This is a genomic window from Exiguobacterium sp. s157, assembly GCF_018618205.1.
GTDB classification, from domain to species: domain Bacteria; phylum Bacillota; class Bacilli; order Exiguobacteriales; family Exiguobacteriaceae; genus Exiguobacterium; species Exiguobacterium chiriqhucha.
The window spans coordinates 1-115343 of sequence record NZ_JACSLQ010000006.1 but is presented as its reverse complement, the minus strand read 5'-3'; the positions used below and the strand labels follow the sequence as shown (position 1 = coordinate 115343).

117 protein-coding genes, 2 tRNA genes, 1 pseudogene and 1 other annotated feature (1 of these 121 running past the window's edge) are annotated in these 115343 nt (G+C 52.0%); of the genes and pseudogenes, 74 read left to right on the top strand and 46 right to left on the bottom strand.

All coding sequences use genetic code 11. The features are described 5' to 3' along the window. Window positions 1–272 carry the 5' end (the start) of a hypothetical protein gene (locus KNP67_RS12130; protein ID WP_131472439.1) on the bottom strand. Its footprint begins 598 nt before the window's first position, so 272 of the gene's 870 nt are visible here — the first part of the coding sequence; its start codon is at window positions 270–272; its stop codon lies beyond the left edge, outside the window. A 329-nt stretch (window positions 273–601) separates the two neighbouring features. On the opposite strand from KNP67_RS12130, the gene KNP67_RS12125 reads away from it, so the two are divergent. Further along, window positions 602–829 (top strand): hypothetical protein, encoded by a 228-nt coding sequence (locus KNP67_RS12125; RefSeq protein ID WP_021065275.1) that lies wholly within the window; start codon window positions 602–604, stop codon window positions 827–829. A 191-nt stretch (window positions 830–1020) separates the two neighbouring features. Here KNP67_RS12125 and KNP67_RS12120 read toward each other — a convergent pair whose 3' ends face one another. After that, window positions 1021–1935, bottom strand: coding sequence for a hypothetical protein (locus KNP67_RS12120; protein WP_021065276.1), 915 nt, complete (start codon window positions 1933–1935; stop codon window positions 1021–1023). 202 nt (window positions 1936–2137) lie between these two features. On the opposite strand from KNP67_RS12120, the gene KNP67_RS12115 reads away from it, so the two are divergent. From KNP67_RS12115 to KNP67_RS12105, 3 genes are all read left to right on the top strand, one after another. After that, window positions 2138–3379: an LCP family protein gene (locus tag KNP67_RS12115; RefSeq protein ID WP_214756691.1), complete on the top strand. Its 1242-nt coding sequence runs from the start codon at window positions 2138–2140 to the stop codon at window positions 3377–3379. 79 nt (window positions 3380–3458) lie between these two features. Beyond that, on the top strand, window positions 3459–4163 hold the full coding sequence (locus KNP67_RS12110) for an NAD(P)H-binding protein (RefSeq protein ID WP_021065278.1): 705 nt from the start codon (window positions 3459–3461) through the stop codon (window positions 4161–4163). Window positions 4164–4190: 27 nt separating this feature from the next. Then, window positions 4191–4409 carry a PspC domain-containing protein gene (locus tag KNP67_RS12105; RefSeq protein WP_021065279.1) on the top strand — a complete coding sequence of 73 codons (219 nt, stop codon included), beginning with the start codon at window positions 4191–4193 and terminating at the stop codon, window positions 4407–4409. 34 nt (window positions 4410–4443) lie between these two features. On the opposite strand, the gene KNP67_RS12100 is transcribed toward KNP67_RS12105, so the two are convergent. Beyond that, window positions 4444–5295: an aldose 1-epimerase family protein gene (locus KNP67_RS12100; protein WP_021065280.1), complete on the bottom strand. Its 852-nt coding sequence runs from the start codon at window positions 5293–5295 to the stop codon at window positions 4444–4446. A 74-nt stretch (window positions 5296–5369) separates the two neighbouring features. Here KNP67_RS12100 and KNP67_RS12095 point away from each other — a divergent pair, with 74 nt between their 5' ends. Further along, entirely contained in the window at window positions 5370–5924 is a 555-nt protein-coding gene (locus tag KNP67_RS12095; protein ID WP_131472443.1) for a peroxiredoxin family protein, read from the top strand. 41 nt (window positions 5925–5965) lie between these two features. On the opposite strand, the gene KNP67_RS12090 is transcribed toward KNP67_RS12095, so the two are convergent. From KNP67_RS12090 to KNP67_RS12075, 4 genes are all read right to left on the bottom strand, one after another. Continuing rightward, window positions 5966–6172: a DUF3006 domain-containing protein gene (locus KNP67_RS12090; RefSeq protein ID WP_016508383.1), complete on the bottom strand. Its 207-nt coding sequence runs from the start codon at window positions 6170–6172 to the stop codon at window positions 5966–5968. A gap of 397 nt (window positions 6173–6569) precedes the next feature. Then, complete coding sequence (locus KNP67_RS12085; RefSeq protein WP_021065283.1) at window positions 6570–7370, bottom strand: MBL fold metallo-hydrolase; 801 nt, start codon at window positions 7368–7370, stop codon at window positions 6570–6572. Between the two features lie 180 nt (window positions 7371–7550). After that, window positions 7551–7624 (bottom strand) — tRNA-Gly (locus tag KNP67_RS12080). A gap of 16 nt (window positions 7625–7640) precedes the next feature. After that, window positions 7641–7714: transfer RNA gene (locus KNP67_RS12075), tRNA-Gly, on the bottom strand. Window positions 7715–7842: 128 nt separating this feature from the next. Between KNP67_RS12075 and KNP67_RS12070 the strand changes: the two genes are divergently transcribed. From KNP67_RS12070 to KNP67_RS12060, 3 genes are read left to right on the top strand one after another with little or no spacing between them, the layout of a single operon-like run. After that, on the top strand, window positions 7843–8202 hold the full coding sequence (locus KNP67_RS12070) for a hypothetical protein (protein ID WP_021067840.1): 360 nt from the start codon (window positions 7843–7845) through the stop codon (window positions 8200–8202). A 2-nt stretch (window positions 8203–8204) separates the two neighbouring features. Next, on the top strand, window positions 8205–8759 hold the full coding sequence (locus KNP67_RS12065; RefSeq protein ID WP_021067839.1) for a hypothetical protein: 555 nt from the start codon (window positions 8205–8207) through the stop codon (window positions 8757–8759). Then, window positions 8756–9169 (top strand): hypothetical protein, encoded by a 414-nt coding sequence (locus KNP67_RS12060; RefSeq protein WP_021067838.1) that lies wholly within the window; start codon window positions 8756–8758, stop codon window positions 9167–9169. The genes KNP67_RS12065 and KNP67_RS12060 overlap by 4 nt, the downstream gene beginning before the upstream one ends. Before the next feature lie 42 nt (window positions 9170–9211). On the opposite strand, the gene KNP67_RS12055 is transcribed toward KNP67_RS12060, so the two are convergent. From KNP67_RS12055 to KNP67_RS12045, 3 genes are all read right to left on the bottom strand, one after another. Further along, entirely contained in the window at window positions 9212–12187 is a 2976-nt protein-coding gene (locus KNP67_RS12055; protein WP_214756690.1) for an SH3 domain-containing protein, read from the bottom strand. 161 nt (window positions 12188–12348) lie between these two features. Beyond that, the gene (locus KNP67_RS12050; protein WP_214756689.1) at window positions 12349–13278 is read right to left on the bottom strand and encodes an alpha/beta fold hydrolase; all 930 of its coding nucleotides are present in this window, start codon (window positions 13276–13278) and stop codon (window positions 12349–12351) included. A 22-nt stretch (window positions 13279–13300) separates the two neighbouring features. Beyond that, the gene (locus KNP67_RS12045) at window positions 13301–14986 is read right to left on the bottom strand and encodes a formate--tetrahydrofolate ligase (protein WP_214756688.1); all 1686 of its coding nucleotides are present in this window, start codon (window positions 14984–14986) and stop codon (window positions 13301–13303) included. 242 nt (window positions 14987–15228) lie between these two features. Here KNP67_RS12045 and KNP67_RS12040 point away from each other — a divergent pair, with 242 nt between their 5' ends. The 25 genes and pseudogenes from KNP67_RS12040 to KNP67_RS11915 all read left to right on the top strand — a co-directional run bounded on the left by KNP67_RS12040 (window position 15229) and on the right by KNP67_RS11915 (window position 40450). Then, window positions 15229–16134 carry a carbohydrate ABC transporter permease gene (locus KNP67_RS12040; protein WP_058765715.1) on the top strand — a complete coding sequence of 302 codons (906 nt, stop codon included), beginning with the start codon at window positions 15229–15231 and terminating at the stop codon, window positions 16132–16134. Next, on the top strand, window positions 16131–17036 hold the full coding sequence (locus KNP67_RS12035) for a carbohydrate ABC transporter permease (RefSeq protein ID WP_021067833.1): 906 nt from the start codon (window positions 16131–16133) through the stop codon (window positions 17034–17036). Before KNP67_RS12040 ends, KNP67_RS12035 begins: the two co-directional genes overlap by 4 nt. Before the next feature lie 106 nt (window positions 17037–17142). Beyond that, window positions 17143–17384: a binding site (T-box leader), on the top strand. A 66-nt stretch (window positions 17385–17450) separates the two neighbouring features. Then, the gene (gene asnA / locus KNP67_RS12030; RefSeq protein ID WP_021067832.1) at window positions 17451–18434 is read left to right on the top strand and encodes an aspartate--ammonia ligase; all 984 of its coding nucleotides are present in this window, start codon (window positions 17451–17453) and stop codon (window positions 18432–18434) included. 179 nt (window positions 18435–18613) lie between these two features. Beyond that, a complete protein-coding gene (locus KNP67_RS12025; RefSeq protein ID WP_214756686.1) occupies window positions 18614–19909 on the top strand; it encodes an ABC transporter substrate-binding protein in 1296 nt (431 codons plus the stop codon). A 147-nt stretch (window positions 19910–20056) separates the two neighbouring features. Then, window positions 20057–21244 carry a NosD domain-containing protein gene (locus KNP67_RS12020; RefSeq protein ID WP_214756685.1) on the top strand — a complete coding sequence of 396 codons (1188 nt, stop codon included), beginning with the start codon at window positions 20057–20059 and terminating at the stop codon, window positions 21242–21244. After that, window positions 21231–21776: a nitrous oxide reductase accessory protein NosL gene (locus KNP67_RS12015; protein ID WP_214756684.1), complete on the top strand. Its 546-nt coding sequence runs from the start codon at window positions 21231–21233 to the stop codon at window positions 21774–21776. Before KNP67_RS12020 ends, KNP67_RS12015 begins: the two co-directional genes overlap by 14 nt. Window positions 21777–21779: 3 nt before the next feature. Beyond that, window positions 21780–22580, top strand: a complete 801-nt coding sequence (locus KNP67_RS12010) for an ABC transporter permease (RefSeq protein WP_058765764.1) — start codon at window positions 21780–21782, stop codon at window positions 22578–22580. Then, window positions 22567–23286: an ABC transporter ATP-binding protein gene (locus KNP67_RS12005; RefSeq protein WP_058765719.1), complete on the top strand. Its 720-nt coding sequence runs from the start codon at window positions 22567–22569 to the stop codon at window positions 23284–23286. The genes KNP67_RS12010 and KNP67_RS12005 overlap by 14 nt, the downstream gene beginning before the upstream one ends. A 63-nt stretch (window positions 23287–23349) precedes the next feature. Further along, window positions 23350–24810, top strand: a complete 1461-nt coding sequence (locus tag KNP67_RS12000; protein WP_214756683.1) for an MDR family MFS transporter — start codon at window positions 23350–23352, stop codon at window positions 24808–24810. A gap of 35 nt (window positions 24811–24845) precedes the next feature. Continuing rightward, window positions 24846–25952, top strand: coding sequence for a PQQ-dependent sugar dehydrogenase (locus KNP67_RS11995; protein ID WP_251130864.1), 1107 nt, complete (start codon window positions 24846–24848; stop codon window positions 25950–25952). 70 nt (window positions 25953–26022) lie between these two features. Next, window positions 26023–27216 (top strand): annotated as a pseudogene (locus KNP67_RS11985) (M48 family metallopeptidase). A gap of 106 nt (window positions 27217–27322) precedes the next feature. Then, on the top strand, window positions 27323–29071 hold the full coding sequence (locus KNP67_RS11980; protein WP_021067823.1) for a sensor histidine kinase: 1749 nt from the start codon (window positions 27323–27325) through the stop codon (window positions 29069–29071). After that, a complete protein-coding gene (locus tag KNP67_RS11975) occupies window positions 29068–29775 on the top strand; it encodes a response regulator transcription factor (RefSeq protein ID WP_131472455.1) in 708 nt (235 codons plus the stop codon). Before KNP67_RS11980 ends, KNP67_RS11975 begins: the two co-directional genes overlap by 4 nt. 15 nt (window positions 29776–29790) lie before the next feature. Continuing rightward, window positions 29791–30504, top strand: a complete 714-nt coding sequence (gene deoD / locus KNP67_RS11970; RefSeq protein ID WP_029596056.1) for a purine-nucleoside phosphorylase — start codon at window positions 29791–29793, stop codon at window positions 30502–30504. A 141-nt stretch (window positions 30505–30645) separates the two neighbouring features. Next, on the top strand, window positions 30646–31803 hold the full coding sequence (locus KNP67_RS11965; protein WP_131472457.1) for an MFS transporter: 1158 nt from the start codon (window positions 30646–30648) through the stop codon (window positions 31801–31803). Window positions 31804–31893: 90 nt separating this feature from the next. Further along, window positions 31894–33279, top strand: coding sequence for an aldehyde dehydrogenase (locus tag KNP67_RS11960; RefSeq protein ID WP_058765722.1), 1386 nt, complete (start codon window positions 31894–31896; stop codon window positions 33277–33279). A gap of 173 nt (window positions 33280–33452) precedes the next feature. After that, window positions 33453–34163, top strand: a complete 711-nt coding sequence (locus KNP67_RS11955; RefSeq protein ID WP_214756680.1) for a Crp/Fnr family transcriptional regulator — start codon at window positions 33453–33455, stop codon at window positions 34161–34163. A gap of 242 nt (window positions 34164–34405) precedes the next feature. Further along, a complete protein-coding gene (locus tag KNP67_RS11950; RefSeq protein ID WP_021067817.1) occupies window positions 34406–34525 on the top strand; it encodes a hypothetical protein in 120 nt (39 codons plus the stop codon). Window positions 34526–34546: 21 nt separating this feature from the next. After that, window positions 34547–35017 (top strand): cytochrome c oxidase subunit II, encoded by a 471-nt coding sequence (locus KNP67_RS11945; RefSeq protein WP_021067816.1) that lies wholly within the window; start codon window positions 34547–34549, stop codon window positions 35015–35017. Then, window positions 35018–36703 (top strand): b(o/a)3-type cytochrome-c oxidase subunit 1, encoded by a 1686-nt coding sequence (locus KNP67_RS11940; RefSeq protein WP_021067815.1) that lies wholly within the window; start codon window positions 35018–35020, stop codon window positions 36701–36703. A 54-nt stretch (window positions 36704–36757) separates the two neighbouring features. Beyond that, a complete protein-coding gene (locus tag KNP67_RS11935) occupies window positions 36758–37363 on the top strand; it encodes a kinase (RefSeq protein ID WP_214756678.1) in 606 nt (201 codons plus the stop codon). Between the two features lie 123 nt (window positions 37364–37486). Continuing rightward, window positions 37487–37879: a GntR family transcriptional regulator gene (locus tag KNP67_RS11930; protein ID WP_029596052.1), complete on the top strand. Its 393-nt coding sequence runs from the start codon at window positions 37487–37489 to the stop codon at window positions 37877–37879. After that, the gene (locus tag KNP67_RS11925; RefSeq protein ID WP_021067812.1) at window positions 37857–38537 is read left to right on the top strand and encodes an ABC transporter ATP-binding protein; all 681 of its coding nucleotides are present in this window, start codon (window positions 37857–37859) and stop codon (window positions 38535–38537) included. The genes KNP67_RS11930 and KNP67_RS11925 overlap by 23 nt, the downstream gene beginning before the upstream one ends. Further along, on the top strand, window positions 38534–39340 hold the full coding sequence (locus tag KNP67_RS11920; RefSeq protein ID WP_029596051.1) for a hypothetical protein: 807 nt from the start codon (window positions 38534–38536) through the stop codon (window positions 39338–39340). The genes KNP67_RS11925 and KNP67_RS11920 overlap by 4 nt, the downstream gene beginning before the upstream one ends. 9 nt (window positions 39341–39349) lie before the next feature. Then, window positions 39350–40450 (top strand): hypothetical protein, encoded by a 1101-nt coding sequence (locus tag KNP67_RS11915; protein WP_214756677.1) that lies wholly within the window; start codon window positions 39350–39352, stop codon window positions 40448–40450. 29 nt (window positions 40451–40479) lie between these two features. Here the strand turns inward: KNP67_RS11915 and KNP67_RS11910 are convergent, their stop codons facing one another. From KNP67_RS11910 to KNP67_RS11900, 3 genes are read right to left on the bottom strand one after another with little or no spacing between them, the layout of a single operon-like run. After that, window positions 40480–41121, bottom strand: a complete 642-nt coding sequence (locus KNP67_RS11910; protein ID WP_021067809.1) for a hypothetical protein — start codon at window positions 41119–41121, stop codon at window positions 40480–40482. Beyond that, entirely contained in the window at window positions 41118–42284 is a 1167-nt protein-coding gene (locus KNP67_RS11905) for a DEAD/DEAH box helicase (RefSeq protein ID WP_131472465.1), read from the bottom strand. Before KNP67_RS11905 ends, KNP67_RS11910 begins: the two co-directional genes overlap by 4 nt. 54 nt (window positions 42285–42338) lie before the next feature. Beyond that, on the bottom strand, window positions 42339–42761 hold the full coding sequence (locus tag KNP67_RS11900) for a hypothetical protein (RefSeq protein WP_021067807.1): 423 nt from the start codon (window positions 42759–42761) through the stop codon (window positions 42339–42341). A 360-nt stretch (window positions 42762–43121) separates the two neighbouring features. Here KNP67_RS11900 and pflB point away from each other — a divergent pair, with 360 nt between their 5' ends. Continuing rightward, window positions 43122–45368, top strand: a complete 2247-nt coding sequence (gene pflB / locus KNP67_RS11895) for a formate C-acetyltransferase (protein ID WP_214756676.1) — start codon at window positions 43122–43124, stop codon at window positions 45366–45368. Window positions 45369–45424: 56 nt separating this feature from the next. Then, window positions 45425–46141: a pyruvate formate-lyase-activating protein gene (pflA, locus tag KNP67_RS11890; protein WP_021067805.1), complete on the top strand. Its 717-nt coding sequence runs from the start codon at window positions 45425–45427 to the stop codon at window positions 46139–46141. A gap of 39 nt (window positions 46142–46180) precedes the next feature. Here the strand turns inward: pflA and KNP67_RS11885 are convergent, their stop codons facing one another. Then, entirely contained in the window at window positions 46181–47407 is a 1227-nt protein-coding gene (locus tag KNP67_RS11885; protein WP_021067804.1) for an NAD(P)-dependent malic enzyme, read from the bottom strand. Between the two features lie 208 nt (window positions 47408–47615). Continuing rightward, window positions 47616–48590, bottom strand: coding sequence for a ribosome small subunit-dependent GTPase A (gene rsgA, locus KNP67_RS11880; RefSeq protein ID WP_131472467.1), 975 nt, complete (start codon window positions 48588–48590; stop codon window positions 47616–47618). Between the two features lie 244 nt (window positions 48591–48834). Here rsgA and KNP67_RS11875 point away from each other — a divergent pair, with 244 nt between their 5' ends. The 6 genes from KNP67_RS11875 (at window position 48835) to KNP67_RS11850 (ending at window position 52885) form a co-directional block, all read left to right on the top strand. Further along, the gene (locus KNP67_RS11875; RefSeq protein WP_021067802.1) at window positions 48835–49218 is read left to right on the top strand and encodes a lmo0954 family membrane protein; all 384 of its coding nucleotides are present in this window, start codon (window positions 48835–48837) and stop codon (window positions 49216–49218) included. Between the two features lie 22 nt (window positions 49219–49240). Then, a complete protein-coding gene (locus KNP67_RS11870) occupies window positions 49241–49897 on the top strand; it encodes a PspA/IM30 family protein (protein WP_021067801.1) in 657 nt (218 codons plus the stop codon). A gap of 87 nt (window positions 49898–49984) precedes the next feature. Further along, window positions 49985–50677 carry a cell wall-active antibiotics response protein LiaF gene (gene liaF, locus KNP67_RS11865; RefSeq protein WP_214756675.1) on the top strand — a complete coding sequence of 231 codons (693 nt, stop codon included), beginning with the start codon at window positions 49985–49987 and terminating at the stop codon, window positions 50675–50677. Next, window positions 50674–51702, top strand: a complete 1029-nt coding sequence (locus KNP67_RS11860) for a sensor histidine kinase (protein WP_131472471.1) — start codon at window positions 50674–50676, stop codon at window positions 51700–51702. Before liaF ends, KNP67_RS11860 begins: the two co-directional genes overlap by 4 nt. Continuing rightward, window positions 51699–52334, top strand: coding sequence for a response regulator (locus tag KNP67_RS11855; protein ID WP_021067798.1), 636 nt, complete (start codon window positions 51699–51701; stop codon window positions 52332–52334). Before KNP67_RS11860 ends, KNP67_RS11855 begins: the two co-directional genes overlap by 4 nt. Window positions 52335–52339: 5 nt before the next feature. Next, window positions 52340–52885, top strand: coding sequence for a GNAT family N-acetyltransferase (locus KNP67_RS11850; protein WP_131472473.1), 546 nt, complete (start codon window positions 52340–52342; stop codon window positions 52883–52885). Between the two features lie 9 nt (window positions 52886–52894). Here KNP67_RS11850 and KNP67_RS11845 read toward each other — a convergent pair whose 3' ends face one another. The 5 genes from KNP67_RS11845 to KNP67_RS11825 form a co-directional block, all read right to left on the bottom strand. Continuing rightward, a complete protein-coding gene (locus KNP67_RS11845; RefSeq protein WP_214756674.1) occupies window positions 52895–54787 on the bottom strand; it encodes an ABC-F family ATP-binding cassette domain-containing protein in 1893 nt (630 codons plus the stop codon). Then, window positions 54784–55485: a lysophospholipid acyltransferase family protein gene (locus tag KNP67_RS11840; protein WP_021067795.1), complete on the bottom strand. Its 702-nt coding sequence runs from the start codon at window positions 55483–55485 to the stop codon at window positions 54784–54786. The genes KNP67_RS11845 and KNP67_RS11840 overlap by 4 nt, the downstream gene beginning before the upstream one ends. Before the next feature lie 94 nt (window positions 55486–55579). Continuing rightward, window positions 55580–55840 carry a hypothetical protein gene (locus KNP67_RS11835; RefSeq protein WP_029596043.1) on the bottom strand — a complete coding sequence of 87 codons (261 nt, stop codon included), beginning with the start codon at window positions 55838–55840 and terminating at the stop codon, window positions 55580–55582. Window positions 55841–55923: 83 nt separating this feature from the next. Beyond that, on the bottom strand, window positions 55924–56166 hold the full coding sequence (locus tag KNP67_RS11830) for a hypothetical protein (RefSeq protein ID WP_021067793.1): 243 nt from the start codon (window positions 56164–56166) through the stop codon (window positions 55924–55926). Between the two features lie 128 nt (window positions 56167–56294). After that, window positions 56295–56444 (bottom strand): hypothetical protein, encoded by a 150-nt coding sequence (locus KNP67_RS11825; RefSeq protein ID WP_021067792.1) that lies wholly within the window; start codon window positions 56442–56444, stop codon window positions 56295–56297. Window positions 56445–56732: 288 nt separating this feature from the next. Here KNP67_RS11825 and KNP67_RS11820 point away from each other — a divergent pair, with 288 nt between their 5' ends. The 5 genes from KNP67_RS11820 to map all read left to right on the top strand — a co-directional run bounded on the left by KNP67_RS11820 (window position 56733) and on the right by map (window position 61600). Further along, window positions 56733–57584 carry a CvfB family protein gene (locus KNP67_RS11820; RefSeq protein ID WP_029596042.1) on the top strand — a complete coding sequence of 284 codons (852 nt, stop codon included), beginning with the start codon at window positions 56733–56735 and terminating at the stop codon, window positions 57582–57584. Window positions 57585–57747: 163 nt separating this feature from the next. Then, window positions 57748–59256 carry a degradosome RNA helicase CshA gene (gene cshA, locus KNP67_RS11815; RefSeq protein ID WP_087576473.1) on the top strand — a complete coding sequence of 503 codons (1509 nt, stop codon included), beginning with the start codon at window positions 57748–57750 and terminating at the stop codon, window positions 59254–59256. Between the two features lie 101 nt (window positions 59257–59357). Further along, window positions 59358–59609: a hypothetical protein gene (locus KNP67_RS11810; protein ID WP_021067789.1), complete on the top strand. Its 252-nt coding sequence runs from the start codon at window positions 59358–59360 to the stop codon at window positions 59607–59609. A gap of 45 nt (window positions 59610–59654) precedes the next feature. Continuing rightward, on the top strand, window positions 59655–60839 hold the full coding sequence (locus tag KNP67_RS11805; RefSeq protein ID WP_029596040.1) for an EAL-associated domain-containing protein: 1185 nt from the start codon (window positions 59655–59657) through the stop codon (window positions 60837–60839). Between the two features lie 11 nt (window positions 60840–60850). Then, a complete protein-coding gene (map, locus tag KNP67_RS11800) occupies window positions 60851–61600 on the top strand; it encodes a type I methionyl aminopeptidase (RefSeq protein WP_029596039.1) in 750 nt (249 codons plus the stop codon). A 49-nt stretch (window positions 61601–61649) separates the two neighbouring features. Here map and menC read toward each other — a convergent pair whose 3' ends face one another. The 6 genes from menC to KNP67_RS11770 are packed head-to-tail and all read right to left on the bottom strand — an operon-like array spanning window position 61650 to window position 68750. Further along, complete coding sequence (gene menC, locus KNP67_RS11795) at window positions 61650–62717, bottom strand: o-succinylbenzoate synthase (protein ID WP_131472475.1); 1068 nt, start codon at window positions 62715–62717, stop codon at window positions 61650–61652. Continuing rightward, the gene (gene menE, locus KNP67_RS11790) at window positions 62701–64071 is read right to left on the bottom strand and encodes an o-succinylbenzoate--CoA ligase (protein ID WP_131472477.1); all 1371 of its coding nucleotides are present in this window, start codon (window positions 64069–64071) and stop codon (window positions 62701–62703) included. Before menE ends, menC begins: the two co-directional genes overlap by 17 nt. Before the next feature lie 49 nt (window positions 64072–64120). Further along, window positions 64121–64945, bottom strand: coding sequence for a 1,4-dihydroxy-2-naphthoyl-CoA synthase (menB, locus tag KNP67_RS11785; protein WP_021067784.1), 825 nt, complete (start codon window positions 64943–64945; stop codon window positions 64121–64123). Continuing rightward, entirely contained in the window at window positions 64946–65719 is a 774-nt protein-coding gene (locus tag KNP67_RS11780) for an alpha/beta fold hydrolase (RefSeq protein WP_131472503.1), read from the bottom strand. Beyond that, entirely contained in the window at window positions 65719–67368 is a 1650-nt protein-coding gene (menD, locus tag KNP67_RS11775; RefSeq protein ID WP_131472479.1) for a 2-succinyl-5-enolpyruvyl-6-hydroxy-3-cyclohexene-1-carboxylic-acid synthase, read from the bottom strand. Before menD ends, KNP67_RS11780 begins: the two co-directional genes overlap by 1 nt. Then, window positions 67365–68750: an isochorismate synthase gene (locus KNP67_RS11770; protein WP_214756673.1), complete on the bottom strand. Its 1386-nt coding sequence runs from the start codon at window positions 68748–68750 to the stop codon at window positions 67365–67367. The genes menD and KNP67_RS11770 overlap by 4 nt, the downstream gene beginning before the upstream one ends. A 166-nt stretch (window positions 68751–68916) precedes the next feature. Here KNP67_RS11770 and KNP67_RS11765 point away from each other — a divergent pair, with 166 nt between their 5' ends. Further along, window positions 68917–69816 (top strand): 1,4-dihydroxy-2-naphthoate polyprenyltransferase, encoded by a 900-nt coding sequence (locus tag KNP67_RS11765; RefSeq protein WP_214756671.1) that lies wholly within the window; start codon window positions 68917–68919, stop codon window positions 69814–69816. Window positions 69817–69834: 18 nt separating this feature from the next. Beyond that, window positions 69835–70386, top strand: coding sequence for a beta-class carbonic anhydrase (locus KNP67_RS11760; RefSeq protein WP_021067779.1), 552 nt, complete (start codon window positions 69835–69837; stop codon window positions 70384–70386). A gap of 41 nt (window positions 70387–70427) precedes the next feature. On the opposite strand, the gene KNP67_RS11755 is transcribed toward KNP67_RS11760, so the two are convergent. The 4 genes from KNP67_RS11755 to KNP67_RS11740 form a co-directional block, all read right to left on the bottom strand. Further along, window positions 70428–71375: a YihY/virulence factor BrkB family protein gene (locus KNP67_RS11755; RefSeq protein ID WP_021067778.1), complete on the bottom strand. Its 948-nt coding sequence runs from the start codon at window positions 71373–71375 to the stop codon at window positions 70428–70430. Between the two features lie 68 nt (window positions 71376–71443). Continuing rightward, window positions 71444–71881, bottom strand: coding sequence for an NUDIX domain-containing protein (locus tag KNP67_RS11750; protein WP_251130863.1), 438 nt, complete (start codon window positions 71879–71881; stop codon window positions 71444–71446). Window positions 71882–71947: 66 nt separating this feature from the next. Beyond that, window positions 71948–72874, bottom strand: a complete 927-nt coding sequence (locus KNP67_RS11745) for a carbohydrate kinase family protein (RefSeq protein WP_021067776.1) — start codon at window positions 72872–72874, stop codon at window positions 71948–71950. Between the two features lie 110 nt (window positions 72875–72984). Further along, complete coding sequence (locus KNP67_RS11740) at window positions 72985–74892, bottom strand: heavy metal translocating P-type ATPase (protein WP_021067775.1); 1908 nt, start codon at window positions 74890–74892, stop codon at window positions 72985–72987. A 199-nt stretch (window positions 74893–75091) separates the two neighbouring features. Here KNP67_RS11740 and KNP67_RS11735 point away from each other — a divergent pair, with 199 nt between their 5' ends. Both KNP67_RS11735 and KNP67_RS11730 read left to right on the top strand, forming a co-directional pair. After that, window positions 75092–76027 carry a DMT family transporter gene (locus KNP67_RS11735; protein WP_131472485.1) on the top strand — a complete coding sequence of 312 codons (936 nt, stop codon included), beginning with the start codon at window positions 75092–75094 and terminating at the stop codon, window positions 76025–76027. A gap of 137 nt (window positions 76028–76164) precedes the next feature. Continuing rightward, entirely contained in the window at window positions 76165–76467 is a 303-nt protein-coding gene (locus tag KNP67_RS11730; RefSeq protein WP_058765743.1) for a hypothetical protein, read from the top strand. Window positions 76468–76504: 37 nt separating this feature from the next. Here KNP67_RS11730 and KNP67_RS11725 read toward each other — a convergent pair whose 3' ends face one another. Genes KNP67_RS11725 through yfkAB form a run of 3 tightly spaced genes read right to left on the bottom strand, consistent with a single transcriptional unit; the run spans window position 76505 to window position 79047 of the window. Further along, entirely contained in the window at window positions 76505–77647 is a 1143-nt protein-coding gene (locus tag KNP67_RS11725) for an MFS transporter (protein WP_021067772.1), read from the bottom strand. 45 nt (window positions 77648–77692) lie between these two features. Further along, window positions 77693–77887, bottom strand: coding sequence for a hypothetical protein (locus tag KNP67_RS11720; RefSeq protein WP_021067771.1), 195 nt, complete (start codon window positions 77885–77887; stop codon window positions 77693–77695). 53 nt (window positions 77888–77940) lie between these two features. Then, window positions 77941–79047 carry a radical SAM/CxCxxxxC motif protein YfkAB gene (gene yfkAB / locus KNP67_RS11715; RefSeq protein WP_021067770.1) on the bottom strand — a complete coding sequence of 369 codons (1107 nt, stop codon included), beginning with the start codon at window positions 79045–79047 and terminating at the stop codon, window positions 77941–77943. Between the two features lie 85 nt (window positions 79048–79132). On the opposite strand from yfkAB, the gene KNP67_RS11710 reads away from it, so the two are divergent. The 3 genes from KNP67_RS11710 (at window position 79133) to KNP67_RS11700 (ending at window position 81219) form a co-directional block, all read left to right on the top strand. Then, window positions 79133–79342: a hypothetical protein gene (locus tag KNP67_RS11710; RefSeq protein ID WP_016510454.1), complete on the top strand. Its 210-nt coding sequence runs from the start codon at window positions 79133–79135 to the stop codon at window positions 79340–79342. Then, window positions 79339–80715, top strand: a complete 1377-nt coding sequence (rlmD, locus tag KNP67_RS11705) for a 23S rRNA (uracil(1939)-C(5))-methyltransferase RlmD (protein ID WP_131472984.1) — start codon at window positions 79339–79341, stop codon at window positions 80713–80715. The genes KNP67_RS11710 and rlmD overlap by 4 nt, the downstream gene beginning before the upstream one ends. A 96-nt stretch (window positions 80716–80811) precedes the next feature. Beyond that, window positions 80812–81219, top strand: a complete 408-nt coding sequence (locus KNP67_RS11700) for a cytidine deaminase (protein ID WP_021067768.1) — start codon at window positions 80812–80814, stop codon at window positions 81217–81219. Window positions 81220–81250: 31 nt separating this feature from the next. On the opposite strand, the gene KNP67_RS11695 is transcribed toward KNP67_RS11700, so the two are convergent. Beyond that, a complete protein-coding gene (locus tag KNP67_RS11695; RefSeq protein WP_031200364.1) occupies window positions 81251–81466 on the bottom strand; it encodes a hypothetical protein in 216 nt (71 codons plus the stop codon). Window positions 81467–81587: 121 nt separating this feature from the next. On the opposite strand from KNP67_RS11695, the gene KNP67_RS11690 reads away from it, so the two are divergent. Beyond that, entirely contained in the window at window positions 81588–81875 is a 288-nt protein-coding gene (locus tag KNP67_RS11690; RefSeq protein WP_021067766.1) for a hypothetical protein, read from the top strand. Window positions 81876–81905: 30 nt separating this feature from the next. On the opposite strand, the gene KNP67_RS11685 is transcribed toward KNP67_RS11690, so the two are convergent. From KNP67_RS11685 to KNP67_RS11665, 5 genes are all read right to left on the bottom strand, one after another. Next, window positions 81906–83291 carry a sensor histidine kinase gene (locus tag KNP67_RS11685; RefSeq protein WP_131472983.1) on the bottom strand — a complete coding sequence of 462 codons (1386 nt, stop codon included), beginning with the start codon at window positions 83289–83291 and terminating at the stop codon, window positions 81906–81908. Next, window positions 83288–83977 (bottom strand): response regulator transcription factor, encoded by a 690-nt coding sequence (locus KNP67_RS11680; protein WP_131472982.1) that lies wholly within the window; start codon window positions 83975–83977, stop codon window positions 83288–83290. The genes KNP67_RS11685 and KNP67_RS11680 overlap by 4 nt, the downstream gene beginning before the upstream one ends. A 169-nt stretch (window positions 83978–84146) precedes the next feature. After that, window positions 84147–84713: a GNAT family N-acetyltransferase gene (locus KNP67_RS11675; RefSeq protein ID WP_021067763.1), complete on the bottom strand. Its 567-nt coding sequence runs from the start codon at window positions 84711–84713 to the stop codon at window positions 84147–84149. A gap of 200 nt (window positions 84714–84913) precedes the next feature. Then, window positions 84914–86065: an amidohydrolase gene (locus KNP67_RS11670; protein WP_021067762.1), complete on the bottom strand. Its 1152-nt coding sequence runs from the start codon at window positions 86063–86065 to the stop codon at window positions 84914–84916. A 13-nt stretch (window positions 86066–86078) separates the two neighbouring features. Further along, on the bottom strand, window positions 86079–86987 hold the full coding sequence (locus KNP67_RS11665; RefSeq protein WP_021067761.1) for a TIGR01777 family oxidoreductase: 909 nt from the start codon (window positions 86985–86987) through the stop codon (window positions 86079–86081). A 152-nt stretch (window positions 86988–87139) separates the two neighbouring features. On the opposite strand from KNP67_RS11665, the gene recX reads away from it, so the two are divergent. The 12 genes from recX (at window position 87140) to KNP67_RS11605 (ending at window position 100080) form a co-directional block, all read left to right on the top strand. Further along, window positions 87140–87952: a recombination regulator RecX gene (gene recX / locus KNP67_RS11660; protein WP_021067760.1), complete on the top strand. Its 813-nt coding sequence runs from the start codon at window positions 87140–87142 to the stop codon at window positions 87950–87952. A 49-nt stretch (window positions 87953–88001) separates the two neighbouring features. Next, window positions 88002–89639 (top strand): L-lactate permease, encoded by a 1638-nt coding sequence (locus KNP67_RS11655; protein WP_214756669.1) that lies wholly within the window; start codon window positions 88002–88004, stop codon window positions 89637–89639. A gap of 314 nt (window positions 89640–89953) precedes the next feature. Continuing rightward, a complete protein-coding gene (locus KNP67_RS11650; protein ID WP_214756668.1) occupies window positions 89954–91678 on the top strand; it encodes an ABC transporter ATP-binding protein in 1725 nt (574 codons plus the stop codon). Between the two features lie 22 nt (window positions 91679–91700). Further along, a complete protein-coding gene (locus KNP67_RS11645) occupies window positions 91701–93746 on the top strand; it encodes an ABC transporter ATP-binding protein (protein ID WP_029596019.1) in 2046 nt (681 codons plus the stop codon). Between the two features lie 6 nt (window positions 93747–93752). Then, window positions 93753–94934, top strand: coding sequence for an RtcB family protein (locus KNP67_RS11640; RefSeq protein ID WP_029596018.1), 1182 nt, complete (start codon window positions 93753–93755; stop codon window positions 94932–94934). A 68-nt stretch (window positions 94935–95002) separates the two neighbouring features. Then, complete coding sequence (locus KNP67_RS11635) at window positions 95003–95317, top strand: YfhH family protein (RefSeq protein WP_214756667.1); 315 nt, start codon at window positions 95003–95005, stop codon at window positions 95315–95317. Beyond that, window positions 95314–95583, top strand: coding sequence for a YfhJ family protein (locus KNP67_RS11630; protein ID WP_021067754.1), 270 nt, complete (start codon window positions 95314–95316; stop codon window positions 95581–95583). The genes KNP67_RS11635 and KNP67_RS11630 overlap by 4 nt, the downstream gene beginning before the upstream one ends. A gap of 165 nt (window positions 95584–95748) precedes the next feature. Next, window positions 95749–96288: a helix-turn-helix domain-containing protein gene (locus KNP67_RS11625; protein WP_029596017.1), complete on the top strand. Its 540-nt coding sequence runs from the start codon at window positions 95749–95751 to the stop codon at window positions 96286–96288. 13 nt (window positions 96289–96301) lie between these two features. Next, on the top strand, window positions 96302–97408 hold the full coding sequence (locus tag KNP67_RS11620) for an ABC transporter ATP-binding protein (RefSeq protein ID WP_029596016.1): 1107 nt from the start codon (window positions 96302–96304) through the stop codon (window positions 97406–97408). After that, on the top strand, window positions 97395–98216 hold the full coding sequence (locus KNP67_RS11615; RefSeq protein WP_021067751.1) for an ABC transporter permease: 822 nt from the start codon (window positions 97395–97397) through the stop codon (window positions 98214–98216). The genes KNP67_RS11620 and KNP67_RS11615 overlap by 14 nt, the downstream gene beginning before the upstream one ends. After that, complete coding sequence (locus tag KNP67_RS11610) at window positions 98213–99013, top strand: ABC transporter permease (protein WP_029596015.1); 801 nt, start codon at window positions 98213–98215, stop codon at window positions 99011–99013. Before KNP67_RS11615 ends, KNP67_RS11610 begins: the two co-directional genes overlap by 4 nt. Next, entirely contained in the window at window positions 99010–100080 is a 1071-nt protein-coding gene (locus KNP67_RS11605) for an ABC transporter substrate-binding protein (protein WP_214756666.1), read from the top strand. Before KNP67_RS11610 ends, KNP67_RS11605 begins: the two co-directional genes overlap by 4 nt. A gap of 50 nt (window positions 100081–100130) precedes the next feature. Here the strand turns inward: KNP67_RS11605 and KNP67_RS11600 are convergent, their stop codons facing one another. The 3 genes from KNP67_RS11600 to exaC form a co-directional block, all read right to left on the bottom strand. Further along, window positions 100131–100850 (bottom strand): nuclease-related domain-containing protein, encoded by a 720-nt coding sequence (locus KNP67_RS11600; protein WP_029596013.1) that lies wholly within the window; start codon window positions 100848–100850, stop codon window positions 100131–100133. A 149-nt stretch (window positions 100851–100999) separates the two neighbouring features. Further along, entirely contained in the window at window positions 101000–101359 is a 360-nt protein-coding gene (locus KNP67_RS11595) for a DUF779 domain-containing protein (RefSeq protein ID WP_021067747.1), read from the bottom strand. Between the two features lies 1 nt (window position 101360). Next, the gene (exaC, locus tag KNP67_RS11590; RefSeq protein ID WP_214756665.1) at window positions 101361–102881 is read right to left on the bottom strand and encodes an acetaldehyde dehydrogenase ExaC; all 1521 of its coding nucleotides are present in this window, start codon (window positions 102879–102881) and stop codon (window positions 101361–101363) included. A 221-nt stretch (window positions 102882–103102) separates the two neighbouring features. Between exaC and KNP67_RS11585 the strand changes: the two genes are divergently transcribed. Beyond that, on the top strand, window positions 103103–103636 hold the full coding sequence (locus tag KNP67_RS11585; RefSeq protein WP_214756664.1) for a YceI family protein: 534 nt from the start codon (window positions 103103–103105) through the stop codon (window positions 103634–103636). Between the two features lie 26 nt (window positions 103637–103662). Here the strand turns inward: KNP67_RS11585 and KNP67_RS11580 are convergent, their stop codons facing one another. Then, window positions 103663–104646, bottom strand: a complete 984-nt coding sequence (locus KNP67_RS11580; RefSeq protein WP_029596011.1) for a metal-dependent hydrolase — start codon at window positions 104644–104646, stop codon at window positions 103663–103665. 87 nt (window positions 104647–104733) lie between these two features. Here KNP67_RS11580 and mutY point away from each other — a divergent pair, with 87 nt between their 5' ends. The 5 genes from mutY (at window position 104734) to KNP67_RS11555 (ending at window position 109840) form a co-directional block, all read left to right on the top strand. Then, window positions 104734–105768 (top strand): A/G-specific adenine glycosylase, encoded by a 1035-nt coding sequence (gene mutY / locus KNP67_RS11575; RefSeq protein ID WP_029596010.1) that lies wholly within the window; start codon window positions 104734–104736, stop codon window positions 105766–105768. Beyond that, the gene (locus KNP67_RS11570; RefSeq protein WP_029596009.1) at window positions 105755–106180 is read left to right on the top strand and encodes an SRPBCC family protein; all 426 of its coding nucleotides are present in this window, start codon (window positions 105755–105757) and stop codon (window positions 106178–106180) included. The genes mutY and KNP67_RS11570 overlap by 14 nt, the downstream gene beginning before the upstream one ends. Before the next feature lie 89 nt (window positions 106181–106269). After that, window positions 106270–106812 carry a nucleoside tri-diphosphate phosphatase gene (gene ntdP / locus KNP67_RS11565; RefSeq protein WP_021067741.1) on the top strand — a complete coding sequence of 181 codons (543 nt, stop codon included), beginning with the start codon at window positions 106270–106272 and terminating at the stop codon, window positions 106810–106812. Window positions 106813–106849: 37 nt separating this feature from the next. Next, on the top strand, window positions 106850–108598 hold the full coding sequence (locus KNP67_RS11560; RefSeq protein ID WP_131472977.1) for an ABC transporter ATP-binding protein: 1749 nt from the start codon (window positions 106850–106852) through the stop codon (window positions 108596–108598). 93 nt (window positions 108599–108691) lie between these two features. Then, on the top strand, window positions 108692–109840 hold the full coding sequence (locus KNP67_RS11555; RefSeq protein ID WP_021067739.1) for a DUF3238 domain-containing protein: 1149 nt from the start codon (window positions 108692–108694) through the stop codon (window positions 109838–109840). A 13-nt stretch (window positions 109841–109853) separates the two neighbouring features. On the opposite strand, the gene KNP67_RS11550 is transcribed toward KNP67_RS11555, so the two are convergent. Beyond that, a complete protein-coding gene (locus KNP67_RS11550; RefSeq protein ID WP_214756663.1) occupies window positions 109854–110270 on the bottom strand; it encodes a thiol-disulfide oxidoreductase DCC family protein in 417 nt (138 codons plus the stop codon). 53 nt (window positions 110271–110323) lie between these two features. Next, window positions 110324–111556: an MFS transporter gene (locus KNP67_RS11545; protein ID WP_214756662.1), complete on the bottom strand. Its 1233-nt coding sequence runs from the start codon at window positions 111554–111556 to the stop codon at window positions 110324–110326. 92 nt (window positions 111557–111648) lie between these two features. On the opposite strand from KNP67_RS11545, the gene KNP67_RS11540 reads away from it, so the two are divergent. Further along, on the top strand, window positions 111649–113286 hold the full coding sequence (locus tag KNP67_RS11540) for an ABC transporter substrate-binding protein (RefSeq protein ID WP_165569469.1): 1638 nt from the start codon (window positions 111649–111651) through the stop codon (window positions 113284–113286). Window positions 113287–113319: 33 nt separating this feature from the next. On the opposite strand, the gene KNP67_RS11535 is transcribed toward KNP67_RS11540, so the two are convergent. Then, a complete protein-coding gene (locus KNP67_RS11535; protein WP_131472975.1) occupies window positions 113320–114618 on the bottom strand; it encodes a glutamate-1-semialdehyde 2,1-aminomutase in 1299 nt (432 codons plus the stop codon). Window positions 114619–114809: 191 nt separating this feature from the next. On the opposite strand from KNP67_RS11535, the gene perR reads away from it, so the two are divergent. Further along, window positions 114810–115241 (top strand): peroxide-responsive transcriptional repressor PerR, encoded by a 432-nt coding sequence (gene perR / locus KNP67_RS11530; RefSeq protein WP_029596002.1) that lies wholly within the window; start codon window positions 114810–114812, stop codon window positions 115239–115241. The last annotated feature ends 102 nt before the right edge of the window (window positions 115242–115343 follow it).

Sequence of the window (115343 nt, the reverse complement as noted above, 5' to 3'; positions counted from 1 at the left end):
TGGAACAGGACCTGATCGATTAAACCGCTTAACATCATGCGATTTTTGCAAGTGGTGTCGCTCAAGCGAATCAAATGCGAGGTTTTGAAATCCTTGCAGTCAACTGTGACAGCGGCGACTGGCTTGTTACGAAACCATCCAGTATAGTGGTAGCAGTCGGCAGGCAGACAGAAAAGATGTGGAAGTTGACCTGCTGGATAGAGAGAGTGGAGCATGGACCGTTCATGGGGCTTGAGTTGTCGGCTTTCTTTGACGATAAAGGTGTGCTTCATGAAAGCAACCTACTTTCTACATTTATTGGAACACCCTTAAATTGTAAGCGTTACCACTTTAAAATGCTCGTATTAAAATGATGAACATTATTTGGTTAAAATAGGGATGAATTTAAGGCATTTTCCTGAGAGTCCCGTTTAAAAAGAACAGGAGAATGGCTTCAGAAATAGGTTTGTATCAAACTGAATCGAAAAAAACAAAACCAGATCTTTTTAAACGGAAATGGGTGTGAGAATTATTTAACTGGGGGGGAACGAAGAAAACCGTGTCATGACTTTGAAATCGACATGCTATAATTGATGTAAAGAAACGAACCGAGGAGACGACTATGCGATATTTGACAGGCTTGTGGTTGATAGTAGTGCTGTTGGCGGGGACGCCGCTCGTGGCTCAAGCGGATACAGAAGAACCGATTGTGGTCCACGAGAATGTCATCGTCGACGAGGCGGTAGAACTATATGAGGGGTTTCGCTCCCCGAATGAGATGGTCTTTATTTTTGTGCTGATCGTGTTACTGTCCGTCATCGGTCTTGGAATCATTAATGCCATCGAATAACGTGAAAACGTTCACAAAAATGCAATATCTAAAACGGAAGCGGTTTCAAATCTGATTTATACTAAACGTGTAGGAAGGAAGTTCTGCACCAACTTCCCCTCCTTTTCAGATGAACACCCCTCGTTCATATCATGTATTGGAGTCAACCGACGATGTCGATTGACTCCCTTTTTTTCGTATGCAGCATGAGGTTACAACTGGATGCGCTTTTCTTTGGCGAGACGACGCAATCGTTTCGTTTCATTCGTATGTCCATGACTTTCAAGCATATTGACATACACTTTGAACGGTTCAGAACGATGCGAGAAGAACGGGATATATTCGGCGAACAATTTTTGTTCGGCCTCAGATAACAAGCCGCGTTCGACGAGCAATTCTAGCTCGAGCATTTTTAAAGCTTGATAATCGGCGAGCGCATTATCGTCTGTCTGGGCTTTCGCTAACGTACGGTCGCACAACGTGGTGAGGCGTTCGTGGAGCAAGTTCCATTCAGCTATACTATACGATTGCTCGAGGAGGGTCGAGAGCAAATCGACCCGGGTGGAATCGACATCTTTTGGGACGTGGAGCGCGGTATACAAAGACCGATCGATCCAAACGGCAGGGGCGGGGGCGTCGAGTTGATAATATTGAATCAGTTGGGATAACATCGTGGTTTGAGACAATTTTAATAGTCGAAACGGGTCACTTGTCGTGAATAGAGGTTCTTCTCCCGCTGAAGACGACAGCAACAAAAACATTTCTTCATACATCGTCCGAGCCTCGGGCTCATCGTCAGCGTAATGGACGAGGTCGCGAATAATCTTTTTAGCGTGAATGTACCAGTTTTTTTGATCCCGTTCGCTCATCACTTGATTGGGTACTAAATATAAATGGTCATATGCCAATTCGACAAAGCGCTCAGCGAGGATGATGGTCTGTGAGAGCGAATGACGTTCGTCTGACGACTTTTGTTCTTTATAGCGCGTGAACTGGCTGACCATAAAGTCGATGTCTTTCTCTTCAATCACGGTTTTTGGGATGTTGCGATACATCTCGACAATTACATCGCGAAGCGTGGCTTCACCGTATTGTTCCAGCAACATCCGTAACTTCCCGATACGCATTAGCTCTCCCTCCTTTCGAGAGGACGTCGAACAATCTATCCATCCACAGATGGGCAGACACCAATTATTATTCCTTTCCCGGTTTCGATTCAAAACAACCCTTCCGTCTCATGCTTAAGACGGATTTTTGCGCTAAACGTTGTCAGAATAGCGTTTGTCGATGATAATGTAGAAAAATCTAACCATACTAGAGGTACAGCATATGAATGACGATCAACACTTATCACGTGTCGAACGACGGAAACGGGAGCTTGAACGCGAACGATTAACCGAACAAGCCCGGCTAGACGAACAAGCTCGACTAGATGAAGAGACTCGACACGAGACGCCCCAGCACCAAGGGCAAGTAGAAGACAAGTTTAACAATGATTCGAATCGACCGACAGATACAGGGCAGGGCGAGCATCCGTTTTTAAATCGTTCGGAGGAAACGCCGTCGGAACGCAAGAAGAAATCGCTCAACGTCAAAAAACCGAAACTAAGTCTTCCCTTCGGTAAGAAGCGTAAGTCGAAGCCGCGCCGAGATGAACGACGTGAGCCTAGACAGAAAACACGAGAGCCGGAACGGACGCACGCCAAACGGGAGACGGCCGCTCCGAAGGAAAAACCACGCCGTCGCAAATGGAAAGGGAAATTGCTTCTCGTCCTGTTGCTCTTGATGATTGGGGCCGGCTATATGGCGACACGTCCGGTCACGTTTTTAGTCATGGGCAGCGATGCCCGGGTCGGAGAATCGTTATCAGGATCACGGACCGACTCGTTACAGCTGATGGAATTCGTGCCACGTTCCCGCACTGTCCAAAACGTCTCGATTCCACGTGACACGTATACGGCGATTCCTTGTGAACCAGAGCGAGAAGGCGATAAAATCACCCATGCGTTCGCCTATGGCGGTGCTGACTGTACCGTTGGAGCGGTAGAGGGATTGACCGAAGCGTCTGTCGACGGTCAAGTCATCATCACGTTCGAAACGTTCATGGAACTGATTGATTTGGTTGGCGGCGTCAACGTGACGGCGACCCACTCGTTCAGTGAGAAAGGCTTCAATCAGACGTATGAATACACGGAAGGTGTCTCGTACGCCATGGACGGAGATATGGCGCTCGCCTATGCTCGTCATCGGAAAACAGATACGGATGGGGCGCGATCGAATCGACAGACCGAGGTCATGTCAGCCGTCGCCGATAAATTGGCCAGTCCAACAGGCTGGACAAAAATCCCGGCAACGTATCGCTTTATGAAAGACGAGATGGGGCTTGAGATGAACCCGTTGCAAATGGCTTCAATCGGAATGACGATGGTGCTACAACCACAGGTGGACAAACTTCAAATCGAAGGGGAAGACGCCTACATCGATAACGTCTATTACTATCAACCGACCGAAGCGAGTGTTCAAGCCGTTCGCGATGCCCTCGACTTAACGATGTGGGGAACTGTTAGATAATTTTGCGAAAAGGGTTTGATTCCATCCCGAAAGAGGAAATTTAATCAAATGAACTACTCTTTTGAGGAGGGAAATTTGAATGAAAGTTTTAGTCATTGGAGCAACAGGAAAGATCGGTAGACGTGTATTGAAAAGTTTAGCGAAAACGCATCAAGTGACCGCTTTAATTCGTTATCCTGAACTACAGGCAGAGTATGAAAAAATGGGTGCGCGTGTGCTCACCGTCGACGTCGAGAAAGAATTGGATAAAGGGATACACGAGGCGACTTCCGGACAGGATGCCGTCATCATCGCAGCAACGGCTGGGGCAGAAGGTTCGAGCAAAGAAATCGAACTGCTGGACCGCAACGTCGCCATGAAAGCTATCGATGCTGCGAAAAAAGAACGGGTCCGCCACGTCGTTTTGCTCAGCGCTTACGGCGCCGATCAACCAGACGCTGCACCAAAAGAACATTTCAACTTCTTGTCTGCTAACAATGCGGCTGACGAGTATATCGAACATAGCGGTTTGAACTACACGATCATTTGCCCAGTGACAATCGTAGATGGTCCAGGGAAAGGCTCGATTGAGGCATCAGAAGATTTGAGTGATGCGAGTGACGCAACGATTTCTGAAACGGACGTCGCGACTATCATCGCCGCCTCGCTCGATAATCGAGGCTTGTACGGACGTCGGATTGAAGTCAAATCAGGCAGTACACCAATCAACGATGCGCTCGATTTCGACAGTCGTGGAGAAGTGGCGACAGGTGGCAGAACGACGCTCCGTCGACCACAGCGTTAACGAAAAACTGGAGGAGAAGGTGTCTTGATGGAACGAAAACTGTATAAAGATCCGTCGAATCAAATGATTGCTGGTGTTTGTTCGGGACTCGGGAACTACTTAGGTGTCGATGTGACATTGATGCGAATCATCTTCGTCGTTCTCGCCCTATTTGGAGGTCCAGGTCTTCTGATTTATATCGTCCTCGCCATCGTCATGAAAAAACCGCCTTCAGAGTATGAGGCGGAGCAAGACAGTCGCTTTTAACAAAACGTGCTGACCATAGCGGTCAGCACGTTTTTCATTCCATATACAAGGTGTAAGTCGCTTCGAACGACTCGCCTGGTTCGAGCAGTTGCATGTCTTCCTTATGGAGGATGTCTTTCCGGTGCCCTTTATAGTCGGCATGTCCGAACCACGGCTCGAGACAGGCGAACGGGGCGTCGGAATGTGGAGGTGACCAGATGCCGAAGTGGGTGAACTGGGGGGATTCCATGACGATGGCCCGGCCGCTCGGCTGATGCCGGAGCGCCGCGTATTCGATTTGTTCAAAGATAAGGGCGTCCTGGTCGAACAAATGATGCGTCAACGGGATATAACGACGTTCCCCAAGCGGTTGATAAGCACCCGTCAAGTAAGGTCCTTCGAGCAAGAGACGGTCGAGTGTTCGTGTCTCCCCAAAGTCAATCGTATAGTCTTCGAACGTGCCCCCGGCAAACGGAATGTTGAAGGCCGGATGTCCGCCGATGCTGAATGGGAGTACGACATCATCCCGATTGACGACGTGGTACGTCACATTCAACTCTTCGCCGATCAAGCGATAGATGACGTTCAGTTCGAATGAGAACGGATAGTGTTTACGGGTCTCGATCGAATCACGAAGAATGAACCGGACGTGTGTGTCCGAAGCCTCGGCGACCTCGAACAGTTCGTCTCGTGCAAATCCGTGTTGGCTCATCGTGTATGTCAGTCCTTCATATAAGTAGCGGTCGTCAAGCAGCCTTCCGACGAAAGGGAATAGGATTGGGGCTTGCCGCCCCCAATACGTCGGGTCGCCTTGCCAAAGGAGCTCCGTTCCTTCGACTTTCCAACTTGTCATTTCGGCGCCGTGCGCTTTTAGGGTGAGGCTAACTTTCTCATTGTGAAGTTGCAAGATAGTTACTCTCCTTTGAATGATGTGATAAGTTAAGTTTAGGAGTGAACAGTCCACAGAACAAGGGGTAAATCATGCGATTTCATAAACTAGCAATCAGTCTCATCATGGCCGGCCTCATTGGAGGATTGGCTTATAAAGGTTACGACGAGTACAAGACGAGCCAAGCGAGTGAGCCGACGGTCGAAGTCGCCACGGACGACGGCGTGCTCGGTGGTCTTGAAGTCGGACAGCGGGCGCCACAGTTCGAGCTCGAGACGACGGAGGGGCAGCCGGTGTCCCTCGCCGACTATGAAGGGCAACAAGTCATCCTGAACTTTTGGGCGACGTGGTGTCCACCGTGTCGGGAAGAGTTGCCAGAGTTGATTGAATTCGGCGAAGATACAGGCATCCCTGTGCTCGGAGTGAATGCGACGAAAAACGAGCGGCTCGGTAAACGAGACGTCGATGCGTTTTTACAGGAAGTGCCGGTCAGTTTCCCGATCCTATTGGACGAGACGGGGACGGTGGAGAAGACGTATCGTGTCGTCGCGCTCCCGACCACCTACGTAATTGGGCCAGACGGCATCATCACGGCCAAACAAGTCGGACCAGTCGATTTCGACTGGCTGCATGACCGAACGAAATGAACGGACAAAGACAGACTGGAAAGAAACCGGTCTGTCTTTGTCTACTTTTTATAATGTTGTTTAATCAGCGCATCGAAATTGGGTGTCATGTCTTCTTCGAGATAGTAATGGTGGTTATCTCGAATGATGGTATCGCCAACACGTGCTTCTGATGGCAAGAATCGTCTTGGGATAAAGCTCGAGCCGTTGTTCCAACGTAACACGGCATACTTCCCTTCGACCCGCACCAACGTGCCATACTTGATCATGCCTCTTCCTCCTCAACGAACAGCTTTCTGTCTCTTTTATTCTTATAGAGTGTATTCCCACATTCCACAAAACCTACACATATTTGCGCAAGGCTAGACAAGCAAAAGTAAAAACAGAAGCGTGACAGAATTGTGAAGAAACTTTGAAGAAAACGCTTTCTTTTTGAATTATTTTCTTCTATAATGAAGGCACGGGGTGATTATGACGAATTTGTGAACAATGGGGGTATGGTCAATGTTTTCATCAGCTATGATTGGGTTGCTCGCTGTCACCGGCGTGACCATTTATGGGATTGACCGTATGTTCACGGTCCGTTCAGAACGCGTCACAAAGAAATAGGTCTACATAATAGGGGGGAATCGCAACGTCTTGGGGAGACGTTGCGATTTTTTTGTGTCAATAATCTTGTTGCCGCGACTCGCGATCTTTTGCTTTTTGCTCGACGTGCTTCCGATTACGTTCATGGACGCGCTGGAAGAAAGCGTGTTCGGGCCAATGCGGAGACCAGACGCGTTCTTCTGGCAAGGCGAGGATATATTCTTCGGCGGCGCTCAGTCGCTCCATCATTTTGCTACGGTCGTCACACAAGTCGCCGTGGCCAGGAATGAGCCACCGAATCTCATACTCGTAAATGGCAGCTTGAAGTTTCTGCAACGACGTCAAATACGCCTCGGCATCGTGTTCGATGAACGGGGGCTCGATATTGGAGGCATAATCGCCACACACGAGCAGACGTAACGGCTCGACGATTAAAGACATGTGGGTCGACTCGTGACCAGGCGTCAATAAGAACGTGATGGGCGTAGAGCCGAGGGCGAGGGTACCATCTTCCGAAATCATAATATCAACAGCAGGTTTGATGATGGGACGATCGATGTAATACTGTTCGTAGAACGATTGAATCTCATCGAGCTGAGAACTCGCATCCGTCTCGACGAACGCTTGAGACGCGATGACGGTGGCATCGGGGAACGCATAAGCCCCGATGATATGGTCATAGTGCTGATGCGTATAGATGACATACAGCTTTTTCCCCCGGCGTCGTAATTCGACGTCCCGGCGAATCGTGGCGATTTCTTCGGGCAACCAGGTCGGATCAATCACAATCAAGCTTTCGTTCGTCTCAATTAACGTCGAAGTCGTGCGCATCAAAGCACTCTCGTATACGGTGAACGGTTGAAGACGTACTTGAATCACAGGAATCCCTCCTTCTTGTCTTCCATCCTTTTCCCGAATTAACGTCATTTAAGCGTTGTTGAATTCGGTGCTATTATGCTGAAAAACAAAAAAAGCAGAACGTCGAATGACGTTCTGCTTGTTGCACGGGACACCGTGCGGTTATGTGTGCGAGCAAATTCTCGCGTATATGTCGGTAATTGGAGCGGGTGAAGAGAATCGAACTCTCGTCATCAGCTTGGAAGGCTGAGGTTTTACCATTAAACTACACCCGCATATGAAATTTTAAAATGGAGCGGGTGAAGAGAATCGAACTCTCGTCATCAGCTTGGAAGGCTGAGGTTTTACCATTAAACTACACCCGCGAAACGCTTAACGTTACGGTAATATAATAGCACAGGATTTTAGCTTTGCAAACCCTTTTTTGAAAAAACATTGGTTGTTGCGGCTAGGTCGTCTTGCTAAGATAATAGAGGAGAGGAGTGGATGGGGCATGAGTGAGCGTAAATCCTATTTACAGATGATGAGCGAAGGGTTTCGGATGATGAAACAATCCAAACAACTCAACCACGAGACGAAGCTTCGCCAATGGATGTTCTCGATTAATCGCGAGTCGGACTGGCAGGTGATTCTTCGAACGGAACGATTGAAATGGATCGGCCCGGCGACGAATGAGTTCATCGTCGAACCGCTATCCGTTCAAATTGGGGCACTTCAGCTCACGCGTCATCTCGAAACGAACGAAGTACGTTTGAAGATCGAGGAAGAATGGGGAATTGAAAGTAAGGTCGTCTGTGACGACAAGGAGTGGGAACGATTCGTCGCGTCGCTCAAACAATTGAAGGGGGAGTAGTCGTGAGTCGAGAAAGGCTATATCGGATTGAAGCGGAAGCTCGGGGCAGTGCCTGGCGAGCCCGTGTATTGACCGGCATCCAACGATTCCGCTTTTTTAAAGGGGAATTGCTCGCACCGACTGAACGTCCTTATGTCGTCTTGAGCATCTCACAAGACAAGCAGGCACTCCCCGATTTGATTGAGACGGATATGGGAGTGTTGCTCATCCATGAACGAATCGGTCCAATTTTTATGAACCTATGCCCATACGATATTCAGCTTGTTCGAGTCGAGTTGCACACGAGCACCGGGAAGACGGATCAATATTGCGCGCTCAACGTATTGCGTCGCTTCGAGATTGAGCATCTCGAAGATTCAGGCGAATATCGACCGTTAGACCCGGACCGACTCTATTTTTTATCACATCAAACCGTAAGATTGAACTTATTCGGGCACATGATTGCCCAAGACCAAAACAGTCAACGTCTTTACGTGACCGAGCGCCTCAAATATGCGCTCCAAGCGAAGATGGTGACAGGTCTAGCATTTAAGAAGACGAAGGAGCAAACAGCATGAAGGAATACGAGATTGACGGTTGGATCCGTCTATCCTACCCAGAACACTTTGAATACAATGAAGAAGAAGACCATGTCAGCTTTTATTCGGTAGAAGCCGACGCCCAAGGGACGCTTCAGATGTCCATCTATGAAGCCGAGGAAGAGCAAGCGCCGAGCGACGCGGCTCTCCAAGAGTTGAACACATTTTTAGGCGAGTTCCCGATTGACGTCAAAGTCGCCCCGAGCGTCACGACGGAGGCAGGCGGTATGACGACGGCCTATGCGAGCGGAATCGAGGACGGGATGCATCTCGACGTCTGGTCACTCACAGACGGGAAACGACTCCTGTTTTTGACGTACGTCGCCGATGAAGTGACGAATGAAAAAGTAGAGATTGAATCGATTATCGACTCCATTGAATGGACATAACAAGAGACACGCGCCAAAGTCGGCTGCGTGTCTCTTTGTGTCTTACTGGAATTTTGGAACTTCGAAGTAAAGCGTGTAGGCGTCGAGCTGTTGATACATGTTGTAGATGTTGGCGGTTTGTTTCGTCGCCCAAGCGATATCCGTGGCATATTGCATCGTCCCAGGATTTGATGGATTAAAGCGCATTTTATAGAGCGTGTTCTGTTTCCGGCTCGGGTTGTTAATATACGAATCCCCGATGAACTTGGCACCGCCGATGATGGCGGCTTCCGGTGTGAACCAACCTTCTTTATAAGCGCGCTCAGCCCCTTTGACGTGGGCGTTCCCGTCAATCGCACCGATTCCGTACATATTGTAGACGGTCTTCGGTGTGACGGCCTTGCCGTCGACGCTCGAGACAACTGTCCCGGTGGCGAGGGCGGACGTCCCATGACCGGTTTCAAGCAATGCATGCGACAATAGGTAAATTTCGTTGACGTTGTGCGTACGTGACGCATCGATGAACGCTTGACCCCGTCCATCTAAAATCCCTTTACCGACGAGCGACTTGTTCAAGACCGGCGCCGTCAAATCGGCCCCCTTCGACAAATCGAGGAACTGGAAATATTCCCGTGACGTCGTGGCGAACGAAGACGGTGACACGTGACGTGTGATTTCCTCATCCGTCGCAAGACGCCAAGACCGGTCATAGACGCGAATGTTGTATCCACTCGGGCGATAGTAGCTGATTGTGTAATATTGACCGAGCTCACCAGTGATGCTCACCGTCTCACCTGGGTTGAGCACCCCGAACGAGTGAGCTGTCATAGAAGCGTCTTTCAATACCTTGACATTACCAGCGACGTTGGCAGCGCTGACGTATCCGGTCAGTAGACCCGATTTTACTTTATACCAAGTCGTCGAACCGACTTTTTGTGTGCCGAGGTACTCAAGTTTCGTATTCGTCGACAAGCCGCCCAAGTTTGCTGCGGCTGTTGAAGCGGTTGCCTTCAAATATTGGAATGAAGTCGTCATGAGTTCCGTCGAACTGATCGTCCCTGTCGTGGCGGTCGGTGTCGCGCGAGTGATATACGCTTTCGGTACATAGGCGTTCGCAGCCCGGAAGGCGTCCGACTGGGCGAACACGTTGCGTTGCGTCGTCACCATCGATGCGAGCGTGTATGGATAGGCCGTTTCGGTGATGACCATTTCCTTACTGCCGGCGACAGGCGGTGTGTACGGTTTCGTATACGTGAGGGAGATGTACCCTTTCACGAGCGAGCCGTTGACGAGATATGAGATGACCCCCCAGTCGCTACCGACGATTGGCTTCACTTTGACGACCGTCCCGTTCGCGAGCGTCCCGATGACGGCGCCATCAACTGCTTTATTGCGCACGTTCAGCGTCCCGTTGTTCGCGACGACGACCTCGACTTCACGTTCTGATTCGAGCTGTTCTTCTGGCACTGGCGGCTTGTCCGCAAAGTAACTCGCGGTCGCATAGCCCGTGAGCGAGCCGTACTTGATTTTATACAACGAGCTGGTCAATCCGGCCTCAGAAATTTGCTGAACTTTTGTCCCTGTCGGAATGACTGCGATTTTTGTTTTCGGTGATGCCGACCGGTCATAGAGGACGACTCGTTGCGTCGTGTAGTAATCTGTCACGACAATCACCTCCGGTTTTTCGACTGAGAAGTGACGTGAAGCGGCATAACCGGTTTTCCCGTCATAGCGGACTTTGAACCATGAGCTCGATAATCCGCTTTGAGAGATTTGTTCGATTTTCGCACCGAATGGAATCGTATCGATTTTCGTTGCGCCCGAGGCGGACGAACTGTACATCGCTACGTTCCGAATCGCGTAATAAGGCTTGATGACAATCACTTCTGGTGGTGTCGTCGAGAAATTGCGAGCGGCGGCATAGCCGGTGACACCGTCATACTCGATTTTAAACCATGAGCTCGCGAGTCCAGCATCCGACACTTGTGTCACTTTACTGCCGGCGCGGATGGTCCGGAGACGATCTGCACCCGAGGCAGACGATTTATACAAGACGAGATCGCGAGCGGCGTAATAAGGCGTTCGTACGACGACTTCCGGCTTCGTCTTCGAGAAGTTACGGGCTGCGGCATAGCCGGTGACGCCATTGTAACGAATCTTGAACCAGGACGAACTGAGTCCTGCCATTGCGATTTGTTCGACTTGGGCCCCCGAAGGGATGGTCGCGATCTTCGTCGCGCCTGAGGCCGAACTGTTATAAAGGGCGACGTTTGTGATTGAAAAATAAGGCGTCGTCGTTTCAGGCGTCGACGTATCTGGAGTCAATAGTGACGTCGAGAAGTTACGGGATGGAGCGTAGCCGATTTTCGTGCCATATTGGATTTTAAACCATGAGCCGGTCGCGCCGAGTGAGGCGAGATGCGTCACTTTGGCACCAGCCGGAATCGTCGCGAGTTTCGTCGCGCCCGAACCGGTCGAGTTGTATAGCACCGCTGTCTTGTTCGCGTAATATGGTGTTTCGACAGGAGCCGACGGCGTAAAGTATCGAGCTACGACGTAACCGGTGTACTTGCCGTACGTCACTTTCATCCATGAACCGGTTGCGCCATGCGAAGAGATATAAGTGACGGTCGCGCCTTTCGGGATGGTCGTCAAGACGGTGGCAGACGTCGATGTCGATGAGCGCAAGTTGACGTTCGCATCAGCCTTGTAAGCAGACGTCGCCGTCGTCGAGGCGGTCGTCGCCGTTTTCGTGACGGTCGATTTGAGTGTCAAATAAGTCGACGATACGTAGCGCTTTTCGCCTTCGAATTCAATTTGAGCCCAGTTGTCGTTCGTCGTATACACTTGAACGGTTTCGCCTTCGGTCAATTTCCCGACAATATCCGAAGTGGTAGATGTGGCGGAACGAACATTTAAAATCGATGTATTCACTGTTCCTTCGTATGTTGCTGCATATGAATGAGCGGGGACGAGCGTACTCAACACCGTGCTAGAGATGAGGACGGCCGTGCTCAATCGTGTGATCGTTGGCTTCAATGTGTTACCCCTTTCGGTGAATACGTATCAAAATATGAGTATTCTTTTAGTGTGCGGTCTAAGTATAGCGCACTTAAAAATTGGAAAGAAGAATCTAAATTACAAAAAAGGTAAATGAATTAGAATCCTATTGTATGATTTTGGTAAACAAAAAGAACCTCCTAGGAAATGGAGGTTCTTTTTGCGATTCGTATCGTTTGATGCATCCAGTCGCCGATGTCCGTCCAGATGTCTTGGCGTTGGCGCTCACGAAGCACTTCGTGGCGAGCCTGATCATAAGACAGGACGGTCAATTCGATGTCGGCGGCCTGATGTTTGCGGACGATTCCGGAGAGTCCTTCTCCGTCATGTACGACGGGGTCATCGGCACCTACGACGAACAAAATTGGTAGTGTTTTCGGATGTTCTTGTATCCGGGCGGCAGAGGTCACATCGAGTGACGCTTTTGCTACCTCGTGTAAATATCCGAGCGTCGGAATCCCACCACAGTCCGGGTCGTTCATATAGGCGATCACTTCCTCGGGGACACTAGAAATCCAATCGCTCTCGGTCGTGGCGGGTAAGAATTTCAAGTTATATCGTCCGAACAACAAGCGTTCGAATAAACGGGATTCATGGGTGCTCCCTTTAAACCGAATGGCCAAATCGATCGCATACAGTCCGGCACGTCCAATCAATCCAGAATGCGGGGGCGGGGAAACGGCGATGACACCCGCCAATCGATGACCTAACTGTTGACCGAGTCGACGCGCGAGCAACGAGCCGAAACTATGGCCGAGGACGACGGTCGGCAATTCATCTTGATAGTGATCGAGGAGCGAGATGGCGTCGTCGACCATTTGATCAAATCCTTCGTGTGGAGATAGATGAGCGTAAGTGGACTGGGTTCGGGCCAAAGAACCGGCGCCGCGAAGGTCGCACAAAAACACATTAAAACCAATTTCTGACAAAAAATTAGCGAATTCGACATAACGTTGATGATGTTCAAGCATCCCATGGAAAATGAAACAATTTCCAATCGGTTGTCTGGCCTTGACGTGCAATAGTTGTGTCCGGTATCCGTCCGCATACGTATGTTCCGTGACGTCCATCCCTATCCCTCCGTTGTCTTGATTAGAATAAGCCAATCGCTTTCCCAGTCTCATCAATCCCCATATTCAAGGCGGCCGGTTGTTTCGGCAGACCCGGCATCGTCAAGACGTTACCTGTCAAGGCGACGAGGAAGCCAGCGCCGACCGACGGTTTCAACTCTCGCACCGTCACGGTGAAGCCGTGTTGGTATCCGAGTTTCGTCGGGTCATCCGAGAGCGAGAACGGCGTCTTCGCCATACAAATCGGCAAGCTCTGCCAGCCGTTCGCTTCGATTTGTGCCATCTGTTTTTTCGCGGTTGCGGTAAAGGTGACGTCGGCCGCTCCATACACTTCACAGGCGATCGTCAAAATTTTCTGTTCGATGGAATCGGTTAACGCATAGAGCGGGGTAAACGAACTCTCATTCGACTCAATCGTGTCGATGACGGCCTCGGCGAGGGCACGACCGCCTTGTCCACCATTCGACCACACTTCACTGAGCGCCACTCGAATGTGGTTCGCTTCACACCAATCGAGGACGGCCGCCAACTCTTCGGCTGTATCCGAATTGAATCGATTGAGGGCGACGACGGTCGGCAAACCGAGTTTCCCCATCGTCTCGACATGTTTGGCGAGAAGTTTTAACCCGTTTCCGACAGCTCCGACGTTCTCGACGTGGAGTTGGTCTTTGGCGACACCGCCATGCATTTTCAAAGCACGGACTGTTGCCACGAGAACGACGGCGTCCGGGTTCAATTTTCCGATGCGTGACTTGATATGACAGAATTTCTCGGCGCCAAGATCGGCTCCGAAACCAGCTTCGGTGACGACATATTCACCGAGCTTGAGCGCGGTTTTCGTCGCAATCAATGAGTTGCATCCGTGCGCGATATTGGCGAACGGACCACCATGAACGAGGGCTGGTGTCTGTTCAAGTGTTTGCACCAAGTTCGGCTTGAACGCTTCTTTCAATAGCAGTGTCGCGGCACCGGCCGCACCGATTTGTTCGGCCGTGATCGGCTCATTGTCCCGATCGTATGCGACGACGATTCGCTTGATGCGTGCCTCGAGGTCAGTCAACGAATCGGCGAGACAGAGGATGGCCATGATTTCAGACGCGACCGTGATATCAAAGCCGTCTTCACGAGGTACGCCATGGGCACTGCCGCCAAGGCCAATCGTCACGTGACGGAGCGCCCGGTCATTCAAGTCGAGCACACGTTTCCAGACGATTTTCCGGACATCGATGCCAAGGTCGTTCCCTTGATGGAGATGATTGTCGAGCATGGCGCTAATCGTGTTGTGGGCCGCGGTGATAGCGTGCATGTCGCCTGTAAAGTGAAGGTTGATGTCTTCCATCGGCAACACTTGGCTGAATCCTCCGCCGGCGGCACCGCCTTTTAAGCCCATTGTCGGCCCGAGCGACGGTTCTCGCAAACAGACGATCGCTTGTTTGTCGAGTTGGTTGAGCGCTTGGCCGAGCCCGACGGTCACGGTCGACTTTCCTTCACCGGCTGGAGTCGGATTGATTGCCGTGACGAGAATGAGCTTCCCGTCTTCGCGAGTCGCCATCCGATCGATGACGTCGAAGGATAACTTGGCTTTATATTTCCCGTATAGGTCGAGGTCATCTTCTTGTAAACCGAGCTTTTCCGCAATCTCTTTGACGGGCAACATCTCGGCTTGTTGGGCAATCGTTAGGTCGGATAACGGTTTAATCGTCGTCATGTATAAAATCCCTCCACTTTCGAACATTGTAATCGGTTTATTTCATTTCATTCGTGAATCGACTTAGAATCAAGGTTTAATTCTTCATTCAGGAAGACTCGTTCGTGTTGTCATTGAGTTTATCATAACGCATCGTCTCGTATAATTCACCCATTGAGTGCAATATATTCCACCCTTTCCGTCAAATGTATCCGTTTTCATTTTGGTTGTTTGAAGGTAAGTTGATAGTGGAGGCGATGAACATGACAGAAACACCAAAACAACACAAGCGAAGACGAAATTGGAAGAAACCAGCGAGTTTTATTGCATTCGTCGGTCCGGCCTTTTTGGCGTTTGTGGCGATTGTGCTCATACCGTTCATAAACGGGATTTATTACAGCTTCACGGATTGGAACGGTGTGACGGGTCAGTTGAACGTAGTCGGGTGGGACAATTATCAGCGGATTCTATTCGAGGATGAACAGTTCCGCGCCTCGTTCTGGATTACGACGAAATACACGATTGTGGCCGTCATCTTGACGAACATCGTCGGTTTCTTACTGGCCTTACTGTTGACGATGAACATTAAGACACGCAATATCCTGCGCACCGTCTTTTTCATGCCAAACTTGATTGGCGGGCTCATTCTCGGATTCATTTGGCAGTTTATCTATGTGAAGGGCTTTGAATCAATTGGGGCACTGACCGGATGGAGTTTGTTCGAACTGCCGTGGCTCGGTGACGCCCAGACAGCCTTTTGGGGCATCGTCATCGTCGCCATCTGGCAAGGCGGAGGCTACGTCATGGTCATCTACATCGCAGCGCTTCAAAACGTGCCGACGGATTTGCTGGAAGCAGCCAAAATCGATGGGGCAAATCGATTGAAGATGTTGCGTCACATCACGTTACCGATGATTATGCCGTCGATCACCATCTGTCTGTTTTTGACGATCTCCTGGTCGTTCAAAGTGTTCGACACGAACTTGTCGCTCACGAACGGAGGCCCATTCAAATCGACAGAGATGCTCGCCTTGAACATCTATACAGAATCGTTCGTGAATAATAATTACGGGCTCGGCTCGGCGAAAGCGGTCATCTTCTTCCTTGTCGTCGCGGCGATTACCGTCACTCAAGTCTATTTGACGAAAAAGCGGGAGGTGGAGGCATGACGACAGAAAAAATTGAACGCATCGAAGCGAAGGTCGATTCATCTCCCCAGCGATTGCTACCGCAAAAACCGCTGCGGGCGGGTGGATATACGGCCGGTCTCGGTCTCGTCGAACTGGTGGCGATTCTACTTGGACTGTTATATCTCGTCCCGTTCTATTACGTCATCGTCAACTCGTTCAAATCAATTGCCGAGATTTACACGAACACGTCTGCCTTGCCGAGCGTCTGGCTCGCGTCGAACTATACAGAAGCCTGGGAGGCGATGAACTACGGACGCGTCTTCTTGAACTCGCTTCTCATCACGGCCGGGGCGAACCTTCTTATCGTGCTGTTCACCTCGATGGCGGCCTGGAAGCTCGTCCGGACGAAACATTGGATTTCGACCGTCATCTTCTTCTTGTTCGTCGCGGCGATGGTCATCCCGTTTCAGTCAATCATGATTCCGCTCGTGAAAGTGTCGAGCCTGCTCGGTCTTTTAAACAGTCATTGGGGACTGATGGTCATGTATCTCGGCTTCGGGTCCGGCATCTCCGTCTTTCTCTATCATGGTTTTATGAAGTCGATTCCGGAAGAGATTGAAGAAGCGGCCATCATTGACGGCTGTTCGACATGGGGTGTGTTTTGGCGGATTGTCTTCCCGCTCCTCAAACCGATCACGGTGACGATCGTCATCTTGAACAGCCTTTGGATTTGGAATGACTTTCTCTTACCTTCACTTGTCCTCCGAGACATCGAGCTGCGGACGATTCCGCTCGCGACGTTCTATTTCTTCGGACAATATACAAAACAATGGGATTTGGCACTTGCTGGTTTAGTCCTTGGGATCGTTCCGCTCCTCGTCTTTTTCTTCGGTATGCAAAAGCATATTATCAAAGGGATTACGAGCGGCTCGATCAAATAACCCTGCCCAAGGGATCTCCCCCGTTCGCTACACGGGGGAGAATTTTTTTTTGGAAAAGTGGTTGACATTCGTCTGAATATTGATAATAATTGGGTCAATTCAATTGTGAACGACATTGAAAGGACGAGTACACAGAAGACGTAAGCAAAGCGAGCCGGGGAAGGTGAGAGCCCGGACTGAAATCTCTGTCGAAGAACCTCCTGGAGTCGCTACCCGAACGCTTTGCAAGTAGACGTAGCCGGACTGTTCCCCGTTATCGGAACTACGAGATGTTCGTCTCGAAAAAGTGAGTAGATTCGTCTACTAATTTGGGTGGCACCGCGGAGCTTGAAGCCTTCCGTCCCATAGTCCATGGGATTGGAGGGCTTTTTTCTATTGCTCCATCCCGAAATTCCACAATTGGAGGAAGAAAACATGACAACAACAGCAATGAGCAAGATGAAGGAAAAACAACAGGCGATTACAGTAGTGAAGGCGACATTCGAAGACAAGTTCAGCACGGCGCTCGGACTCACACAAGTTCAGGCCCCACTGTTCGTCACATCGGCGAGCGGTGTCAACGACCACTTGAACGGTGTCGAACGCATCATCCAGTTCGATACGCAGTATCCAGGGCATGAACTCGAAATCGTTCAGTCGCTCGCGAAGTGGAAACGTGAAGCGCTCGGCCGCTACGGATTCGAAGTCGGTGAAGGGTTGTACACACAGATGCGCGCCATCCGTCGGGATGAAGAACTCGACGCGACACACTCACTCCACGTCGATCAATGGGACTGGGAACGTGTCATCGCTCGGGAACACCGGACGACGGAGTACTTGAAGGCGACGGTCGAAACGATTTACGCGGCACTCCGCGAGACGGAACAGACGGTCGAAACGATGTACGGGATTGAGGCGATCTTGCCAGAGTCGATTCACTTCTTGACGAGCCAAGAGTTAGAAGACCTTTACCCGGATCTTACACCAAAAGAGCGTGAGCACGCGATTTGTAAAGCGTACGGTGCGGTCTTCCTCTCGCAAATCGGCGGCGCACTCGCTTCGGGCGATAAGCACGACGGTCGCGCGGCTGACTATGACGACTGGTCGCTCAACGGCGATATCCTCGTCTGGCACCCGGAACTCGAATCGGCGTTCGAACTGTCATCGATGGGAATTCGTGTCGACGAGACAGCGCTTGCCGAGCAGTTGGTGACAGCCGGAGCTGAAGACAAACGCAAGTACCCGTTCCACCAAGCGGTTCTCGAAGGACGTCTCCCGCTTACAATCGGGGGCGGCATCGGGCAATCGCGTGTCGCCATGTATTTGCTTCGTGCTCGTCACATCGGTGAAGTCCAATCTTCGGTCTGGCCGAGTGAGATGATCACAGCATGTGAAGAAGCTGGAATCAGCCTGTTGTAATTATATAGAAGAAACTAAAACCAGGACTTTCTTTTCAATAAGAAAGTCCTGGTTTTCTGTGCAACATTTTCCACCCTACACGTCAATTTTGACACCTACATAATGGAAGCGTTTTCATCTAAAGTTAGGGTGTACCGAATGATGAAGGATTGTCGACTCTATACTTAGGAGGAAGCGAAATGAAACGTAAATGGAAATTATCAACTGCCGTCATGACGGCAGGTATGGTATTGACGCTTGCGGCCTGTGGCGGCGGGTCGCTTACGGAAGATGAAGGATCGAACGATGCGAACGCAGATAACGGGGACAAGCAAGACGTCACGTTGAACGTCTTCCAGTTTAAAGCGGAAATCGCCAAAGATCTTGAAGCGATGGCGAAAGAATACGAGGAAGAGACGGGCGTCAAAGTGACCGTTCAAACAGTCGGCGGCGGAGCCGATTACGGCGCTGCGCTCAAGTCACAGTTCGCGTCAGGCAACGAGCCGGACATCTTCAATAACGGCGGATTCACCGAAGCTCAGACATGGAAAGACAAATTGGAAGATTTGTCAGGCGAGAAGTGGGTCGGGGATTTGACGGAAGTGGCCAAGGAACCGATGACGATGGACGGAAAACTGTACGGGATGCCGATGAACTTGGAAGGATACGGCTTCATCTACAACAAGGAGCTGTTCGAGAAGGCGGGCATCAGTGAGTTGCCGAAGACGTTGTCTGAGTTGACGGATGCGGCTGAGAAGTTGGATAAAGCAGGCATCACACCGTTCTCGGTCGGTTATGCCGAGTTTTGGATTCTCGGAATTCACTTGCTCAACATTCCGATGGCGCAACAAGACGACCCGGATGCGTTCATCCAGGCACTCAACGAGAATAAAGAAAAATTTGAGGACAATGAGCAGTTCCAACAATTCTTGAAACTGTTTGACCTCACCATCAAATACGGCAATAAGAACCCGCTCACGACGGACTATAACACGCAAGTCACACAGTTCGCTCAAGGTGAGACGGCAATACTTCAGCAAGGGAACTGGGCGCAACAGATGATTCTCGACGTGAATCCGGACATTGAGATGGGCTTCGTCCCAATCCCAATCAACGATGACAAAGAGAAGATGGATCGTCTCCCGGTCGGCGTCCCGAACAACTGGGTCGTCAATAAAAACTCGAAGTATAAAGAAGAAGCGAAAGACTTCCTCGAATGGATGGCGACATCTGATACAGGTAAAGATTACATGGTCAACAAATTCAAATTCATTCCGGCGTTCAAGTCGATCGAAGCGAACGACCTCGGTCCGCTTGCTGACGACATCTTGGCTTATTCGAACGAAGGCAAGACGATTTCATGGAACTGGTTCAAGTATCCGGATGGCGCGGTCAACGAGTACGGCGCGTTGATGCAAGCGTACGTCGGTGGTCAAAAGACCGGAGACGAGATGCTCCAAGACTTCACAAAAGTATGGGCCGATAAGGCAAAATAACAGCAACACAAGCAGCGAAATGACCCCTTCGCCGCTTGTGTTTTTTTTATGAAGAAACCGTCACACGAATCCCATAAAAACGACACACATACCCCCGTGGGTTTTCGTACAATATGTTCTGTAAGCGATTCATCAAGAGGAGGGGTTATGAGACGACTAAGCTGGTTACTCGCTTTATGGTTCTTCTCACCGATAGCTGTTCAAGCGGACACAGAACCGGTGTTGCTCGAAGAACCGATTGTGATTCAATCGAACGAAACGTTCAACGGTGCAGGAAAACGGTTCATCAGTTGTGAACGACCCGCTTTCCAACTCGAAGGAATCGGGGCCGTGCTCGAGAACGTCGAGATCGAACAGTGCGAACGGACGACTGTACCCGCGGTGCTCGTCGAGGGGCTGGGCAACCAAGTCATCGATGCGAGAATCGAAGCAGCCGGGACCGGGATTGCCGTCAGGGACAGTCACGGGGTCCGGTTGATTCGACCGAACGTGACCGGGACAGGTCGGGGAGAAGGCATCTCCGTACATAATAGTGAAGCGACGGTGATTAAAGGTGCCATCATCGACCATGCCCGAGACGGGATTTACATCGAAGACGGGAGCGGATATGAATTGGTTCGGCCACTCGTTATGAACTCACGGTACGGCATTCATCTCATGTTCCCGACGGACGTTTCAATCACCTCACCCATCCTGCACCATAACGAAACCGGCGCGATGGTGATGGGAACCGAGCGCGTCAGCATCGAAAATGGACAAATTCATGACCAGACAGGTGCGACGGGGATGGGGCTCATGCTGTTCGAGGCGGTCGAGACGACCGTTCGTGCGAATGCAATTCATGGGAACCGCGTGGGGATTTACGCCGAGAAATCGGAGTGGACGGCAATCCATCATAACGGAGTGAACGGAAATGATATCGCGTTGCGGTTGCAGCGGGCTACCGGGATGACCCTGGTCGGGAATGATTTGACACATAATCGCTATCCGGTCATATCGTTCAAAGCGGCTGACAACGTGATTGCCGGCAACAGATGGGGTGGGCTGACGCTTGATTTGACCGAGGACGGACAGAGCGAGATTCCGTATCGGGCTGACCCGTATTTGTTTTTGCTCGCCGATTCGTATGAAGCGTTTGAATTATTGTACGGGGCCCCCGGGCTGACCGTACTCGAGCGTGTCCTCAGAAGTCCCGATGAGGTCACGCTCATTGACACGGCGCCACTTGTGACGAATTTCAAGTTTACTTGGCAAGGAACAGTCGGGGCGACCGTGTTAAGTGGATTATTGATGTTATTATGGCGATTTGGGAGGAAACAAGATGATTACTTATAAGAAGATGGCAGGATTACTTACCGTATCTGGATTGACACTCGCGCTAGGGGCGTGTTCAAGTGCGGCAGCGGAACCGTTCGACATCAAATGGGGCGAGACCGAATGTGAAGTGTGCAACATGAAAATCATGGACGAACAGTTCGCTGCCGAGGCAATCATGGACAACGGAAAAGGCTATGCGTTCGATGACATCGGTTGTTTGATGCGGGACTGGTATCCGGAACAGACCGAGGAAGACATTGCGGCCATGTACGTCAAAGACTATAACACGAAAGAATGGGTCGATCTCGAGGAAGGAACGTTCGTCCACGATAAGATGTCGAAGACGCCGATGGCATACAATATTGTCTCGTTCGCAAAAAAAGCGGACGCTGAGGCATATGCGGATAAGAACGGCGGAACGGTCATGGACCTCGACGACTTGAAAGAGCATTCATGGGAACGTGGTGAGATGAACCAACATAAAAAAATGAACACGGGTGATGACAACAAGATGAGTGACAGTGATTCATCAGAAGGCCACGGACAGTAAATGATGCTCTGGCGGATCGAGTGGTCGCGCACGTTGCGTCAAAAAGAGAGTTACGTCTTCCTGTTCACTTGGATGGTGACGCTCGTCTTGCTCGGTGGTCTTGGACAAGCACTGCCGATGGCGTCTGCCTACACGAACGTCAACGCGTCACTGCTCACGATTATCGGTCTCGTCTTGCCGCTGTTCGTCATGTTGACGACGGCACTCCAATGGGGAGGAGAGCGGGAGTCAAAACGGTTGCGCCTCTTGACGACGTACCCGCTATCGATGTTTCGTCTCATTTGGATGCGATACAGCGCTTTTCTCGCGACGCAAGCTTTGATCGTGACGCTCGCCTATGCACTCGCCTCATTCGTCGTATCGATGCCCCTCACCACATGGTTCGTCTTATGGACCTATTCAATCGGACTCATCGCGTATGGGGCGGCGCTCGGGACGTTCGTTGGCGTTATCGGTCGAAATCGACTTCAAGCCGTCCTTCTGTCTTTCCTCATCTGGATCGTCATGATTTTATTGTGGCCAACGATACTCGTGAGTGTCATTGCTTGGATGCCGTATGGGATTCAGGCGGAAGCGATGATCGGTGCTTTGTTCTTGAACGGATTTGAACTGTTGCGTGTCTGGGTGAGCGCGGTTTTAGCAGCACCTGATTTGTTCGGCGCCATCTATGAGACGTTTATTGATTGGCTCGATGGATCAATCGGCACGGCCGTCGTCGGTTTTACAATCGCAACGGTTATTCTTTGGATGCTATCCGCTTCAGCCTGGTGGTTACGACGGGAGGGTCGACATGATTCAGCTTAAGAAAGTAGGGAAACGTTACGGCGAGTCATGGGCGCTCCATCCGCTCGACGGAACGATAGTAGCGGGTCACATCGTGGCTTTGTGCGGCAGCAATGGGGCAGGTAAATCGACGCTGTTGAATCTCATGAACGGCACGATCACCCCAAGCGTCGGGAGCGTGTCGTTGAACGGTCGAACGATTGGTGACGGGAAAGCGTACCATCAGACGTTCGGTTACATGCCAGACGATTTTGCGTTCGACCCGTCTTGGACCGTCGGTGAGACGTACGCCTATTACGCCTTATGGCAAGGTGTGAAGCCGGACAAGGTACTGTTGAAGCGAGTCGGTCTCGATGAACTAAGGCATCGTCACGTTGGGAAGCTATCGAAAGGGATGCGACAACGGCTCTTGCTCGCGCAGGCGCTCGTAACCAAACCAGACATCCTACTCCTCGACGAACCGACGAACGGACTCGACCCAACATGGATGCATCTGCTCGGCGGTCTGTTACGGGATGAAGCGGCGCGTGGAGCGACAATCGTCTGTTCGACACATCAGCTCGACGTCGCAGCGATGCTTGCTGACGAAGTGTGGATGCTCAAGGACGGTCGGGTCGCCGGTCGCGTTATCGTAACGGACGAAACGGAGGCCTACGCTGAGATTAAACGTTTCTTTTTCGAATCGGAAGTTGAGGCTTGTCAAACGGGCGTCGCTCGCACAAAATAATAGACAGTTGAAGTGGTGCTCGGAACCTTCCGGCACCACTATTTTATTGGGGAGATGACAGATATGAGAAAGAATGTCACGGTCGCGTTGTTGTTGGCGACTTTTTTAGCGGCGATTGAAGGGACGGTCGTCTCGGTCGCGACGCCGGTCATCGCGAGCGAGTTGAACGGGGCCGCCCTCGTGAGTTGGGTGTTCGCCGCCTTCTTGCTGTTCACGGCGGTGTCGACACCGATTTATGGAAAAGTGGCCGATTTGTTCGGTCGCAAGCGGGTCCTATTGTTCGGGATCGGTTTGTTCACCCTTGCCTCGCTCTTATGCGGTCTCGCCACATCGATGGAGCAATTGATTATCTTTCGGGCGCTCCAAGGACTTGGTGCCGGGGCGGTATTGCCGATTTCGATGACCATCATCGGCGATTTGTATAAGTATGAGGAACGTGGCAAGATTCAAGGCATCTTAAGCGCGGTCTGGGGGGTCTCGGGCGTGCTCGGGCCGGTCATCGGCGGGTTCTTGGTCGAGACGTTGTCTTGGCGCTACGTCTTCCTCTTAAACGTACCGTTCGCACTGTTATCGTTCATCATGATCATTGTCTTCTATAAAGAGACGGTGACCGAGACGACGGAGCGGATTGACGTCAAAGGGGCGCTGTTGTTCGCGTTCGGTACGACGGCATTCTTATATGGACTGATCACGTTCAGCGAAACGAACGTCTGGACACCATCGATCATCGTCAGTGCCGTGTTCAGTGTCGTTCTGCTTACCAGTTTCTTTTTATCAGAGCGGCGTGCGAAAACACCGTTACTACCGCTCGATTTATTGAAACAACCGATTATCGCATCCATCAATGGCGCCGTCTTCTTCGCGGCATGGGTGCTCGTCTCGATGTCGGCCTATATTCCAATCTGGGCCCAGGCCGTACTTGGTAAATCGGCGACGGAAGCCGGATTCATGCTGATGCCGCTCTCGGTCGCTTGGACGTTCACATCGATTATCGGCGGCCGTACACTTGGCGCGGCCTCGCCACGGCGTCGGGCCGTGACAGGAATGAGTTTCTTGTTGATCGGGACAATCATCTTGACGCTGCTCACGCAATCGAGCCCAGACCTGTTCGTCTACCTCGCTGTCGCCATTATCGGCGTCGGGTTCGGCTTGTCGCAGCCGATGTTCATCGTCGTTTTACAGACGGTCGTGTCTTATCGTCAACGCGGGACCGCGACGGCGGCAAACTCCTTCTTGAGTACCGTCGGTCAGACGCTCGGTGTCGCCGTATTCGGTGCCGTGTTTAACTTTATCGTCCTTAGTGGCTTCCGTGACGAGCCCGGGTTAAGCGGTGTGTCACTCGAATTGTTCTTCAATCGGAGTATGACCGAGGCGCTAAACGCGACAGTCCGGCTCCAAGGCGAGCAACTCATCGCCACAGGATTGAACACGGTCTTCATCGGTGCGGCACTTGCCGCATTCATCGCACTGTTGATTGCACTGCGTTTACCGGTTAGCCCACCCGAACCTTCACGCGATAACTAACGACACGGTATGATGGTGAAAAGGAGGCGATCATGTTGAGACGATGGATATTCATCTTGTCGCTCGTATTTGTTGCCGGTTGTGCCTCGGAATCGACCGAGGCGCCGGAACCTGAACAGGCACCAGTCGAAGAGTCGACCGAAGAAGCACCGTCTGACACGGCACCAGAGCCGGAACCAACTGAGCCGGAAGGCGACGTGTCGACCGGTGCGACCGAATCGATTGTCGAACAGTTAGAGGCACCGTGGTCAATCGCGAAAACCGATGATGGATGGCTCGTCTCAGAACGCGGCGGCACGATTGCCGTCATCGATGCAGACGGGAATCTCGACCGACAAGCGGTCGTCTTAGACGAAGACGTGCTTGAAATCGGGGAAGGCGGTCTCCTTGGACTCGCGTTGACCGCAGATTTTGCGACGTCACGCCAACTGTACGCTTATCATACGTACGGGACACCCGGGAACGTCCAAAACCGGGTCGTCGAGTTGACGTGGGATGGCAATCAGTTTGAAGAGACGGCGGTTGTACTCGATGAGATTCCAGGGGCCCAGTTCCATAACGGCGGACGGTTATTGCTCGACGGTGACGTGCTTTGGGTCACGACCGGAGATGCGCTCGTGCCGGAACTGGCTCAAGATGAGACATCGATTGCCGGAAAAGTGTTACGGGTGCCATTATCCGGAGCGGGCAATCCGACCGATTGGATTTATTCGTCCGGACACCGCAATCCTCAAGGTTTGACGAAAATCGAGGATACGTTCTATGCGAGTGAACATGGGGCGTCCGGTCACGATGAAGTGAATATCATCGAAGAGGGTAACAACTACGGCTGGCCGCTCATCGAGGCAGACCAAGAACGAGATGGGCTCGAGACACCATGGTTCGAGGTCGGGGAGACGTCGTGGGCACCGTCGGGCATTGTTGCCGACGACCGTTACGTGTATATGGCGACGCTGCGCGGGAATCGCCTCGTTGCCATCGACCGGGAATCACGTGAGGTCATCCCGCTCGTCGAGGATAAAGGTCGCATCCGTGACGTCTGGTTGGAAGACGACGGACTTTACTACATCACAAACAATACGGACGGACGTGGCAACCCTGGAAGTGGGGACGACCAGCTGTATCGCCTCACGATCGAATAGAAACTGACATACGTGTCAGTTTCTATTTTTTTGTTGAATACATCCATTTATCCGGTATAATGGACTTCATATGGAAAATGAAGGGGATTTTTACATGAAACAATCGCAATTGGTACATAAGAACGAAACATTGTATTTTGGACTGCTCGTCGCCGCCAGCGTGTTGACGGTGGTGCTAGGAATCGTCTTCACGATTGCCTCGCTCGGCATCTTTTTATGGGTGATCGGATCAATTTTAGCACTGTCTCTATTCACACACTGGCTCCAAATCGGATATATTCGCACGAACGGCGTCAAAGTCACGGAGCGTCAATTCGCCGACCTGTATCAGACGTATCAGCGTGTCGGGCAGGAAATGGGTATTCGCTTACTCCCAGACGTGTACATTCTTCAAGCCGGAGGCGTCTTGAACGCTTTTGCGACTCGTTTCTTCCAAAAGAACATGGTCATTCTGTATTCGGATGTCGTCGAGTTGTCACGTGACGGATATACGAAAGAAGTCGAATTTGTCATTGCCCATGAGTTGGCACATATTCGCTGAAATCATGTCCAAAAACAATGGGCGATGATGCTCGGCGGTTGGATTCCGTTTTTAGGGTCGGCTTATTCGCGTGCTTGTGAGTTTACGTGTGACCGTATGGCCGCCCATCATATTCAAGATCAGGCGGCATCGAAACGTGCCCTCACGATTCTTGCCATCGGTGGGAAATTGGCAAAAGAAGTGAGCGAGTTTGACTACTTATATGAAGCGAGTCGTGAGAACGGATTTATCGCCAAGTTGAGCGAGTTGTTATCGACACATCCGCCACTCCCGAAACGAATTGCGGCCATCGCGACGAACGCCGGTGAGACGAACGTTCCGGTCTTCAAGACGGCAGGGTATGTCAAAGGGTCGATTATCGGGACGATTGTATTGAGCGTCATTGTCAATGTGGCCATTGTCGCCTGGTTGTTCACGAGTGATGGATTTACAAGCTTCGCTTCATCGCCTTTCAGTGAAGAATTTGCTGGTGATATGACTGAAGAACCGCTTCAGCAGTTGGCGTATGACAATGCAGGTGCGGACGCGATTCGAGAGGAATTGGCGAACGGCGCGGACGTTAACATGCAAGACAGTTATGGTGATACTCCGCTCCATAATTTGCTGTATAACGATGGAATGGACTACGATTCATTAGTGTTGCTGCTCGAAATTGGAGCCGATGTGGCGAAAGATTGGAGCCACGAATTTGGGATTGTAGAACTGCTACGTTCTTATGAATGAACAACTGGCTCGTCTCTCGAGAAACTGGGAGACGAGATTTTTCATGACAACATTGCAAACGCTTGCATAAGCCGTGATATAATGACAGCGAGGAGGCGATACGTGGATGAGCATTCGGACGAAGCTGACGGGAATGATCGCATTGACGATTATCGTTCCCGTCATTTTGGCGACGATCATTTCCTTTTGGTACGTCAAAGACCGGGAGCGGGAACGGGGGCTTCAGCTCACGGAATGGTCGCTTGAGCGAGGCACACTACAGATGGAACGGTATGTCTCGGACTTGAGCCGCTTGCCGACCAGTCTGTATGCGAATCGGGATGTGCTCGATATTCTCGAGTACGGCCCGGGACTGTCGCTCGAACAGACTGAACTCGAGGTACGACGGGCGCTGCTCGGGATGTACTTATCCCGTGAGGATGTGGCCCAAATCCAACTGCTCATGCTTGAGGATATGGATTCGTTCGCCGCCTATAAGATGAAAGTGTCCCCGCGCTCGAAACGGCAGCCAAGTGAGATTCAGCAACAACTATTGAAATATGAGGAGAGCCGCGTCCTGCTTGAGGCCTCGCATCCGCTCGTGCCCTATCATGATTTCGGGCCGCTCGTCTCGGAAGAGCAGGTCGTCACACTCCATTTCCGACTCGACAAAATCGAGACGGATCAGCCACTCGCGATATTGTCGATTGATATTCCGGAGGACATTTTCATCGGCCAACTCGCCTCACTACAGAACAATCCGAGCGAGAGCCTCTGGTTCGTCGGGGGAGGCAATCAAGTGTTCGCACAACTCGGTGACGGTGAAATCCCGCAAAATGTATCGACGAACTCGCTGTCGAGCGATGGAAAGCATCACCGTATCGTCAAATCGTTCGAGTTTGAGAACCAGACGTTCTACGTCGGAAAATCGATACCGGATCGATTGTTGACCGAGCCGGCGTCGCGGACGTCGTTCATCATCTTTGTCGTCGGGATGGTGTCGCTTGTATTGGCATTGATTGGGGCGACCTATGCCTCGATGCGTTTGACGACTCCAATCAAGACGCTCACGTCGAACATTTGGCGCATCGAACAAGGGGACATGACGGTCTCATTCGATTCCCTCGGAAATGATGAGTTCGGCGTGCTCGGACGGCAGTTCAAGCGGATGATTGAACGAATCGATGATTTGATTCAACGGGAGTACCGATTGGCGCTCGAGAATCGGACGAATGAGCTGAGGGCGCTCCAAGCCCAGACGAACCCACACTTCCTGTTCAACGCCTTGCAGTCAATCGGGACGCTCGCATTGAAAGGCGATGGCAAGACGGTGTACCGTCTCATCACGCAGCTCTCCTCGATGATGCGCTATACGATGCACCCTGATGAGTCGCTCGTGACGCTAAAGCGAGAAGTCGATCACCTCACGTCCTACATTCGCTTGCAACAAGTCCGGTTCCCGGATCAATTTGAGATTGAGGTCGATGTGCCGGAGCCGCTCCTCGATTTGATTGTGCCGAAGATGATTTTGCAGCCGCTCGCCGAGAACTTTTTCAAGCATGGGTTTGAGCGCGACGGTGCGACAGCAGCCAACCGTTTCTCCGTGCGAATTCATCAGTCGGGACAAAATCTTGTGATTCATTGTGAGAATAGCGGACGCGATCTCTCGGATGAAGAGTTGACGCTATTGAAAGAACGGATCGAGGTATCGACCGAGCCATTGAATGGGGCGGAAGGTACCGGTTTAAAGAACATTCGGGATCGACTCATGTTAAACTATAATCGGGAGGCTCAGTTTATGTTGGCTACACCAGAGACAGGCGGATTTCGTATTGTCATGCGTTTCCCGGCCGTAAAGGAGGCGGATGCGTCATGACGAAAGTGTTGATCGTTGATGATGAGTCGCCGGTACGGGAAGCGGTGAAACTGCTCGGGGAGTGGGAACGGCTCGGCGTCACGAAAGTGATTGAGGCGCAAGACGGGGAAGAAGCGAAACGGATTATCGTCAAAGAACGGCCGGCGTTGATTTTATCGGACCTGCAAATGCCTCGATGTAACGGCATCGAGTTGATGGAGTGGGTCCATATGGAGGCGGAGACGGCCAAACTGATCGTCTTGACGGGCTATGACGAATATTCGTACATGCGGCGCGCGATCCAGCTAGGCAGTTTCGACTACTTGCTGAAACCGATTGACCCGGATGTCTTGAACGAGACGCTCGCACGTGCCCTCGCCGACGTCATTCCTGACGAAGACGATCCGATTCTACAGATTGGCGCGTTCATCGAACGCCATTATGCGGAAGAACTCAGCTTACAAGGGATGAGCGAGCGCTTTTACTTGAGCCGCGAATACATATCGCGTCGCTTCAAACAGCAGTACGGCGTCAACTTATCCGAGTACTTGCTGTCGATCCGGATGCTCGAGGCGAAACGTCTCCTTGAGACGAGTAGACAACGTATTTATGAAGTCGCCCAAGCGGTCGGCTTTTCGGATGATAAGTATTTCCGGAAAGTCTTCAAAAAACAGATTGGTATCACCCCGAATGAATATCGGGAGCAGTGCCAACGACTATCTTGAAGGAGGAATTTAATCATGAGTGTACACATTGGGGCAGAAGCAGGACAAATCGCAGAAACGGTATTATTGCCAGGAGATCCGTTGCGTGCGAAATATATCGCGGAGACGTTCCTCGAGGATGTTGAGTTATACAACGAAGTCCGCGGCATGTATGGCTTCACAGGAACATATAAAGGAAAACGTATTTCCGTTCAAGGGACTGGGATGGGTGTTCCATCGATGTCGATTTACGTGAACGAATTGATTATGTCATACGGCGTAAAAAACTTGATTCGTGTCGGTACGGCCGGCGGAATTCAAGAAGACGTCAAAGTACGTGACGTCGTCATCGCGATGAGTGCATCGAGTGAGATGGCCCAAAACCGGGTTCGTTTCAACGGCATGGACTATGCACCGACAGCGACGTTCGACCTCCTACATCGCGCGTATATGAACGCTGAAAAAGCTGGTATTCCGGTCAAAGTCGGGCAAATTTTCACAGCCGACCAGTTCTACCAGGATGATTTCCACCATTTCAAGAAGTGGGCCGATTTCGGTTGCCTCGCCATCGAGATGGAAGCGGCAGGTCTCTACACACTCGCTGCGAAACACAAAGTGAACGCGTTGACGATCCTCACAATCTCAGACCACTTGTTGACAGGTGAAGAGACGACATCGGAAGAGCGTCAATCGACGTTTGACGAAATGATTCGTGTCGCACTCGATACAGCGGTCGAAGTCACAAACTAATGAACACGCCTTACAGACCACTGGTTTGTAAGGCGTTTTTGTGTCCGCGCGCCTTGTCTTGTATACAAAGTGAAACTGGCAGGCTAGACTGAAGCTGAAACGAACAGTTCCCGTATTGGGCTGGATCAAGGAGTTGTCATCATGAATAAAGCGTCCGCTTTTGTCATTTATAGTATCGTCTTTTTTGCCTTCTTTGATTTATTCGCCCAGCTTCCGGTCATGAGCACGTTTGCGACATCGGTTGGTGCGACACCGTTCATCGCAGGGCTCGTCATCGCCATCTACTCGTTGTCGAATACGTTCGGCAACATTTTATCCGGCATTTGGACCGACCGGATTGGTCCGATCGTCATCTTGCTCGTTGGTCTTGCGCTGTCGAGCCTCAGTCTCTTGTCGTATCATCTCGTCGACACAGCGACGACGCTATTAATTGTCCGGATCGTGCACGGCTTTGTAGCGGGTTTGATTGTCCCAGCCGCGTTCACGTTGTCCGCCAATCTGACCGCCGCGAACCGACAAGGTAAAAAAGTGGCATTGACCGGCAGTTTTGTTGGTTTGGCAGCCATCGTCGGTCCGGCGTTCAGCGGCATCATGGCCAGCCAGACGACCGTGCCGATCGTCTTCACATACGTCGCGCTGTTCGGGGTAGCCGTCGCGCTCCTCGCACTCGTCTTTTTGCGCCCGTCGAAGTTAACGCTTGAACCTTCCCATCGTACAGATGAAGGGACGTCGCGCCTGGAACGAGACGTAGTGAAAGCGTATATCGGCGCCTTCCTCTTGATGTTCTCGCAAGGGGCAATCGCGTACTTGCTTCCCCTTTACGTGCAGGCGCTCGGGTATGACTCTAGTCTGAGCGGGACATTGCTCAGCACGTTCGGTATCATGGCGGTGCTCGTGTTTGTGTTGCCGACGAATCGCCTGTTCGACCAAATCGAACCAGCGAAGCTCGCGGCACTCGGTGTCGGCATTCTCGGTGTGAGCCAACTGTTGATTGGCCGATCAGAGACGTCGCTCCTCTTGTACGCTGTCCTCGCCTTGTATGGCGTCGGGTTCGCCATCTTATTCCCAGCCATCAATACGATGTTGATTAAAGCGACGAATCAGGCCAATCGTGGTAAGTCGTACGGCTATTTTTATGCGTTCTTCTCGCTCGGGACAGTGACGGGCTCGGCATTGTTAGGCTGGCTCTCGATTACACTGACACAAAAATTCGCGCTGACGGGTGGCATCCTGCTCGTCGCCGGTTTGATATTTGTCGTCATGCAACAAACGAAGAAACGGGACGTGCCTGTCAGATAGGACGGACGCAGATCGAAGGTTCAAAATGGTCGCTGACCGAGTGAAGATGATAAGATGAAGCTAGCGTTATCATCCAAGGGAGGCAGATTTATGCTCGCACCAATCGAACAGTTGACCATTGAAGAGCTCATTCGTAAACAGCGTCGCTTCTTTCGGACGCAAGCGACCAAGTCGCTCGCATTCCGTCTCAGCATGTTGACGTTTTTAAAAGAGTCAATCAAGCATCATGAAGCAGAGATTCTTCAAGCGTTGGAGCAGGATTTGAACAAATCAGAACTCGACGCGTTCACGACGGAGATCGGTTTCGTCTATGACGAAATCACACGGACGACACGTGAGTTGAAGCGTTGGATGCGCCCGAAACGTGTCCGAGGCGCCTCAATCCATCTCGGGACGCAAAGTGAGGTCATATATGAACCTTACGGAACGGTACTCGTGATCGCTCCGTGGAACTATCCGTTTCAATTGGCGATGGCGCCGCTCATCGGAGCGATTGCCGCAGGCAACACGGCTGTCGTTAAACCTTCGGAATTGACACCGAACGTCGCCCAAATGATCACGAAAGTGCTCGAACGGGCGTTCACCGACCGCTACGTCGTCAGCGTCGAAGGAGATAAGGACGTTGCAACCGAGTTGCTTGCCCAGAAATGGGACCATATCTTCTTCACAGGGTCGACGCCAGTCGGGAAAATCGTCATGGAGGCGGCGGCGAAGCACTTGACGCCCGTCACGCTCGAACTTGGTGGGAAATCACCGGCCATCGTCCATGAAGATGCCAATATCGAGATTGCAGCCAAGCGCATCGCCTGGGGCAAATGGATGAATGCCGGGCAGACATGCGTCGCTCCGGATTACGTCCTTGTCCACGAATCTAAACGAGAGGCGTTCCTCGAGGCCATCAAACGGGAGGCGTTCACGATGTTCGGAAACGGCGTCGGGACGAAACGGTTCACACGAATCGTCAATGAGACCCACTTCGACCGCTTGACCGCATATTTGACAGAAGGAGACATTTTCTTTGGAGGCCAGACGGACCGGGACGAATTGAAGATTGCCCCGACCGTGTTGACGGATATCGAAGAGGACGCGAACGTGATGAAAGATGAAATTTTCGGACCGATTCTACCAGTCCTCACGTACCGCCAACTCGACGAAGTGATTGAGTTTGTGTCATCGCGTCCGCATCCGCTCGCGCTCTATTTGTTCACCGAGACGAAAGCCGTGGAGCAGACCGTGATGAAACACCTCACGTTCGGTGGAGGCTGTGTCAATGACGTGCTCATGCATTTGACGAACCCGAACCTGCCGTTCGGCGGCGTCGGCGAGAGCGGGATGGGCTCGTACCATGGACGTTACAGTTTTGAGACGTTTAGTCACGCCAAATCGATTTTACGAAACACGACGAAATTTGATTTACCGATTCGTTATCCGAACTTCAAAGCGGCCGAGAAGTTGATTCGACTCGTCTACCGTTGACCAGACTAGACTGCAGGGAGCCTGCAGTCTTTTTTTGTGGGCAAAGAATAAGAAGATTGTTTGAAATGTCACATACTTTTATGAAACTAGCTACATACCTCTTGTATAATATAGCCATACACATGACGTACGAGACTTAATCAGATATACGATTAGTGGAGGGAGCAGATAACATGACTATGAAATGCGGAACGACCAAACCGAACAGCTTTGTCTTTTCGCAAGAGACGAAACAGCTCTTGCTCGAGATGATGACGTTTCAAGATCATTCGAAAGGGAGCATCGTTTGTTGGGAAGGCGAGAAGTGCAACAAGTTCTTTTATTTGAAGAGCGGTTCCGTCAAATTCACGAAGCTGACGAAAAAAGGGAGCGCACTCATCATGTTCATCTATGGGGCGGACGACTTCTTCGGGGAGTTCGATATCGACGAGGTGTTCCCGAGTTCGTATAGCATCGAGACGACTTCGGACAGTGTCATCGGTTGGATTTCGAAGCAAGAGATGGATGAACTCGTTCGGCGCGATGCGCAGTTGGCCACTGAAGTATTGCGGTGGACGTCGATGATGCGCAAGCAGTCCGAGATGAAACTCCGTGACTTGCTGCTATATGGGAAACCGGGTGCCCTCGCCTCCACGTTATTACGCATGGTGGCGATGGACGGCGTCGAGTCAGCAGAAGGGATCGTCGTGCCAAAACATCCGTCAGACGGGGAGCTCGGTCAGCTGATTGGCGCACCTCGCGAGACGGTGAATCGGATGATGAACCAGTGGCGGAAGGAAGGCATGTTGACGACGACGGGGACAGAGATGATTTTGCATGACATCGATTTCTTGAAAGAACTATGTTACTGCGAAGGCTGTCCCGCCGGTATCTGTCGGCTTTAATCTTTCAAGAGAGCTGCAACATTTCACCTTATCAAAGCGCGTGAAACCGAACAGGTGGTTGACTCGATTCGTGTCGGGACAATCGCCTTTTTTGTATGCCTTTATACAAAATGTGAACTTTATGTGTGGAAACTACGCAAATTTGATGTGATTGTCACTTTTGGAGTGATAAATGTCACATATTAATCCCCATCCCATTTCATACAATAAAAGTGGAAATCACAGGGAAAGGGGTCCTTCACGTGGAGAAAAACGATGGACAAGAACCGAACTTAAAAGGCACGTTCACATCGGTCATGATTGTCGCGGGCGTCATCATTGCCATGTGGTCGTCAGTGTTTTACCTATTTATGACGCGATAACGAGCAGGAGGAGAGCAACAGATGCATATTCATAAACTTGAAAAATATTGGCTTGTATTCGGCATCATTTTATTAGGTGTGTTTTTAACCGTGCTTGGTATCTCTGCCTTTGCGGCAGGAAATCAACCGGCTTCGGACGCGGATTTAATCGATCCGGCGAAAGTACATCAAACCGCACCGTTCGACAAACCGGGACTTCATAAAATTGACGACAACGAATATGAACTTGTCATGGTCGCGCAAGCGTTCACGTTCACGCCGGGCAACGTCGAGATTCCAAAAGGGGCGAAAGTCACGTTTCTCGTCACGTCACCGGACGTCGTTCACGGTTTTCAGTTGACGGGCACACCGGTCAATATGATGGTCGTACCTGGTCATATCAACTCGCTCACGTATACGTTCGATGAGGCGGGCGAATTTTTAATCCTTTGTAACGAATATTGTGGTACCGGACATCACATGATGTCGACAAAAATTAAGGTGGTGGACTAAATGAATGACGTAGCCTCAAAACTAAAGCAGTGGGAAATGGAACGCGGCGTACCGGTACCGAGTATCGGTGTCAAAGAAGCACGCCTCGCCTATGCCCACGTCGTCATCTCGGTCCTCGCCGTCTTAATCGGTGGACTAGCCGGACTCATGCAGACGCTCATCCGGACCGGTGTCATCCCGGAAGTGTTCGGCTATTATCAACTGTTGACTGCACACGGCATCATGCTCGGTCTCGTTTTCACGACAATGTTCATCATCGGTCTGCTTTACGCGCTCCTCGCCAAGTCGTTCGGACGCTTTGAGTCGTTCCCAACGAGGGTTGCTTGGCTCGGGTTTTGGATGATTATCGCCGGCGCCGTGCTCGTCACGATCATGGTGCTCGCCAATAAAGCGACCGTTTTGTATACGTTCTACGCACCACTCATGGCCGACCCAGTGTTTTATATCGGTCTCGTCTTGTTCGTCGTCGGTACGTGGTTATCGGCGTTCGCCATGTTCCGGATGTATGCGGACTACAAACGGGAGAACCCTGGTATTCATCCGCCGCTTCCGGCGTATATGAGTATCATGACGATGCTCTTGTGGGTCATCGCCACGCTCGGTGTCGCCGGAACGATTTTATTCCAACTGCTCCCGCTCTCGCTCGGTTGGAAAGATACGGTCGGAATCGAGTTGTCACGGACGCTGTTCTGGTATTTCGGTCATCCGCTCGTCTATTTCTGGCTCATGCCGGCCTATATCGTCTGGTATACGGTCGTGCCGAAAGTCATCGGCGGAAAGATTTTCTCCGATGCGCTCGCCCGGATGGCGTTCCTGTTGTTCCTCTTGTTCTCGTTCCCGGTCGGCTTCCACCACCAGTTGACGGAACCAGGGATTGAACCGTTCTGGAAGTTCGTTCAAGTCATCTTGACGTTCCTCGTCGTCATCCCGTCGTTTATGACGGCGTTCTCGCTGTTTGCGACGTTCGAGCTGCGCGGCCGCGCACTCGGAGCTCGTGGTCTATTTGGTTGGGTCAAGAAGATGCCATATGGGGATGTCCGTTTCCTCGCTCCGTTCGTCGGCATGTTGTTCTTCATTCCGGCCGGAGCCGGCGGGATCATCAACGCATCGCACCAATTGAACGCGATGGTCCACAACACACTTTGGGTCACAGGTCATTTCCATATCACGGTCGGAACGGCTGTCGCCTTGACGTTCTTCGGAACGGCATATTGGCTCGTGCCGGTATTGCGCGGCCGTATCCTAACGAAAAAGATGAATCGAATCGGATTAATTCAAGCAGGCACGTGGGCGTTCGGAATGTCGATCATGTCTTACGCAATGCACATCTCAGGACTGCAAGGTAATCCGCGTCGGACCGGTCCGGCAACGTACTTCTCGGATGCGCTTACGCGCGAATGGATTCCATACCACATCGCCATGGCGATTGGCGGGACGATCCTCTTGATTTCGGTCCTCATCTTCGTCTATTCAATGTTCAACTTGTCGTTCCTCGCTCCGAAGGGAGAAGAGGAGTTCCCGCTCGCCGAGACCGAAGAGGCGGCGATGGAGACACCGCGTTTCTTCGAGAACTGGAAGCTTTGGATTACGGTCACGTTCGTTTTAATTGCCTTCGCCTATACGATTCCGATTTGGCACTTGATTGAAAGTGCGCCGCCGGGAGCTAAAGGTTGGGTGCTCTGGTAAACTGAAGTCAGCCTCGCTAGCGGGGCTGACTTTTTCATGTGGGGAGATGGAAAGATGGAGCTACTTCGTGCAGATATTCACCGTGAATATGTTAGACGCGAGCCGGATCGGCCGTTCCTCGTCGCGATCGACGGGTTGAGCGGGGCAGGGAAGACGACGATGGTCGAACAACTACGCGGGATTGCAACGAATGAAATGGTGTTACATATCGACGACTTTATCGTCGAGCGGCACCGACGTTACGCGACGGGACAGTCAGAGGCGATGGAATATTATGCGCTCCAATGGGACGTCGAGTTGCTCGTGGAGACCTTGTTCAAACCGCTTCGGGAAGGGCAGACGAATTTGACGTTGCCGTATTATGAGCGAGACCAGGACGCGGTCAACATGCGAACAATTGAGATTGCTCCGAACACACTTGTCTTGATCGAAGGGATCTTCTTATTGCGGGACGAGTGGCGTCCTTATTTTGACTACATCGTCTATCTCGACTGTCCGCGGGAAGTCCGGTATGAACGGGTCTTGAATCGTGATACGTATATCGGCGACTTGTCGGAGCGGCTTGCTAAGTACGAACGCCGGTATTGGCCGGGAGAAGCGCATTACATCAAAACGATCAACCCGCAAGCCCAGGCCGATCAAATCGTTTCATCTAGTTGACGCATCCATTTATAGGGGATGCGTTTTTGTTTTGGAAAAAACTGTTGACTCGGTTAGTGTACTATGGTGATAATACAGTTAGATAGTGTATTAGTCGCATCATACACTTAGAGAGGTGACAACATGATCATACAATTCAACACGAGAGCCCCAGTTTACATTCAAGTCGTCGATTACTTCAAAAAGAAGATGGCGCTTGGCGAACTGCAGGCGGGCGAAGAGATGCCGTCGCGACGTGAGCTCGCGACCGAACTGAAAATCAATCCGAACACCGTCCAAAAGGCGTTCAAAGAGATGGAGGAACAACAATTGATTACGACCGAACGGAACCGTCCGAGCCGCGTGACGACCGATGAACATGTATTGAAACGCATCCGCACGGAACTCGTCGATGAGGCAGTCGCTGTCTTTGTCGAATCGATTCAAGAACTTGACGTCACGATGGATGAGCTCGTCGATAAAATCAAACGGCAATACGGGGAGGGGAATATTCATGATCGAAGTACTGGGAGTTAAGAAGCGTTACCGCAAAAAACAAGTCATCGAAGAGGTGTCGTTCACGGCCCAAAAAGGGGAAATCACATGCTTAATCGGGTTGAACGGTACCGGGAAATCGACGATTTTAAAAGGCATCATGGGACTGACGCCGTTCGACCAGGGGACGGTGCTTGTCGACGGCAAACCGATCGATTTGAATCGTGTCGCGTTCGTACCGGACCATTCGACGTTCCCCATCCATTTCACCATTGAACAGTGCGAGGCGTTCATGCGCGACTTTTATCCAAAGTTCGACCCGAAATTGTTTGCCCGTCTTGTCGATGAGTTCAAGCTGTTCCCAGAGGACAAGTTGAATGAGCTGTCGAAAGGGACGCTCGCCAAAGTGAATTTAGCGCTCGGGATTGCCCAAGATCCGGACTATCTATTGCTCGACGAACCGTTCTCGGGCATCGACGTGTTCTCGAAAGAACAAATTGTCGAGTTGTTCTCGAGTGACATCATGGAAGACCGCGGCGTCTTGATTACGACGCACGAGATTGAAGACATCGAATACTTGGTCGACAAGGCCGTCATGTTGAACCGCGGCCGGATCGTTCGCGAGTTCGACGTCGAGGACGTCCGCTTCATTCATGGGAAGTCGATTGTCGATGTCATGAGAGAGGAGTATGGCGCATGAATTTGTTGAAACTACTCGGATGGGAAGTCGAGCGGTTGACGAAACCGTATCTCATCTTGATCACGTTACTCGTCGTCACCCAGTTCGCCTGGCTCGGCGTCTTCCTATGGAGCGAGACGAATATGTATGAAGAAATGCGTCGTGCTGGAACGCCGGATTACACTTTGACGTTCGGGAATTATCTTGGTGGCACACCGTTCATCTTGTCGATTGGGGTTGCTGTCACGGCGATGGTATTCTTCAGTTTTTGGATTTGGTACCGTGACTTCCAAGGCCGTGGGACGTTCATGATGCGCCTATTGCTCATGCCGCAACAACGGATGCTCGTCTTCGGTGCGAAGCTAGTGACGATGATGTTGATGATCCTTGGCTTGTTCTCCGTCCAGTGGATTGCGCTCAAACTCCAGTACATAGCGTTTTCGAGTTGGTTGGACTCGCAAATGATTCCGATGAGTGGCTCCTTCGAACAGGCCATCGGCTACGATGGGGCGCTTTCGGTCATGTTCCCGGCGTCACTGTTCAACTTCTTTGTCCATCAAGTATTAATTGCCCTCGCCGTCTTATTCATCTTCGCATTTGTGTTGATTGAACGGAGCCTGTGGCAACGGACGGTGTGGGCGCCGTTCCTCGCCTTATTGATGATTGGGGTTGTCGTAGTTGTGCCGATGATTGGGTTCTTTATCATTGAGAACTATCTGTTCATGGAAGAGACGCTGGCCGTCTTCACTCTTATTTTAGTGATTTGGTTTATTGGGGTCGTTTGGATTGGATATCGTCAGTTGACGAAGAAATTAAGTGTGTGAGGTGAGCAGATGAAACGAATGTGGAATGTGGCCGCGCTCGGTGCGGTCGTCATCATCGGGCTCGGTACGTTCGCCATTGATTCGAAAGCATCAACGGCGGAGTGGGTGCTCGATGTCAAAACAAATGAAAGTGTATGGGAAAATCAAAAGATACAAGCCTTTTATGAAACTGAGGATGAGGTCCAGGAACGGTTTGAAATCACCAGGTCTGGTAGCGAAGTGACGACCCATTTAAATTACGTCGAAGAAGCGCTTAAACAACGCGAACGGGTCAATCCTACGATGCGAAAGTTCTATCGTCAAATGACAAACCTTAGTTTCACCCAATCGTTACGCACGAAAGAGGAGTATGTCGGCATCGGACAAAAAGGAAACGATGAAATCGTTCTTTTCCGAACCGAAGGCAACGACATTGCCACGACAACGTTCCCGTCAAATGTCAGCGGTGCAGTGGAAGTCATGGAAGGGAACTGGCACGGCATATTCGTTCAAGATGGTCGTGTTCATTTGATTTATCGTGACGGTTATGACAGACAGGCAGCAACAAAAATCGCCGTATTTGATGAAGGGGCGGCTGAAATCACCCTTGAAGAAATCTCAATAGAAGACGGCTTTATTTCTAGTGTTGTCGGAACATCTAGGTTTTACGATGAGAACCGGATGACCATCGCAGCCGATAATCGTTTCCTCCCGGTACGTCTTGGGACATACGAAACGATAACCGAAGATGGTCAGACGTACACGAACGAGACGGAACGTCCAGGCGTGTATGCCTATGACACCGAAGAGAAGCGTGTCGTCGAGTTAAAAGCTGAAGGGGATATGTGGGGCGCAACCGTCTATGAGGATCAATTAATCGTCTTGCAGGAAGATGGGACCGAATTCGTTGTCGACTTGAAGACAGGGAAGCAATCGACGCGACAAGTCATCGATGGTTCGGTCGGTACGACTTGGTATGTCGATAACCAACTGTATCATATTCGCCCGACGAAAGATGGGGCCGTTATCGACGTCTATCAAGATGGGAAAGCCATCTCGAGCGCCGTCGTGAAGGCGACGAATGATGCGGCGAAGGCATTGTTATCCAACACGAAATATTATGTACAATAACAAATAACCGAGAGGCAGCCGCCTCTCGGTTATTTTGATGGTTTCGGGACGATGACCCCGTCTTCTAAATCGAGCAACATGTCGATCAGTTCTGCACAGAACTCTGGGAACTGATCGAGGAACGCACCCGGACCGACCTCATCGGTGAAGTCGATATACAGGTCCGACACGTTACCGGCCATTTTCGCCGGAAGAGCGAGGAACGCCGACCCGAAACGCCAGCTGCCTCGGATATCGAGCAGCTTGCCGAGCATGATGTCACCGACCTCACGTTTTTCCGGGAGATTGACGCGATACGTCTCTTTCGTCTCCCAATCGCGCAGTCCTTCCTCGGTCACTTCAAACACCGAGCAACGCGGGACCGCCAAGCCACGGAGCGCGTGATACAAGGCAGGGGACATGTCGGCTTTTTGATCTGCCAAGTAGCGGCCGTGCGGTGTCATCCCGTCCTCGTCCGTCTCGAAGAAGACGGCCCAGTCGATGAACAGGTCGCGGAATAGCTCGGCGTCTTTCAACTGCCATGTGCCTTCCGAGGCGATCTCTTGAATATAGTTCGTCCAATGTGTGCTGCGCGCGAGCGCGGCTTGCTCATACAACTTTTTCAGCTCGGCCAGCAATTCGGACTCTTCTACAAGCAAAGGGAATGGAATTACTTTCCGGTCTTTTTTCATCGGCGCGGTCCTCGTTTGTTCGCAGGACGCTTCACGACCGGCGGTTTATCCTCGATCCGTTTCTCGATGACGTCGCCACGATAAATCTCGAGTTCTTTCAATTCCACGCCTAGCTGGCGAGCGAACGATTTCAAGTGCGTCAAGTCTTCGTCCGTCACGAGCGAGAGCACGGTCCCGGCCGCATTCCCGCGTGCCGTCCGGCCCGAGCGGTGAATGAAGTCGTCAATCGATTCTGGCAAATCGAAGTGGACGACGTGCGTCACTTCTTCGATGTCGAGACCACGGGCCGCGAGACCTGTCGTGATGAGGAGTGGATAGTCGCCTTTCCGGAATTCGCGGAGCGTCTCCACGCGTTCGCGTTTCCCTTTTAGGCTGTCGAGCATCCGGTAATTCACTTTCATTTTATCGAGTTCGCCTCTGAGTGGTGGCAAGAATGAGCGGTTGTTGATGAAAGCGAGCGCTTTGACGCCGTTGACATGTGACAAACGACGAAGCAATTCCGGCTTATAGCGGCGTGTCGTCAACATATAGCCGTACGTCACTTGACTGCTCACAGCTCGTTCGATTTTCACGTGTGCCGGCTCCTTCAAGAACGGGGCAGCCCATGCTTGAAGCGTGTCTGTGAGCGTTGCCGATACGAGGGCGATTTGATGTTCGTGCGCCGTGTGCTTGATGATGCGTTCGGCAGCTTCTGTTAATCCGCTATCGATGATTTGGTCAGCTTCATCGAGGACGATTGTGTGCGTCTCATGAAGCTTCAATTTTTTCTTGTCGATCAGTTCGACGAGTCGGCCCGGTGTCCCGACAATCAAATGGGGCTTTTTCTTCAAGCGGTCGATTTGACGTTTCAATTCGACACCGCCAATAAATGAAGCGATGCGGACATCACCTTTCTCGGTGAAGCGTTGCGCGACCGTTTGAATCTGCATGACGAGCTCACGCGTCGGCGCGACGATGACGACTTGAATCCGGTCGTTCGAGGTGTCGATTTTTTCAATGGCGGGTAACAAATAAGCAAGCGTCTTCCCGGTACCTGTCGGCGCTTCGATCGTGACGTCTTTTCCGTCAAGAAGAAGCGGGAAGGCTTCGGCTTGGACCGGCATTGGTTCAGTAAAGCCAAGGCGATCCCAGGCTTCGTTAATAAATGGTTTTGTAAAGTTCATATCAATTCTCCTTATCGTGGGGCAAAAACAAAGGAAGCATAAGCGCTCCCTGTCTTAGATATAGCGAACATGTTCAGTATCTTGGTCGAATGAAGAACGGAGTGTCTGTGTGAACGTCTGTCCGTCCTCGATGAGTTTGATGTGCACATCGATTTGGTCAGCCGACGCCTCGACGCCTTCGACGGTGAAGCCTTGATACACACGATACTGCAATTCTTTCGTCAACCGTTCGTATGAAGCGAGCTCTGGATACGTCGCTGCCACGTCAATCGGGCGCGAGATGAGAGCAACGAGCAAGTTATCGCGGTAGTCGATGAAATCCTCGTTTTCGATGTCGTCGTCAAACCGAATCCAAAAACCTGCGTCTTCAAATTCTGTGATAAATCCATCACGTTGTTCACCGTTCGCTTCTACTTTAAGGGAGATGCGGTCACCGGCTTTCAAGTCGTGATCAGCTGTCAATAATTCGTACGTCATGGGAAGAACCCCTTCCTCTTCTACAATGTTCTGCCTTCATTGTGTCCGATGTAAGGCAAAAATTCAAGTTCTATCCCTGAGTCGTGATATACATCACACTAAAAACTGTACAAATCGTCACATCCGAATTCAGATGATACAGAATCGACTTGAATTGCGTCGTGACGTGATTTATCTGTTTCATAGTTAATGAGAAATACGTTATAACAGAATTTAAAGCGCTTACAAAAACGGCTTCACGCCAACGTTCATGAGATTGTTACAACTTTCACAAGAATGTAAAACATAATGTTCACGTTTTCACGTACACTCAACTTATAGAAAGCACGCAGTTATCTCAACTATGAGGAGTGACCCACAATGGCAACCGAAATTAAATCAGCCTGGTCAGGATTTGTACCTGGGCAGTGGACGAACGAAGTGAACGTCGGTGAGTTTATCCGTTTGAACCGACATGAGTACACAGGAGACGACCGTTTCCTCGTCGGACCGACCGAAGCGACGAATCGTCTTTGGGCACAAGTGATGGAATTGACGAAAGAAGAGCGGGAACGCGGTGGTGTTTGGGCCGTCGATCAAAACAACCCATCGACAATCGTCTCGCACGGACCGGGATACTTAAACAAAGAGCTCGAGAAAGTGGTCGGCGTTCAAACGGACGAGCCGTTCAAACGTTCGATTCATCCGAACGGTGGCATCCGAATGGTCGACGCTGCACTTGAATCGTATGGCTTCGAGCCGAACCCTGAAATCACAAAGATTTATTCGGAAATCCGCAAAACGCATAACCAAGGTGTCTTCGATGCGTATACACCTGAGATGCGAGCAGCACGGAAGTCAGGGATTATCACAGGACTTCCTGACGCTTACGGCCGTGGACGGATTATCGGCGACTACCGTCGCATTGCCTTGTACGGGTTAGACTTCTTGATTGCCGCACGTAAAAAAGATTTGGCGAACCGTGGCGGTTTCTTATCAGAGGCAGATATTCGGACACGGGAAGAAATGTCTGAGCAGCTCCGGGCCCTCCAAGAGTTGAAACAACTCGGTGCGGCGTACGGGTTTGACCTCGGCCGTCCGGCGGAAAATACACAAGAGGCGTACCAATGGGTATACCTTGCATATCTCGCAGCCGTCAAAGAACAGAACGGCGCCGCCATGTCACTTGGACGTGTCTCGACATTCCTCGATGTATACGCAGAACGTGACATCGAAGCAGGTCGTTTGACCGAGTCGGACGTTCAAGAAATCGTCGACCACTTCATCATGAAGCTTCGAATCGTCAAGTTCTTGCGCACGCCTGACTACAACGAATTGTTCTCGGGTGACCCAACATGGGTGACCGAGTCAATCGGTGGGATGAGTGAGGATGGACGTTCGAACGTGACGAAGAGCTCGTTCCGCTTCTTGCATTCACTCTCGAACCTCGGGCCAGCACCAGAACCGAACTTGACGGTGCTTTGGTCGACGAAATTGCCAGAAGGCTTCAAACAATATTGTGCGAAGATGTCGATTGAGACGTCCGCCATCCAATATGAGAACGACGACCTCATGCTTCCAGAGTTCGGTGACGATTACGGCATCGCCTGCTGTGTGTCACCGATGAAAATCGGGAAACAGATGCAGTTCTTCGGAGCCCGCGCCAACATGGCGAAAGCACTCCTTTATAGCATGAACGGAGGCCGTGATGAGAAGAGCGGCGACCAAATCGCACCGGTTTGGGAGATGAACACCGAGGACGTGCTCACGTACGACAAAGTGTATGCCGACTTCGACCGGACGCTCGATTGGCTCGCCGAGCTCTATGTCAACACGCTCAACGTCATCCACTTCATGCATGATAAATATGCATACGAACGAATCGAGATGGCGCTCCACGACCCTGAGATTTTACGGACGATGGCATGTGGCATCGCCGGCCTCTCGGTCACGGCGGATAGTCTTTCAGCCATCAAATATGCGACCGTGAAACCGGTCCGCAACGAGCAAGGCATTGCCGTCGACTTCGAGACAGAAGGCGACTTCCCTAAATTCGGCAACAACGACGACCGTGTCGATGCGATTGCCGTCGAGCTCGTCGAGTCGTTCATGCAAAAAGTACGCAAGCATAAAACGTACCGCGATGCGCTCCATACGCAATCGGTCTTGACGATCACATCAAACGTCGTTTACGGCAAAAAGACAGGGAACACACCGGACGGACGTCGCGCCGGCGAACCGTTCGCACCTGGTGCGAACCCGATGCATGGCCGCGATACGAAAGGGGCAGCTGCGTCGCTCTCATCAGTCGCGAAACTCCCGTTCGAACACGCACAAGACGGAATTTCATACACGTTCTCAATCGTACCGAAAGCGCTCGGTAAAGAAGAAGTGGCCCGTGAACTCAACTTGGCGGCACTCCTTGACGGTTATATGGGCGGCGAGCATAAAGGACATCACTTGAACGTCAACGTCTTCAACCGTGAGACGTTGCTCGATGCGATGGAGCATCCGGAAGAATATCCACAGCTCACGATCCGTGTCTCTGGCTATGCGGTCAACTTCATCAAATTGACACGGGAGCAACAAATCGACGTCATCAACCGGACGTTCCACGGTTCATTGTAAACAAAGGCTTGGCGGCCTTCACTCGAGGGCCGCTCATTCGTTAGGAGGTCATTTCGATGACAATGGGATATGTACACTCGGTCGAATCGTTTGGAACCGTTGACGGCCCGGGAATTCGTTTTATCGTCTTTTTACAAGGTTGTGCGCTTCGTTGCTTGTATTGCCACAATGCTGACACGTGGGATTTCAAAAAGAATAACCATCGTTCGGCCGAGGACGTCATTCAAGAAGCGCTCAGCTATCGTCCGTTCATGGAAGCGTCAAAAGGCGGCATCACGATTTCTGGGGGCGACCCGCTCGCGCAGCCAGAGTTTTTAGAGGCGCTCTTGCGTGAAGCAAAGAAACACGGGCTTCATACGACACTCGACACGTCCGGTGCACTCCGTCCCCCTAACTTGGATGCGATTTTAGACCATACGGACCTCGTGTTGCTTGATATCAAACATATCGACGATGACATGTGTAAGAAACTGACAGGACGGAGCAACGTCAACACGCTCGCGCTCGCTGAACATTTATCCGAGCGCGGAACGAAAATGTGGATTCGCCACGTCCTCGTCCCGGAATGGACACTTGATGAAGGAGCGCTCCGCCGCACGGCAGCGTTCATTCAAAAGCTCGACCACGTCGAGAAAGTCGAAATTTTGCCGTACCACGAGATGGGCGTCTATAAATGGGAGGCGCTCGGTCTCGACTATCCGCTCAAAGGAATTAAACCCCCGACGACGGAAGAAGTCGAATGGGCGGAAGGGATTTTACAAGGAACCGTTTAAAAAACTGCGCAGACCATCATGGTCTGCGCAGTTTTTGGATTACAAATGTTTTTGACTGACGTGCTGACGGATGGCGGCCTCATCGAGAGGACGTTTGGCGACGCCGGTCTCGACGGCGGCTTTGGCGACCGCGACCGCCACGGCCGGTGCGATTCGTTCATCGAATGGGCTCGGGATGACGACACCGTTCGCCAAATCTTCTTCGGTCAATAAATCGGCAATCGCGTGGACGGCCGCTTCCTTCATCTCCTCATTGATTTCGCTGGCGCGAACGTCAAGTGCGCCCCGGAAAATACCTGGGAAGGCGAGGACGTTGTTCACTTGGTTGGCGAAATCGGAACGGCCGGTCGCGACGACACGCGCCCCGGCTTTTGTCGCGAGGTCTGGCATAATCTCCGGAATCGGGTTCGCCAGAGCGAAGATGATTGGATCGACGGCCATCGAGCGGACCATGTCTTCCGTGACGGCCCCGGCCGCCGAGACACCGATAAAGACGTCGGCACCTTGAAGCACGTCGGCGAGCAATCCTTCGTGTTGCTTCCGATTCGTCGCTTTGGCGATTTGATCTTTGAACGGGTTCATCCCTTCGACGCGTCCTTCGTAAATCGCGCCTTTCGTATCACAGATGACGAGGTCCTCGACACCGAAACGCTTCAACAGTTTGGCGATGGCGATGCCCGCGGCCCCGGCACCGTTCATGACGACACGGAGTTCAGGCATCGTTTTATCGACGAGGCGCAACGCGTTGACGAGACCGGCCAAAACGACGATGGCTGTCCCGTGCTGGTCGTCATGGAAGACAGGAATCGGGAGCGATTGTTTCAAACGGGCTTCGATTTCAAAACACTCGGGTGCTTTAATGTCTTCTAAGTTGACGGCACCAAACGTCGGTGCGAGCAGTTCGACCGTCCGGACGATTTCATCGACGTTGTGCGTGTCGAGACAGATGGGAAACGCATCGACGCCAGCGAAGCTTTTGAACAAGACGGCTTTTCCTTCCATGACCGGCAGTGCGGCTTCTGGACCGATATTGCCGAGACCGAGCACGGCGCTCCCGTCCGAGACAACGGCGACCGTGTTGGCGCGGAGCGTGTAGTCATACGACAACTCTTTATCCTCGGCGATGCGACGGCACGGTTCGGCGACGCCAGGCGAATAGGCGAGGCTGAGTGCTTCTTTCGTGTCGACGTCGACTTTCGGTGTCGTTTCCAATTTTCCGTGATGGAAGGCATGCATCTCGAGTGCGCGTTCGTTCAATGTTTTCATAAGTCTCTCCCTATAATTAGCGATTTTAATCTGTGACAATACGAGTCCATTGTAACGGAGAAACCGCTTACTTTCGAGGGTTTTACCTGCATTTGGGCGAACTATTTCTGAACGGTTGTTCACAAATGTCGGATTGCTGATAGGACTTGGTGCTAGGTCAGGAAGGTCAAAAAAGGAGCCACAGTTTTTCTGTGACTCCTTTCGTAGATTAAGCTTTCGTTTTTCGTTTCTTCTTCTCGGCGAGACGAGCCGCTTCCGCTTGTCGTTTTTCGGCGTAGCGGAGTTCACGCTCGAGCTTGACGAAGCTTTGATAGCGCTTCGCGTCGAGCATCCCGGTTTCAATCGCCTTGCGGACCGCACAACCGGGTTCGGCCTGGTGTGAACAGTCCCGGAACCGACACGCCTCGGCGAGCGCCTCGATATCCCGAAACGTATCGTCGAGGTAATCGGCCCCGTCCCAAAGGCCAAATTCACGCATCCCCGGTGTATCGATGACGAACAAATCGTCAATCTGGAACAGTTCGCGATGCGTCGTCGTATGCTTGCCGCGTTCATCGCTCTCGCGGACTGCCTGTGTCTCGGCGACGGTCGTCCCGGCGAGCGCGTTCGTCAGCGTCGATTTCCCGACACCGGACGAGCCGACGAGCACGATGGTGCTTCCGCTCGGCAGTGCGGCTCGCAACGCTTCGACGCCGTCACCAGTGACTGAACTGACAGGGAAGACGTCGACCCCAGGCACTGTCAACGTAAGTTCGTCGACGAGTGCATCTGCGTTGTCGACTTGGTCCGATTTCGTCAAGACGATGAACGGCGTGGCGCCAGTTTCCCACGCGGCGAGCGAGTAACGCTCGAGCCGACGCAGATTGAAATCGTGTCCGCACGCCATCGTGATTAAGATAAAGTCGACGTTCGCACAGATCAGCTGTTCGCGCGTCTCGTTGCCGGCGGCTGCCCGTGATAGGACAGTGCGCCGTTCAAGGAGACGTCGAATTACGCCTTGACCGTGTTCGCGAACGGTGAACTCGACGAAGTCACCGATGACCGGATAGTCGCGCTCGCTTTCAGCCTCATGTCGGAATTTCCCGGTGACGCTGCACGTGTAGGCTGCATTTTCGGTCGTGACCGTGTACATATGTTGGAACTGTGCCGTGACACGCCCCGTTGTGATTGTTGTTTGATTCAAATAGAATCCTCCTCTTAGTGATGGAGGACAGTCGCCCTCCGATTGGCTGACAAGGTGTATACTGCGTTGAATACGGTGCTCATAAAACATCATCCTTTCATTGTTCGATGCCTTTAGTATAGCACAGGATTTGAGAACGCTATCATCTCAGTCTATAGACCGAGGGAAAACGGGCCTTGCGCTCGTCGCGCTATAAAAAATAACGTATTATGATAAGAGTGTACTTAACGAGGAGGGATGATAGATGAATCGCCAGGTGAAACAAGTGTTGTTCATCGTGGCCGCGATCTCTTTAGTTCTCGTTCTAATCGGCTTTTTACCGAATATGATCATGTTCGGTTTGGGGGCGCTCTTAGCACTGTGGGCTGGAGTCAGATTCATGGCCGTGACACATGTCGGCGCAAAAATCGGTTACGGCGCGCTTGCCGTGATCGGGATCATCACAATTTTATCGAATATTTGGGCGTTAATCGGGATTGTGGTGGCATGGGTATTGTTTAAAGGGTATATGATGTATGCCAACCAAAAACAAGACGTCGAGATTTTGAATGCGGACGGCTCGCGTGCGAACCGGAGCAGCTTTCAATCGTTTGATCAAGTGTGGCAGAAGTTTGTAAACCGTCGCTAAGCTTCACAAGGAGGATATTATGATGAAAACACCATTTGACCAGTTTCGTGATTTAGCTAACGAGTTGACGAAAGAATTGTCGAAAGAGATGAAGAAGTTCCAAGATAAAGAGGGTCCACGTTCGGCACCGCGTTCGAGCGGGGAGGCCGAGTTGAACCGCCACATCCGTGGTGCTGAAAAAGAAGCGATGTCCGTCGAACGTCTCGTCGAACGTCAAAAAGCGCTCCTCGATGAGCTGGCGACAAAACGTGATGACGCTAAACTGATGGCGGATAAGCGTTACGAGCAGACCGAGCTCGCCAAACAAGCGGGCGAAGAAAAACTCGCGGAGCGGGCCGCACTCGAGTCGAAGCATTACGGTGAGCAGTATCGTTACTTTGAAGGGTTGCTCGACGAAGGAGCGCGTGAACTCGACGCACTCGAGCGCCGTGCCCTCGAGATGCGACTGAAACTCGATGAGATGCAAAACAAACGCTATGAGTTCGCGATGCGAGAAAACCTGGATTTATTGAAAGGTGCGCTCGATCAAATCTTCGGAGCGGAGACGTCGAAGACTCATCCGTTCACGGAAGAAGAGAAGAAGCAAGAACCGGCCGCTGAAGAGAAAATCGATGCAGCGGATGAAGATGATTTCGAAGCAAAACTAAAAGAACTTGAGCGTCGTTTCAAACAAGACTGACGCAACGGTTCAGCGATGGTCCGGCGAATGAGTTGGGCCATCGCTTCTTTGCTTCATTGTACATACTGTCAGAGAGGGGGAAGCAACGTGGAACGTTGGAACACACGCCAAATCATCGGATTCATGATTATTTTGTTTGCCATTGGACTATTTATCGATATCGTGACGGGTGGAAACAGCGTCCTCTTCAGCATGGTCGTCCCGTTATTGTTACTTTATATCGGACGACGGTTCAGCCGCAAAGGCAATCAGCCGGTCAGCTATATCTTTTACGGGATTGGCGGCATCATGCTCGTCGGACTCATCTTTTCGTCGGCGGCATTTGGTTTTGTGTTGTCGGGCTTACTGCTCATGTTCGGTTATCGGCTGTATAAAAACCGTCCGCTCGAATCGACCCGATTCAAGTCGCACATCCGGCAAGAACAGGCGTTTACGTTCGGGACGAAAGAAAGTGGTCACTACGTGCTCCAAGACACGAATGAATTTTTCTTGTTGCGTGACGTCGAACTCGACTTGTCGCGCGCGATTATCCCGGAAGGAGAGACGTTCTTACTGTTGAATGGGCTCGCCGGGGATATCCGGATTCTCATTCCGGCAGGTTACGATTACTCGATTGACGCCTCGATCGGGTTCGGCAAGATTCAAGTCGACGAATCGAATTATTCACCGGTGTTCAACCGTCGCTTTTATACGGCATCGGACGATTACGCGTCGGCGACACGAAAAGTCCGGATTCATATCGTACTCATGAGCGGAAGTGTCGAGGTGATGACCGTATGAAGAAGGATTCGTATCCACGGACCGTCGTCTGGCATCAACTGTTCAGTAGCCTATTGACGGCACTGTTCGTCACGATTGCATTTTTAATAGGTGACTCGACTTCACTCCGAGATCTGTTCACACGTGAAGAAGGGTTGCCTTTCGGTGTGTCTATCCTCGTCATCGCCGTCTTGATCGGCAGCGTGTTCGGGGTCGGTTCGTACTTTTATTTGCGCCGTGACTTCCGGGAAGTGGCGATTGCCTTATGGAAGCTCGAGAATCAAAAAGAAATCACGTTCCGGCCGCTGTCTCCTTATCGCGACACACTCGAACGAATTGCACGCATCTCGAAACAGCGCGCAGAAATGGTCGAGATGGCGAAACGGGTCGGTGACCGGCCTGTCAGTGTCGAGGAAGCGCGCAGTGAAGCCGTCGTTGAGGAGCGGCGCCGTGTCGCCCGAGAGTTGCATGACTCGGTCAGCCAGCAACTGTACGCCATCTCGATGATGACGACGGCAGCCAAGCAGACGATCGAGGCGAAGCCGGATGTGGCCGCCAAACAAATTGAACAAGTCGAAGTGATGGCGCAAACGGCTCAGGCCGAGATGCGCTCGCTTTTGTTGCAACTTCGTCCGGTCGAACTTGAAGGGATGACGCTCAAGACGGGTATCGAGCGATTGTTAGAAGAGTTGTCGCGCAAACAGTCGACCGAACTTGTCTGGCGCCTCGAAGAAGTCGAGTTGTCGCGTCACACCGAAAATGAACTGTTCCGTATCGTTCAAGAAGCGATCAGCAATACGCTTCGACATGCGAAAGCGAAGCGACTCGAAATCGAAATGCGGACCGTGCAACAAACGGTCATCTTAAAAATAAACGACGACGGCATCGGCTTTAATGTCGATGATACACAAGTCGCCTCATATGGCTTACAATCGATAAGAGAGAGGACGGCTGAGGTCGGCGGGACGTTACGACTCGTCAGTGTGCCCGGCGTCGGTACTCAGATTGAAGTGCGTGTGAAACAACAAGTGGAGGGGTTACAATGATTCGAGTCGTATTGATTGATGACCATGAGATGGTGCGGGCCGGAGTCTCGGCGTTCTTGTCGACGCAGCCTGACATCGAAGTCGTCGGAGAGGCATCGGACGGCGCGACTGGGGCGGAACTCGCGATCCAAGAAAAGCCGGATGTGGTCTTGATGGATTTAGTAATGGAACCTGTCGATGGGGTCGAGTCGACAAAACGGATCAAGGCGAGTTGGAAAGACGCCAAAATCTTGGTCGTGACGAGCTTCTTAGATGATGAAAAAGTGTATCCCGTCATTGAGGCCGGGGCGATGAGTTACGTCTTGAAGACGGCAAACGCCAATGAAATCGCCGATGCGATTCGTCAAACGGCAGCGGGCAATCCCGTCATGGCCGCCCAAGTGACGGGCAAGATGCTTGAGCGGCTCCGTCACCCGGAAAAGACGTTGCACGAGAGTCTGACGGCCCGGGAACGTGAGATTTTGCAGTTGATGGCGGAAGGAAAATCGAACCAAGTCATCGCCGACGAACTATACATCTCGTTGAAGACGGTAAAGACGCACGTCTCCAATATTTTGACGAAGCTCGACGTCTATGACCGGACGCAAGCTGTCGTCTATGCATTTCAACATAACATCGTCAGTAAAGGGTGAGCAGCATGCTACCGATGCTTGAAACGGAACGGCTCCGATTACGACAACTCGACGTGACCGACGCTGAACGGCTGTTTACCATCTTTTCAGACCCGAACGTCTTGCGCTACTACGGAATGGAACCTCATAGGTCCATCGTGGAGACGCAACAAATGCTTGCCGGTATGCTCGAAGGGATTGAATCCGGTGCGGTGATGCGCTGGGGCATCGTGACGAAAGAGTCGTCTGACTTGATTGGAACGATTGGATTCCATAACCGAGCGCCGCGACATCGACGTGCCGAAGTCGGCTATGAAATTCACCCGAACTATTGGCGTCACGGATATGCGACCGAAGCACTCCAGGCCGCGTTAAGCTATGCCGCGCAGACAGGCGAGATGGAACGGGTCGGGGCCATCGTCTTCACCGAGAACGTCGCGTCGCAACAAATGCTCGAAAAGACCGGCTTCTCGCGGGAAGGGACGCTTCGCCGCTATATGCGACAAGGCGAACGCGCGCACGATGTGCATGTATATGGCTATACGACAAACAAGGATCACGCCGACGCGTGATCCTTGTTTTTATTTCTTCTGTGCTTGAATTTGTTCATCAATCTCCGATAAATATTCCCAACGCTCCATCTTCGCATCGAGTGCTTCTTTCAACGCGGCAATTTCGGCGTACAGTTCATTCACTTTGCCGAGGTCGCTTCCGGCTATAGCGAGCCGAGCTTCCGCTGCTTCAATCTCGGACTCGAGAGAAGCGATATCTTCCTCGATCGTCTCCCATTCCTTCTGCTCTTTGAAAGTGAATTTGACGACGTCGACTTTGACACGCTCTTTCTTTTCTTTCGATTCTTTCTTCACTTGTTGCTTCGTCTGTTCTTGGAGTGTGGCCAAGTAATCACTGTATTCGGCGTGATAGACGTTGATCGTCCCATCTTCGAAGGCGATGAGCTGCTCTGCAATACGATCTAAGAAATAGCGATCGTGACTGACGGCGATGACCGTACCTGGGAACGACTCCAAGTAGTCCTCGAGGACGGACAGTGTCTCCGTATCAAGGTCGTTCGTCGGTTCATCCAAAAACAGTACGTTCGGCTCGTCCATCAAGATACGGAGCAAGACGAGGCGGCGTTTCTCGCCACCGGATAGTTTGGCAATCGGTTTGTATTGCGCGTCCGGGGTGAACAGGAACCGTTCGAGCATCTGACTGGCCGTGATCGTCTCGCCGTCCGGCGTATAAATGACTTGAGCGATGCGTTCAATCTCATCGATGACGCGGCGCGATGTGTCCTCAAACTCGACTTGTTGCCCGTAATAGCCGAGATGGACCGTCTCGCCATGGACGACCGTTCCTTGCGTCGGTTGAAGGCGATGGGCGAGCAAGTTCATGAGCGTCGTCTTCCCGCTACCGTTTGGTCCGACGATGCCGTACCGCTCACGTCGTCCGAACAACCACGTGAAGTCTTGGATGAGCAACTTGTCGTCGTAGCCGAATGATAAGTTCTCGACTTCAATCACTTTTTTCCCGAGACGACGTGATCCGACGGACACTTCGAGCGCCTCATCCTCGGCGAGCGTCTCTTGGTGTTTCAAATCTTCGACGCGTTGGATACGCGCCTTCTGTTTCGTCGTCCGGGCTTTGGCGCCTCGGCGCAACCAGGCGAGCTCGCGGCGCAAGATGTTTTGGCGTTTCTGCTCCATCGAATGCGACCGGGCTTTTCGTTCGGCGCGTTTTTCAAGGAAGAGCTCATAGTTCCCGTCATAAAAATAACTTGTCCCGTCGGCGATCTCGAGAATGTGGTTCGTGACTCGATTCAAGAAATAGCGGTCGTGGGTGATGAGTAAGATGGCGCCTCGATAATCGGCCAGAACCGTCTCGAGCCAAGCAATCGTATCGGCGTCGAGTTCGTTTGTCGGCTCATCGAGCAACAACAGGTCGGCTTCATCGAGCAGGGCGGCGGCCAAAGCGACCCGTTTCTGCTGTCCACCGGAGAGCGAACTGATTTCCGCCGTCACATCCGGAAGGCCGAGCCGATTCAAAATCGATTTCAACTTGGCCTCTGTCTCCCAAGCGTCGGCTGCATCGACTGCTTGTTGAGCTTTCATGAAGCGTCCCAACCACTGTTCACTCGTCGGGTTTGCCTCGAGTGCTTGGCGGGCCAGTTCATATTGCTTCAACGCTTGAACGGATGGAGTGTCACTCGTGAACAAGGCGTCCAAAATCGTTTGACCCGGATTGAAATCGACCGTTTGCGTCAAATAGCGAATCCGATAGTCGTTCGGATGTTGCATCGAACCGCGGTCTGCCGTCTCGACGCCAGCGACGATTTTTAAAAACGTCGATTTTCCAGAGCCGTTGACTCCGATCACACCGATGCGATTGCCTGGATGAATCGTCATCGTGACGTCATCGAATAACACTTTATCTGCAAATTCTTTGTGGATACCTTCAATCGTTAATAAGCTCATGATTCTTCTCCTTCAACAACGCGGCGAATCATCGTCTCCGCAAGCGCGGCGATTTCTTTGTTCGGGACGTCGGCCGGATCGATGACCGGTAAAAAGGTGACGTCGACCGTCCCAGGGGTGATGCGGTTTTTCGTTTCGAGCAAATGATGACTGCCTTTGATGGCAACCGGGACAATCTTGGCGCCACTTGATGTAGCGAGCGTCAGGCTGCCGGCTTTAAACTCTTTAATCGGCCCGCCTTTCGAGCGGGTGCCTTCCGGGAAGACGATAATCGATTGACCGGATTGAATCGTCTCGACGCCGGAGCGGATGGCTTTAATCGACTGGCGGCGGTCGCTGCGGTCGATGAAGATACAACCCATTAGTTCCATCCAACGTGGGATGATTGGGAACTTTTGAACTTCGATTTTTGAGATGAACGCTTTCGGATGTTTCGTCGCCGTGATCATGATCGGGACATCGAAGTTCCCTTGGTGGTTCGCGACGTAGACGACCGGTTCATTCGGAATGTTCTCTTGGCCGTGAACGCGGACGCGAGCGCCGGCAATCCGGAGTAGAAAGCTTGCCCATGTATAGGCGACGGTTTGAACGTACGCGTAACGTTCGGGCGGCGTCAGCCGTTTCGCTTTCGGATAGAACGGAAGCGTCAGCGGTAAGACGGCAAAAAAGGTGATAAACCAGATGGCGGTGCGGATCATGAGTCATTCTCCTTTCAATCGTACAACTGTTAGTCTGGACACGAAGAAAGAGTCTTCTTCTCTAAGCGAGAATCCGACTCTTCGGCATGAATCCTTATTCCCAGAAGCGAGATTCGCTTTCCTCTTCTTCTTCCTCGAGTTCGAACGTGATTCGTTTATTCACCGGGTCCACGGCAAAGTAAGCCCCGTCTTGATCGATGCTCTTGAACTGCATGACGTGATCAGTGCCGATTTCGAGGGTGAGTCGAATCCGGTTGTCATCGTCGACGAGCAAGATGCCGTCTTCTTTCAGCCATAGCTCCATGACAGGTGAATAACGTAATAGCCATTCGTTCGATAATGGGATTTCATTCATACGTGTTTGTGCCTCCTACGGGTTGAGTCCGTTTTGCTCTCTGTCTACAATAGAATAACAAAAGTGGAGGGTGAAGACGAGTGTTATGTAGAACGTTTACGTGTACTTGAATGCATACGTGCCACGATGCGTTTGATTTTTTTCTGGTTGCGGCGTTCAATCAATAAGACGTTCGTTTGTGCGACTAACTGTTTAAATGAAGATAAGCCCATGGCGAGCAATACGGCGAACAGGAATGTACCGATCGGGTCTTTGAAAAAACCGGTTTGGAGCGAGACGGACAAACCGACGACCGAAAGAATCGTGGTGAGAAAATAAAATAGCATGAGTGGCTCTCCCTTCCCAGATGATTCAATAGTAAAAGCCGAACGTTATGTTCGTTCGACAGCTGCACAAAAAATCCCTTTTTTTGTCGGAACAAAACAAAAAAACGCCTTCTGTCAGGAGAGGGCGTTTACTCTTGGACCATCGTGACGGATGAAGATACGTTTGTATCGACTCCGTTTGAGAAAATGAAGCTAAGTGAAGCGAGTAGCGCGAAGAAAGCAATCAATAAGCCTTTCATAAAGCGCTTCGCAAATGATCGAGATTGAACATCAAACATTTATTATCCCCCGTTCGGCCATGGCTGAAACCTAATTCGTTAAACAACACTTCCTTAATAATAACGTTTTCAAAATGTGGATACTAGATGGAAAATGCACGTTCACAAAATTGTCACAAAAGTTGAAATAAAGACGTTAGAATGCTCGCCAATCGGTCATATGCGTCTTCGTCTCTCGTTCACAATTTAGACACAATTAAGCGGAGCAATGAAATCGAACATGATATGATTAGGAACGTGTGTAGGTAGGTATACTGACAGTAATAGATGAAAAAGGATGTGGATTGTATGGCATTACGTGCAGGAGAAGTAGTAGACTTGGTCGCGGAACGTTCAGCTGATTTTGGAGTGTTTATCGGAAACGGTCGCGAAGAGGTACTCCTTCATCGAAAAGAACAAACAGAAGAAGTTGCGGTCGGACAGACGGTACGCGTCTTCCTTTATCACGACTCGGAAGGACGTCTCGCTTCGACGATGACGATTCCTAGTGTCACGTTCGATGACTATGAATGGTATGAAGTGACAGGGGTCCGGTATAACACAGGTGTGTTCGTCAATATCGGGATTCAAAAAGATGTACTCGTCTCATTAGATGATCTTCCTGAGAACCGGTCGTATTGGCCGAAAGAAGGAGACAAGCTATGCATTCGTCTCAAGTACGACCAAAAGAGCCGCCTCCTCGGCGAACCGGCTCATTATGCGTACCTGAACTTATTGGCGCGTCCCGCCAAAGAAGAGTGGGGCAACCAAGATGTGCAGGCGATCGTCGTCAATCGACGCGACGTCGGTGTGAACGTCTGGGTCGAGAACGAGTCGCTTGGCTTCCTACATGAAGCAGAGATGACACGTTGGCCGCGCCTCGGTGAGCAATTGACGGTGCGCGTGACACAAGTGAAGCAAGACGGGACGGTCCTCGTCTCAATGAAACCTCGAGCCTATGAGGCGATCGACCCGGATGCGGAAAGTATCCGTGCCTACATTGAAGAGCGCGGCGGCCAAATGCCTTACGGCGACAAGACGGCGCCGGATGTGATCGATCGTGAGTTCGGGATGAGTAAAGCAGCGTTCAAACGGGCGCTCGGGAAACTGCTGAAAGAAAAGCAAGTTGAAAAACTCGACAATGGCTATAAATTGAAATAAGATAACTCATGTCCAGGTGGCTATAAAAAGTTTTAGAATGTATTTCTTTCATTTTAGAAACAAATGCGTTATAGTAGTAAGAGTTGACTACGAGGAAACATTGTAAAAACGTCTGTAGAACTAAACCTCAGACGTTTTTTGTATGAAAAAAGGAGAATATAATTTGACAAAATTCCAAGATTTACAGTTAAGTGAAGTATTAGTAAAAGGTGTACTCAAAATGGGCTTCGAAGAAGCTACACCGATCCAAGCTGAGACAATTCCTGTCGCACTCACAGGAGTGGACGTATTAGGTCAAGCGCAAACAGGTACAGGGAAAACAGCAGCTTTCGGTATTCCGACAATTGAGCGAATCGATACAAAGGCACGTCAAGTCCAAGCACTTGTTCTTGCACCGACACGTGAACTTGCGATTCAAGTTGCAGAAGAATTGAACAAAATTGGTGAAGCGAAGCGCGTTTACGCACTTCCAGTATACGGTGGCCAACAAATCGACCGCCAAATTCGTGGTTTGAAAAAGAACCCACAAATCGTCGTTGCGACACCTGGACGTCTCATGGACCACATGAAACGCAAGACGATCAAACTCGACGAGATCCAAACAGTGATCTTGGATGAGGCAGATGAAATGCTCAACATGGGCTTCGTTGAAGATATCGAGATGATTTTGAAAGGCCTTCCGGCTGAACGTCAAACGCTTCTCTTCTCTGCAACAATGCCACCACAAATCAAGAAGATTGCTGAGCGCTTCATGAAGTCGCCGACAATCATCAAAGTCAAAGCGAAGGAAATGACAGTTGAGAACATCAACCAACAATTCCTCGAATTGCGCGAAGGCCAAAAATTCGATACGCTTTGCCGTTTGATCGACATCGACTCGCCAGAACTCAGCATCATCTTCGCTCGTACGAAGAAACGTGTTGACGAAGTGACAGAAGCACTGATCAAGCGTGGTTACACGGCTGATGGTCTTCACGGTGACTTAACGCAATCAAAACGTGACCAAGTCATCCGTCGCTTCAAAAACAGCACGATTGACATCTTGGTCGCAACAGACGTAGCGGCACGTGGTCTTGATATCACAGGCGTTACACACGTTTACAACTTTGACGTCCCACAAGACCCGGAAAGCTACGTGCACCGTATCGGACGTACAGGCCGTGCTGGTAAAACAGGTACAGCTCTTACGTTCATCACGCCACGTGAATTCGGTCAAGTCAAAGCAATCGAACGCGTAACAAACAAGAAGATGAACCGTCGTCACGTTCCGACAATCGCAGAAGTGCTTGAGGGCAACCAAAAGCAATCGGCTGAAGATTTGATCGAACGTGTACAAGCGGGCGACTTCAAAGCTTACACGCAACTTGCGACTGAGCTTCTTGAAGAATACGAAGCAGTCGAGCTTCTCGCAGCGGCACTTCGTGGATTGACGAAAGAGCCAGATTCAACTCCGGTTGAAATCTCGTATGCAGAACCAGTTCGCGTCAAACGTCAAGGTGGACGCAACGACCGTGGTGGATACCGTGGAAATCGCAGTGGCGGCGGCGAACGTCGTGGCGGCGGTGACCGTGGTGGACGCAGCGGTGGCGGCGGTGGATACCGTGGCAAACGCACGGGTGGAGAAGACCGTCGTCGTTCAGACGACCGTGGCCCACGCCGTCCGCGTGACTAATCAATAACCCAAAACCGCATCTCCCTAAGTGGATTTGCGGTTTTTTTTTTGGTGTCATGCTACACTAAACGAGTAGAGACAGAAAAATGAGGTGTCAACGGATGATTGAATTAGGTTTTGGTCTCGTCATACTATTGGCGTGCGTCCTGGCTTTGAAACCGATTATAACGCGGACCGAACGTCCGAATTTCCGATATATCCCGGTCGCCACGCTCCTGTTCGGCGCCATGATTTGGCTGGTGATGGCCATCGGCGTCGGTGGGAAGATGGGAATCGGGTACGGTGTGATGAGTATCGTATATTTCATTGCTTGTTTCGGTGCCTATATGTATGTGCATACACGAGCGAGCTGAACCCAGCTCGCTTTCGTGTTTAGAAAAAAAGACGAGGTGATCAAGGTGGATGCAGTGGATGTGATGATGAACCCAGAAGAAGTCGAAGTGACATTTGAACCGATTCTCGGGGCTGCTACCTTTCAAGTAGAGGGGTATATGGTGCATGGGCAGTTCAGGGGCGAATCGCTCACCCCTTTCTTTTATGACGATGACGTTCCGCTGGAGTATCAGCTCGACATCGCTAAACGCATGGAGCGTCTTGCCGCCGAACAGTTGCGGGACGAAACGCAATTCGTCACGTTCCGATGTCGGTCAGAATGGATTCTCGATCAAGGCGGCGAGGCGTTTTTGGCCCCGCTGCGGGAGTTGAACTTCCCGCTCCATCGCATTTATGTGACACTTCAAGGGACTGACCTCGTCGACGTGTCACGTTTGTCACGAGTCGTCCAATATTATCGTTCGTCCGGTGTCAAAGTCGCGCTCGACTTCGCTGAGTCGACAAGCATTGAAGATATCATGACGGTGGCGCCTGAGATGCTACTCGTCGATTTGGCGACGATGGTCGAGAAGAAGACGTTATCGGTCACGTATCCGCAAATGCTTCAGACGATGGAATATATCGCTTCCCGTCTCGGGGCTCCGCTCTTGTACAAATCAATTGATCACCTCGGGCAGCTGCGTTATGCGTGGCGTCATGGCGGACGTTATTATATGGGTGGACTCCTGGGTCAAGGTGATGCGACACCGCCGCGCGAAGCGAAAGGCATGAGCGTCTTGACACAAGAAGTGCCGTCATTCTTCTTGCACGATCAAGAGCGGATCAAGCGATTGTATGAGCTTGAGTTCGAACTCCATAAACAAATTCACGACCTCGTCCAAAGCGGGAAGTGGTCGCGCGATAAAAAAGATGAATGGTTGCTCCATATTGCGCCGAAACTCGAAGGAACGTTCGTCCGCTACTATTTGACGGACCAAACCGGGTTCCAGACGAGCGCGAACGTCTATCAGGCGCAGTCAAATTGGACAGTCGACAATACGTATCGCGGCTATAACTGGAGTTTCCGGCCGTACTTCATTCGCACGATGGCGGCGATGGACGTGCGCGGACGAGGCTACTTGTCCGAGGATTATCGTGACTTCAGCTCGAACGAAGTGACACGGACGTTCAGTTATCCGTTACCGGATGGCATGTTCTTGTTTGCGGATTTATCAGAAGAGTTCTTATATCAAAATCGACTATTAGATTGAGAGGGAAAACGATGTTAGATTATGATTACGATGCATTGCGTGAGATTGGACGGATTGTCGCCTTGGCGCGCGACGAGATGGCGAAAGCGGTCAAACCGGGCATGACGACGAAACAGTTGGATGAGATTGGACAACGTATTTTGGAAGCGGAAGGGGCCGCCTCGGCCCCGATTACGATGTATGAGTTCCCAGGCTACACGTGCATCTCCATCAATGAAGTCGCAGCCCACGGGATTCCGGGCGAGCTTGTCATCCAAGACGGGGACGTGGTCAACGTCGACGTCTCGGCCGTGAAGGATGGTTACTATGCCGACACTGGGCGTACGGTCATCGCGGGCACACCGAAATCGGCTAAACACGAGCGTTTGGTCGAAGTGTCATTGACCTCGCTCGAAGCGGGTCTCAGCAAAGTGAAGGCGGGCGTCAAGGTCAACCAAATCGGCAAGGCGATTTATGCCGATGCCCGGAAGAACGGCTTCACGGTCATCCGCAACTTAGCGGGCCATGGTCTTGGGCGCACCCTTCATGGGGAGCCGGAGACGATCTCGAACTATTATAGTCGTGAAGAGAACGACATTTTGAAGGAAGGTCAAGTCATTGCCGTCGAGACATTCATCTCGACGCAAGACGAAATCGTCTATCAATCGGAAGAAGACGGCTGGTCGTTGTTCACCCCGAACAACAGCCTCGTCTCTCAATTCGAGCACACGGTCGTCGTCACGAAAGACGGCTATGAAGTGTTGACGGGCACATTCCGTTAACGATGAAAAAGCGGCAGACGCGAGGTCTGCCGCTTTTTTTGCGGAGTTTTTACAGGAGTCGAACTGTCTGTTCGCTCAGTTGCTCGATTGTCGTCCAATCCGGTGCGACCTGGTCGGGAAGCATCAACTGTCCGTTCTCGACCTCAAGCGGGGTATCGAGCAAATCGGTCTCGAAGTAAGCGCTCGTCCCGGCCATATCGGCCGGGTAGGCGGCTCCGCTCATTGAGGCGAATAAGAGCGTGTGATAACGGCCGATGGAGGACTCATACATACCACCAACCCAGTAGGGGGTGCCGCTATCGCGAATCGCGAGTGCCTCGCTCCAGCCGCCGACGCGGGCCGGTTTGATATTGACGATGCGACCGGCTCGAAGTCGATGCATCGTCGCCACGTCTTGAGCCGAACTGATCGATTCATCGAGACAAATCGGTGTGGTGAGCCGTGCCTGCAAGTCTGCTGTCTCGACCCAATGTGTGCTCGGATAAGGCTGCTCAATCATCAAGAGACGGTAGGTATCTAACGCCTCAAACCAGTCAAGCGGTTGCTCGGAGCCACTTCCGTTCAAATCAATCATGAGCGGGGCGTCCGGAAAATTGTTCCGAATTTCGCCGAGCGCAGGGAGTAGTTCATGCGGGGACGCTTTTAACTTGATCCGGTCGAATCCGGACGCGAGCGCAGACTCGATGGCGTTCAATGTTTGACTGAGCAGACCGATGCCGATGGTCCGGCCACAGGCCACGGTGTCGCCGGCTTGGACGTATTGTTTTAATGTCTGATTCGCGCGGGCCGCTTCCACCTCCCATAGAGCGCTTTCCCACATCGCTTTCGCCATCGGGTGGCCGATGATGGAGCTGACATGGGTACCGAACGAGGCGGCGGACAACGTCATTCCTTTCAACAGTTGGATAATTAAAGCGGACGTATCGATGACGGAGCGGACGGTCTCAGCCGTATACCATGGCGTCTCGAACGCGACACCTTCCCCGTAGCCGACAACACCGTCGACCGTCTCCAGACGGAGAATGACCGTCCGTCTCGTCGTCAACACGGCGTGGGCGGTGACAATCGGATGTTTGAACGTGAGGGGGACGATATACAGTTCAGCGCGACGAATCATGGTCAGCCTCCTTTAAGCGATGACGCATCAATTTACCGTTGGCGTTACGAGGCAACTCGTCGACGGCAATCCATGCTTTCGGATGTTTATAAGACGCCAGATGGTCGTGCAACAGCTGAATTGCCTCATCGAAATCGAACGTACCGACCGTGAAGGCGACAGGTATCGCTCCCCAAGTCGGGTCGGGACGACCGACGACCCCTACGTCTTGAATGCCCTGGCAACGCAATAACACGCTCTCGATTTCGGCTGGATAAATGTTCTCGCCGCCAGAGATAATCAAGTCACTGCGACGGTCATGGACGTACAAGTAACCATCCTTGATTGTGCCGAGATCACCGGTCTGCCAATAGCCGTCGGGCGTCCAGGCGTCGGCCTCTGGCTGTCTATAGTAACCAGGGGTCACCGTCGGTCCGTTCACTTCAATCTCCCCATCCGCATTGATACGGAGTTGGGTCGGCGCAATCGATTGACCGCTCGAACCGATGTGGGCGAGCGCCTCGGATGGCAAGAGCGTCGCGACTTGCGAACACGTCTCCGTCATTCCGTACGTCTGGGCGACCGGTAACTGCCGCCGCTCGGCTTCTTCGAGCAACGGGCGCGGTACGGGACCACCACCGACGAGCAGAAGTCGTAGCTGATGGCGGGAAAGACCTGCGTCGAGGAGACGCTGAAGCATGACGGCGACAAGCGAGATGTGGGTGATTCTTGCCGTCTCAATCAACTCGAGTGTCTGGACGACATCGAACCTCGGTTCGACGTATAATGTCGAACCGAAACGGGCGCTCCGATACACTTGGGCGAGTCCGCTCATATGGAAGAGTGGCGTGACGATGAGCATCCGATCACTCATCCCATATCCGAGGCGAGTCTTGGCCGCCTCGGCGCTCGCGATGTGATTGCCGAACGTCTGCTTTACGGCCTTGGCTCGACCGGTCGTGCCTGAGGTGAACATGAGCGACATGACTTCATCGTCTGCCCACTCGTGCGGTGTGGCGAGTGACGCCTCATCTCGTGACGTCAACGCGAATTGGGTGATCGACAGTTCAATCGGTTCATCGACGAGCAATACATCGATATCGGCCGTCTCGATTTGTCCTGCCAGTTCGCTCATCGTCAACCGTGTGTTGAGCGGAACGAGCACTTTTCCGAGTAACTGGATGGCATGGACAGCGATGACATAATCAGCGCTGTTCGCAGCGCGTAATCCGATATGGCGGGCTTCGGGTGCGACCCGTTCCAAGAAGTGGGCTAAACGGGCACTCTCCGCGCTTAACTCGGCCCAGGTCAAACTGACGGACGCGGTGACGAGTGCCATGGCGTCACGTCGATGTTGTGTCACATAACGATTCATCATCAGGACCTCCAAAAAAAGAGTAGCGAAGTCGCTACTCTTTGTCGATTTACGGGAAACGCGGGAACTGACCGAAGTCTGGGTCGCGTTTTTCTTTGAAAGCGTCGCGTCCTTCTTTCGCTTCGTCTGTCGTGTAGTAGAGAAGCGTCGCGTCGCCGGCAAGCTGTTGAAGTCCTGCAAGTCCGTCCGTGTCGGCGTTCATCGCTGCCTTCAAGAAGCGAAGGGCCGTCGGAGAGTGTTGCAAGATCTCTTGGCACCATTGGATCGTCTCGGCTTCAAGTTGCTCGAGTGGGACGACCGTGTTGACGAGTCCCATGTCAAGCGCCTGCTGTGCGTCGTATTGACGGCAGAGGTACCAGATTTCGCGTGCTTTCTTGTGGCCGATGATGCGAGCCAAGTAACCTGAACCGTAACCGGCATCGAACGAGCCCACTTTTGGTCCAGTTTGACCGAAACGGGCGTTGTCGGCTGCAATCGTCAAGTCACAGACGACGTGCAAGACGTGTCCGCCACCGATTGCATAACCGGCTACCATGGCGATAACTGGTTTCGGGATGACGCGAATCAAGCGTTGAAGGTCGAGGACGTTCAAGCGTGGAATCTCGTCGTCACCGACGTAGCCGCCGTGGCCGCGTACTTTTTGGTCGCCGCCTGAGCAGAAGGCTTGATCGCCTTCACCAGTCAAGATGATGGCACCGACTTCTTTATCGTCACGGGCGCGTGCGAACGCGTCGATGAGCTCGTTTACCGTGAGTGGACGGAACGCGTTCCGTACTTCCGGACGGTTGATGGTGATTTTGGCGATGCCGTTCCACTTCTCGTACTTGATATCTTCGTACGTGCGGACCGATGTCCAGTTTGCTACTGATTCCATTTAAATTCCCCCTAAAATCAATTTCTCTATCATTGTACCAAATTGTTGGGCATTCTCGACATGTGGAGCATGAGATGCGTCCGAAATTTCATGAATTTCAATATCGGGACGAATCAACTGCATGTTCCGAGCAATCTGTTGAAACTTCACATCGTGTTCTCCGACAATCAAATCGGTGCGAGGTAAGCGCTCGAGTAGCGGCCAGAGCGACGGCATGCTGCCCGTCCCGATAGCGCGAAGGCTGTCCGCGAGTGCGACTGGATGTTGGGCCAACCGCTCAGGACGGAGTGCGGCACGCATCTCATTAGTCTGATGCCAGAGCGGAAGCTGTTCCCAACGGTCGACGAACGCCTCAAGTCCTGCTCGCTCGATGAATTCAGCGAGCTTTTCGTCTTGAAGCCGGCGTTGTCGACGTTCGGCCGCACTGAGTCCGGGCGTCGTGCTAATGCCGATAAAATGGGTGACCCGATCATCATAGGCGGCGAGTGTCATGCCGACACGTCCGCCGAGCGAGTAACCGACGACCGTCCACGGACCTTCGTCCGTATCGAGTAGCGCCGACAAGTCTTTTACCTGTTGACTCATCTTGGCACGCTCGACCGGCTGATGGCCCGTTTCACCATGTTGCAACAGTGTCGGGGCGACGAGTCGGACGGGTAGTTCCGGGAAGCGGGAAAGCCATCCCGCGTTTCCTGTGAAGCCGTGCAACAGCAAGACCGGCCGGCCGTTGCCGCGTTCGAGCACCTCGTACGAGACGCCTCGCAGCGAACGCATCACGACTCATTCCCCGTCGCCAAGCGGTCCGTGAGCGAAGCAGTCCAACGACGGTGCTCCGCCACGTTCGTCGTACGGTCGGATGGAAACTCGATGAGTTGGACGCCCGCCTCGATGGCGGCCGTGACGTCTTCAGGCTGCTCCAGCCGTTGATAGCTGAGCCCGTATGTGTCAGCGAATCCACGCAGGTTCAGCTGCAGCGGTGTCCCGAACAAGTCCTCGAACATTTGCGGTGCGATCGAAGCTTGTGGCAAGAAGGAGAAGATGCCGCCCCCGTCGTTGTTGACGACGACGATGGAAAACGAACCTGGATGCGATTTGACGAGCTGGAGCGCGTTGCTGTCATGATAAAATGCCAAGTCGCCAATCAACAAGGCGGCCTTGTCCGTATCGTGACAGGCACCGAGCGCGCTCGAGATGATGCCGTCAATCCCATTCGCCCCGCGGTTGGCGACGACGTCAATCGACTGACCGGCTGAAAGTGTCGTATCGATATCACGAATCGGCATGCTATTGCTAACGAAGATGCGTTCGAGACGTGACGCTAGCAAATGACGCGTCAATGCACTTTCTCCGCTCAAAGCAGGTTTCGCGGATTCGATGATCTGTTCGAACAACGCGAACCGATCGAATAAGTCGACGTCATAGTTTTTGTTGATGGCGGCTACATAATCAATCGCATCTCCGTACACGACCGTAGCATGATTTGACGGGTCGCGGAACGAGCCCGGTTGCTCAATCAAGACGCACGGGACGTCCTGGAGCCACTGGTTCAATCGTTTCGAGACGGGAGCGGCGCCGAAGCGGACGACCGTGTCAGGCGTCCATTCCGTCCGATGCTCGCTCGCGAGCCATGTGTCGTAGTTCGTCAGCACGTGATCAAATCGGCGCATCCCGCTCAACGGGTCGGCGAAAATTGGGATATGATACGTTTGCGCCGCTTTATAAATCGCTTCAAGCCATGACGCCGGTGTCCCGGGACCGACGAGGAAGGCGAGCCGGTCAACATCGATGTCTCGTTTGAAGCGGTTGACGTCACTTGTTGTCGGCTTGAGATAGGTCGGTTCAGACAATTCGGCGTCCCCTTCAAGCAGTGACGTTAAGCGTTCGATGTCCGGCAATAACGGCTCGCGGAACGGGATGTTCACGTGGACTGGTCCGAACGGCGCGTGCATGCTCGTTCGAACGAGCCGGCTCACCGCTTGTTCCATGTAGCGCTGGCTGGCAGCTTCAGGAACAGGGAGGTCGATGCTCGCTTTGACATGCTCGCCGTACAGCCGGACTTGATCGATTGCTTGAGGAGCGCCGACGTTCCGGAGTTCATGCGGACGGTCTGTCGTCAATACGATGAGCGGCAACTGCGAGATGTTCGCCTCGGCCACCGCGGAAAAGTAGTTGGTCGCAGCGGTGCCACTCGTGCAGATGAGCGCGACCGGTCGCAACGATGAGGTGGAGCGGGTCAAGCCGAGAGCGAAGAAGGCGGCCGAACGTTCATCGACGATGATATGATGACGGACGCTCGGATGAAGATAAGCGGCCATTGCCAGCGGGGTCGAGCGCGAACCGGGACTGATGACGATATCCTCGACGCCTTGTTCGACGAGCCGGTTCATCATCTGGGCGACCCAATCCGTTAACGTTTCATTCATGCTTGATTGCCTCCTGCGCTTACTTTGTCCAATCCGAGTGCTTGCTTGATTGGACTGAGCTTGATTTCCGTCTCGGCGAGTTCCGCTTCGAGTTCAGACTCTTGGACGATTCCACAGCCTGCGTATAGCGCCACGAATTGGTGATGCACGAGGGCGGATCGGATTGAGACGACGAATTCGCCTTCTCCTTCCGTATTCAACCAGCCGAACGGCGAACCGTACCAACCGCGGTCGAACCGCTCAATCTCACGCAATAAGCGGACAGACGTCCGTTTCGGTGAACCGCCGAGCGCGGGGGTCGGGTGGAGCGACTCGATGATGGACAGCAATGACGCGTTCGTATCGAGCGTCGCTTGAATCGGTGTATGCAGATGGAACACCGAGCGATTTTCTAATATACGCGGCGTTTCGGGTGCCTTGATAGTAGCCGCGTATGGAGTGAGGGCGTTTTTAATGTCCTTCACGACAATTTGATGCTCATCTAAATTCTTGGCATCGTGCAACAGCGTCTGTTTGGCTACATCCGCCTCGATTTCTGTGTCCGGTCGTTTAATCGTTCCGGCGATGGCTGCCGTTTCGATGTACGGCCCTTGTTTTTTGACGAGGCGCTCCGGGGTCGCCCCGAAAAAGCCGATTTCTCGCTTCGGTTGATATAAGAAGACGTAACTGCCCGTTTGATGTTCTGACAAATGGCGTAACGTCGTCGCGAACGGGAACGGCTCTTCTGATGTTTGATATATCTCTTCACGGGCGATGACGATTTTCTCGACGCGTTCTTCCGAGATGTTCAGTTTGGCTTGTTGGAAGCTCGACTTGAAGTGGTCGACGCCATCTTTCACTTGAGAGTAGGTCGGTGCCTGCTCGTCGGGAGCGTGCAACGCGTTGAACTGGGCGAGCTGATCGGCCAATTGAATCAAATATTGTTCGACCGAACGTTTCGCGGAGACGAGCGTCGAGACGGTCAACGTGTGTTTGTCACCCGAACGGCGATATAAAAATTTAGGCACGACCAATGACGCTTCGCCGAACGATTCCCACATATTTTTCTGGGGGCGGATGAACGTGTCGAACGAGAAGCCCGAGAACGCATAAATGACCGCATCGACGTCCCGGCGGTGCAGGCTCCAATCATATTGCAACCGTTGGAACCGTTCCGGGCCAGAAGCCGTCAACACGAGCGCATCGGCACATCCGAGCATCTCGAGGGAGCGATCGGGTGTCGAAAAATAATAATGGGATGTTTCCGTGTTTTGAATGATATGAAACGCATCGAACGAAGGGATCTCCCACGTGTAGGAGGCCAAGACCGGCCGTTGCCAAGCACGTGCCCGTTTATGGGCTTGCTCGATTCGTTGTTTAATGTGTGTTTGAGTATCTGGCATGTAAGAAAAGCCTCCTCAATCCAATGGAATTCTCATTCTTTAGTGTATCATGACTTCACGGCAGAACTGGCCGTCAAATGCTCGGGAAAGTGAAGGGAACCGTTCGAGCGACGGGCATTGACAGAATTTTTTAAAGAGACGTAAACTAACGAAGGGAGGGAAGTGCATGAAGAAGAGAGAGAAAGGTGCCTATTGGCGCATGATTCGTCCGCACACATTGACGGCGAGCTTCATACCGGTGCTGTTAGGGACGTTCATCGTCCTCGGGCAAGTCGAATTGAAATGGGGACTGTTCCTGGCGATGCTCATCGCCTCGGTCTTGATTCAAATCGCGACGAATTTATTCAATGAGTATTACGATTATAAGCGCGGGCTCGACCATGAAGGGTCGATTGGAATCGGTGGTTCGATCGTACGCGACGGATTCACACCGGGCCAAGTGCTCGGGATCGCCCTCGGGATGTACGGGGTAGCGGCCGTGCTCGGTCTTTATATCGCCGCCTCGACGAGTTGGCACTTGATTTGGATCGGCGTGCTATCGATGGTCGTCGGGTTCCTCTATACAGGAGGTCCGCTTCCCATCGCCTACACGCCGTTCGGTGAACTCGTCGCCGGTCTGTTCATGGGATATGTCATCATCGGGATTTCAGGATATATCCAAATCGGAACGGTGACGACGGAGTTGTTGCTCGTGTCGTTCCCGATGGCGCTGTTAATCGGGGCCATCTTGCTCGCGAACAACATTCGCGACTTGGATAACGATAAAGTGAACGGACGTAAAACGATCGCCTGTCTCGTCGGACATCGGCGTGCGGTTCTCGTCTTAGCCGGATTCTTTATCGCGGCGTTGATTGGCATTATCGTCGCTGTCGTCGGGTTTGGTGTGACGCCTTGGGTGCTGTTGTCACTCTTGACCATTCCGATTATGATTCGGGCGGTGAAACGCTTTTGGATCAAACAGGAACCGGCTCAATTGATGCCAGCGATGGCGATGACCGCAAAAGTGAACACGTTGTTCGGTGCTTGGATGGTCATCGGTTTGATGGTCGCGCGATTCATCGCGTAAATAAAAGGAGGGAACCATATGTCAGTCGTTCAAGAAATGTTAGCGTTCAATGAAAAATTCGTCTCGGAGAAACAATACGAAGAGTTCGTCTCGGACAAGTTCCCCGATAAGAAAATCGTCATTTTAACATGTATGGATACACGTCTGACGGCGTTACTGCCGAAAGCTCTCGGTTTGAAAAACGGGGATGCTAAAATCATAAAAAATGCGGGTGCTGTCCTATCGCATCCGTTCGGTTCGGTCATGCGTTCCATTCTTGTCGCGCTGTATGCGCTCGGAGCGGAAGAAGTCATCGTCATCGGGCACTATGATTGCGGGATGGCAGCCATCGACCCGAACGCGGTCATCGGCGAAATGGAGCGTCGCGGAATCGAACCGCAAACGCTCCAGACGCTCAAATCGTCGGGTATGGATTTGGAGAAGTGGTTACACGGGTTTGACTCGGTCGAAGCGAACGTCGTCAACTCGGTCAGTCTCATCAAAAACCATCCACTCTTGCCACCGGGCACGAACGTCCACGGATTCGTCATCGATCCGGCGACGGGACGTCTCGATGTCGTCGAAGCATAACGTAAAAGGCGGTCTCTCCTGCAGAGACCGCCTTTCTTTGGTTACCCGTATGTGTTGACGGGAATGTCTTTATACTCGTCCTCGTCCGAATCTTTCGATTTGGACTTTTTATTTTTCTTATAGTTTTTCTCGTACTCACGTTCGCTCGGCGTTTTGAAGAAACGTTGCCAAGTAGCATTGATTTCTGACCCGATCAAAATGATCATGCCGGTCAATTGTAACCAGAGCAACGTGACGATAATCCCCCCGAGTGAACCGTACGTCGAATCGTAGTTGCCGAAGTTTGAGACGTACAGGCTGAATCCGAGTGAGACGAGCTGCCAGGCGATGACGCCGAAGATCGCGCCTGGAATCGTGCTCTTCCAAAACACGTGTTGTTGAGGAGCAATCTTATAAAAAATCGAGAGCGTCAAAATCAAGATGACGGTCGTCAACACGTAGCGGAACACGTTAATCAAGATGACGTCAGCCCCTGAGATGGGGATGAAGCGCATCAAAAAGTCGATGATTTGTGAACCGAACACGTTCGAGACAATGAGCAACAGTACGCCGACACCGAGCAAGAGCGTCAAGCCGAGCGCGATGCCTTTGCTGACGAAGAAGTTTCGTTCGTTGTCTTCCCCGTATGCGTGAATCGCCATGTTAATCAAGCGTTCGACCCCTTTAGCGGCCGACCAAATCGCCAAAATCGCACCGATTGAGAGGAGTCCGCCGCGCGGTTCGCCAATCGCGTCAAAAATCCCGGTCAAAAAATCAGTCGCGGCCGCCCCAGGCGCCAAGTTGTTCAACTGTTCTTGGAACGATGCCTGGGAAATGTCGAAGAACGACAGCAACGCGAGAATGAAGATGATGCCCGGAAAAATCGATAAGAACCAAAAAAAAGCGAGCGTCGCGCCGTAATCTTGAACATCATGTTCTTTGAAGCGACGAAGCAACTCTTTCCCGAAGGCGAACCAATTCTTTTTTTCTTTCACTTCTGTAGTATCCATGTATGAGCCTCCTGAACGTTATCGTTAGAAACTTTCTTTCCCGAAATGTCAGGAGGCTACACATAAAATCAGTCTTCGGCCAGCGTTTTATTGAAAAAGCGCTCGGCCTCGTTCGCGAGCAAGTCGGCGAGTGACGGCGGTCGTACCGGCAAATGGCTGAGCGCGCTGCGTTTCACCCACATTGGTGTGTATGAACCATTCGTCTGTTCGGCTTGAAACTCTTCGCCGGTGCCGGTGCCGAATTCGCCACCGGTCACGCGAGCCCAGTAATACGGGTTCAACTCGCCATTGAAAGCGACGTGAGCGGCTACCCCTTCGAGTTCGACGTGGACGCCGAGCTCTTCGAACGCCTCACGGACGGCCGTCTCTTGGGCGGTATGGCCGAATTCGACTCCGCCACCTGGGAAGACATAATACAAAAGGTTCTCTTTTTCTCGGCGAATGAGCGCGACTTCGTCATGTTCATTCACGAGGATGATGGCACTGCGTAATTTCGTTCTGACCAATGGAATCGTTCCTTTCGATTTCGAATCGTGAACAAAACGCATCGACTCGCGGCCGATGCGTTTTGGTTAATCTGCTGCTGGTTGTTCGAGTGATGCATACATATCAGGCGTCAGGCCGTTATCGTGCGAGGCGATGACTTTCCCGGCGACGCGCATCCCGAGTCGGAGCGCATCCTCAATCGGATGGCGTTTCATCAACTCGGAGATGACAGCGGAGAAGAACGAGTCACCGGCACCGGTCGAGTCGGCGACTTTCACTTTCGTCGTCGGGACGTGGCCTTGTTCGTTCGTACGCAAGTCGACATAGACCGCACCGAGTTCACTCATCGTGACGATTGTGAGCGGGGCACCTTTCATGGCGAGCACTTCAGCGACACGTAACGCATCGTCCACCGTGACGATCGACATGTCAGATAGAATCTCTGCTTCTTCACGGCTACAGATGAAGCCGGTGAAGCCTTGAAGCAAATGGCGGTTCCGTTCGATGACAGACAGATGGCCGCACACGCCGTAAAGCGGGAGTTTCATCTCGCGGCATAGCTCAATCGTCTCGTTGAGCACGTTGACCGACAAGTCGAGGTCGATGGCGACCGCCTGACTTTCGGCGAACACCGTATCGATGCGACGAAGGATACATTCTTCCATCATCGCCTCGTCCGGTTGCTTCGAGATCGACGTTTGAAGATCGCCGTTGTTATCCATGACGGCCAGCCACATGCCCATGCCGTTGTCATCTAGCAAATCGACGTGATCGACGTTCACATTCAAACCGCGGAGTTCCTCGAGGACACCCATCCCGATTTGATCGTTCGTCACGGTCGACACGAAACGGACATCATTGCCGAGGACACCTAAATTTTGAGCGACGTTACGGCCGGTTCCGCCGTTTGAGAACGCGATGTCACCGACGTTCTTGGCATCTTTATGGAGCGGGGCGAACGAGGTTCCTTTAATATCGACAAACACTTTGCCGATTACTGCTATCGTATTCATACACTGTACCACCTTTAGCCAATCTTCCTAATCAGTTCCGGTCTAATTAGACACATTGTTTCAATTATAGCGAAATCGCCAACGGCTTTCAATGACGGTGTCGATTTTTGTCAGTCCCATGACGTGCTGAGCAAGCGTAGGCCGTTCAAAATGACGAGGATGGTCGATCCTTCGTGCCCAACGACGGCGAATGGCATGACGAGCAATTCGAAGATGTTCGTCGCAATCAAGACGAGGATGACCCCTAATGCGAACACGACGTTTTGGAGGACGACCCGATTCAACTTACGCGACTGTTTGATGGCCGAGCTTAGGCGGTTCAAATCGTTCTTCATCAAGACGACGTCGGCCGTCTCAAGAGCGGCGTCCGTCCCTTCTCCCATCGCAATCCCGACATCGGCCGTCGCGAGGGCAGGGGCGTCGTTAATCCCGTCACCAATCATGCCGATGCTGCCATACTCTTGTTTCAATCGTTTAATGTGCTCGACTTTCTCTTCCGGAAGACATTCGGCAATATAGCGGGTCAAGCCGGCCTCGGAGGCGATGGCGCGTGCTGTTGCCTCGTTGTCACCCGTGATCATGATGGTGGCGATGCCGAGGTGGTTGAGTCGCTCGATCGCTTGCTTGGCCTCGGGACGTAACGTGTCTCGAAGCGCGAACGCCCCAATTGTCTTCTCTTCGTCACTGATGAATACGAGTGTGTGGCCGGCCGCTTTCAAACGTTCGACTTCGTCGCGGAAAAAGTCGTGGCTGCGATCGGCGAATTTCTGTTTACCGACCCGGTAAGCGACACCGTCGATGGTCGCTTCAATCCCAGACCCGGTCACGTCTTTAAAGTGTTCCATCGCCCCCGTATAACTGCCCGTGTACTGAACGAGCGCCTCGGCGAGCGGATGCATCGAATGTTCTTCAATCAAGCTGACAATGCGATACACGTGTTCTTGTGTCGTATCGGGATGAATCAACGCCGCTTGGACTTCTGGTTTACCGATTGTGAGCGTACCGGTCTTATCGAACGCGACGGCTTTCAAACGTCCCATATTTTCGATATGGACACCGCCTTTGAATAAAATCCCGTGTTTAGCAGACGAGGCAATGGCTGCGAGTGCCGCCGGCGTGATGGCGGCAACGAGTGCACACGGCGAAGCGACAACGAGAAGGATCATCCCGCGGTAAATGCTCGTCTCGAGCGACCATGACGTCAATACCGGGCCGAGCAAGATGATTGCCGTGACGGAAGCGAGCACGACTTGAACGTAGCGTCCCTCGTACCGGTCGATGAACTGGGCGGACGGTGATTTTTCTTCTTGCGCCTGCTGGACCATCTGAATGATTTTTTGGAACAATGTCTCTGTGGCGAGCTTTGTCACTTCGAGCGTCAAGACACCGTTCAAGTTTACGCTTGATCCATATACCTCATCGCCGACGTTCCGGTCGACCGGAATCGATTCACCGGTGATGGCGGCTTCCTCAATCGAGGCGCTACCTTTCAAAATCCGACCGTCGACCGGGATGCGCTCGCCGGGTCTTACGTAGATGTGGTCACCGACGCGCAGTTCGTCGATATGGACGACCTCGAGGCCGCCCGAGCTGTTCAATCGGGTCGCCTGCTCAGGTTGGAGTTCCATGAGCGATTCAAGGGCACGCTCATTTTTATTCATCGTATACGTCTCAAGGGCGCCTGATAACGCGAAGATGAAGATTAGGATGGCGCCTTCCATCCAGTACCCGATTGAAGCAGCACCGATGGCGGCGATAATCATGAGTAGCTCGACGTTCAAGGAGCGCGTCTCCCATGTATCGGTCAAGCCTTCCTTGGCTTTGGCATATCCGCCGATTAAAAAGGCGGTCAAATACAGAGTGACGTAGAGCGCAGGAGCTCCGTCTTGTCTTTCCGCGATATATGCGAGTACAATCAATACACCACTGATGAGCGCCATGATGAGCTCGATATGTTCGACCCAGCTGGCCCGTTTGAAGACGTGGCTTTTTTCGTGTGTGACGGTTGATGTGTTCATGTGAGCACCTCTTTCTAATTGAGAATATATATCAGTTAAATGATAATGAATGAGGATGATTATCATTATCCATTGTTGATATTATTAGGTTTTACGCGAATTAAAGGTGAATCCCTTATTTATAATAATTATCGTGTAAGTCTATTTTAGCACCAAACGTAATCACTCACAAACTAAAAGATTAAGGAGTTTTTGTGTCATGCCGAATGTATTTCAACGCCCTTGGACGGTCACGTTCTTAGCCCTATTCAACACGTTCTTATGGGGGAGCGCCTTTCCGTTCATCAAACTGAGCTACGAAGCGCTCGATATCCAGGAAAACGAATACGGGCAACAGCTGTTCTTTGCCGGGGAACGCTTTTTATTGGCCGGTCTGCTCTTACTCGTCATCAGTCGACTCGTCTTCAAGCGTCCGATTCGCTTAACTGCTGAAAAGCTAAAGGCGTATGCGCATTTAGGGGCATTTCTGACGTACTTACAATATTTGTTCTTCTATATCGGTCTTTCGATCTCGACGGGGGTGCAGGGCTCGATTATCGCGGGGTCGACGTCATTTTTCCAGATGGCACTCGCTCATTTTCGTTATGAGGATGATCGCTTGAATCGCTTGAAAGGGATTGCCCTTACGCTCGGATTCTCCGGAATCGTCATCGCCAACTGGCCGACGGCAAGCGCGGAAGTCGGGTTTGGGATTGGAGAGATTCTGCTGATTATGGCGATGATCTCAGGCGCGTTCGGGAATTTGGTTGCCAAAGATTATTCGCGCTCGCATGACGTCGCTCCGATGACGGCTTGGGCGATGGTGATTGGCTCGCTCGGACTACTCATCGTCGGTTACGTGCTTGCGCCAGGGGATGTGTTCCTGCCTTACACCGTGACGACCCTCTTCTTCTTGTTGTATCTCGCCCTCTTGTCGGCGGTCGGGTTCACATTATGGAATACGCTGATGAAATATAATCCGGTCAGCCGGGTATCGCTCTATATGTTCTTTGTTCCCTTATTCGGTGTCGTCCTATCAAGCGTGTTACTCGGGGAGACGATTCCATGGAACGCGCTCGTCGGGTTGTTGTTCGTCATCGCTGGGATTTATCTCTCCACATATTTTCAAGGACGAGCGAATCGGGGAGTGCGATGACAAAGTGAGGGAGAGGCATGGTTGACGGAATCTTGTTCCCATGGCAAAATATATTAAAAATTCTGAATTCTTTCAGTTGAAATCGGTCTTCGTTGTAAAGACTTGCGTGCGAATCGAAAAGAAAGGAGGGTGCTACCGTGGCAAGAAATCCAATCGTCCGAAACATACTCATCTCTCGCCAACCGCGAGACGAGTATGTCAAATACGTGATGAAGTGCGTAAGTCGCGGGTTGAAGGAACATCATGAGCAAGTGGACGCGCGTGCTATGAGGCATGGCGAAGACATTCAGACGAAATGGCAAATCAATGATCGAGTCATTGAAGTCACGCTCAAGTCCGATGTGTTGGCCTCGCTCGAGACGGAACCGTTCGCGCTCGATGAGGTGTTCATGCGGGCGTTCGAACGAAACGATGTCAGGCTCGGTCCGCTGAAAGAATAACGTGAAACAGGGAGGGTCTCGGCGGAGACCCTCCCTTTTAGATGTCAATCGGCTTGGCTTTCGCCGTGAATAAACTGACGGCCAGAATCCCAAGAATGAGCGTATACATCAAGAAATACACTTCTTTTGGTAACGCGATCCAAAATGCGCCAATCATCGGTCCGCTAATCGAACCTACGCTGAACGAGATGCTATAGAGCATATTGCCGGTCGGTAACAACGAACGTGGCAACACTTCCGTCATATGGGCCAGTCCGAGCGAATATGTCGAGCCGAGCCCGGCGCCTGCGAGCGCGAACAAGACGAGGAGCCAGACGTAATGGTCGACAGCCAGGTTGGCGATCGCAAAAACGAGCGTGCCGAGTGTCAGGACGATTTGAAGAATCCGCTTTTTCCCGAAGTGATCGGCGAGCCGACCGAGCGGTAATTGCACGACAATCGAGGCGACGATGAACGTCGTGATGAGCGTGCTCGTCTGCGTGAGCCCGATATCGTTACGGACTGTGAAAATCGGTAAGTTGGCATTCAAGCTCGCTTCAAGGAACCCGTATGTAAAAGCAGGTAAGAGCGTATACCCGCCGCCGATGAGGACGAGTCGGATGCGTCCTTTCGAGTCGGTCTTCACTTTCTCGGCCTCAGGATACTCATTGTCGACCTTGAAGATCAAGAACAAGGATGCGAGACAGAAGACGATCAAGACGAGGAACGGCAGCCAAAAGTGAAGGTCGACGAGCGGCGCGATGAGCGGACCGACCGCGAAACCGAGGCTGAACGCCATCCCGTAATACGCCATTGCTCGTCCCAGGCTCCGCTTATCGCTCGCGGACGTGACCCACACTTGGGATCCGTAATGGAGCGCCGAGTCACCGAAGCCGATGACGAAACGCATGAGCGCCCACATGAGCAGGGACGGCCAGAGCGGCAAGAAGAACGTAGCGAGCGCCGTCAAGATGATGCCAAGGACGATGGTCGGACGAAATCCGTACTTGCGGACGAACCGTTCGAGTAGCGGGGCGGAGACGATGACCCCGAGATAGAGCATGGTCGCGTTCAACCCGTTCAACCAGGCCGGGTTGCCGTCCCGTTCGATGAGTGTCGACAAGAGCGGGATGAGCGCACCTTGAATCAAGCCGGAGATAAAGACGACAAGTAATAAAATTGAAAATCGAAAGCGTTGCATAGTTCACCTCATCATTGATTGCATAGTAAAAAGCTGAGAAGAGTCTCAGCTTTTTGGCTCGTCAATCGGTTGGGGTACATGGTTCAAGTGTAAGAGTTCATCGTCCCAACTGCCTTGACTGAATACTTCATCACGGTCTACTTTGTCTGAAACGAATGCGGCTGTCAATAAGATGCTGAGCACACCACCGAAAATGATGATGGCCATGACGGTGATCATAAATACATAGATGGCTGTCATCTTCAAACACCTCGATTCAGTTTATATACTGAACATTTCCCGAATCGAAGTAATTAAAACGGTTCGGCCACACGTTCCCGGAAGTTCACTTCAGGATAGTACGCTTGTTTGACGAGTGCGTTCGGGCCGAGGCATTTGACAGCCGGACAGTGGCAGGACAGTGTGGCGTTCAAACTGCTGTTCGTCCACGCCTCATACGCGTCTTGGAACGAGGTGTCATACAACGTCCCGAGCGTGCCGAGCTCATCGCCGAAGTCGGTGACGATGATTTGGCCGTCGAAGATGTTCGTGTTGAGGCGTGAGCGGCCATCCGGGTCGTTTCGCACGGTCACGTTCTTCGCCTCGTGGAGCCGTTTCAATAAAGCGCGGTCTTCCGGTAACTCGGAACAAGCATAGAACGGCAACGTTCCGAACAGCATCCAAACGTTCTCGTCCCGGACATCGAGCAGGTCGTGAATCGCCTGGCGAGTGTCAGGGAGCGACGCCGACTCGAGCGCACTGGCAAAATCGGCGGGGTACATTGGGTGCACTTCATGACGTTGACAGCCGAGTGCGACAATCTCTTCATGGATTTCCTTCAAGTGCGGAATCGTCCGTTTGTTGAGCATCGTCTCGGCCGATACGATCACACCCTCGGCCGTAAGCGCACGGGCGTTGTCTTTCATCGTCTGAAGCATCTTCAAACGTGCCTCCGCGCTCGGTTTTCGGTCCATCATCGCGAAACCGCCCTCTAAGAAGTCGGCGTCCGTTCCCCAGTTATGCGAAATGTGCAAAACGTCGAGGTAAGGGGTAATAAGATGGTAGCGAGAGAGCGGGAGCGTCAAGTTTGAGTTGATTTGCGTGCGGGCGCCGCGCTCCTTAGCGTAACGCAAGAGTGGGACGACGTAGTTGCGCACCGATTTCATCGACAGCATCGGTTCGCCGCCCGTAATCGAAAATGCGCGTAAATGCTCGATTTCATCCAAACGCGAAATCAATAAGTCGAGCGGGACTTCGGGTTCTTCTGTCTGGTCGAGCATATAGCCGACCGCGCAATGCTCGCAGCGCATATTGCATAGTTTGGTCGTCGTCACTTCTACGTTCGAAAGGACGAGGCGACCGAACTCGGTTTGATCGAGGTATGCTTCCCACGGATCAAACGTTGTCGAGATGTTTTGCATATCAATTCCACCTTTTCATCAAGTCACACGAAATAGTATGCTATAATAACAACTCTTTGTCACGAACCAAAGGAGCGATCACGAGATGGGTAAATCACGAACAGATACGGCAGGAAAAATGAACGTGTTAAAATCGAGAACGGAATTACTGTGCTTATCAGTCAATACGTTGGACGAATTCACGACGCCAGAGGATTTGCATCGATTGTTAGCTGATATTGATTCCTTACGTGCGAAAGTCGTACGTTACGCCAAAGATTTAGAACAAGTATCTCGAAAGGATGAAACACATTGAAACTGATCGTAGGAGAATACACAAGCGCCCAAGCCGAGCGGCTAGGGATTAACGGAGAGGGCATCGCGACGATTGATCGCATGGTCATCTTCATTCCGAACTTATTACCTGGAGAAAAGGCGAAAGTCGAAATTACGCGCGTCGAGCGGAACTACGCCGAGGCACGCGTCATCAAGCGCGATAATGATTCACCGGACCGGGTCAAGCCACCATGTCCGATTTATGACGAGTGTGGCGGTTGCCAGATTCAACATATGAGTCCGCGCCTGCAGATGGACTATAAAGAAGAAATCGTCCGCAACGCCTTCCGTCAAAAGACGAAATTGAACGTCGACAAATCGGATATCCGTGGTACGAAAGGGATGGACAACCCTTGGTATTACCGCAACAAGTCACAATTCCCGCTCTCGACGCGCCGCGGTGAAATCGTGTCAGGGCTCTACAAGCCGAACACGAATGAGCTCGTGCCAATCGAACACTGCATGGTGCAGCAGCGCGACACGACGAACATCAACAACGCCATCGTCCGTATTTTGAACGAACTCGACATCCCTGTATACGATGCGCGCCGTGACGTCGGTTTTGCCCGTACCGTCATCGTCCGCTCGGGCTATAAGACGGATGACGTCCAAGTCGTACTCGTCGTCGGGAATGAAGATGTCCCGCGTTTGGACGAACTGAGTGACCGCATCATGGCGTTGCCGAACGTCGTGTCGTTCCACTTGAATATTAACTCGAACCGTTCAGGCGTCATCTTCGGGTACCGCACGGTTCATATCGCCGGGCAAGACAAGATGGACGAACAGCTTGACGACGTCCATTACCACTTGTCACCGCGTGCGTTCTTCCAACTCAATCCGGCTCAGACGGAAGTCATGTATCGGGAAGTCGTCGAGGCGGCTGGCCTAACGGGTCAAGAACGGGTCATCGATGCGTACGCTGGTGTCGGTTCAATCGGGCTATGGCTCGCGCCACATGCAAAAGAGATTCGCGGGATGGAAGTCGTCCCAGAAGCAGTCGAAGATGCGAATGCGCACATGCGTGAGAACGGGTTCAGCCATGCAACCTATGTTGAAGGCCGGGCCGAGCACTGGATTCCGCGCTGGGTCAAGGACGGTTGGATTCCAGATGTCATCGTCGTCGATCCGCCGCGCACTGGTGTCGATCATCAGCTCCTCAACGCAATGATCTCATCGAAAGCGAAACGCATCGTCTACGTGTCATGTAACCCGCAGACACTCGCACGGGATGCGGACCAACTCATGAAAGCCGACTATAAAATCAACTATATCCAGCCGTACGATATGTTCCCGCAGACGGCGCACGTCGAGTCAATCGTCGTCTTCGAGAAGAAGAAAAAGAAAAAGTATTGACGGGGTTGTGAAAACGCTTGCAAAAACAGTGTTTTCACGCTATAGTTCAGATGTCAGACTTCTTTTGATAAACGTTAAGAAGCGGAGGAACATCAGATGATCCCACAAGAAAAAGTAAACGAGCTTGTCCATAAAGCAATTGATGCACGGTCGCGTGCCTATACACCGTATTCGAAATTCAATGTCGGGGCCGTCGTCATTGACGAGACCGGCAAAGAAATTTTGGGTTGCAACGTCGAAAACGCTTCGTACGGGTTGTCGATGTGTGCAGAACGGACCGCCATCTTCAAAGCGGTATCGGAAGGCAGCAAGGCAATCGAGACGGTCGTTGTCGTTGGAGACACAGCGGGCCCAATCTCGCCGTGTGGCGCTTGCCGTCAAGTCATTGCCGAGTTTGCGAGTGACGACTTTACGTTGATTCTCGCGAACATGGCCGGAGAGACGAAAGTGATGACAAAAGAAGAGATGCTACCATACGGCTTCTCGCCAAAAGATTTAACGTGAAATAAAGATGCGGACGAATTCGTCCGCATCTTTATTTGTTGCCGTCATATTTTTTCTCGCTGGCCGAGTCGTCCTTCGAGTGTCGTTTCTGTTTTTCATCCTTCACTTTTTGGTTCAGCTCTTCCACCGGAATCGGGTCGACGGTCTCCATGCCCTCCTGGTCGAAGATGCTCTCCTTGTCGGTATCGACAGCATCCGGATTATCGAACGGTCGCTTTGACGGGTTCTGTGATTTCTTCATCCTCATCGCCTCCTTGTGTTGATTGTTATTCCACTCTGTTAAATTGTGTAAACGCTTTAGGAAACGGGTTTCGATTTCGCGGAACAGTGGAATTATCCGTACATAGCGACTAAGGAGGGGTATTCGGATGGATAAGAAAGTCTTAATGGGAATCGTACTCGGTGTGGCCGGGGCAGCGCTCGTCGCGCCGAAAGTGGCAGCGCTCTTGACGCAAGACCACGATGAGGATACATGGAGCAAGATGGATCGCATGGAAAGTGTCGATTCAGATAAAGACGAGGCGGAAGCGGGTCTCACTCAACTTGACTCGAATCACCGGGCCGAGTGGCAAGCGAACGGCTTTCCGCAGACGCACGCTGAGCGGGAGCGTCTCATGAATGAATCAGATGATGCCTATAAAGGGAAGGACATCTAAAAACAGACAGCCATCGCGGCTGTCTGTTTTTTAAATATCTTCGTCCGGTAAAAGGGGGAGCGTGAGTGTGACGGTCGTCCCGTTGCCGACTTCTGAGGCGAAGTGCATCGAGCCGCCGTGGCGCTCCATAATATGTTTGGCGATGGCGAGCCCGAGTCCGGTCCCGCCGTCTTCGCGTGTCCGTGACTTATTGACGCGATAGAATCGTTTCGTCAATTGATCGAGGTCTTCTTTCGGGATGCCCCGGCCTTCGTCATGAATCTCGGTGACGGCATTGTTCGCGGTCGCATACGTCTTCACATGAATCGATTTGCCGGCTTCCGTATAGCGGAGCGCGTTATCGAGCAAATTCCCGACGACTTGCTCGAGTCGATCGTGGTCCCCGAGAATAATCAAGTCGAAGTCGAGGTCCGTCTCGATGGTGACGCCTTTCGCCCGCGCGATCGGCTCGAAGCGATAGAGAACGTCTTCGAGCACTTGCGAATAGACGACTGGTTCTTTCGTCATCGGATACGAATCACGCTCGAGTTGGGCCAAGTCGAGCAAATCGTTGACGAGCCGTTGCAACCGTTCGGTCTCGCTCTCGATAATCTCATAATATTGATCTTTCGTTTTGTCATCGAGCGACGGGTCTTGAAGCATCTCGGTATAACCGCGAATATACGACAGTGGCGTCCGCAATTCGTGGCTCACGTTCGCCAAGAACTCTTTCCGTTGTTCTTCGACGAGACCGAGCGATTCGGCCATCCGGTTCAGTGTCTCGGCAAGCTCACCAATCTCATCATCGTAATAGATGGGGATGCGGTGCGAGAAATCACCTTTAGCATACACTTGGGACGCTCGTTTCATTTGAATCAGCGGTTGGATGATTGTATCGATAATCTGAGTGCCGAAAATGAGTAAGTTCACGATCATCAAGATGAGCAAGAACGTGATCATGAGCCGAATCGGTTGGAACGGTTCACTGATTTTACTCAGCTCCATATACAGGATGAGCGCATTATCGAGTTCGCCGTCTCGGATGAGCGGGAAGGCGGACATGAGGATGTCGACGTCTTCGGTCGGGTGCTTGCGGGTAACAGAAATCGCATAGCCGTCTTGCAACTTGGCGAGGTCCTGCTCCCGTAAAAACGTCTTGCCCGATCCGAGACTGTCTTCCCGGACGGACGAGAGAAACACTTTCGTCTCGGTCAGTTCGTTCGTGTACGTCATACTGTCGGAAAACGCGTCAGAGAAGCCGTCCGCCTTATAGATGGTGACGAGCTTCTCTCCGCGGTTGATGAGCAGTTCTTCTTGCGTCTGAATATAAAACTTGTCATACAAGTAAAACGTCATGATGATGAACACGAACGCGGAGAAGAGGCTTGCGGTCCAGATGGTGATCCAAATCCGCTTCCGGATCGTGTATTGCTTCATACGGTCGCCTCGAACTTATAGCCGATCCCCCAGACGGTTTGGATGTAGCCACCCGCTTCGCCGAGCTTGAGACGAAGTGTCTTGATATGGGTGTCGACCGTTCGGAGGTTGCCGTGATACTCGGTCCCCCAAATTTGGTCAAGCAATTGTTCACGCGAGAACACTTTCTCTTCGTTCGTGATGAACAAGTAGAGCAAATCGAACTCTTTCCGGGTCAAGTTGACCGTTTTGCCTTTCACGCTGACCGCACGGCCATCGATATCGATCGACAAGACTCCGGTATCGAACGTGGTTTCTTGTTCTTTCGAGAAATTATGCGTCCGACGAAGCGTCGCTTCGATTCGAGCGAGCAACTCGCGGGGGCTGAACGGCTTCGTGATATAGTCGTCCGCGCCAATCTTCAAGCCGTGGATGCGATCGAGTTCTTCTGAGCGGGCCGTTAGCATAATGATCGGCACGTTCGAGAACTCACGGATGCGCATGCATGCCGTGAGGCCGTCGAGTTCAGGCATCATCACGTCGAGCAGCACGAGGTGGAACGACTGTTCTTTCAATAAGTCGATTGCCTCGAGACCGTTCGTTGCTGTGACGGTCTCGTATCCTTCCTTCTCTAAGTTCGAAACGAGTAAATCCCGCATTTGTTCTTCATCATCGGTCACTAAGATGCGAAACGTTGGTTCTGACATTGGGCATTCTCCTTTACAAAACGGTTAACGAGGACGTGTGATAATTCCCTCATACTTCTATCATACCTATCTCTCCGAATTAGAACAGAAATATTTATTGTCGTAAAGTTGTCCTCATGAAATCCACACAAAAACGCCACAAAAAAGCCAATTCTTTGTCAGAATTGGCTTATGCTTCGAGCTGAGCTTCGTACGTATGGTCGAATTCAGGCGCATGGAGTGAGTGCAAGTAAAGTTGGAAACTCGACTTCGACACTTCATACAGAACGTATTCGACATCACCTTGATTGATTTCAGTTAGTAATTCAGACCGAATCTCATTGGCGCAGAAAGCGTACGGCAGTTTTTCCGCCGCCGCGATTGAACGCTCATTCGATTGACGGATTTTCAAAAATACACTTTCAATGTCAAGTTCGAAGAAAAGTTCTGAGAAGAACGCTTCTTTCGCGACTTGATTGTAACCTTTGCCGTGATACGGTTTGCCAAGCCACGTCCCGAGGAATCCATAGCCGGATTCCACATCGAACAAGCTGATTGTCCCGATTGGGGTACCAAACTCGTTCGTGATGGTACGTGAGATGATGTTTCCTTGCTCTTCTAGCTCGATGATTTGCTTCGTGCTAAATAAAAACTCGTCAAAGTGGACCGTCTTTTGACGGACATATGGAAAGACATCTGGGTGTTGCATCAGTTCGAACAACTCCGCGCAGTCGGTAAGCTCACGAAATTTGAGCACCTTTACATTCCTCCTCCTATTTCAGACCGCTGAAGAATAGTTGTAACGAAAGCATACTTCTGGCTTCGTTGTTCGAACTTGCCTTGGCTGCTCCCTTTTATGAAGTTACAAGATTATTTTATATAGTTTTTTTAAAAAAGCAAGTAAATAAAATGCAACTTCACAAAAAAAAATAAGAGCGCTTTCACGACTGGTGTCACTCACATCTCGTGATGCGTTTTCGAGCGGCTCGTCGAGTAAACGATGTGACCGTCGACGATGGTCATAATCGGCTTCGACATGTAGTCGAGCGGGAAGTGGCTCCATAGGACAAGATCGGCATCTTTGCCGATTTCGAGCGAGCCGATGCGGTCGTCTACTCCGAGCGATTCAGCCGGATGAATCGTGATGGCGCGGAGCGCGACGTCGACGGGAAGCCCTTCGCGGGCAGCAAGACCGGCGCACAAATTCAAATATTGAACCGGCGTATAAGGATGATCCGTCGTGATGGAGACGATCATATCGTGCTCATGTAAGATGCGGTACGTCTCCCACGTCTTGTTTTGGAGCTCGATTTTCGACTTCCGTGTGAACGTTGGTCCGACGGTGACATGTTTGACACCGAGTTCGCGCAACTTTTCGGCGACGAGATGTCCTTCCGTACAGTGCTCAATCCGATAATCGAGGTCAAACTCTTGTGCGAAGCGGACAACCGATAAAATATCGTCGGCGCGGTGGGCGTGGACACGAATCGGCATCTTGCGATCGAGCGCCAATTGAATCATCTGGCTACCGAACGTGCCGATCGTCTTTGTCGAATCAACGGTCCGGAACGCTTCACGCAACAAGCCCATGATTCCCATCCGGGTCAACTCGCCGGATTTCCCCATGCTGTGGACGCGCTTCGGGTTCTCGCCGAGCGCGAGTTTCAGGCCGGCATAGCGGCGGAGCACCATGTCCTCGATGAAGCGGCCATGGGTTTTGATGACACTCGTCACGCCGCCGATGACGTTCATACTGCCAGGCATGACTTGGACGGCCGTCACCCCGGCCATGAGCGCTTCCCGGAAGCCCTCATCGAGCGGATAGACGCCATCGATGGCCCGTGCGTGCGGGGTCATCGCCTCGACGGTCTCGTTCGCATCGTTCCCGACTGAACCCGTCCCTTCGTCATACAGTCCGAGATGGGTGTGGGCATCGATGAAGCCGGGGAACAAGAAGTTGCCTTCGGCTTCGATGACCGTCTCTCCGTCGAGCGGGTCCAACAAGTCCGCCATCTCGACGATTTTGCCGTCTTTGACGCGAAGGTCCCCGTAAAAATGTGGTGCGGTGATCGGATAGATATGGGCGTTACGAATTAACAAATTACTCACGTGCTAGCTCCTTTCAAGTCAAATGAAGTAGTTGTTTCAGGGCGGGTTCTAACGTTTCATAACGGAACCGGAAACCGTGGTTGAGGGCTTTCGTCGGAACGACTTTCGCTCCTTCGAGGACGATGACGCTCTTCTCTCCGAGTGCGAGCTTGAGGAGCGGCGCCGGGGCGGGTGCCCAGTGGGGACGATGCATCACCCGGCCTAGCGTCTTCCCGAATTCGTCCATCGTGACAGGCGTCGGTGCCGTGCCATTGACGGGTCCCTCGATCGTACTCGTCTCGAGGATATGGACGAACAGACGGACGAGGTCGTCTAAATGAATCCACGGCACCCATTGCTTGCCGGAGCCGAGTCGTCCACCGATACCAAGCGTGTACGGCAACTTCATGAGCGGGAAGGCGCCGCCGTCATTCGATAAGACGACACCGGTCCGCATCGTGACGAGACGGATGCCCATGTCTTGAACGGGTTGCGCCTCTTTCTCCCACAACACGCAGACGTTGCCTAAAAAGTTGGTTCGGTCGGGGAGCGGTGTCGCTTCCGAATACGTGATGGATCGATCTTCACCGTATATCCCGATGGCGGACCCGCTGATGACGACGCTCGGCTTGCGTTTCATATTTTTAATGATGCGGACGACTTCTTTCGTCCCATCGATCCGACTTTGAAGAATGGCTTGCTTTTGTTTGTGCGTCCAACGTCCGTCGTTGATCGAGGCTCCTGCCAAATGGACGATGGCATCGACGTCTTGAAGCTCGGATTCAGGATGACTATCGGGCGTCATCCATTCGACGAACGAGATCCCTCCTTGCCGCGGACGTGGGTGGCGCGTCAATACGACGACTTGATGTCCGGCTTCGGCGAGCGCGCGTACGAGCGGTCGGCCAATCAATCCGGTACCACCAGTGATTGCTATTTTCATGGGTCTCCCTCCAATATCCTTTAAGCGATTTCAAAACGGGTATGAGGACTATAGGAATGTCTTGTACAGATAATACCCCTTCTTCTAACTTATCAAAAATCCTGCCCGAACGGGGAACGTGATATGTTAGAAGCAGGAAATGGAGGGATTTTGTGAAAATCGCCAAGTTTACGACCCAGAAGAAAAATCAAGATCGATTGAACGTCTTTGTCGAAAAGGACGGACGGGAGGAATTCGCGTTTGCCATCGACCTCGACGTCTTCATCAAATACGAATTGACGAAAGGGATGGAACTCGAGGACGATTTCGTCCGGGACGTCCTTCAAGCGGAAGAAGAACAGAAAGCGTACAAAGCGGCCGTCAACTATTTATCGTATCGAATGCGTGCCGTCTCAGAGGTGCGTGACTACCTCGTGAAGAAAGAGATAGATGAGTCAGCCATCAAACGCGTCATTGAACGCTTGATTGAACAGCGCTATTTGAACGATGCCGAGTTCGCCAAAGCTTACACCCAGACAAAGTTCAATACGAGCCCGAGCGGACCCGTGAAAATCAAACGAGAACTCGCTCAGCTTCAAATCGCTCCGGATCTTATCGAAGACGTCATCGCCGCCATCTCGCACGAAGACCAGCTTGAAAAGGCCGGAAAGTTCGTAAATCGGAAACAAATGGAAACAAATCGCCGTTCCGCCACAGAAGTGCAACAAAGAATTCAACAAACCCTGATGCAAAGGGGATTTTCGTTTGATATCATTTCAGAGGCGATTCTCACGTTTTGGGAGAACGAGGATGAGGACGTTGAACTTTCAGCTTGTCTGACACAGGCTGAAAAACTGAATCGAAAGTTTAGCGGGTACGCCCCATATGAGCGGAAACAACGGATGAAGATGCAGCTTCGTCGCAAAGGTTTTCCGTATGAGGTGATCGAGAGGGCGTTAGAGAGGCTCGCTGAACAAGAGTCATAATGGGAGATGTTTTTACGGTAGGGGAAAAAACTGAAAAGGTGGGTCTACATTGACGATTTTTGAATGGATTACAGCACTGATGCCGATTGTGGCAGTGCTCATCTTATTGGTCATTATGCGTTTACCGGCGTCGGTTGCGATGCCACTATCTCTTGTCTTGACGGCTGGACTTGCGTTCTTCGTCTGGCAGCTCGACGCGACGCGAATCATGGCGGCGACGCTACAAGGACTTGTCATCGCCGTTACGACAGTCTGGATTGTTTACGGTGCGATTGGAATGATGAATACGATGAAAGAGGGCGGCGGCATGAACGCCATCCGTTCCGGCTTCATCAACATTACGCCCGATCCCCGGATTCAAGTGCTCATCGTCGGTTGGTTGTTCGTCTCATTCATCGAAGGCGCATCTGGTTTCGGTACACCGGCCACGGTTGCGGCACCACTGTTAATCGCACTCGGCTTCACGCCGATCGCTGCCGTTGTCATCGCCTTGTCGGCAAACGTATCGGCCGTCACGTTCGGCGCGGTCGGAACACCGGCCTTAATCGGGATTGGGAACGGGCTGTCACTTGACGTCAACCAACCCGAGACGATTGAGTTTTTGACAACCGTCGTCTTGCAGACGGTGCTCATCGATATGTTCGTTGGTCTTTTTATCCCATTCATTTTAATCTTGATGCTGACGCGATTCTTCAGTAAAGAAAAATCGATTAAGCCGGCGCTCGAAGTATTCCCGATCGCGATCGTCGCGGCGCTCGTCTATAGCATCCCGGCCTACATCTGGACGCTCATCCTCGGATTCGAGTTCGGGGGTATGCTTGGTGCATTGACGGGTCTCATCATTCTCGTCACGATGGCACGCAAAGGCATCCTCATGCCGAAACGGTTATGGACGTTCGACGGCTATGCCGATGAAATCGATCAACCGCTCGAGAAGCCGTCCGTCGGCAAAGGCAAACGCGAGCTTCCGCAATGGAAAGCGTGGGCCCCTTACTTGATTTTAACGATTTTCCTCGTGTTGACGCGGACCGTGCCGTTCTTGAACGAACTGACGCGTAGCGTCCGCATCGATTTGCCGAACATTTTGAGTATCGAAGGCATCTCGACATCGTGGGAACCGTTCTATTCACCAGGCTTCATGTTCATCTTGACGATGATTGCGACGTTCTTCCTCCATAACATGAGTTGGTCGCAAGTGACCTCGGTGTTTAAAGCGACGACGCTCGGTGTCGTCGGGACGGCGATCACGCTCGCTGCTTCCGTGCCGATGGTTCGGATTTTCATTCATTCGGAAAATGGTGGGGCAGGTCTCGCTTCGATGCCGGTCGAACTCGCAACGGCTGCGGCCGACACGTTCGGTGGCGTCTGGCCGCTCGTCGCACCGTGGATTGGTGCGCTCGGGGCGTTCGTTTCCGGGTCGGCTACGTTCTCGAACATGATGTTCTCGAGTTTAACGACGAATGTCGCCGAGTCGGTTGGAGTCAACGAGACACTTGCCTTGTCGATGCAGATGGCGGGGGCGAACGCCGGTAACATGATTTGCGTCTTGAACGTCGTCGCAGTCGCCTCGGTGGCAGGGCTCCTCGGAAAAGAAGGAACGATTATCCGCTATACGCTCATGCCAATGATTTATTACGTGACAGCGACCGGTCTTGTCGGTTTGATGCTCGCTGCATTCTTCTTGTAAAAAGTTACAAATTATTTACGATAATAATATTGACAATTTTCTGAACAGTCTGCTAAGGTTTTAGTAGATTTTCAAACTATGAACAGAGAGGAGCCAGCATGATGAAGTACATCCCAACACTACAACGCACACACACAACATCATATGGCTACTCGTATTTGACTGCATAATTTGGCAGCTGGATAGGGGTAGTGTCCTTTCCCTGACCATGCAAAAGACTGAAGACTCAGAAGCGTACTTCATCCGATTGGTTGCACAATCAGGTGACGTGCGCTTTTTTGCGTGCGCGGAAAGGACGAAAGGGGGAATCAGTCATGAAACTGATTAAACAATTAGATTGGTTTATTAAAAGACAAAAGCGGACGTATATCGTCGCCATCATCTTGTTGATTATCACCGGGGTCGTCGATATGCTCCCGCCGTGGATCATCGGACAGGCGATTGATGCGATTCGCGAAGGCAGCCTGACGACAGAACGGCTTGTTATGATTGTCGGGTCATTGCTCGGCATCATGGTATTATCGTACGTCCTTTCGTATGTATGGATTGCCCGCCTCTTCGGGACGGCGTTCCTGCTCGAGAAAAAACTGCGGGCCCGATTCTTCGGACATCTGCTCCGGCAGACACCGCGCTTTTATCAACAGCACCGCACGGGTGATTTGATGGCGCTCGCGACGAACGATTTGAAAGCGGTGGAACGGACGGCTGGATTCGGTGTCATGACACTCGTCGACTCGTTCAATATGACACTCATCGCTCTCACCATCATGGGAGTGTTCATCGATTGGAAATTGACGCTCGCGGCACTCCTGCCGATGCCGCTCCTTGCCTGGTCGATGAATAAGCTTGGCCGCCAAATCCATGCCCGCTTCACAGCGGCGCAGGATGCGTTTGGCGTGATGAACGACCAAGTCGTCGAATCGATTTCAGGCCTTCGGGTCGTCCGCTCGTTCGTCCAAGAAGACGCGGATACGAAAAAGTTCGATACAATCACCGACGACGTCATGGCCAAAAACATGCACGTCGCCAAAATCGACGTCTTGTTCGAACCGGTCATTAAACTGCTCGTCGGCTTGAGCTATTTGATCGGGTTGTCGTTCGGCACGTACCTCGTGTTCACGAATGACATCACGCTCGGACAGCTCGTCTCGTTCAATATTTATCTCGGGATGCTCATTTGGCCAATGTACGCGTTCGGGGAACTGATTAACGTCGTACAACGGGGAACGGCTAGCCTCGAACGAATCGAAGCGACGATGAACGAGACACCGGATGTCGTCTCGACCGGCACGGTCGAAGTCGGCGTCCCGGAGAAAATCACGTTCAAATCATTGTCGTTCCAATATCCAGGATCGACCCGCGCCTCGCTCGAAGACATCGTTTTGCACGTGTCGCGTGGTGAGACGATTGGGGTCGTCGGACCGACCGGGGCCGGCAAGACGACGCTGTTGCGTCAATTGCTTCGGGAGTATCCGATTGATGACTCGTTACTCGTCAACGGTGTCCCGATTCACGACATCAAACTCGATACGGTACGCGGTTGGAGCGGTTACGTCTCGCAAGAACATTTGCTGTTCTCGAAGACGGTCCGCGACAACATCTTGTTCGGCTCAAACGATGCGTCGGCACAAGATCTCGAGACGGCGATCCGGCTCGCGGCGTTCGATACCGATATCGAACATTTGGAAAACGGTCTCGACACGGTCGTCGGGGAGCAAGGGGTTATGCTCTCGGGCGGTCAGAAACAACGGCTCTCGATTGCCCGCGCCCTCTTGAAAGATCCAGAGATCCTTTTGCTCGATGATTCGCTTTCAGCGGTCGACGCCAAGACGGAAGCGCGCATCATCGATTCGGTCCGGACGAGCCGGGCCGAACAGACGACGTTCATCGTCGCGCACCGCCTATCCGCTGTCGCCCACGCCGACCAGATTCTTGTGTTACAAGACGGTCGCGTGACGGAACGGGGCACGCATGACCAACTGATGGGACGACGCGGTTGGTATTATGAACAATACGTTCGACAAGGAGAGTCGGAGTAATCCGGGAAAGGGGGAATCTCTCATGATCGATCAATATGAATTAGATCCAGTCCGCAGGAAGAAAACGATCCGTTCACTCGTCGGCTATGCCAAACAAGTGAGACGCTCGATTTTCCTCGGTTTGACCTTACTATTTTTAGCGGTCGGCGCCGAATTGGCCGGACCGTACATCGCCAAAATCATCATCGACGACCACATCGTCGCCATTGAGCGGGATTGGGTACAAGTCGAGTCAGGCGGGAGTGTCGCTTTTGACGGAAACTCCTATGAAAAAGAGACGAGGGTTGACGGAGAGACGGTCGTCCGTCCCGTCTCGATCGTGCAGACGACAGACGGCTATTATCTCGTCCCTGACGCCGTCATGAGTGGTGGCGTCCGTGAGGTCGAAGATGGTGTCCTCACCATTACACGAAGCGAAGAGACGGCAACGTATGACAACATCGTGCCGCTCTCGTCGACCGATGTCTTCCGCTTTTACGAGACGGATTTGCGGGCCGTGCTATTGCTGTCTGGTCTGTACGTCGTCTTGCTTCTTATCGCGGCAGGGTTGAACTGGGGGCAACAGATGCTCCTCCAACGCTCGGCCCATAACATCGTCAAAACGATGCGCCTTGACGTCATGCGGCATTTGCAGACGATTCCGGTCCGTTACTTCGACCAGACGCCAATCGGGAAAATCGTCAGCCGGGTCACGAACGACACCGAGACGATTCGCGACCTATATTTGGGCGTCCTCGCACGTGTTTTCCAAAGCGTCGTCATGATGATCGGAGTCTTGATCGCCATGTTCTTCTTGGACGTGCGCCTCGGTCTCGTCTCGCTCATCATCATCCCGGTCGTCATCGTTTGGATTAAATTGTTCCAACGCCTGTCGACCCGGAACAACTTCCGTGTCCGCGCCCTCGTCGCGGATATGAACGCCCAATTGAATGAGAGCATCCAAACGATGCCGATCATTCAGTCGTACGTCAAAGAAGATCTCGTCTATGACGAGTTCAACGAGAAAAACAGTGACAACTTCCAAACAAGACGGAAGCTGCTCAAACTGGATGCACTCATGTCGCACAACTTGGTCAACTTCTTCCGCAACATGGCACTCGCCTTACTCATCTGGGTCGTCGGTGCGCAGACGCTCGGAACGGGGAGCGTGCTCACGCTCGGGATTTTGTACGCCTATATCGATTACGTGTCACGGATTTTCGAACCGGTGACGCAAATCATGAACCAGCTGTCTCCGCTCCAACAGGCACTCGTCTCAGCAGACCGGATGTTCCAGTTGCTTGACGAGAAAGGGGAAGACGTGTCGGCGGAACGAATCGCTCGCTTTAAAGGTGAGGTCGTGTTCGACGATGTGTCGTTCAGCTATGAAGCCGGGAAACCGGTACTCCAACACATCGATATCCATGCGGCACCAGGTGAGACGGTGGCGCTCGTCGGACATACCGGCAGCGGTAAGAGTTCGATCATGAACTTGCTCATGCGCTTCTATGACCCGTCAGAAGGAACGCTCAACATTGACGGTATGGACGTGACGAAACTACCGACCCAAGCCGTCCGGGCCCATCTCGGCATCGTGCTTCAAGACCCGTTCTTGTTCACAGGCTCGATTCGGACGAACGTGACGCTCGGCGACGAGACGATTTCGGACGACCGCGTATGGCGCGCATTGACGGCGGTCGGAGCCGATCGTTTCGTCAAACAGTTGCCACACGGGCTAGACGAGCCGGTCATCGAACGCGGCGCCTCGCTCTCGAGCGGAGAGCGCCAGTTGATCAGCTTCGCCCGCGCCCTCGTCTTCGACCCGGCCATCCTCGTCTTAGACGAAGCGACGGCAAGCGTCGATTCAGAGACGGAAGCACTCATCCAAGACGCGCTCAAGACGCTCACGTACGGCCGGACGACGTTCGTCATCGCGCACCGTCTCTCGACGATTCGGGAAGCGGACCAAATCCTCGTCCTCGACCACGGTCACATCATCGAGCGGGGTAACCATCAGTCGCTCATCGCGGCAGGCGGCGTTTACGCCCGGATGCATGAGCTGCAAAGTAAACAACAAGCCATCAGTTGAGGAGGTATTATGGAGATTATCGGAAAGCATAACCGGGCCAAAGTATTCAATGAACGGATTGACGATACGACGCGGGCCCAAATCCAAACGCTCGTCGACCAACCGTTCACGAAAGGCGCCTCGATTCGAATCATGCCGGACATGCATGCCGGCAAAGGGTCGGTCGTCGGGACGACGATGACGATTCACGACAAGGTCGTACCGAACCTCGTCGGCGTCGACCTCGGGTGTGGCATGCTCTGCACGGAAATCAAGGTGAAGCGAATCGACTTTCAACGGCTCGACGACGTCATCCGTCAATACGTACCGAGCGGGATGAACATCCGGGATACAGCACACCCATACGCCTCTGAGCTCCCGCTCGAGGACGTGCGGGCGCCGTATAAGCTGGACCGGGCCCTCCGCTCGGTCGGCACGCTCGGCTCGGGCAATCATTTCATCGAAGTGAACCGGGACGAAGCCGGACGCACGTTTCTCGTCATCCACTCCGGCTCACGCCACCTCGGTGTCCAAATCGCTGACCATTATCAACAGTTGGCGGTCGAGCACATGATGAAGACGGTCGACATTCGAGACGAGATTGAACGGATGAAGGCAACGGGACGGCAACAGGACATCTCGGCCTATCTCGAGACGGAGCGCGAGGCACGGAAACGTTTCCGCGACCTCGCCTACGTCGAAGGGGAAACGATGGAAGATTACATGCACGACGTGCGCATCGCACAGCAATATGCGGCCGCCAACCGTCTCGCCATGACCGACGTCATCGTCGAGGCGATGAACTGGAACGTCGTCGATCAATTCGATACGGTCCACAACTACATCGATCACGACGCGATGATGCTTCGAAAAGGGGCCATCTCGGCGCGGGACGGCGAGCGGGTCATCATTCCGATGAACATGCGCGACGGTTCGCTCATCTGTACTGGCAAGGGCAACCCCGACTGGAACTTCTCGGGACCACACGGCGCCGGTCGCGTCATGTCACGCTCGGCCGCGCGAAAACGCGTCGACTTCAACGAATTTAAAAAGTCGATGGCAGATGTCTGGTCAAGTTCGGTCCGACCATCGACGATTGACGAGTCACCGTTCGTCTATAAGTCGATGAAGGAAATCGTCCGTTATATCGAGCCGGCCGTCACCATCAATCAAATCATCAAACCGCTCTACAACTTCAAGGCGAACTGAACATCGTTTCAGTTTCGCCTTTTTCTTTTCTGAGAAAAATCTGATACGCTACAAGAGAGGTGAGCGAAATGGAAAAACGATTGAGCGATTTATCAAAATATGAGCTCGAACAAGAGATTCGAGCGCTTCATGAACGGAAGCGGAAAGCCGAACAGATGGGCATGGTCAGTGAAATCGAGGTCGTCTTGCGACGGATCGCGATTGCCGAGAGTTATTTGATTGACCCGAAATCGTTCAAGCCGGGGGCGACGTATATCGTCAACTATAACGAGCGCCCGTTCCGTTTGAAATTTGTGAACGGCGTCATGGGCTGGGGGACGTTCGAAGGGGAGACGGTTGAACATGCGATTCCGCTCTCGGAGCTGTCGGAGGTGAAAGCATGAACCGGACCGAACAATACGAGCGCTTGGCAGAAATCTTGAAACAGAAGAACGATGTCTTGAGCGAGCTCGAGGCGTTGACGTGGGTTGAAGTGCTGTGGGAGGATTTTGAGACGACGCTCGCCCGTGCCGGTGAACCGTATCCTGGGGAAGCAAAATCGTTCCAATACGTCGTGCAACAAATCGATGCGTACGGCCCCCAGCTCCACCTGTTTCAAACGAAAAATGAGAAGTTCAAACACTTGATGTCCAAGCGCGACATCCATTAAAAATCACGCCGGAAATCGGCGTGATTTTTTACTTGCAAACTGCACACAATCCGTTATAATAAAGGTCGCTATTAGTTCGCTTTGTAGTTAAGTATTTATAAACTTTCTTTAGTTGGAATCATCTTTCACTAAACTTGAATCAAAGCTGAAAGGAGGGATTGTGACTTGGAAGTCGGTCAAAAAATCAAGCGGCTCCGCGTCAAGAAAGGGCTGACGCAAGAAGAGTTGGCCGAGCGCACGGATTTGAGCAAAGGCTATATTTCTCAAATCGAGCGTGATTTGAGTTCACCTTCGCTTGAGACACTATTCGACTTGTTGGAAGTGCTCGGATGTTCGCCGAAAGAATTTTTTGATGAAGATGTGAATCAAAAAGTGATCTATACCGAGGACGATCGGACCATCTACGTCGACGAGGAGCGGAAATATCGGACTGAATGGCTCATCCCGGAATCGAACGAAAAAGAGATGGAACCCATTTTACTAACGTTCTCGAAGCAGGGCGAGTTCAAACGATATGAGCCGTCGCGATCGGAGACGTTTGTCTATGTCCTATCGGGGCACATCGCGCTAAAACTTGGCAATCATACGTACTTCGCCAAGACCGGAGAAACACTCTATTACGTCGCCTCCGATTCGCATCAACTCGTCAATGACTACGACGGCGAGAGTGAATGTTTAATCGTCGCGACCCATTCATATTTATAAGGGAGGAACTGAAATGAACCCAGAAACGATTATTCGCTTTGACAATGTGTCGAAGCGTTACGATGACACCGTCGTCTTAGAAAACATCAGCTTCGAGATTGAGAAAGGGAAGTTCTACACGTTGCTCGGGCCATCTGGATGTGGGAAGACGACGATTTTACGCTTAATTGCCGGCTTCACGGATGCGTCAGCAGGCGATATCCAGTTCAACGGGAAACGCATCAACGACGTCCCGGCGAACAAACGTCAAGTGAACACCGTGTTCCAAGACTATGCGCTCTTCCCGCACTTGAACGTGTTCGAGAACGTCGCGTTCGGTCTGCGCATCAAGAAGATGAAAGAAGCGGACGTGAAGACGAAAGTCGAACAGGCGCTCAAATTCGTCAACTTGAAAGGGTATGAGTCACGTGAAATCGATGAGATGTCAGGCGGGCAGCGCCAACGTGTCGCCATCGCCCGGGCCATCGTCAACGAACCGGAAGTCATCTTGCTTGATGAACCGCTCTCGGCGCTCGATTTGAAACTCCGGACCGAGATGCAATATGAGCTCCGCGAATTGCAACAGCGTCTCGGCATCACGTTCATCTTTGTCACGCATGACCAAGAAGAAGCGCTCGCGATGTCGGATGAGATTTTCGTCATGAATAACGGGAAAATTGTACAAAGCGGGACACCGACTGATATTTACGATGAGCCGATTAACCGTTTCGTCGCCGATTTCATCGGGGAGTCGAACATCGTACCGGGCGTCATGCCAGAAGATAACGTCGTCACGTTCGCCGGGAAGACATTCGATTGCGTCGACCAAGGGTTTGACCGCAACGAGAAAGTCGAGGTCATCATCCGTCCGGAAGATTTAGAGATGACATCGGTCGAATCTGCGAAACTTGTCGTCGACGTCGACTCGCAACTGTTCCGAGGCGTTCACTATGAGATTTGCTGCTATGACCAAGAAGGCAACGAATGGCTCGTTCATTCGACGAAAAAATCGGTCGTCGGTTCGAAAATCGGCCTCACGTTCGATGATGAGGCGATTCACGTCATGCGCTTAGGAGAGACGGAGGAAGAGTTCGACCGTCGTCTCGAGTCCTATGAGGAGGTCGCTCATGAATCAAACTAGTCAAACCGCGAAGACGGTCTATTTGACGACCTACTGGTTATGGATTGCGCTGTTCGTCATCGCGCCGCTCCTGCTCGTCGTCTACTACTCGTTTTTTGATATCGAAGGGAACTTGAGTTTAGAGAACTATCAGATGTTCTTCACGTCGACGTATTTGACGATGACGTTATCTTCTTTCTGGTATGCGTTCTTGATTACGTTCTTCTCGCTTTTGATCGGGTATCCGACCGCCTATTTATTGACGAAGACAAAGCATAAGCAACTTTGGCTTTTGCTCATCATTTTGCCATCATGGATCAACCTATTGCTCAAAGCCTATGCGTTCCTCGGCATTTTCGGGACATACGGCATCACGAACCAGTTTTTAGAGGCCATCGGTATCGGGACACGACAGATTTTGTTTACGGACTTCAGTTTCGTGTTCGTGTCAGTTTACATCTTCATCCCGTTCATGATTTTGCCGATTTATAACGCCATCGAGAAGCTCCCGCCGTCGCTCGTCTATGCGTCGCGCGACCTCGGGGCCTCGAACTGGACGACGTTCCGCCGGGTCATCTTCCCACTTACGCTCGACGGTGTGAAGTCAGGGATTCAAATCGTCTTCATCCCGGCGTTGTCGCTCTTCATGATCACTCGACTGATTGCTGGGAACCGAGTCATCACGCTCGGGACGGCGATTGAACAACAATTCCTCGTCACGCAAAACTGGGGCATGGGCTCGACGATTGCCGTGTTCTTGATTTTGGCGATGGTCCTCGTCATGGTCATCACACGTGACTGGGGCGCGAAAGGAGCGGTGCGTCGATGAAACCGAAAAAATTTAAATTAGCCAACCTCTATTTGATAGCGGTGTTCTTCATCCTCTATGCACCGATTCTCTATTTGGTCGTCTACTCGTTCAACAGTGGCGGGACGATGAGTAACTTTGAAGGCTTTACGCTCGATTGGTACAAGTCGCTCTTTACCGACACGCGCCTGCTCGTTATCGTCTTGAACACGATTGTCATCGCCTTGCTGTCGGCGACGATTTCAACCGTGCTCGGCGTCATCGGGGCGCTCGCTATCTATACGGCGCGACAACGCTTCACGAAGACGTCACTCTTATCACTCAACAACGTGTTGATCGTCAGTCCGGACGTCATCATCGGGGCGTCGTTCCTCATCTTGTTCACGATGCTCGGGATTCAGCTCGGCTTTTACTCGGTGCTATTGGCGCACATCGCCTTCTCGGTACCGATTGTCGTCATCTTGGTCTTGCCGAAGCTGCAAGAGATGAGCCCGACGCTCATCGATGCGTCGCGTGACCTTGGGGCAAGTACGTGGGACGTCTTGACGAAAGTCATCTTGCCGTATATCACACCGGGTATCTTTGCCGGGTTCTTCACGGCACTCACGTATTCGCTCGATGACTTTGCCGTCACGTTCTTCGTGACCGGAAACGGCTTCACGACACTTGCCGTTGAAGTCTACTCACGCGCCCGTCAAGGCATCTCGCTCGAGATTAACGCCTTGTCAGCCATCTTGTTCTTGTTCACACTCATTCTCGTCCTTGGGTATTATGTGCTCGCCCAACGCGGTGGTAAAGCGAAGGAGGTAAGACGATGAAAAAATTGGTCATCATGTTGACGGTACCGGTCGTCGTCAGTTTCGGCCTCTTGCTCTGGGTGTATCAAATCAATATGGCGCAAGGGTTCGGCGGCGATAACACGCTCGTCGTCTACAACTGGGGCGATTATATCGATGAAGACTTGATTGGAGAGTTCGAGGAAGAGACGGGCTTGAAAGTCATCTATCAGACGTTCGACTCGAACGAGGCGATGCTCACGAAAATCGAGCAAGGCGGTACGGAGTTCGACATCGCTGTCCCATCGGATTACGCCATCAGTAAAATGATTGAAGAAGACCTGCTCTTGCCGATCGATTATGACAAGCTCGAGAACTTCGATAACATTGACCCACGTTTCCTCGACAAGTCGTTCGACCCGGGCAACACGTACTCAGTCCCTTACTTCTGGGGGACGGTCGGCATCGTGTATAACCCTGAACTCGTCGACGGTGAGATTACGTCGTGGAACGACCTATGGGACATGCCGCTCGAGAATGACATCTTGCTTGCAGACGGGACCCGTGAAGTGATGGGCTTCGGTCTGAACTCACTCGGTTACTCGCTCAACACGACGGACAAAGATGAGCTGCTCGAAGCGGAGAAGAAGCTCGAGACGCTCTGGCCGAACATTAAAGCGATCGTCGGCGATGAAATCAAGATGCTCATGGCCAATCGCGAAGCGGCCGCGGCCGTCGTCTGGTCAGGTGACGCCTCCGAAATCATGTACGAGAACGAAGAGTTGACGTACGTCATCCCGGAAGAAGGGACGAATCTCTGGTTCGACAACCTCGTCATTCCGAACACATCGAAAAACGTCGAAGGCGCGCACCAGTTCATCGACTTCATGCTTGACGCGGAAATCGCGGCCCGAAACACCGATTATGTCGGATATTCGACACCGAACGAAGCGGCACTTGAATTTTTAGATGAAGAAGTGACGTCAGACGAACGTTTTTATCCGACAAAAGAAGTGACGGATGAGCTCGAAGTGTATGAGAACTTAGGCAAACGCATGAACGCGTACTACAACGAACTATACTTGCGCTTTAAAATGCAGAGTAAATAAAAGGAGTCCCGCTCACCGTGAGCGGGACTTTTTTTGGATGGGACAGCCCATCACGTCACCCGTTGCTTGGCGGCGATATGGGCTTCCTTGACGGCTTCGTCAGCAGATGCGAATTGGAGCAGGTGCTCGTAGATGGCCGTCTGTTCCGCCAACGTCAACCGGGCCTCACCTGGCAAGGCAATCTGTTGTTTCCATGTCTTCCGGTTCAACACGGGAACGTCCGCCACATCAATGCGCTTCAAGGTCGACCGGTCGCTGAAGACGATCCAAGAGTGTAATAGACTCCGCTCCACAGCAATCGTTTGTTCCATCGCTTTCATATGTAACTCGTTTTGTTTGATCGGATTGAAAAACCGGAACTTCTTTCGGTTCGGCATCGATTGGGTCCAATGCCGTTCTTGTTCATGTCCAAAAATCCAGCCGCTATAATTTTTCGACTCAATCACGTGGACACCGCTCTGGTTGATGAACACCACATCGATTTCAGTCGTACGCTCTCGATTTTTTGGATGGGGCAAATATAGATTCGTCAATATGAAGGGATTCGGGACGCGCTCCTCGATGGCGGCGACACATAAATATTCGCCGTATAAGCCGGTGTCTTGAACGACTTTGAAATAGCTGTGTCCGGTCTGGGCGAAATAGCGGCTCCGTTTATAACGCTTGACCTTCGTATACAATATACCGCTCATCACCAGGAACAGAGGACCGAATAGACTGACCAATGAAATCATCATACCGTTAAGCATGCTCGTGAGAAGCTCGGACATAGGCTGCCTCCTTTCGTGTCTCTTTTTACTATATCGAATCGAGTCGATTGTTAGGTTGGTTTTTGGGTTAAATTGGAAATGTGATTTTGAGAAAAGGGTGCCCTTTGACTAAAAAAAGACCAGCCCTCGAGATGGCTGGTCTTCTACATTCAACTCTGTTGCAACTCGGCCCGCTCTTCGTCCGTGAACACGCGGGAACGGCTTAAAAACCGTTTTCCTTCGACGCCCTCGACCGAGAACATACCGCCCCGGCCCTCGACGACGTCGATGATGAGCTGGGTGTGCTTCCAGTAGTCGTATTGCTTCTCGTGCATATAGAACGGACAACCGCCGATTTCGCCGAGCAGGACGTCATGATCTCCAATCATGAATTCGCCTTGCGGGAAACACATCGGGGAGCTCCCGTCACAACAACCGCCCGACTGGTGAAACAAGAGCGGTCCATGTTTTCGTTTCAGCTGTTCGAGGAGCGCGAGCGTGGCGGGGGTGGCCTCGACGCGGTTCACCATCTCAGAAGAACCCGAGTTTTTGTTCGCTATAGCTAACGAGCATGTTTTTCGTCCGTTGATAATGGTTGAGCATCATCTTATGGTTCTCGCGACCGATTCCAGACATCTTGTATCCACCGAACGCGGCATGGGCCGGATATTGGTGATAGCAGTTGATCCAGACGCGACCTGCTTGAATCTCGCGACCGAACCGGTAGGCGCGGTTCATGTCACGCGTCCAGACGCCGGCACCGAGTCCGTATAACGTGTCGTTCGCGATGGCGAGCGCCTCGGCGTCGTCTTTGAACGTTGTCACCGATAAGACCGGTCCGAAGATCTCTTCTTGGAAGATGCGCATCTTGTTATGGCCTTTGAAGATGGTCGGCTGCACATAATAGCCGTCGGCGAGTTCGCCGTCCATCATGTTGCGTTCGCCGCCGATGAGGCACTCCGCGCCCTCCGACTTTCCGATCTCCAAATACGACAAGATCTTTTCCATCTGCTCATTCGAAGCTTGGGCACCCATCATGACGTCAGGGTCGAGCGGATTGCCGAGCTTGATGGCTTTGACTCGTTCGAGCACCCGTTCCATGAACGGCTCATAAATCGACTCGTGAATGAGCGCGCGTGATGGGCACGTGCATACCTCGCCTTGGTTCAAAGCGAACATGACCAGCCCTTCGATCGACTTGTCAAAGAAATCATCATCCGCATCCATGATGTCCGCGAAGAAGATGTTCGGTGACTTCCCACCGAGTTCGAGCGTGACCGGGATGATGTTTTGTGAGGCGTACTGCATGATGAGTCGACCTGTCGTCGTCTCACCCGTGAAGGCGACTTTGTCGACGCGGTCGCTCGACGCGAGCGGTTTGCCGGCCTCGAGTCCGAACCCGTTGACGATATTCAACACGCCTGGCGGGAGTAGGTCTTCAATCAATTCCATGAGCACCATGATCGAAGCCGGCGCCTGTTCGGCTGGTTTCAATACGATACAGTTTCCGGCAGCGAGAGCCGGCGCGACTTTCCAGACCGCCATTAAAATCGGGAAGTTCCATGGGATGATTTGGGCGACGACACCGAGCGGTTCATTGAAATGATAAGCGACCGTGTCGTTGTCGAGTTCACTGATGCCGCCTTCCTGTGACCGGATGACGCCCGCAAAATAGCGGAAGTGATCGATAGCGAGCGGTAAATCGGCATTGAGCGTCTCGCGGACGGCTTTCCCGTTTTCCCACGTCTCGGCGTATGCGAGCATTTCGAGGTTCGTTTCCATACGATCGGCGATTTTATTTAAAATGACAGAGCGTTCAGTGACCGACGTTTTGCCCCAGGCGTCTTTGGCAGCATGGGCCGAATCCAAGGCGAGCTCGATATCTTCTTTCGTTGAGCGGGCGACTTCGCATAAAACTTTACCATTTACCGGAGAGGTGTTCTCAAAATATTCTCCCCCTGCAGGCGCGGTCCACTTTCCGTTGATGTAATTCTCATAGCGGTCTTTAAAGTGAACTTTCGTGCCTGTCGAGTTTGGGACTTCATAAATCATGGTCGTTCCTCCCTTTTCCGTAAAGTATAGGGATTCTATGTATGCGCTTACATTTTACTGTAAGTCAACAGCTCCCTTTTTTCATCGTAACGGGTCGATGTGATAAAAGTCAAAATTTTTCGACAATAATTTGTCACATTTAAACGGGAATGTTTTGAAGTCAAGAATTGTGGTAAACATCATATTAGTATCAATTCCAAATCGAAGGAGTGGACAGATTCATGGCAAAAACATATCAAGTCGACCCGGCACACAGTTCGATTACATTTACGGTCAAGCATATGATGATTTCGAAAGTAAGAGGGGAGTTCAAAGATTTTCACGTCGAGGCGAACGGGCAACCGGACGATCTCGCGAACGCGAGCGTGAAGGTGACCATCAAGGCGGCATCAATCGATACGAACAACAGTGACCGTGACAACCATTTACGGTCTGGAGACTTCTTCGATGTGGAGCAACATGAGGACATCGTGTTCGAGTCGACATCGTTCCGCTCAAAGGGTGGCGGTGAATTCGAATTGACCGGGAATTTAACGATTCGCGGGACGACCCGGGAAGAGACGTTCGAAGTCGAGTACGAGGGAAGCGCGAAAGACCCGTGGGGCAATATGAAACACGCTTTTACCGGGGACGGGTCAATCAACCGAGAAGATTACGGATTGACGTGGAACCAGGCGCTCGAAGCGGGTGGCGTTCTCGTCGATAAAAAAGTCAAATTTGATTTTGAGCTCCAGTTCACGGAGTCAGAGGCATAAAAAAAGTCGCTCTTGTGAGCGACTTTTTACTGTTCGTAGGCCAATTTCTTTTGCAAGCTCTCTTCACTGAACACCCAGCCAGTGAATGAAGACAACACTTCATTCGATTCTTCGTCGACGATGACGACGGCGACGAACGGATAAATATCTTTCGCGAAATAGCGCAAGTTCGTGAAGCGATACTCGATCATACCGTTGTGACGCGTGACCGTATACGTGTGAATCTTCGAGAATTCGAGGAACGATTGAAGATCCGCATTTTTACGGGCTTCCACGAAGTGAAGGTCATCTTCACCTGGCATCGGCTTGTCACGGAAACGACCGCATTCGATGACCGTTCCTTTTTTCACTTTGACGGCACCTAAACCGTTGCGGAATCGAACGGCGACATGCCAGTCATCCCAACCGATACCTGGCGAGATGAACAGTTCGTGTGCACCAGCGAAGTGACGGGCGACCGTGGCGAGGGCGCGGTTACGCAACTTGAATTGAATCGCATAATAGCTGATGAGGAGCGCAATGAGCAATGCAAAAATCGGGACAGTCGCCCCTGTGATAAGCCATAATACATATGCCCCATAGTAGGCAGAGAACAAATACGGATCAAACGTACCAATGACGCCCCAGCCAATCCATTTTTTCGAAAACGGTTGAAGGGCCTGCGTCCCGTAGGCGTTGAACAAGTCGACCGTAACGTGTAACAACACGGCGATTTGTGCCATGACCCATAATGAAGCGGGGTTGACGCCAAGCGCGAGTCCGATGACGGCGCTGACGATGATCGGCCAGGCGAGTAGTGCGGTTATTCCGTGTGAACGACCGCGGTGCTGGCGTAAATACGTGCTATTTCCTTTTAGTTTGAAGACCGTGTCAAAGTCCGGAGCATGTGAGCCGACGAGCGCCGTCGCTGTCATGGCTAGAAACATTTGTGCGTCGCCTGACACCTCCGGGCTGAGTGTCGCGATTGCACTTAAACCTAGTCCCATCCCAATGTGAGTAGCAGTATCCAATGTGCTTCAGCACCTCCATAAAAGTAGAAAAACCGCATATTTTAATCCACTACATCATACAATATTTTTAAAACGAGGGGAAACAAAATGCTCGATGTTGATAAATTGTTCACAAATTATAATATTCAAGAATTCAACACAAATTTAGTAACGTGGTTCAATCGCGAAAAGCGTGATTTGCCATGGCGTCACGGAAAAAATCCATATCGGGTCTGGGTGAGCGAAGTCATGCTCCAACAGACGCGCGTCGATACCGTTATCCCATACTATAACCGTTTCATGGAGCGGTTCCCGACGATTGAGGCATTGGCAGCGGCCGAACCCGATGAGGTCGTCAAATATTGGGAAGGACTCGGTTATTACTCACGGGTTCGAAACCTTCATCAAGCCGTCCGAGAAGTCGTTGCCGTGTACGACGGGATTGTCCCCGAGGAAAAAGAACGGTTCGAAAAACTGAAAGGTGTCGGACCGTATACGACTGGGGCGGTGTTATCGATTGCCTACAATCAGCCGGAACCGGCCGTCGATGGCAACGTCATGCGCGTCATGTCCCGTCAATTCGGGATTTATGACGACATCGCCGTCCCGAAAACGCGAAAACTGTTCGAGCAAGTCGTGCGCCGACTCATGGACCCGGCGCATGCCTCAGACTTTAACGAAGGCATCATGGAGCTCGGGGCGACGGTATGCACGCCGAAAAACCCGATGTGTTCGCTCTGTCCCGTTCAAAACGATTGTTATGCTTATACCCATAACGTTCAAGATGAACTCCCGGTCAAGACGAAAAAAGGGGCGGCTCGGATTGAGATGTATGATGCGCTCTACTGTCGCCAGGACGGCCGGACCGCATACGTGAAGCGCCCAGATGCCGGTCTTCTCGCTGGAATGTGGCAATATCCGCTTACAGACCGCGGAACGGGGGAACAGTTAAACGGAACCTATATTGGACAAGTGAAACATGTGTTTTCCCATATCGTCTGGTACATCGACTTATACGAGGTCGAGACGCTACCGGACGGCGAGTGGGCTTGGCTCGACGAAGAGGCACGCGACGTGGTGACGGTATCGGTCGCCCAACAAAAATTAGAGCAGATGGCAGGTGCGAAAGATGAGACAGTTTGACGTACGAACACCATTCGACACGTCTGTGGACACATTATGGACGTTGCTTCAAGACGCTTCGCTCTTATCAAAACTGACGTCCTTCCCGAAAGTGACGCTCGTTGGAGATGGGGCTTCGGTCGAGGGGAACGTCGTTCAGCTCCGTATCGGGGTTGGGCCGGTCTCTTTGCCTTGGAATAGCGCCATCACATTGGCTGGAGACCGTGCCTTTTGTGATCAAGGCGTAAAGTTGCCGTTTCCTTTCCGTCGTTTCAGTCACGTCCACCGCGTCGAACAAGTGGACGGGCAAGCCGTTATGGTCGATGAGGTCACGTTCGACAGTTACGTGCCGACTGTCCTCGTCGAGTACTTCGTGCTCCGGCCGATGTTCAAAGCGCGAGCCGAGGCATTCCAAAAAACACTAAATTCGTGAAAATAAGAGATTTCCTTTTTCATTGGTTCTGAAAGTCGCTATAATTAAATATGAGAATTGTATAGCATCATAGCGGAAAGGAGGAGCTTATGAGCTTATTTCCCAAAGCAGGTAGCAAGATCGAGATACAGAGCTACAAGCACAACGGAACTTTGCATCGCGTTTGGGAAGAAACGCTCGTCCTTCAGTCGTCAAAAACGGATATGATCGGATTCAATGACCGCATCATGGTCAGTGAGTCAGACGGCCGGCAATGGAGAACACGTGAGCCGGCAATTTGCTACTTTTCATCTGAGTTTTGGTTCAATGTCATCTGCATGATTCGCGAAGATGGGATTTACTACTACTGTAATCTAGGTTCGCCGACAACGTTCGATGGGGCAGAACGTGCCATCAAGTACATCGATTACGATTTGGACATCAAGGTGTTCCCGGATATGTCGTACACGATTTTAGATGAGGATGAATATGAGCGGCATCGTCGCGAGATGAATTATCCGAAAGCGATTGATCGAATCTTGAAACAGAACGTTCAAGAACTTATTAACTGGATTCGAGGACGGAAAGGGCCGTTCAACCCAACATTCGTCGATGAATGGTATCGCGAATACGAAGCACGTTACCGGAGATGATCGCTCATCTCCGCTTTTTTTCTTGAAGGAGGAACTAATGGGTAGTATTAAACGTTATTTACAGTTCGTTAAACCGTATAAGAAACAAATCGCGCTGACCATTTTCGTCGGGATTTTGAAATTTTCCATCCCACTCGGGTTGCCGCTCCTTTATAAATATGTCATCGATAACTATTTGACAGACCCGGAACCGGCGAGGGATTATACCGAGCTCGTCTGGCTGTTCAGCATCGTCTTCTTCGTCTTCCTCGTCTTGAAGCCGCCGATTGAATACTTGCGCCAATATTTGGCGCAATGGGCAGCGACGCGGATTTTGTTCGACGTCCGGAACCGATTGTTCGACCACGTCCAAAAACTATCGCTCCGCTATTATTCGAACAATAAGACGGGACAGATTATCTCGCGCATCATCAACGATGTCGAACAGACGAAAGACTTCGTCATCACCGGCCTGATGAACATTTGGCTCGATATGGTCACGATTTTAATCGCGATCGCCATCATGTACACGATCAATCCGCAATTGACGCTCATCGCCATCTTGCCGCTCCCGTTCTACGCCATCGCCGTCCGCTACTTCTACGGAAGATTGCGCCGGCTTACGCGGGAACGCTCGGCCGCTCTTGCGGACCTTCAAGGTCATTTGACCGAACGCGTCAACGGGATGGCCGTCATCCGCAGCTTCGCCCTCGAACCGTATGAGAACAAGGCGTTCGAAGAACAGAACGGTGGCTTCTTGAAGGCCGCGCTCCGTCATACAGGGTGGAACGCGAAGACGTACGTCGTCGTCTCGACGATCACGGACATCGCCCCGATCTTAATCTTCACATCGGCTTCTTGGCTCGTCCTGCAAGGGGATGTCTCGCTAGGGACACTCGTCGCCTTCATCGCGTATATCGATCGTCTCTACGCACCGCTCGGCCGTCTCGTCAACTCGGCGACGACGCTCACGCAGTCGGTCGCTTCGATGGACCGGGTCTTCGAGTTCCTCGATGAGCCGTATGACATCGAAGAAAAATCGAGTGCGTTCGTTCCCGTGAAAACGGCAGGCGACATCGAACTCGATCAGGTCAGCTTTGCGTACGAGAAAGACGGTACCCGCGCCCTCCGTGACGTCAACCTGCATATTCGCTCTGGAGAGCGGGTTGCGTTCGTTGGCATGTCCGGTGGCGGAAAGTCGACGCTCGTCAGCTTGATTCCCCGGTTTTACGACGTCACGTCGGGTAGCATCAAAATTGATGGCACCGACGTCCGTGATTTCAAATTGCGGGCGCTGCGCGATCAAATCGGGATGGTCATGCAAGATTCGGTTCTGTTCAGTGAATCGGTCGCGATGAACATCCGGATGGGGAATCCGGAAGCGAGTGACGAAGATGTGATCGCCGCCGCGAAAGCAGCGAACGCACATGAGTTCATCTCGAACTTGCAGGATGGCTACAATACGCCGGTCGGGGAAAAAGGTGTCAAACTGTCAGGCGGTCAGAAACAACGGCTTGCCATCGCCCGTGTCTTCTTGAAACATCCGCCAATCATCATTCTCGATGAAGCGACGAGTGCGCTGGACCTTGAGAGTGAGGCGATGATTCAGGATTCGCTCGCGCGTTTGACGAAAGGGAGAACGACGCTCATCGTCGCGCACCGATTGTCGACCATCACCGATGCCGATAAGATTGTCGTCGTCGATAACGGACAAATTATGGAGACCGGGACGCATGAAGAACTGATGCGTCGCCGCGGAGCCTATTACGATTTGTATATGATTCAAGATTTGGCAGTCGTCGAATGAGACGCGGCCTCGAGGAGACTCGGGGCCTTTTTTTGTTTTCCGTGACAGTGAGACGGGAATGAAGAAACGACATGCCAAAAGGGGGAGAGTCCAATGATGAACGGGGAAGGTTTAATCACAGTAAAACCGCTTAAGGACGCGCTCGAGCTGACGTGGTCAGTGGAGGGGAAGGTCCGGCTTACGCGGAACGGGAAGTATGTGTATGAAGGGACCGACCAGCACTATGTCGACCATGAGACGGCCGTCGGAGAGCAAGTCGCCTATCGTCTCACGGATGAGCAAGGGGAAGTGGCGAAAGTGTATACGGCCGCCGTCGACCCGAGCGATGATTTGTATTGGAATCGACATCTCACATCGGCCGTCGTCGCGTCGACCGGTACCCATCTCCAATGGGATCCGATTCCTGACGTCGAGACGTATGCGATCTATCGACAAGGACGACGAATCGCCGAGGTCGTCGGGAACGCCTATTTGGACGACACACCGCTACACGAACCGACGATGTATGAAGTTCGGGCGCTCCGCCCGGTGAAGCGGGACGCGAAACCGGGGACACGTCTCATTCACGCTGTCGGCAAAGCAATGTCACTCGCCAAAGAGCTGAAGACGGACACGCGGCGCGACAAAGAACTGTTCGTCATGTATTTTCTCGTCAGTCCGCTCCGTCCTGATTTGGAGACGGTCAATCAGATTCAGCTTCGCGTCCAGACGTTCATTCGTCCGCCGATGATTAAAAATCCGAACTTATTGTCGCCTCACCCTTATTTTGAAGGGGATGGACGACCATACAACGTTCATGCGAACGACTATCGGACGCGGACGGAAGTGAAAGTCGAAGGGATGCACGACATTCCGATCGTCTCTATCAAAAAAGATGCCGGAGTGACGCGCGGATACAACGCCCGTCATCAACTGACAGGAGAAGATGTCGCTTCGGTCGATCAAGTGTATCTTGACGATATCGATATTGACCGGGGGCGGACCGCATACCGCTTGCACCATTCGGTCGGCAATCCGCTCGTCATCGCGCCGGACATCAAGTACACGATTGTCGCACAATTGAAGGACACTGCCACGTTCAAACTGTCCGGTAGTCATACGCAATCGCCGCACCATGAAGTGTATCTTCAAGTCGGGGATGCCCCGTGGACGACGATTCACCGGGCCGATGACCTCGGTGTCAGTTTCATGGGCAATCCGATGCCGGAGTGCCATTGGACGTACTTGACGTGTATGGACTAAAAAAAACGTCGACTCATCGAGTCGGCGGTTTTGGTTGTTGATCGAGAAACCGGCTTCGTTCTTCCGGTGTCGGCAGTTTACACGTCTGTTTTTGTCCGAACCATTCGTAACGATGCTTGGCGATGACATCATAGCCGAAGTCGCGAATCGGTTTTGGGACGATTTTCACGAACCGGAGCCATCGCCACATCCCATCCAATCCTTCTGCAATCCGGATGGCCGCGTCGGATTTGATATAAGGCACGCCGTCACGAATCAAGACGATGCTGTCAACCGAGTCGCTGATGCGGTGACGTTCACGTAGCGTCTTCCCAGCGTCGCCTTGAAGCGAGGCAAAGTGGAAGTTCCCTGTTGTGTCCCGATTCAAGATGAATTGGACGCTGGCGTCGCAAAAATTACAGTCTCCATCAAACAATACAATGGCTGGCATTTGGTTCGCCCCCTTCACTCTTGCCTGTTTCCGTTCCGGAGTCAGTTCAAACGTCATGCGGCAAGCTGGCGCACCGATTCCATTTTATAGAGCGAGACGTAATAAAGATACGCCCCGAGCGCCCCGAACAAGAAGATGTAGCCGCTCATGAACACAGGTCCGATGAACGCCCCGACGACGATGCCGGCCGCGGCCACGAGTTTGGCCCCATGGAATGTGAGTCCCCCAAAAGCGAGATACGAGGCGCGACGCTCTGGGTCGAGCAGGTCGACTTGCTTCACTTGGCGGATTGGTGAGTATAGCAACTCGCCGACCGTGAAGACGACGGCCAAGACGGCGAGAATCAGAAATGAGTTCATCGATGTGATGGCCGCATACGCTGTGATATAGAGTGACAAGCCGATGAAGAATACGTATTTCTCCCGGTACCGTTTCACAAAGGCGGTGACGGCGAACGTGATGGCGACGACGAGCAATGTGTTCTCGAGCTGCATGAACGCCATCATCCGGACACCGTCGAACGGCACGCCGATAATCGCACGTTCTTGGAACGATTCGGCCAAATGAACGCCGATATAGTTTGCCATATGAAACTCTGTCGAGAAGACGAGCATGCTACCGAGCACGAAGAGCATCCAGCGTCGGTCATTCAAGGCAATCCGATAGTTTTGAATCACGCCGACGATCGGGTTGGCCGGCGTCGACCGGTTACCTTGATGTGAATCGACGAGATAGCGTTGCAAGACGACCGTTGTGATGGTCAATACGAGCGTCATACCGATAAATAAACCAAACCGGTAGTCGCGATAGAACGCACCGCCGAGCATGACACCGCCGGCGATCGCTAAATTGACGAGCCAATAATCATATACATAAATCGCTTTTCGATTCGATGGTTCCATCGAGTCGATCACAATCGCTTCGAGAGCCGGATAGTTCAAGCCGTTGGCGACGGCGTGACCGAAATACAAGATGGCTACGGCGAGTGCCCAGTTGTTCGATGGGTGAATCGCGACTGTCATTCCGATGAAGCAGAGAATTTGGACGAGTTGGCCAATCTGTAAGACGTGCTTGCGATTAAAGCGGTCGGAGAAGTACCCACCGAACAAGCCGGTGACATACCCGACGATGACGAATGACGTCATGATGATCCCGGCAGCGATTTTGCCGAGTTCTTCTGAAAAATATAAAGCCATGAATGGAAAGATGGCCGAGCCGACGATGCGGATGAAAAATCCACAGACGAGTCGAAATCGGACGTTAGTTGGGAAATCTTTGAATTTCATGTGAGCACCTCCTTGTCACTACTTTAAACGTGGACTACACTTGGTAAAAAGAGACAAATTATTTGGACATGTCCACTTTTAGGGGGAATGACATGAATGCAAAACTAGTGGCAATTTATCGCTATGCGTTACAGGCGGACAAAATGGACGTGACACTCCGGCAAGCCGTCGAGGTGGTCGGCTATAGTGAGAAACAAGTGAAGCGCGATATCAAGGCATGGGAGGCGATGGGATGGGTGACCTATCAAGCCGGCAAAGGGCGCGGCCATGAATCGATGCTTCGTTTTCAGTCGGACTTTGACGAGACGCTCCAGGCGTGGGTCGTAACCTCATTTTCTGAGGCTACGATGGCGCAGGCGGCCAAATGGTTGGAGTGGGATTGGCCACCCGCATTACGGGAACTGATCCAAGCGCGGATTTGGAACCGATTTGGTTTCGAACAGACGGAAGAAGACCGTTTTATTTTCCCGAGGACGCGGACACTCGAGTCACTTGATCCGCTTGATATCCACATCGCGATGGAGGCGTCGTTATCGCGTCACGTCTTCGACCGCCTGTTCGAATGGGACGGGACCACGGTTCAACCGTCGCTAGCCCATCATATGGAGGAGACGCCATTTGGATTTCGCTGTTACATCCGTAAAGGGATCACTTTCCACAACGGGATGACGTTAACGGGCAAAGACGTCGTCTACTCATTGAGCCGACTCTTGGCTCGCGGCAAACAAGTCTGGTTGTTCGCACCGATTGATCGGGTCGACTCGCCCGCACCGTATGTGGTCGACCTCTATACGAAAGCACATCGGGCCTACATCGAGCGCTTGCTTGCTCAAACACCGGCATCCGTTACGTATGAAGGAGCAGAAGGGATTGTTGGGACGGGGCCTTTCAAATTGGAGAAACAATCCGACGACGTCGTGCGTTTACGGGCGTTCGAGCGCGGGTTGCGCCCCCGTCCGTCATTGGACGTGGTTGAGTTTGTCACGTTCTCGGAAGCAGATCACGCCAAATGGAGCGCGCGGGACGATCATAGCGTCGTGAAATGGATTGCCGAGGCCGGGGCTCGTTATCTCATGTTCAACTTACAGCACTCCTGGCTGAAAGAGGATATGGCGACGCGACGCGCGATTCAACGGGCGATCGATAAACAAGCGGTCGTCGATTTGGGGGGAGAACGTCATCAAGTGGCCCACGGCTTCTTCCCGGAAACGAGTCGCCCGATTTCACTGGCCGAGCCAAGCGAGAGTTCTAAGCGTCCGCTTCGACTATTACACTTGCCGTTCGACGTGGCGACGGAAGACGCTGCGCTTGTCGCATCACAGTTGCGGGCTGCCGGTTTCACCGTCGAGACGGAGACGTATGCGCTCAGTTGTTTACTGCAAGAGGAGACACTTCGCCGAGCCGATTTGATTTTATGCGGGGAGATGATGAGCGAAGACTTGGATTTGGCGTTTCTCGCCTTTTTGACGAGTGAACTGTCGCTCGTCGGCAAGCTCGTCGCACATGAAACGGACCTCCGAACGATGATGGACCGCTACCGTCAAACCGATATGAGCGCTTGGCCGATGCTCCATCGGGAGGTGGAACGCTATTTGACGGAAGCGGCGCTCGTCATTCCGCTATACCATGTCGAGCGGGAGCGGAGCTTCCCGAGTTTTCTAGGCGACGTGCCGGTCGATATATTCGGACATCCACGCTACGACCAGTTGTGGATCCGACCTTCGGTGTAATCAAAAAGGAGATGCCGCGGCATCTCCTTTTACTTATAGTTGGGCGAAGGCGCGGTTTACCGCAACAATCGTCTCTTCGATATCTGTCTCGCTATGCTCAGTCGTCAAGAACCAAGCCTCATACTTAGAAGGGGCCAAATTGACACCGTTCTCGAGCATCAATTTGAAGAAGCGTCCGAACACTTCACCGTCCGACTTCTCGGCTCCCTCATAGTCGGTCACGACCTCGTCCGTGAAGTACACCGTAAGTGCGCCTTTTAGACGGTTCAATGTGATGGTCACGCCGTGTGTTTTAGCGGCTTCACGAATCCCGGCCTCGAGCTGGGCACCGAGCGCGTCAAGCTTTTCATACACACCCGGTTGCTCGAGTACTTCGAGGCAAGCAATCCCTGTTGCCATCGATGCCGGGTTACCGGCCATCGTTCCGGCCTGATAAGCTGGACCGAGCGGAGCGACCGTTTCCATAATTTCAGCTTTACCTCCATAGGCACCAATCGGCAAGCCTCCGCCGATGATTTTCCCGAGGGCGGTCATATCCGGCTCGATGCCATATACTTGCTGGGCACTGCCGTATGTGAAGCGGAACGCCGTGATCACTTCGTCGTAAATAACGAGGGCGCCATGTTCATGGGTGATGTCGTTGATGGCCTGGAGGAATCCAGGTTTCGGCTCGACGATGCCGAAGTTTCCGACAATCGGTTCGACGAGGACACAGGCGATTTGACTGCCCCATTCGCGCATCATGTCTCGGAACGCCTCGACGTCATTGAACGGCACGGTGATGACTTCTTTCGCCGTGGCCCGTGTGACGCCGGCCGAGTCTGGTGAGCCGAGCGTGGCCGGTCCGCTGCCTGCTGCGATGAGCATCAAGTCCGAGTGGCCATGATAGCAACCGCTGAATTTGACGACGAGTTCGCGTCCCGTGTAAGCACGGGCGACACGTACGGTCGTCATGACCGCCTCGGTCCCCGAGTTGGTGAAACGGACCTTATCCATTGACGGGATGGCCGCCTTTAGTTTTTTCGCGAACTCGACTTCAAGCGCATGCGGTGTCCCGTAAAGGAGTCCTTTAGACGAAGCCGCGATTAACGCTTTATGGATATGCGGATGGGCGTGGCCCGTGATAATCGGACCGTACGCCGCCAAATAGTCGATATAACGATTGCCGTCGACGTCATAAAAATAGGCGCCGTCTCCTCGTTCCATATAGACGGGTGCACCTCCGCCGACTGCCTTGAATGAGCGGGAAGGGCTGTTGACCCCGCCGACGATATGCGTCAAGGCATCGGTATACAAAACGTCTGAATTGTTGCGTGTAGATGGTGTTGCCATATGTATTGCCTCCTTTTAGAAATTCGCACTTATTGTATCACAGCCGTCAACCGCTTAAGCTCAACGTTTGACGACCGTTCCAGAAATCAGTACACTATTTATAAAGATTACTATGTAAGAAATAGGTTAATTACTACTAACACTTCAAATGAATTCTATAGAAGAAATGAGGGATTGACGTGGGAAGCGAAATGCTTGACCATGCTGTTCAGTCGCTCCGAGAACATGGAGTCAGAATGACGCCTCAGCGCCAGGCCATTTTGGAGTACCTCGTCACGGAGCACAGTCACCCGACAGCGGATGACATTTATAAGGCACTTTCGGCGAGATTTCCGAACATGAGTGTCGCTACCGTCTATAACAACTTGCGCGTCTTTAAAGAAGTCGGTCTCGTTCAAGAGATGAATTACGGAGACGCATCGAGCCGGTTTGATTTCGTGACGTCGCGTCACTACCACATCATCTGTGATGCGTGTGGGAAAGTCGTTGACTTCAACTACCCGGTCCTCGATGAAATCGAATCGGTCGCATCTCAATTGACTGGGTTCAAAGTCGACCGTCATCGTCTCGAAGTATACGGGACATGCCCGGCGTGCCAAGCTGAACAAGCGCATAAACATTAAAAAACATCCTCTGTAGACTGACCTAGCGAAATGAGACACTAATAAAAACACCTTGATTAGGCTGCCATCCCACCGTATTTTATCGGTGTGAGGTAGCCTAAT

What these genes read in the sequence shown, in the direction of transcription:
- KNP67_RS11535 (WP_131472975.1), bottom strand. Translation starts at nt 114,618, where the DNA reads ATGGCAACACCATCTACACGCAACAATTCAGACGTTTTGTATACCGAT.
- KNP67_RS11570 (WP_029596009.1), top strand. Translation starts at nt 105,755, where the DNA reads ATGAGACAGTTTGACGTACGAACACCATTCGACACGTCTGTGGACACA.
- KNP67_RS11855 (WP_021067798.1), top strand. Translation starts at nt 51,699, where the DNA reads ATGATTCGAGTCGTATTGATTGATGACCATGAGATGGTGCGGGCCGGA.
- KNP67_RS11885 (WP_021067804.1), bottom strand. Translation starts at nt 47,407, where the DNA reads ATGAAAACATTGAACGAACGCGCACTCGAGATGCATGCCTTCCATCAC.
- KNP67_RS11735 (WP_131472485.1), top strand. Translation starts at nt 75,092, where the DNA reads ATGCCGAATGTATTTCAACGCCCTTGGACGGTCACGTTCTTAGCCCTA.
- KNP67_RS11965 (WP_131472457.1), top strand. Translation starts at nt 30,646, where the DNA reads ATGAATAAAGCGTCCGCTTTTGTCATTTATAGTATCGTCTTTTTTGCC.
- menE (WP_131472477.1), bottom strand. Translation starts at nt 64,071, where the DNA reads ATGAATCGTTATGTGACACAACATCGACGTGACGCCATGGCACTCGTC.
- KNP67_RS12000 (WP_214756683.1), top strand. Translation starts at nt 23,350, where the DNA reads ATGAGAAAGAATGTCACGGTCGCGTTGTTGTTGGCGACTTTTTTAGCG.
- KNP67_RS11830 (WP_021067793.1), bottom strand. Translation starts at nt 56,166, where the DNA reads ATGCTATTTTATTTTCTCACCACGATTCTTTCGGTCGTCGGTTTGTCC.
- KNP67_RS11665 (WP_021067761.1), bottom strand. Translation starts at nt 86,987, where the DNA reads ATGAAAATAGCAATCACTGGTGGTACCGGATTGATTGGCCGACCGCTC.
- KNP67_RS11620 (WP_029596016.1), top strand. Translation starts at nt 96,302, where the DNA reads ATGAACCCAGAAACGATTATTCGCTTTGACAATGTGTCGAAGCGTTAC.
- menC (WP_131472475.1), bottom strand. Translation starts at nt 62,717, where the DNA reads ATGATTCGTCGCGCTGAACTGTATATCGTCCCCCTCACGTTCAAACAT.
- KNP67_RS12090 (WP_016508383.1), bottom strand. Translation starts at nt 6,172, where the DNA reads ATGATCAAGTATGGCACGTTGGTGCGGGTCGAAGGGAAGTATGCCGTG.
- KNP67_RS11630 (WP_021067754.1), top strand. Translation starts at nt 95,314, where the DNA reads ATGAACCGGACCGAACAATACGAGCGCTTGGCAGAAATCTTGAAACAG.
- map (WP_029596039.1), top strand. Translation starts at nt 60,851, where the DNA reads ATGTTAGATTATGATTACGATGCATTGCGTGAGATTGGACGGATTGTC.
- KNP67_RS11600 (WP_029596013.1), bottom strand. Translation starts at nt 100,850, where the DNA reads ATGTCCGAGCTTCTCACGAGCATGCTTAACGGTATGATGATTTCATTG.
- yfkAB (WP_021067770.1), bottom strand. Translation starts at nt 79,047, where the DNA reads ATGCAAAACATCTCGACAACGTTTGATCCGTGGGAAGCATACCTCGAT.
- KNP67_RS11780 (WP_131472503.1), bottom strand. Translation starts at nt 65,719, where the DNA reads ATGCGTTCGCTGCGAGGCGTCTCGTACGAGGTGCTCGAACGCGGCAAC.
- KNP67_RS11645 (WP_029596019.1), top strand. Translation starts at nt 91,701, where the DNA reads ATGATCGATCAATATGAATTAGATCCAGTCCGCAGGAAGAAAACGATC.
- KNP67_RS11740 (WP_021067775.1), bottom strand. Translation starts at nt 74,892, where the DNA reads ATGAACACATCAACCGTCACACACGAAAAAAGCCACGTCTTCAAACGG.
- KNP67_RS12050 (WP_214756689.1), bottom strand. Translation starts at nt 13,278, where the DNA reads ATGGACGTCACGGAACATACGTATGCGGACGGATACCGGACACAACTA.
- perR (WP_029596002.1), top strand. Translation starts at nt 114,810, where the DNA reads ATGCTTGACCATGCTGTTCAGTCGCTCCGAGAACATGGAGTCAGAATG.
- KNP67_RS11975 (WP_131472455.1), top strand. Translation starts at nt 29,068, where the DNA reads ATGACGAAAGTGTTGATCGTTGATGATGAGTCGCCGGTACGGGAAGCG.
- KNP67_RS11875 (WP_021067802.1), top strand. Translation starts at nt 48,835, where the DNA reads ATGAATCGCCAGGTGAAACAAGTGTTGTTCATCGTGGCCGCGATCTCT.
- KNP67_RS12010 (WP_058765764.1), top strand. Translation starts at nt 21,780, where the DNA reads ATGCTCTGGCGGATCGAGTGGTCGCGCACGTTGCGTCAAAAAGAGAGT.
- KNP67_RS11810 (WP_021067789.1), top strand. Translation starts at nt 59,358, where the DNA reads ATGATTGAATTAGGTTTTGGTCTCGTCATACTATTGGCGTGCGTCCTG.
- KNP67_RS11940 (WP_021067815.1), top strand. Translation starts at nt 35,018, where the DNA reads ATGAATGACGTAGCCTCAAAACTAAAGCAGTGGGAAATGGAACGCGGC.
- KNP67_RS11845 (WP_214756674.1), bottom strand. Translation starts at nt 54,787, where the DNA reads ATGAGCTTATTAACGATTGAAGGTATCCACAAAGAATTTGCAGATAAA.
- KNP67_RS12045 (WP_214756688.1), bottom strand. Translation starts at nt 14,986, where the DNA reads ATGACGACGATTAAACCGTTATCCGACCTAACGATTGCCCAACAAGCC.
- KNP67_RS11955 (WP_214756680.1), top strand. Translation starts at nt 33,453, where the DNA reads ATGACTATGAAATGCGGAACGACCAAACCGAACAGCTTTGTCTTTTCG.
- KNP67_RS11870 (WP_021067801.1), top strand. Translation starts at nt 49,241, where the DNA reads ATGAAAACACCATTTGACCAGTTTCGTGATTTAGCTAACGAGTTGACG.
- KNP67_RS11555 (WP_021067739.1), top strand. Translation starts at nt 108,692, where the DNA reads ATGATGAACGGGGAAGGTTTAATCACAGTAAAACCGCTTAAGGACGCG.
- mutY (WP_029596010.1), top strand. Translation starts at nt 104,734, where the DNA reads ATGCTCGATGTTGATAAATTGTTCACAAATTATAATATTCAAGAATTC.
- KNP67_RS11635 (WP_214756667.1), top strand. Translation starts at nt 95,003, where the DNA reads ATGGAAAAACGATTGAGCGATTTATCAAAATATGAGCTCGAACAAGAG.
- KNP67_RS11545 (WP_214756662.1), bottom strand. Translation starts at nt 111,556, where the DNA reads ATGAAATTCAAAGATTTCCCAACTAACGTCCGATTTCGACTCGTCTGT.
- KNP67_RS11560 (WP_131472977.1), top strand. Translation starts at nt 106,850, where the DNA reads ATGGGTAGTATTAAACGTTATTTACAGTTCGTTAAACCGTATAAGAAA.
- KNP67_RS11755 (WP_021067778.1), bottom strand. Translation starts at nt 71,375, where the DNA reads ATGGATACTACAGAAGTGAAAGAAAAAAAGAATTGGTTCGCCTTCGGG.
- ntdP (WP_021067741.1), top strand. Translation starts at nt 106,270, where the DNA reads ATGAGCTTATTTCCCAAAGCAGGTAGCAAGATCGAGATACAGAGCTAC.
- KNP67_RS11700 (WP_021067768.1), top strand. Translation starts at nt 80,812, where the DNA reads ATGATCCCACAAGAAAAAGTAAACGAGCTTGTCCATAAAGCAATTGAT.
- KNP67_RS11915 (WP_214756677.1), top strand. Translation starts at nt 39,350, where the DNA reads ATGAAACGAATGTGGAATGTGGCCGCGCTCGGTGCGGTCGTCATCATC.
- KNP67_RS11760 (WP_021067779.1), top strand. Translation starts at nt 69,835, where the DNA reads ATGTCAGTCGTTCAAGAAATGTTAGCGTTCAATGAAAAATTCGTCTCG.
- KNP67_RS11850 (WP_131472473.1), top strand. Translation starts at nt 52,340, where the DNA reads ATGCTACCGATGCTTGAAACGGAACGGCTCCGATTACGACAACTCGAC.
- KNP67_RS12035 (WP_021067833.1), top strand. Translation starts at nt 16,131, where the DNA reads ATGACGACAGAAAAAATTGAACGCATCGAAGCGAAGGTCGATTCATCT.
- menD (WP_131472479.1), bottom strand. Translation starts at nt 67,368, where the DNA reads ATGAATGAAACGTTAACGGATTGGGTCGCCCAGATGATGAACCGGCTC.
- KNP67_RS11935 (WP_214756678.1), top strand. Translation starts at nt 36,758, where the DNA reads ATGGAGCTACTTCGTGCAGATATTCACCGTGAATATGTTAGACGCGAG.
- KNP67_RS11960 (WP_058765722.1), top strand. Translation starts at nt 31,894, where the DNA reads ATGCTCGCACCAATCGAACAGTTGACCATTGAAGAGCTCATTCGTAAA.
- KNP67_RS12125 (WP_021065275.1), top strand. Translation starts at nt 602, where the DNA reads ATGCGATATTTGACAGGCTTGTGGTTGATAGTAGTGCTGTTGGCGGGG.
- KNP67_RS11980 (WP_021067823.1), top strand. Translation starts at nt 27,323, where the DNA reads ATGAGCATTCGGACGAAGCTGACGGGAATGATCGCATTGACGATTATC.
- KNP67_RS12095 (WP_131472443.1), top strand. Translation starts at nt 5,370, where the DNA reads ATGCGATTTCATAAACTAGCAATCAGTCTCATCATGGCCGGCCTCATT.
- deoD (WP_029596056.1), top strand. Translation starts at nt 29,791, where the DNA reads ATGAGTGTACACATTGGGGCAGAAGCAGGACAAATCGCAGAAACGGTA.
- KNP67_RS11840 (WP_021067795.1), bottom strand. Translation starts at nt 55,485, where the DNA reads ATGATCCGCACCGCCATCTGGTTTATCACCTTTTTTGCCGTCTTACCG.
- KNP67_RS11910 (WP_021067809.1), bottom strand. Translation starts at nt 41,121, where the DNA reads ATGAAAAAAGACCGGAAAGTAATTCCATTCCCTTTGCTTGTAGAAGAG.
- KNP67_RS11860 (WP_131472471.1), top strand. Translation starts at nt 50,674, where the DNA reads ATGAAGAAGGATTCGTATCCACGGACCGTCGTCTGGCATCAACTGTTC.
- KNP67_RS12105 (WP_021065279.1), top strand. Translation starts at nt 4,191, where the DNA reads ATGGAACGAAAACTGTATAAAGATCCGTCGAATCAAATGATTGCTGGT.
- KNP67_RS12005 (WP_058765719.1), top strand. Translation starts at nt 22,567, where the DNA reads ATGATTCAGCTTAAGAAAGTAGGGAAACGTTACGGCGAGTCATGGGCG.
- KNP67_RS12115 (WP_214756691.1), top strand. Translation starts at nt 2,138, where the DNA reads ATGAATGACGATCAACACTTATCACGTGTCGAACGACGGAAACGGGAG.
- KNP67_RS11900 (WP_021067807.1), bottom strand. Translation starts at nt 42,761, where the DNA reads ATGACGTACGAATTATTGACAGCTGATCACGACTTGAAAGCCGGTGAC.
- KNP67_RS11615 (WP_021067751.1), top strand. Translation starts at nt 97,395, where the DNA reads ATGAATCAAACTAGTCAAACCGCGAAGACGGTCTATTTGACGACCTAC.
- KNP67_RS11905 (WP_131472465.1), bottom strand. Translation starts at nt 42,284, where the DNA reads ATGAACTTTACAAAACCATTTATTAACGAAGCCTGGGATCGCCTTGGC.
- KNP67_RS12070 (WP_021067840.1), top strand. Translation starts at nt 7,843, where the DNA reads ATGAGTGAGCGTAAATCCTATTTACAGATGATGAGCGAAGGGTTTCGG.
- KNP67_RS11690 (WP_021067766.1), top strand. Translation starts at nt 81,588, where the DNA reads ATGGATAAGAAAGTCTTAATGGGAATCGTACTCGGTGTGGCCGGGGCA.
- KNP67_RS11585 (WP_214756664.1), top strand. Translation starts at nt 103,103, where the DNA reads ATGGCAAAAACATATCAAGTCGACCCGGCACACAGTTCGATTACATTT.
- KNP67_RS11825 (WP_021067792.1), bottom strand. Translation starts at nt 56,444, where the DNA reads ATGTTTGATGTTCAATCTCGATCATTTGCGAAGCGCTTTATGAAAGGC.
- KNP67_RS12015 (WP_214756684.1), top strand. Translation starts at nt 21,231, where the DNA reads ATGATTACTTATAAGAAGATGGCAGGATTACTTACCGTATCTGGATTG.
- KNP67_RS12060 (WP_021067838.1), top strand. Translation starts at nt 8,756, where the DNA reads ATGAAGGAATACGAGATTGACGGTTGGATCCGTCTATCCTACCCAGAA.
- asnA (WP_021067832.1), top strand. Translation starts at nt 17,451, where the DNA reads ATGACAACAACAGCAATGAGCAAGATGAAGGAAAAACAACAGGCGATT.
- KNP67_RS11920 (WP_029596051.1), top strand. Translation starts at nt 38,534, where the DNA reads ATGAATTTGTTGAAACTACTCGGATGGGAAGTCGAGCGGTTGACGAAA.
- KNP67_RS11710 (WP_016510454.1), top strand. Translation starts at nt 79,133, where the DNA reads ATGGGTAAATCACGAACAGATACGGCAGGAAAAATGAACGTGTTAAAA.
- KNP67_RS11550 (WP_214756663.1), bottom strand. Translation starts at nt 110,270, where the DNA reads ATGCCAGCCATTGTATTGTTTGATGGAGACTGTAATTTTTGCGACGCC.
- pflB (WP_214756676.1), top strand. Translation starts at nt 43,122, where the DNA reads ATGGCAACCGAAATTAAATCAGCCTGGTCAGGATTTGTACCTGGGCAG.
- KNP67_RS11925 (WP_021067812.1), top strand. Translation starts at nt 37,857, where the DNA reads ATGATCGAAGTACTGGGAGTTAAGAAGCGTTACCGCAAAAAACAAGTC.
- KNP67_RS11605 (WP_214756666.1), top strand. Translation starts at nt 99,010, where the DNA reads ATGAAAAAATTGGTCATCATGTTGACGGTACCGGTCGTCGTCAGTTTC.
- KNP67_RS11725 (WP_021067772.1), bottom strand. Translation starts at nt 77,647, where the DNA reads ATGCAACGCTTTCGATTTTCAATTTTATTACTTGTCGTCTTTATCTCC.
- KNP67_RS11610 (WP_029596015.1), top strand. Translation starts at nt 98,213, where the DNA reads ATGAAACCGAAAAAATTTAAATTAGCCAACCTCTATTTGATAGCGGTG.
- KNP67_RS11540 (WP_165569469.1), top strand. Translation starts at nt 111,649, where the DNA reads ATGAATGCAAAACTAGTGGCAATTTATCGCTATGCGTTACAGGCGGAC.
- KNP67_RS12025 (WP_214756686.1), top strand. Translation starts at nt 18,614, where the DNA reads ATGAAACGTAAATGGAAATTATCAACTGCCGTCATGACGGCAGGTATG.
- KNP67_RS11720 (WP_021067771.1), bottom strand. Translation starts at nt 77,887, where the DNA reads ATGACAGCCATCTATGTATTTATGATCACCGTCATGGCCATCATCATT.
- exaC (WP_214756665.1), bottom strand. Translation starts at nt 102,881, where the DNA reads ATGATTTATGAAGTCCCAAACTCGACAGGCACGAAAGTTCACTTTAAA.
- KNP67_RS11595 (WP_021067747.1), bottom strand. Translation starts at nt 101,359, where the DNA reads ATGGTGAACCGCGTCGAGGCCACCCCCGCCACGCTCGCGCTCCTCGAA.
- KNP67_RS12120 (WP_021065276.1), bottom strand. Translation starts at nt 1,935, where the DNA reads ATGCGTATCGGGAAGTTACGGATGTTGCTGGAACAATACGGTGAAGCC.
- KNP67_RS12110 (WP_021065278.1), top strand. Translation starts at nt 3,459, where the DNA reads ATGAAAGTTTTAGTCATTGGAGCAACAGGAAAGATCGGTAGACGTGTA.
- KNP67_RS11695 (WP_031200364.1), bottom strand. Translation starts at nt 81,466, where the DNA reads ATGAGGATGAAGAAATCACAGAACCCGTCAAAGCGACCGTTCGATAAT.
- KNP67_RS11765 (WP_214756671.1), top strand. Translation starts at nt 68,917, where the DNA reads ATGAAGAAGAGAGAGAAAGGTGCCTATTGGCGCATGATTCGTCCGCAC.
- KNP67_RS11685 (WP_131472983.1), bottom strand. Translation starts at nt 83,291, where the DNA reads ATGAAGCAATACACGATCCGGAAGCGGATTTGGATCACCATCTGGACC.
- KNP67_RS12040 (WP_058765715.1), top strand. Translation starts at nt 15,229, where the DNA reads ATGACAGAAACACCAAAACAACACAAGCGAAGACGAAATTGGAAGAAA.
- menB (WP_021067784.1), bottom strand. Translation starts at nt 64,945, where the DNA reads ATGGAATCAGTAGCAAACTGGACATCGGTCCGCACGTACGAAGATATC.
- KNP67_RS11745 (WP_021067776.1), bottom strand. Translation starts at nt 72,874, where the DNA reads ATGAATACGATAGCAGTAATCGGCAAAGTGTTTGTCGATATTAAAGGA.
- KNP67_RS11680 (WP_131472982.1), bottom strand. Translation starts at nt 83,977, where the DNA reads ATGTCAGAACCAACGTTTCGCATCTTAGTGACCGATGATGAAGAACAA.
- KNP67_RS11770 (WP_214756673.1), bottom strand. Translation starts at nt 68,750, where the DNA reads ATGCCAGATACTCAAACACACATTAAACAACGAATCGAGCAAGCCCAT.
- KNP67_RS11835 (WP_029596043.1), bottom strand. Translation starts at nt 55,840, where the DNA reads ATGAATGAAATCCCATTATCGAACGAATGGCTATTACGTTATTCACCT.
- KNP67_RS11930 (WP_029596052.1), top strand. Translation starts at nt 37,487, where the DNA reads ATGATCATACAATTCAACACGAGAGCCCCAGTTTACATTCAAGTCGTC.
- KNP67_RS11945 (WP_021067816.1), top strand. Translation starts at nt 34,547, where the DNA reads ATGCATATTCATAAACTTGAAAAATATTGGCTTGTATTCGGCATCATT.
- KNP67_RS12020 (WP_214756685.1), top strand. Translation starts at nt 20,057, where the DNA reads ATGAGACGACTAAGCTGGTTACTCGCTTTATGGTTCTTCTCACCGATA.
- KNP67_RS11650 (WP_214756668.1), top strand. Translation starts at nt 89,954, where the DNA reads ATGAAACTGATTAAACAATTAGATTGGTTTATTAAAAGACAAAAGCGG.
- pflA (WP_021067805.1), top strand. Translation starts at nt 45,425, where the DNA reads ATGACAATGGGATATGTACACTCGGTCGAATCGTTTGGAACCGTTGAC.
- KNP67_RS11820 (WP_029596042.1), top strand. Translation starts at nt 56,733, where the DNA reads ATGGCATTACGTGCAGGAGAAGTAGTAGACTTGGTCGCGGAACGTTCA.